This window comes from Fodinicurvata halophila, assembly GCF_042651425.1.
Classification (GTDB): domain Bacteria; phylum Pseudomonadota; class Alphaproteobacteria; order Kiloniellales; family DSM-21159; genus Fodinicurvata; species Fodinicurvata halophila.
In genome coordinates this window covers 339237-454579 of the sequence record NZ_JBHSCW010000003.1, presented here as the reverse complement: position 1 = coordinate 454579, position 115343 = coordinate 339237, and the positions used below count along the sequence as shown (strand labels likewise).

Annotated in this window: 95 protein-coding genes, 6 tRNA genes and 1 riboswitch (1 of these 102 only partly in view); of the genes, 40 read left to right on the top strand and 61 right to left on the bottom strand. The window is 60.4% G+C overall.

Annotated features, from left to right (window positions below; all coding sequences use genetic code 11):
* Window positions 1-29: 29 nt before the first annotated feature.
* The 4 genes from ACFOW6_RS06910 to ACFOW6_RS06895 form a co-directional block, all read right to left on the bottom strand.
* Window positions 30-704 (bottom strand): ABC transporter ATP-binding protein, encoded by a 675-nt coding sequence (locus ACFOW6_RS06910; protein ID WP_382421605.1) that lies wholly within the window; start codon window positions 702-704, stop codon window positions 30-32.
* Window positions 701-1480, bottom strand: a complete 780-nt coding sequence (locus ACFOW6_RS06905; protein WP_382421604.1) for an ABC transporter ATP-binding protein — start codon at window positions 1478-1480, stop codon at window positions 701-703. The genes ACFOW6_RS06910 and ACFOW6_RS06905 overlap by 4 nt, the downstream gene beginning before the upstream one ends.
* Window positions 1477-3357, bottom strand: a complete 1881-nt coding sequence (locus ACFOW6_RS06900; RefSeq protein WP_382421603.1) for an ABC transporter permease — start codon at window positions 3355-3357, stop codon at window positions 1477-1479. Before ACFOW6_RS06900 ends, ACFOW6_RS06905 begins: the two co-directional genes overlap by 4 nt.
* Window positions 3358-3426: 69 nt before the next feature.
* Complete coding sequence (locus ACFOW6_RS06895) at window positions 3427-4629, bottom strand: ABC transporter substrate-binding protein (protein WP_382421602.1); 1203 nt, start codon at window positions 4627-4629, stop codon at window positions 3427-3429.
* 134 nt (window positions 4630-4763) lie between these two features.
* Here ACFOW6_RS06895 and hrpB point away from each other — a divergent pair, with 134 nt between their 5' ends.
* The 3 genes from hrpB to ACFOW6_RS06880 all read left to right on the top strand — a co-directional run bounded on the left by hrpB (window position 4764) and on the right by ACFOW6_RS06880 (window position 8955).
* Window positions 4764-7301 carry an ATP-dependent helicase HrpB gene (gene hrpB, locus ACFOW6_RS06890; protein ID WP_382421601.1) on the top strand — a complete coding sequence of 846 codons (2538 nt, stop codon included), beginning with the start codon at window positions 4764-4766 and terminating at the stop codon, window positions 7299-7301.
* 15 nt (window positions 7302-7316) lie between these two features.
* Complete coding sequence (locus ACFOW6_RS06885) at window positions 7317-8768, top strand: mannose-1-phosphate guanylyltransferase/mannose-6-phosphate isomerase (RefSeq protein ID WP_382421600.1); 1452 nt, start codon at window positions 7317-7319, stop codon at window positions 8766-8768.
* 112 nt (window positions 8769-8880) lie between these two features.
* Window positions 8881-8955: transfer RNA gene (locus ACFOW6_RS06880), tRNA-Thr, on the top strand.
* Between the two features lie 168 nt (window positions 8956-9123).
* On the opposite strand, the gene hspQ is transcribed toward ACFOW6_RS06880, so the two are convergent.
* Together hspQ and ACFOW6_RS06870 are read right to left on the bottom strand one after the other, a co-directional pair.
* Window positions 9124-9453 carry a heat shock protein HspQ gene (gene hspQ, locus ACFOW6_RS06875; protein WP_382421599.1) on the bottom strand — a complete coding sequence of 110 codons (330 nt, stop codon included), beginning with the start codon at window positions 9451-9453 and terminating at the stop codon, window positions 9124-9126.
* Between the two features lie 77 nt (window positions 9454-9530).
* Window positions 9531-9971, bottom strand: coding sequence for a hypothetical protein (locus tag ACFOW6_RS06870; RefSeq protein WP_382421598.1), 441 nt, complete (start codon window positions 9969-9971; stop codon window positions 9531-9533).
* Window positions 9972-10158: 187 nt separating this feature from the next.
* Here ACFOW6_RS06870 and ACFOW6_RS06865 point away from each other — a divergent pair.
* A tRNA-Met gene (locus tag ACFOW6_RS06865) sits at window positions 10159-10235 on the top strand.
* 76 nt (window positions 10236-10311) lie between these two features.
* On the opposite strand, the gene ACFOW6_RS06860 is transcribed toward ACFOW6_RS06865, so the two are convergent.
* Entirely contained in the window at window positions 10312-11187 is an 876-nt protein-coding gene (locus ACFOW6_RS06860) for an AEC family transporter (RefSeq protein WP_382421597.1), read from the bottom strand.
* A 162-nt stretch (window positions 11188-11349) separates the two neighbouring features.
* Between ACFOW6_RS06860 and ACFOW6_RS06855 the strand changes: the two genes are divergently transcribed.
* The gene (locus ACFOW6_RS06855; RefSeq protein WP_382421596.1) at window positions 11350-11967 is read left to right on the top strand and encodes a flavin reductase family protein; all 618 of its coding nucleotides are present in this window, start codon (window positions 11350-11352) and stop codon (window positions 11965-11967) included.
* A gap of 22 nt (window positions 11968-11989) precedes the next feature.
* Here the strand turns inward: ACFOW6_RS06855 and ACFOW6_RS06850 are convergent.
* The 12 genes from ACFOW6_RS06850 to ACFOW6_RS06795 all read right to left on the bottom strand — a co-directional run bounded on the left by ACFOW6_RS06850 (window position 11990) and on the right by ACFOW6_RS06795 (window position 25715).
* Window positions 11990-12065: transfer RNA gene (locus tag ACFOW6_RS06850), tRNA-Val, on the bottom strand.
* A 144-nt stretch (window positions 12066-12209) separates the two neighbouring features.
* The gene (locus ACFOW6_RS06845; RefSeq protein WP_022727140.1) at window positions 12210-12482 is read right to left on the bottom strand and encodes an HU family DNA-binding protein; all 273 of its coding nucleotides are present in this window, start codon (window positions 12480-12482) and stop codon (window positions 12210-12212) included.
* Between the two features lie 218 nt (window positions 12483-12700).
* Entirely contained in the window at window positions 12701-15109 is a 2409-nt protein-coding gene (lon, locus tag ACFOW6_RS06840; protein WP_382421595.1) for an endopeptidase La, read from the bottom strand.
* Window positions 15110-15252: 143 nt separating this feature from the next.
* Entirely contained in the window at window positions 15253-16518 is a 1266-nt protein-coding gene (gene clpX / locus ACFOW6_RS06835) for an ATP-dependent Clp protease ATP-binding subunit ClpX (protein ID WP_382421594.1), read from the bottom strand.
* A gap of 175 nt (window positions 16519-16693) precedes the next feature.
* Entirely contained in the window at window positions 16694-17359 is a 666-nt protein-coding gene (clpP, locus tag ACFOW6_RS06830) for an ATP-dependent Clp endopeptidase proteolytic subunit ClpP (protein WP_382421593.1), read from the bottom strand.
* A 121-nt stretch (window positions 17360-17480) separates the two neighbouring features.
* Entirely contained in the window at window positions 17481-19166 is a 1686-nt protein-coding gene (tig, locus tag ACFOW6_RS06825) for a trigger factor (RefSeq protein ID WP_382421592.1), read from the bottom strand.
* 49 nt (window positions 19167-19215) lie between these two features.
* Window positions 19216-19300 (bottom strand) — tRNA-Leu (locus tag ACFOW6_RS06820).
* A gap of 92 nt (window positions 19301-19392) precedes the next feature.
* Window positions 19393-21846 carry a 1-deoxy-D-xylulose-5-phosphate synthase N-terminal domain-containing protein gene (locus ACFOW6_RS06815; RefSeq protein WP_382421591.1) on the bottom strand — a complete coding sequence of 818 codons (2454 nt, stop codon included), beginning with the start codon at window positions 21844-21846 and terminating at the stop codon, window positions 19393-19395.
* Window positions 21847-21955: 109 nt separating this feature from the next.
* Window positions 21956-22222 (bottom strand): hypothetical protein, encoded by a 267-nt coding sequence (locus ACFOW6_RS06810; RefSeq protein WP_382421590.1) that lies wholly within the window; start codon window positions 22220-22222, stop codon window positions 21956-21958.
* Between the two features lie 57 nt (window positions 22223-22279).
* A complete protein-coding gene (locus ACFOW6_RS06805; RefSeq protein WP_382421589.1) occupies window positions 22280-23803 on the bottom strand; it encodes an NAD(P)H-hydrate dehydratase in 1524 nt (507 codons plus the stop codon).
* A 40-nt stretch (window positions 23804-23843) separates the two neighbouring features.
* Complete coding sequence (locus ACFOW6_RS06800) at window positions 23844-25502, bottom strand: tetratricopeptide repeat protein (protein WP_382421588.1); 1659 nt, start codon at window positions 25500-25502, stop codon at window positions 23844-23846.
* Between the two features lie 136 nt (window positions 25503-25638).
* Window positions 25639-25715: transfer RNA gene (locus ACFOW6_RS06795), tRNA-His, on the bottom strand.
* A 135-nt stretch (window positions 25716-25850) separates the two neighbouring features.
* On the opposite strand from ACFOW6_RS06795, the gene ACFOW6_RS06790 reads away from it, so the two are divergent.
* The 3 genes from ACFOW6_RS06790 to glnA all read left to right on the top strand — a co-directional run bounded on the left by ACFOW6_RS06790 (window position 25851) and on the right by glnA (window position 29087).
* Window positions 25851-27044, top strand: a complete 1194-nt coding sequence (locus ACFOW6_RS06790) for a pyridoxal phosphate-dependent aminotransferase (RefSeq protein WP_382421587.1) — start codon at window positions 25851-25853, stop codon at window positions 27042-27044.
* Between the two features lie 214 nt (window positions 27045-27258).
* Window positions 27259-27597: a P-II family nitrogen regulator gene (locus ACFOW6_RS06785; protein ID WP_382421586.1), complete on the top strand. Its 339-nt coding sequence runs from the start codon at window positions 27259-27261 to the stop codon at window positions 27595-27597.
* Window positions 27598-27677: 80 nt separating this feature from the next.
* Entirely contained in the window at window positions 27678-29087 is a 1410-nt protein-coding gene (gene glnA, locus ACFOW6_RS06780; protein WP_382421585.1) for a type I glutamate--ammonia ligase, read from the top strand.
* A gap of 80 nt (window positions 29088-29167) precedes the next feature.
* On the opposite strand, the gene motA is transcribed toward glnA, so the two are convergent.
* Both motA and ACFOW6_RS06770 read right to left on the bottom strand, forming a co-directional pair.
* Window positions 29168-30043, bottom strand: coding sequence for a flagellar motor stator protein MotA (motA, locus tag ACFOW6_RS06775; RefSeq protein WP_382421584.1), 876 nt, complete (start codon window positions 30041-30043; stop codon window positions 29168-29170).
* A gap of 133 nt (window positions 30044-30176) precedes the next feature.
* Window positions 30177-30560, bottom strand: coding sequence for an acyl-CoA thioesterase (locus ACFOW6_RS06770; RefSeq protein ID WP_382421583.1), 384 nt, complete (start codon window positions 30558-30560; stop codon window positions 30177-30179).
* A gap of 84 nt (window positions 30561-30644) precedes the next feature.
* Between ACFOW6_RS06770 and parE the strand changes: the two genes are divergently transcribed.
* Complete coding sequence (parE, locus tag ACFOW6_RS06765) at window positions 30645-32648, top strand: DNA topoisomerase IV subunit B (RefSeq protein WP_382421582.1); 2004 nt, start codon at window positions 30645-30647, stop codon at window positions 32646-32648.
* 99 nt (window positions 32649-32747) lie between these two features.
* On the top strand, window positions 32748-33293 hold the full coding sequence (locus tag ACFOW6_RS06760; protein WP_382421581.1) for a glycine zipper 2TM domain-containing protein: 546 nt from the start codon (window positions 32748-32750) through the stop codon (window positions 33291-33293).
* Window positions 33294-33302: 9 nt separating this feature from the next.
* Here the strand turns inward: ACFOW6_RS06760 and tenA are convergent, their stop codons facing one another.
* The 4 genes from tenA to cysE all read right to left on the bottom strand — a co-directional run bounded on the left by tenA (window position 33303) and on the right by cysE (window position 36381).
* The gene (gene tenA / locus ACFOW6_RS06755; protein WP_382421580.1) at window positions 33303-33989 is read right to left on the bottom strand and encodes a thiaminase II; all 687 of its coding nucleotides are present in this window, start codon (window positions 33987-33989) and stop codon (window positions 33303-33305) included.
* Between the two features lie 4 nt (window positions 33990-33993).
* The gene (locus tag ACFOW6_RS06750) at window positions 33994-34326 is read right to left on the bottom strand and encodes a ferredoxin family 2Fe-2S iron-sulfur cluster binding protein (RefSeq protein WP_382421579.1); all 333 of its coding nucleotides are present in this window, start codon (window positions 34324-34326) and stop codon (window positions 33994-33996) included.
* Window positions 34327-34452: 126 nt separating this feature from the next.
* Window positions 34453-35583, bottom strand: coding sequence for a cysteine desulfurase family protein (locus ACFOW6_RS06745; RefSeq protein WP_382421578.1), 1131 nt, complete (start codon window positions 35581-35583; stop codon window positions 34453-34455).
* A 24-nt stretch (window positions 35584-35607) separates the two neighbouring features.
* A complete protein-coding gene (gene cysE / locus ACFOW6_RS06740) occupies window positions 35608-36381 on the bottom strand; it encodes a serine O-acetyltransferase (RefSeq protein ID WP_382421577.1) in 774 nt (257 codons plus the stop codon).
* Between the two features lie 198 nt (window positions 36382-36579).
* Between cysE and ACFOW6_RS06735 the strand changes: the two genes are divergently transcribed.
* Window positions 36580-37248, top strand: a complete 669-nt coding sequence (locus ACFOW6_RS06735; protein ID WP_382421576.1) for an alpha/beta hydrolase — start codon at window positions 36580-36582, stop codon at window positions 37246-37248.
* 18 nt (window positions 37249-37266) lie between these two features.
* Here ACFOW6_RS06735 and ACFOW6_RS06730 read toward each other — a convergent pair whose 3' ends face one another.
* Both ACFOW6_RS06730 and ACFOW6_RS06725 read right to left on the bottom strand, forming a co-directional pair.
* Window positions 37267-38352: an anhydro-N-acetylmuramic acid kinase gene (locus ACFOW6_RS06730; protein WP_382421575.1), complete on the bottom strand. Its 1086-nt coding sequence runs from the start codon at window positions 38350-38352 to the stop codon at window positions 37267-37269.
* A 22-nt stretch (window positions 38353-38374) separates the two neighbouring features.
* On the bottom strand, window positions 38375-39727 hold the full coding sequence (locus ACFOW6_RS06725) for an MFS transporter (protein ID WP_382421574.1): 1353 nt from the start codon (window positions 39725-39727) through the stop codon (window positions 38375-38377).
* A gap of 107 nt (window positions 39728-39834) precedes the next feature.
* On the opposite strand from ACFOW6_RS06725, the gene mtnA reads away from it, so the two are divergent.
* Window positions 39835-40932: an S-methyl-5-thioribose-1-phosphate isomerase gene (gene mtnA / locus ACFOW6_RS06720; protein WP_382421573.1), complete on the top strand. Its 1098-nt coding sequence runs from the start codon at window positions 39835-39837 to the stop codon at window positions 40930-40932.
* Window positions 40933-41038: 106 nt separating this feature from the next.
* Window positions 41039-42283: a tyrosine--tRNA ligase gene (gene tyrS, locus ACFOW6_RS06715; RefSeq protein ID WP_382421572.1), complete on the top strand. Its 1245-nt coding sequence runs from the start codon at window positions 41039-41041 to the stop codon at window positions 42281-42283.
* Window positions 42284-42287: 4 nt separating this feature from the next.
* Here tyrS and ACFOW6_RS06710 read toward each other — a convergent pair whose 3' ends face one another.
* Window positions 42288-45572, bottom strand: coding sequence for a YhdP family protein (locus ACFOW6_RS06710; protein WP_382421571.1), 3285 nt, complete (start codon window positions 45570-45572; stop codon window positions 42288-42290).
* Between the two features lie 136 nt (window positions 45573-45708).
* On the opposite strand from ACFOW6_RS06710, the gene ACFOW6_RS06705 reads away from it, so the two are divergent.
* From ACFOW6_RS06705 to ACFOW6_RS06680, 6 genes are all read left to right on the top strand, one after another.
* Entirely contained in the window at window positions 45709-48687 is a 2979-nt protein-coding gene (locus ACFOW6_RS06705; RefSeq protein ID WP_382421570.1) for a bifunctional [glutamine synthetase] adenylyltransferase/[glutamine synthetase]-adenylyl-L-tyrosine phosphorylase, read from the top strand.
* Window positions 48688-48707: 20 nt separating this feature from the next.
* On the top strand, window positions 48708-49172 hold the full coding sequence (bcp, locus tag ACFOW6_RS06700; protein ID WP_382421569.1) for a thioredoxin-dependent thiol peroxidase: 465 nt from the start codon (window positions 48708-48710) through the stop codon (window positions 49170-49172).
* A complete protein-coding gene (locus ACFOW6_RS06695; protein WP_382421568.1) occupies window positions 49169-49975 on the top strand; it encodes a ferritin-like domain-containing protein in 807 nt (268 codons plus the stop codon). Before bcp ends, ACFOW6_RS06695 begins: the two co-directional genes overlap by 4 nt.
* Complete coding sequence (locus ACFOW6_RS06690) at window positions 49972-50541, top strand: DNA-3-methyladenine glycosylase I (protein ID WP_382421567.1); 570 nt, start codon at window positions 49972-49974, stop codon at window positions 50539-50541. The genes ACFOW6_RS06695 and ACFOW6_RS06690 overlap by 4 nt, the downstream gene beginning before the upstream one ends.
* Window positions 50542-50671: 130 nt before the next feature.
* The gene (purC, locus tag ACFOW6_RS06685; protein WP_382421566.1) at window positions 50672-51433 is read left to right on the top strand and encodes a phosphoribosylaminoimidazolesuccinocarboxamide synthase; all 762 of its coding nucleotides are present in this window, start codon (window positions 50672-50674) and stop codon (window positions 51431-51433) included.
* A complete protein-coding gene (locus tag ACFOW6_RS06680; RefSeq protein ID WP_382421565.1) occupies window positions 51430-51660 on the top strand; it encodes a hypothetical protein in 231 nt (76 codons plus the stop codon). The genes purC and ACFOW6_RS06680 overlap by 4 nt, the downstream gene beginning before the upstream one ends.
* A 26-nt stretch (window positions 51661-51686) precedes the next feature.
* On the opposite strand, the gene bluB is transcribed toward ACFOW6_RS06680, so the two are convergent.
* Window positions 51687-52373: a 5,6-dimethylbenzimidazole synthase gene (bluB, locus tag ACFOW6_RS06675; RefSeq protein WP_382421564.1), complete on the bottom strand. Its 687-nt coding sequence runs from the start codon at window positions 52371-52373 to the stop codon at window positions 51687-51689.
* Between the two features lie 182 nt (window positions 52374-52555).
* Here bluB and purS point away from each other — a divergent pair, with 182 nt between their 5' ends.
* From purS to ACFOW6_RS06645, 6 genes are all read left to right on the top strand, one after another.
* Window positions 52556-52798, top strand: a complete 243-nt coding sequence (gene purS, locus ACFOW6_RS06670; RefSeq protein WP_382421563.1) for a phosphoribosylformylglycinamidine synthase subunit PurS — start codon at window positions 52556-52558, stop codon at window positions 52796-52798.
* 8 nt (window positions 52799-52806) lie between these two features.
* Entirely contained in the window at window positions 52807-53496 is a 690-nt protein-coding gene (gene purQ, locus ACFOW6_RS06665; RefSeq protein ID WP_382421562.1) for a phosphoribosylformylglycinamidine synthase subunit PurQ, read from the top strand.
* Window positions 53492-55741, top strand: coding sequence for a phosphoribosylformylglycinamidine synthase subunit PurL (gene purL / locus ACFOW6_RS06660; protein ID WP_382422098.1), 2250 nt, complete (start codon window positions 53492-53494; stop codon window positions 55739-55741). Before purQ ends, purL begins: the two co-directional genes overlap by 5 nt.
* 32 nt (window positions 55742-55773) lie before the next feature.
* Window positions 55774-56010 carry a BolA family protein gene (locus ACFOW6_RS06655; RefSeq protein WP_382421561.1) on the top strand — a complete coding sequence of 79 codons (237 nt, stop codon included), beginning with the start codon at window positions 55774-55776 and terminating at the stop codon, window positions 56008-56010.
* 29 nt (window positions 56011-56039) lie between these two features.
* On the top strand, window positions 56040-56378 hold the full coding sequence (gene grxD / locus ACFOW6_RS06650; RefSeq protein ID WP_382421560.1) for a Grx4 family monothiol glutaredoxin: 339 nt from the start codon (window positions 56040-56042) through the stop codon (window positions 56376-56378).
* Window positions 56379-56495: 117 nt separating this feature from the next.
* Window positions 56496-57401 (top strand): DMT family transporter, encoded by a 906-nt coding sequence (locus tag ACFOW6_RS06645; protein WP_382421559.1) that lies wholly within the window; start codon window positions 56496-56498, stop codon window positions 57399-57401.
* 78 nt (window positions 57402-57479) lie between these two features.
* On the opposite strand, the gene ACFOW6_RS06640 is transcribed toward ACFOW6_RS06645, so the two are convergent.
* The 15 genes from ACFOW6_RS06640 to ACFOW6_RS06570 form a co-directional block, all read right to left on the bottom strand.
* Entirely contained in the window at window positions 57480-59465 is a 1986-nt protein-coding gene (locus ACFOW6_RS06640) for a TRAP transporter permease (protein ID WP_382421558.1), read from the bottom strand.
* Between the two features lie 108 nt (window positions 59466-59573).
* On the bottom strand, window positions 59574-60623 hold the full coding sequence (locus ACFOW6_RS06635; RefSeq protein ID WP_382421557.1) for a TAXI family TRAP transporter solute-binding subunit: 1050 nt from the start codon (window positions 60621-60623) through the stop codon (window positions 59574-59576).
* Window positions 60624-60809: 186 nt separating this feature from the next.
* Window positions 60810-61592, bottom strand: coding sequence for a DODA-type extradiol aromatic ring-opening family dioxygenase (locus ACFOW6_RS06630; protein WP_382421556.1), 783 nt, complete (start codon window positions 61590-61592; stop codon window positions 60810-60812).
* Between the two features lie 123 nt (window positions 61593-61715).
* Window positions 61716-62330 carry a 30S ribosomal protein S4 gene (gene rpsD / locus ACFOW6_RS06625; protein ID WP_382421555.1) on the bottom strand — a complete coding sequence of 205 codons (615 nt, stop codon included), beginning with the start codon at window positions 62328-62330 and terminating at the stop codon, window positions 61716-61718.
* A gap of 141 nt (window positions 62331-62471) precedes the next feature.
* Complete coding sequence (locus ACFOW6_RS06620) at window positions 62472-63296, bottom strand: RNA methyltransferase (protein ID WP_382421554.1); 825 nt, start codon at window positions 63294-63296, stop codon at window positions 62472-62474.
* The gene (gene cimA / locus ACFOW6_RS06615; protein ID WP_382421553.1) at window positions 63257-64855 is read right to left on the bottom strand and encodes a citramalate synthase; all 1599 of its coding nucleotides are present in this window, start codon (window positions 64853-64855) and stop codon (window positions 63257-63259) included. Before cimA ends, ACFOW6_RS06620 begins: the two co-directional genes overlap by 40 nt.
* Window positions 64856-64940: 85 nt before the next feature.
* On the bottom strand, window positions 64941-66326 hold the full coding sequence (cysS, locus tag ACFOW6_RS06610) for a cysteine--tRNA ligase (RefSeq protein WP_382422097.1): 1386 nt from the start codon (window positions 66324-66326) through the stop codon (window positions 64941-64943).
* A gap of 77 nt (window positions 66327-66403) precedes the next feature.
* Complete coding sequence (gene gltX, locus ACFOW6_RS06605) at window positions 66404-67738, bottom strand: glutamate--tRNA ligase (protein ID WP_382421552.1); 1335 nt, start codon at window positions 67736-67738, stop codon at window positions 66404-66406.
* A 15-nt stretch (window positions 67739-67753) separates the two neighbouring features.
* Window positions 67754-69439 (bottom strand): NAD+ synthase, encoded by a 1686-nt coding sequence (locus ACFOW6_RS06600; protein WP_382421551.1) that lies wholly within the window; start codon window positions 69437-69439, stop codon window positions 67754-67756.
* A 99-nt stretch (window positions 69440-69538) separates the two neighbouring features.
* Entirely contained in the window at window positions 69539-70726 is a 1188-nt protein-coding gene (locus ACFOW6_RS06595; RefSeq protein WP_382421550.1) for a nicotinate phosphoribosyltransferase, read from the bottom strand.
* A gap of 42 nt (window positions 70727-70768) precedes the next feature.
* On the bottom strand, window positions 70769-72160 hold the full coding sequence (locus ACFOW6_RS06590; protein ID WP_382421549.1) for a class II 3-deoxy-7-phosphoheptulonate synthase: 1392 nt from the start codon (window positions 72158-72160) through the stop codon (window positions 70769-70771).
* A 151-nt stretch (window positions 72161-72311) separates the two neighbouring features.
* On the bottom strand, window positions 72312-74102 hold the full coding sequence (locus ACFOW6_RS06585) for an SLC13 family permease (protein ID WP_382421548.1): 1791 nt from the start codon (window positions 74100-74102) through the stop codon (window positions 72312-72314).
* A gap of 166 nt (window positions 74103-74268) precedes the next feature.
* A complete protein-coding gene (gene gor, locus ACFOW6_RS06580; protein WP_382421547.1) occupies window positions 74269-75648 on the bottom strand; it encodes a glutathione-disulfide reductase in 1380 nt (459 codons plus the stop codon).
* Between the two features lie 102 nt (window positions 75649-75750).
* Window positions 75751-77238, bottom strand: coding sequence for an NADP-dependent succinate-semialdehyde dehydrogenase (gene gabD, locus ACFOW6_RS06575; RefSeq protein ID WP_382421546.1), 1488 nt, complete (start codon window positions 77236-77238; stop codon window positions 75751-75753).
* A 144-nt stretch (window positions 77239-77382) separates the two neighbouring features.
* A complete protein-coding gene (locus ACFOW6_RS06570; RefSeq protein ID WP_382421545.1) occupies window positions 77383-78315 on the bottom strand; it encodes a bifunctional 5,10-methylenetetrahydrofolate dehydrogenase/5,10-methenyltetrahydrofolate cyclohydrolase in 933 nt (310 codons plus the stop codon).
* A gap of 222 nt (window positions 78316-78537) precedes the next feature.
* On the opposite strand from ACFOW6_RS06570, the gene ACFOW6_RS06565 reads away from it, so the two are divergent.
* On the top strand, window positions 78538-79029 hold the full coding sequence (locus tag ACFOW6_RS06565) for a copper chaperone PCu(A)C (RefSeq protein WP_382421544.1): 492 nt from the start codon (window positions 78538-78540) through the stop codon (window positions 79027-79029).
* Window positions 79030-79041: 12 nt separating this feature from the next.
* Here ACFOW6_RS06565 and ACFOW6_RS06560 read toward each other — a convergent pair whose 3' ends face one another.
* The 6 genes from ACFOW6_RS06560 to ssb form a co-directional block, all read right to left on the bottom strand.
* Window positions 79042-79557, bottom strand: a complete 516-nt coding sequence (locus ACFOW6_RS06560; protein ID WP_382421543.1) for a MarR family winged helix-turn-helix transcriptional regulator — start codon at window positions 79555-79557, stop codon at window positions 79042-79044.
* A 327-nt stretch (window positions 79558-79884) separates the two neighbouring features.
* A tRNA-Lys gene (locus tag ACFOW6_RS06555) sits at window positions 79885-79960 on the bottom strand.
* 65 nt (window positions 79961-80025) lie between these two features.
* The gene (coaD, locus tag ACFOW6_RS06550; RefSeq protein ID WP_382421542.1) at window positions 80026-80583 is read right to left on the bottom strand and encodes a pantetheine-phosphate adenylyltransferase; all 558 of its coding nucleotides are present in this window, start codon (window positions 80581-80583) and stop codon (window positions 80026-80028) included.
* A gap of 12 nt (window positions 80584-80595) precedes the next feature.
* Window positions 80596-83376, bottom strand: coding sequence for a DNA gyrase subunit A (gyrA, locus tag ACFOW6_RS06545; protein ID WP_382422096.1), 2781 nt, complete (start codon window positions 83374-83376; stop codon window positions 80596-80598).
* 285 nt (window positions 83377-83661) lie between these two features.
* Window positions 83662-84129: a GNAT family N-acetyltransferase gene (locus tag ACFOW6_RS06540; protein ID WP_382421541.1), complete on the bottom strand. Its 468-nt coding sequence runs from the start codon at window positions 84127-84129 to the stop codon at window positions 83662-83664.
* Window positions 84130-84143: 14 nt separating this feature from the next.
* A complete protein-coding gene (ssb, locus tag ACFOW6_RS06535) occupies window positions 84144-84653 on the bottom strand; it encodes a single-stranded DNA-binding protein (RefSeq protein WP_382421540.1) in 510 nt (169 codons plus the stop codon).
* A 194-nt stretch (window positions 84654-84847) separates the two neighbouring features.
* Between ssb and uvrA the strand changes: the two genes are divergently transcribed.
* The gene (uvrA, locus tag ACFOW6_RS06530) at window positions 84848-87712 is read left to right on the top strand and encodes an excinuclease ABC subunit UvrA (protein WP_382421539.1); all 2865 of its coding nucleotides are present in this window, start codon (window positions 84848-84850) and stop codon (window positions 87710-87712) included.
* A gap of 6 nt (window positions 87713-87718) precedes the next feature.
* On the opposite strand, the gene ACFOW6_RS06525 is transcribed toward uvrA, so the two are convergent.
* Both ACFOW6_RS06525 and dacB read right to left on the bottom strand, forming a co-directional pair.
* Window positions 87719-88759 carry a lipid A deacylase LpxR family protein gene (locus ACFOW6_RS06525; protein WP_382421538.1) on the bottom strand — a complete coding sequence of 347 codons (1041 nt, stop codon included), beginning with the start codon at window positions 88757-88759 and terminating at the stop codon, window positions 87719-87721.
* 245 nt (window positions 88760-89004) lie between these two features.
* Window positions 89005-90483 (bottom strand): D-alanyl-D-alanine carboxypeptidase/D-alanyl-D-alanine endopeptidase, encoded by a 1479-nt coding sequence (gene dacB / locus ACFOW6_RS06520; RefSeq protein WP_382421537.1) that lies wholly within the window; start codon window positions 90481-90483, stop codon window positions 89005-89007.
* Window positions 90484-90549: 66 nt separating this feature from the next.
* On the opposite strand from dacB, the gene trmFO reads away from it, so the two are divergent.
* Window positions 90550-91905, top strand: coding sequence for a methylenetetrahydrofolate--tRNA-(uracil(54)-C(5))-methyltransferase (FADH(2)-oxidizing) TrmFO (gene trmFO / locus ACFOW6_RS06515; protein ID WP_382421536.1), 1356 nt, complete (start codon window positions 90550-90552; stop codon window positions 91903-91905).
* A 3-nt stretch (window positions 91906-91908) separates the two neighbouring features.
* On the opposite strand, the gene ACFOW6_RS06510 is transcribed toward trmFO, so the two are convergent.
* A complete protein-coding gene (locus ACFOW6_RS06510; protein ID WP_382421535.1) occupies window positions 91909-92760 on the bottom strand; it encodes a phytoene/squalene synthase family protein in 852 nt (283 codons plus the stop codon).
* 214 nt (window positions 92761-92974) lie between these two features.
* Between ACFOW6_RS06510 and ACFOW6_RS06505 the strand changes: the two genes are divergently transcribed.
* Window positions 92975-93574, top strand: a complete 600-nt coding sequence (locus ACFOW6_RS06505) for a superoxide dismutase (RefSeq protein ID WP_382421534.1) — start codon at window positions 92975-92977, stop codon at window positions 93572-93574.
* A 180-nt stretch (window positions 93575-93754) separates the two neighbouring features.
* Complete coding sequence (locus ACFOW6_RS06500) at window positions 93755-93970, top strand: hypothetical protein (protein WP_382421533.1); 216 nt, start codon at window positions 93755-93757, stop codon at window positions 93968-93970.
* Between the two features lie 76 nt (window positions 93971-94046).
* On the opposite strand, the gene ACFOW6_RS06495 is transcribed toward ACFOW6_RS06500, so the two are convergent.
* The 6 genes from ACFOW6_RS06495 to ACFOW6_RS06470 form a co-directional block, all read right to left on the bottom strand.
* Window positions 94047-94421 (bottom strand): Mth938-like domain-containing protein, encoded by a 375-nt coding sequence (locus ACFOW6_RS06495; protein WP_382421532.1) that lies wholly within the window; start codon window positions 94419-94421, stop codon window positions 94047-94049.
* 33 nt (window positions 94422-94454) lie between these two features.
* Window positions 94455-95417 (bottom strand): protein translocase subunit SecF, encoded by a 963-nt coding sequence (gene secF / locus ACFOW6_RS06490; RefSeq protein ID WP_382421531.1) that lies wholly within the window; start codon window positions 95415-95417, stop codon window positions 94455-94457.
* A gap of 15 nt (window positions 95418-95432) precedes the next feature.
* Window positions 95433-96998: a protein translocase subunit SecD gene (secD, locus tag ACFOW6_RS06485; protein ID WP_382421530.1), complete on the bottom strand. Its 1566-nt coding sequence runs from the start codon at window positions 96996-96998 to the stop codon at window positions 95433-95435.
* A gap of 61 nt (window positions 96999-97059) precedes the next feature.
* Entirely contained in the window at window positions 97060-97503 is a 444-nt protein-coding gene (gene yajC / locus ACFOW6_RS06480) for a preprotein translocase subunit YajC (protein WP_382421529.1), read from the bottom strand.
* Window positions 97504-97682: 179 nt separating this feature from the next.
* The gene (locus ACFOW6_RS06475; RefSeq protein WP_382421528.1) at window positions 97683-98153 is read right to left on the bottom strand and encodes a MarR family winged helix-turn-helix transcriptional regulator; all 471 of its coding nucleotides are present in this window, start codon (window positions 98151-98153) and stop codon (window positions 97683-97685) included.
* A gap of 256 nt (window positions 98154-98409) precedes the next feature.
* Window positions 98410-99483 (bottom strand): enoyl-CoA hydratase/isomerase family protein, encoded by a 1074-nt coding sequence (locus ACFOW6_RS06470; RefSeq protein ID WP_382421527.1) that lies wholly within the window; start codon window positions 99481-99483, stop codon window positions 98410-98412.
* 396 nt (window positions 99484-99879) lie between these two features.
* Between ACFOW6_RS06470 and ACFOW6_RS06465 the strand changes: the two genes are divergently transcribed.
* From ACFOW6_RS06465 to hemB, 3 genes are all read left to right on the top strand, one after another.
* Complete coding sequence (locus ACFOW6_RS06465) at window positions 99880-100854, top strand: hypothetical protein (protein ID WP_382421526.1); 975 nt, start codon at window positions 99880-99882, stop codon at window positions 100852-100854.
* 21 nt (window positions 100855-100875) lie between these two features.
* A riboswitch (SAM riboswitch) is annotated at window positions 100876-100954 on the top strand.
* 160 nt (window positions 100955-101114) lie between these two features.
* Window positions 101115-102425 carry an O-acetylhomoserine aminocarboxypropyltransferase/cysteine synthase family protein gene (locus tag ACFOW6_RS06460; protein WP_382421525.1) on the top strand — a complete coding sequence of 437 codons (1311 nt, stop codon included), beginning with the start codon at window positions 101115-101117 and terminating at the stop codon, window positions 102423-102425.
* 147 nt (window positions 102426-102572) lie between these two features.
* A complete protein-coding gene (gene hemB, locus ACFOW6_RS06455; protein WP_382421524.1) occupies window positions 102573-103628 on the top strand; it encodes a porphobilinogen synthase in 1056 nt (351 codons plus the stop codon).
* Between the two features lie 3 nt (window positions 103629-103631).
* Here hemB and ACFOW6_RS06450 read toward each other — a convergent pair whose 3' ends face one another.
* A complete protein-coding gene (locus ACFOW6_RS06450) occupies window positions 103632-104618 on the bottom strand; it encodes a YheT family hydrolase (RefSeq protein ID WP_382421523.1) in 987 nt (328 codons plus the stop codon).
* 175 nt (window positions 104619-104793) lie between these two features.
* Between ACFOW6_RS06450 and ACFOW6_RS06445 the strand changes: the two genes are divergently transcribed.
* The 7 genes from ACFOW6_RS06445 (at window position 104794) to ACFOW6_RS06415 (ending at window position 114007) form a co-directional block, all read left to right on the top strand.
* The gene (locus tag ACFOW6_RS06445; RefSeq protein WP_382421522.1) at window positions 104794-106107 is read left to right on the top strand and encodes an MFS transporter; all 1314 of its coding nucleotides are present in this window, start codon (window positions 104794-104796) and stop codon (window positions 106105-106107) included.
* 70 nt (window positions 106108-106177) lie between these two features.
* Window positions 106178-107620, top strand: a complete 1443-nt coding sequence (locus ACFOW6_RS06440) for an NfeD family protein (protein WP_449267353.1) — start codon at window positions 106178-106180, stop codon at window positions 107618-107620.
* Between the two features lie 32 nt (window positions 107621-107652).
* Entirely contained in the window at window positions 107653-108429 is a 777-nt protein-coding gene (locus ACFOW6_RS06435; protein ID WP_382421520.1) for a slipin family protein, read from the top strand.
* An 81-nt stretch (window positions 108430-108510) separates the two neighbouring features.
* Window positions 108511-109050: a PadR family transcriptional regulator gene (locus ACFOW6_RS06430; protein ID WP_382421519.1), complete on the top strand. Its 540-nt coding sequence runs from the start codon at window positions 108511-108513 to the stop codon at window positions 109048-109050.
* Window positions 109051-109104: 54 nt separating this feature from the next.
* Window positions 109105-110214 (top strand): efflux RND transporter periplasmic adaptor subunit, encoded by a 1110-nt coding sequence (locus ACFOW6_RS06425; RefSeq protein ID WP_382421518.1) that lies wholly within the window; start codon window positions 109105-109107, stop codon window positions 110212-110214.
* On the top strand, window positions 110211-113396 hold the full coding sequence (locus tag ACFOW6_RS06420; protein ID WP_382421517.1) for an efflux RND transporter permease subunit: 3186 nt from the start codon (window positions 110211-110213) through the stop codon (window positions 113394-113396). The genes ACFOW6_RS06425 and ACFOW6_RS06420 overlap by 4 nt, the downstream gene beginning before the upstream one ends.
* Window positions 113327-114007 (top strand): hypothetical protein, encoded by a 681-nt coding sequence (locus tag ACFOW6_RS06415; RefSeq protein WP_382421516.1) that lies wholly within the window; start codon window positions 113327-113329, stop codon window positions 114005-114007. The genes ACFOW6_RS06420 and ACFOW6_RS06415 overlap by 70 nt, the downstream gene beginning before the upstream one ends.
* Window positions 114008-114048: 41 nt before the next feature.
* On the opposite strand, the gene ACFOW6_RS06410 is transcribed toward ACFOW6_RS06415, so the two are convergent.
* Window positions 114049-115343: the 3' portion of a LysM peptidoglycan-binding domain-containing protein gene (locus ACFOW6_RS06410; RefSeq protein ID WP_382421515.1), read on the bottom strand. It continues 538 nt past the right edge of the window; only the last 1295 of its 1833 coding nucleotides appear in the window; its start codon lies off the right edge, out of view — the gene reads right to left on this strand; its stop codon occupies window positions 114049-114051.

The window sequence follows — 115343 nt, the reverse complement described above, 5'->3', positions numbered from 1 at the left end:
TTCGAGGGTTAACATGCCTGAGTCTGCCGTCAAGCCAAAGCGGAGCCCTCTTCCTGTGGGCTGACTATCCCGCGATCGATGTAATAGCCACGATCGATCAGGCCTTTGGCAAAGGCCGGATTCTGCTCCGAGAGCAGGACGGACACACCCTCGCCCTTCAGTGTTGAGACCGCCTGGCGCATCTGCTGCACCACCACTGGCGCCAGCCCCTCGGAGGGCTCGTCCAGCAGCAGCAGACGCGGATTGCCCATCAGGGTCCGGGCGATGGTCAGCATCTGCTGCTCGCCGCCGGACATGGCGCCGGCGGAACGCTCGTACAGCGCCTCGAGCCGCGGAAACAGGGCAAAGATGCCCGCCGACGTCCAAACCGGGCCGTTTCCATCACCCTCGCGCTGGGCAACGGCCAGATTCTCGCGTACCGTCAGTCCCTGGAAGACACGGCGTTCCTCGGGCACGTAGCCGATCCCGCAGCGCGCCACCTCGTGAGGCGCCAGCCCGGAAATATCCTGTCCCTCGAACTGCAGCCGGTCGGCATGGCGATCCACGAGTCCCATAACAGCCTTCAGGGTGGTGCTCTTGCCGCTGCCATTGCGGCCAACCAGGGCCACAACCTCCCCTTCCCTGACCTCGAGAGCGACATCGAACAGAACCTGGGCCCGGCCGTACCAGGCGCTCAGCCTCTTCATCTCAAGCAAGGCCGTCATTCGCCCTTTACCTCCTGGCCACCTGTCTCATCCCCAAGATCCCCGAGGTAAATCCGCTGCACCTCGCTGTTGCGGCGCACCTCGCCGACGGTCCCGTCGGCCAGTACGGCGCCCTGGTCCAGGACCAGGACACGATGGGCATACCTGAAGACAACAGACATATCGTGCTCCGTGAAAAGTACGGACATGCCATGCTGTTCGACAAGATTCTTGACCTGATCCATCAGCTGCGCGCGTTCTTCCGGAGCCATTCCCGCCGTCGGCTCGTCCATCAACAGAAGGTCCGGTCCATGGGCCAATGCTACGGCCAATTCCAGTCGCTTGATGTCGCCATACGCCAGGGTGCCGCAGGTCTGCCGGGCCGCCTCTTCCAGGTCCAGCCGCTGCAACAGGGCCATGGCTTCAGCGTGGTACAGGTTGCGTGCATGCGACCAGAGGCGCCGCGAACGTCCGTGATGGGAGATCAGAGCCATCTGCACGTTCTCCAGCACTGTCATGGAGGCGAAGGGGGCCGCGATCTGGAACGTGCGGCCGATCCCGAGGCGCCAGATCCGGCGCGGCGGCAGTCCGGTGATCGCCCTGTCGCGATAGACGACCTCTCCACTGTCCGGGCTCAGCTGGCCGTTCAGAAGGTTGAAGCAGGTGGTCTTGCCAGCCCCGTTGGGTCCGATCAGGGCCCGCAATTCCCCGTGATTGACCGCAAAGGAGACATCCTTCACGGCCTGCACGCCGCCATAGGCCTTGTTGAGGCCCCGAACCTGCAAAATCGCCGTCACGAACGCCTCCGGGGCCACCAGCCCGATATGTCACGCTCCGCCCCTGCGATCCCTCGGGGAAAGAGAACGCACAGCAGGACGATCAGCGACCCGAGGATGAAGCGCCAGTAGTTGGTGAGACTCATCAGTTCGGCCTTGAGACCGGTGAAGATGGCCGCCCCGAACAGCGGGCCCGTCAGCGACTGCACACCGCCCAGCAGCACCATGGCCAGGGCATCCACGGACTGGGGAATGGCCATGGCATCCGGGGATACGCTGCCCTTGAGGAAAACGAACAGTCCACCGGCCACGCCGGCGAAGATCGCGGCCAGCGTAAAGGCCAGCCAGCGATGCTGCCGCACGTCGATGCCGATGGCCTCGGCCCGCAGGGGAGAATCGCGGCCGGCGCGCAGGGTGTAGCCGAAGGGTGCATAGGCGAATCTCCGCAACAGAAACAGGCAGACCAGGACGACGCCCAGCACCAGGTAGTAGAACACCACTGGATCAGAGGCCCACTCAGAGGGCCAGATTCCCAGCAGACCATTGTCTCCGCCGGTCAGGCTGTCCCACTGGAAGACGATGGACCAGGCGATCTGGGCGAAGGCCAGCGTCAGCATCGCCAGGTAGACACCCGACAGGCGCACGCAGAACCAGCCGAAGACCAGGCCGCCCAGACCGGCCAGAAGGGGAGCAGCCAGAAGGGCCGTTTCCATGGGCAGCCCCAGGTGCCGGAAAGCCAGGGCGGCCCCGTAAGCGCCCAGGCCGAAATAGGCCGCATGGCCGAAGGAAATGACGCCCCCCAGGCCCATCAGGAACTGCAGCGAGGCGGCAAAGAGCGCGAAGACCGCCATCTCGCTGACGATATACATCAGGTAGCTGTTCGCACTGACGGCCGGCAACAGGAAAAGCAGCAGGACCAAAACGCCCAGGGCCAGGCGATGCCATCGTCCGGGCGGGCGCAGGACCGTTGCCTCCACCGACATGCCGCCCCGGTGCAGCGCTTCCGGCCGCCCCAGCAGGCCCCAGGGGCGCAGGACGAGAACGACCGCCATCACGATGAAGATGGAAACCAGCTCAAGCTGCCAGACGGTAATCCCCAGAAGCGAGACCTGGGCATTGGAAATCGCGAAGGTGCGGATCAGCGAGACCAGGACAGCCGCCAGGTAGGCCCCGAGAATGGATCCCATTCCACCCACCACCACGACCACGAAGACCGAGGCGATGATCTGCATGTCCATGGACAGATTGGCGCTGCCCTTCGGCAGCTCCAGGGCCCCACCCAGTCCGGCCAACATGGACCCCAGTGCGAAAACGGCGGTCAGCAGCCAACGCTGGTTGATGCCCAGGGCCGAGAGCATTTCCGGGTCTTCCGTGGCGGCGCGCACGAGCGCTCCCCAACGCGTTCGGTTGAAAAGCAGCCAGAGGCCCAGCAGAACGAGGGGGGCCAGGACGATCAGGAAGATGTCGTATGTCGGCACCGGTCGACCGAGAACAGTATAGGCACCATCAAGACCGGGCGGCCGCACGCCGAATCGATCCTGAGGGCCCCAGATCGCCAGGGCCACGTCCTGCACGATCAGGACCACACCGAAGGTCGCAAGCAACTGAAAGAGCTCGGGCGAGCGATAGAGTCTTCGCAGGACCGTGATCTCCAGCAGCCCGCCGATAAGCGCCACGGCCAGGATTGCGACAAGGACGGCCAGCCAGAAACCACCCGCCTGCCCGCCCCAGAGCTGGATCAGGGTCACGGCGATATAGGCGCTAAGCATGTACAGGCTGCCATGGGCGAAATTCACGACACGCGTGACGCCGAAGATGATCGTAAGGCCGCTGGCCACGAGAAACAGCGAAGAAGCACTGGCCAATCCGGTCAGCAACTGGATGATCAGACTGTCCATCGCCTCAATACTTCCCGGTCAGTGACCGGCTCAGGTCATCAGGGATCCCCGGTACCAGCTTCAGAGAACTCAGTCTTCTCCGCGCAGTTCGCGTACCTTCTCATCCGAAGGCAAGTATTCCTCGCCCGAACCATAGCGCCAGTCCACCATGCGGGGCTTGCCGTCCTTGACAGTCAAACGACCGACGAAGGTTCCCATGGTGCTTTGCTGGTCGATGCTGCGATACCTGATCGGCCCCAGTGGGGACTCGACCTCCATGCCGCGCATGGCCTCGATGACGGTTTCCGTGTCCAGGGATTCGGCCTTCTCGATGGCCTTGGCAAGGGAATGCAGGGCCGTGTAGCCCACGACGGACCCAAGGCGGGGATAGTCGTCAAAACGCTCCTGATAGGCCTCCAGGAAGGCATTGTGCTCGGGCGTGTCGATGCCGTACCAGGGATACCCTGTGACGATCCAGCCTTCGGGCGCATCCTCGCCCAGCGGATCGATCCATTCCGGTTCTCCGGACAGCATGGACACGACTTCGCGATCCTCGAACAGGCCGCGCACTTCGCCCTCGCGAACGAAACGCGCCAGATCGCCGCCGAAGGTCACGTTGAAGATTGCCTCGGGATCGGCATCAGCCAGTGCCTGCACCACAGAACCAGCATCGATCTGTGCCTGGGGCGGCCACTGTTCGGCCACGAATTCGACCTCCGGCTTCAACTCCTTCAAGCGCGCCTTGAAGGCCTCCACGGCGGATTTCCCGTATTCGTAGTTGGGCGCGACGACAGCCCAACGGGTGGCCTCCAGTTTCGCTGCCTCCTCGGCCAGCATGGCGGCCTGGACATAGGTGCCGGGACGCAAGCGGAAGGTATAGTCATGCCCTGCATCCCAGACGAGATTGTCGGTCAGCGGCTCCGCGGCCAGGAAAAGCACTTCCTTCTGCCGCGCGAAGTCGGACACCGCCAAGCCGACATGACTGAGCAGCGTTCCGAAGAGGAATTCCGCCCCTTCCCTGCTGACCAGCTCATTGGCAACCGTAATGGCATCGGAAGGGCTCGCTCCATCATCCCGGCTGATCACCTCGATCGGTTGTCCGAGCACACCGCCGGCGTCATTGATTTCCTCCAGAGCAAGCTGCCAGCCGTCGCGATAGGGATGCGTAAAGGCCGCATATCCCGTATAGCTATTCAAATCCCCGAGACGGATCGGTTCCTGGCTCATAGCAGCGCTGGAAAGTCCGAGGAGAACCGCGAGAGAGGCTGCCGCCGAGATCAGAAGACGTTTCATGGCCTTGACCATCCCGTTGTTTGTATTCTCTGCATGTTAACGAGTGAACCATACAGAACAAGAGCAGCCGCAGGGTTTGGACCGGTGACCTCCCTTTTTGCGCTCTGCGACCTAAGGCCGGGCTGGATGCACGCATGAGCGCATCCCCTCTTTCTGCCCTCAACCTGCCGATCCTAAGCGTCCTGGGAGACGTTCAGGAGGCTGTAGAGGCCTTTCCCTCCACCCTTGTGAAGGCGGCACCGGGGGCGGGCAAGTCGACGGTGGTGCCGCTTCACCTCCTGCAGACGGCAGAGTGGCTGGAGGGACGCTCCATCCTGATGCTGGAGCCACGCCGCTTGGCGGCACGCGCCGTGGCCCTGCGCATGGCCGAACTGCTCGGCGAGCGCGTCGGACGCACCATCGGTTTCACCACGCGCCTGGAAAGAAAGGTCTCTTCCCAAACCCGCATCGAGGTGGTGACGGAAGGCATCCTGACACGCCGTCTGCAAAACGACCCCGAACTGCGCGGCACAGGCCTGGTCATATTCGACGAGTTTCATGAGCGCAGCCTGCAGGCCGACCTTGGCCTGGCGCTGTGCCGCGACCTGCGCACGGCCCTGCGGCCCGACCTCAAGCTTCTGCTCATGTCCGCCACCCTGGACGTGGCCCCCCTGCGGGATGCCCTCGGCGAAGCTGCGGTGGTGGAAAGCGAGGGCCGGGAATTCCCGGTCGAGACCCGGTACCTACCGACGGACACGCGCACACGAAGTACGCTCTGCAGCGGCGTTGCCCAGGCCGTGCAAACCGCGCTGCAGGAGACCAGCGGCAGCCTCCTGGTCTTCCTGCCCGGAGAGGCCGAGATCCGACAGACACTCGCCCGTCTGGAGGACTCGCTCTCGCATAAGCGGGTCCTTCTTCACCCGCTTTTCGGCAGCCTATCCCAGGACAAGCAGAAGGCGGCCCTGGCGCCGCCCCCTTCCGGCCAACGCAAGGTGGTCCTGGCCACCTCCATTGCCGAAAGCAGTCTGACCATCGAGGGTGTCTCGACGGTGATCGACAGTGGTCTCGGGCGACGCCCGGTCTTCGATCCGGCCCGCGGCATGAGCCGCCTGGAAACCCGCAGGATTTCTCGCGCCTCCGCCGACCAGCGGCGGGGACGCGCCGGACGCCTGGGACCCGGCACCTGCTATCGACTCTGGGCCGAGGAACAGGATCGGGCCCTGATTGCCTTCGACCCGCCCGAAATCCAGACAGCGGACCTGACCTCCCTGGTCCTCGAGCTCGCGGCCTGGGGCTGCAGAACCTGGCATGAACTGAACTGGATCGATCCGCCGCCATCGGCCGCCTTTGCCCAGGCCCAGGACCTGCTCGTCCAGCTTGGTGCCTTGCAGCCCGACGGCAGCATTACGCGCCATGGACGAAGCATGGTCGAGGTGGGAGTCGCGCCGCGCTACGCACATATGATCCTCAAGGCCCGGGAATTCGAGGCCTCGCGGACGGCCTGCGACCTGGCAGCCCTGCTCGACGAACGCGACATTCTGCGTCGCCGCGGACAGGGCGCGCCTGTCAGCGACTTGCGGCAGCGGCTCGAACTGCTGGCCGATCCGGAACAGGCAGGAGGCGCCGACGACCTCGACAAGGGCGCCTTGAAACGCTGTCGCCAGGCGTCCGGGAAACTGCGCCGTCAGCTGTCTCTGTCGAGCCAGCCGAGCCGTCCGGACCTGGCCGGCGAGCTGGTGGCCCTGGCCTATCCGGACAGGGTCGCCCGGCGCCGCGGCGGTTCCGGAGGTTATCTCATGCGCAATGGACGCGGCGTCGAACTTCCCGAGGACGACCCCCTGACCACGGAAGAATGGGTCGCCATTGCCCATCTCGACGACCGTCCCGGCAACGCGCGGGCCTTCCTTGCGGCGCCGCTTTCGCTCCCTCGACTCGAGGCGCTGTTCGAAGCGGACTTGGAGCTGCAGCGGCGTGTGGAATGGTCCAGTCGCGAGAACGAGGTCCTGGCGCGCGAGGAATGGCGCCTGGGGGCCCTGGTCCTGCGCAGCCGGCGCCTTGACCAGGTTGCCCCGGACGAGATGCGTGCCGCTCTACTGCAGGCCGTAAGGGACAAGGGCCTGCGCCTCCTGCCCTGGACGGACGAGGCCCGCCAGCTGCAGGCCCGACTGGCCTTCATGCGGAGCCGGGATCCCGAGGGCCGCTGGCCGGACGTCGACGATTCGGCCCTTCTGAGCAGCCTGGAGGATTGGCTCGCCCCCTACCTGGTCGGTGCGCAACGCCTGCAGGATCTCGAAACGCTTGATATTCGCCTGATCCTCTACAGTTTACTCGATCATGCACAGCAGAAACGTCTGGACAGCGAGGCTCCGGAGAATATTGCCGTACCCAGCGGAGCCTTGCGCCGGATCGACTACACGCCAGAGGAGGGCCCGGTCCTGCCGGTCAAGTTACAGGAAATGTTCGGCGCCACGGAAACGCCACGGATCATGAACGGCCGACTCTCCCTGATCCTGCATCTGCTCTCCCCGGCCGGACGCCCCCTGCAGGTGACACAGAACCTGGAAAGCTTCTGGCAGGAGGGCTATCGCCATGTGCGCGCGGAGATGAGAGGCCGCTATCCGAAGCACCCCTGGCCGGAAAATCCATTGGACGCCGCCCCGACGGCTTCTACGAAACGGCGCAAATCCCAATAGACGGCGGAGCCCCTCATGACAGCGTCCAACAATCCTTTTCCAATACAGCCGGTCATTCTCTCCGGCGGCGCTGGCACCCGGCTCTGGCCCCTATCGCGCGAAGCCTATCCCAAGCAGCTTCTACCGCTCCAGCATGAGACGCTCAGCCTGCTCCAGCAGACGGCCCTGCGGGTGGCCGATCCGGGCCTCTTCAGCCCTCCCCTGCTGATGGCCAGCCAGGAGCATCGCTTCCTGGTCGCCGAACAGATGCGCGCCTGCGAGGTTCTTCCCGAGGCAATCCTGCTTGAGCCGGTGGGCCGCAATACGGCCCCGGCAATCGCAAGCGCTGCCCTTCTGACCGCCGGAGTCTCTCCTGAGAAGATCCTGGCCATCCTGCCCGCCGATCACCGGATCGACGACACAACGGAACTTATACGCTGCATGAAGCTGGCCGCCGAAAGCGCCGCCAACGGAGCCATCGTCACCTTTGGCATTACCCCCGATGCACCCGAGACAGGCTATGGCTACATCGAATGCGGTCCAGCCGAGGCAGCGCCAAGGGGCCTCTTCGGAATCGCGAGCTTTACTGAGAAACCCGATGCGCATCGGGCTCGGGAGTATGTGGAGAGCGAGCGATATTTCTGGAACAGCGGCATTTTCGTTGCCCGGGCCGATAGCCTGTTGGAGGAGTTTGACCGCTTCTGTCCCGAACTGCTTGAGGCCTGCCGCTCCAGCCTGGATACGGCGGAGAGAGATCTCGACTTCCAGCGACTGGGAAACGAGGCCTTCACCCGCGCTCCCGCCATCTCCTTCGACCATGCCGTGATGGAACATACCGGAAAAGGACGTGTCATTCCCTGTGACCCCGGATGGAGCGATCTGGGCAGTTGGAAATCCCTCTGGCAGAACAGCCCGCGGGACGAGTTCGGCAACAGCATCTCCGGCCGGGTCCAGGCCCGAGAGGTACGAAACAGCTACCTGCACAGCGCGGATAAGCGCCTGCTGGCCGCCATCGGCCTCGAGAACATGCTGGTCGTCTCCACACGAGACAGCGTGCTGGTTGCACCGATGGAGGAAAGCGGAAGGGTTGGCCGCCTGGTCGAGGCCATGAAGCGAGAGGGCATTGCCGAAGCGGAGCACCATCCCGTCTGCCACCGTCCCTGGGGCAGCTATGAAACCCTGGCCGAAAGCGAGAACTTCAAGGTCAAGCGCATCCTCGTCAAACCGGGAGGCAGCCTGTCGCTGCAATACCACCACCACCGCTCCGAACACTGGGTGGTGGTCAGCGGGACCGCCAGCATCCTGTGCGATGAGAAGCGGCAACAGCTGCAGGCAAACGAATCCCTGTACATCCCCGCTGGCATGTCGCACCGCCTGGCAAATGACCAGCAGGTCCCACTGGTCCTGATCGAGGTTCAATGCGGGAGCTATCTCGGAGAGGATGACATCGTGCGGCTGGAGGATGTCTATGGTCGGCGTGCCCCGTAGAACTCCGGGGAATGATTCCCGAGCACAAAGCGCAATTACGGCCTTGTTTTCCTCGGGGGCGGGTGGCATTTTCCCGGCCGTATCGGAATGGTCCAACCGTTCGGGTGCAGATGCCGCCGTAGCTCAGGGGTAGAGCACACCCTTGGTAAGGGTGAGGTCGAGTGTTCAAATCACTCCGGCGGCACCATTTTCTTCCTTAAAATCAGTGACTTGTTCTGCAACGCTCTGCAAGGGAATGCAGGCCATTGCACGAACACGCTACATTGAGCGAGGGGAAAACCTGACGACATTGCCCGCAAACGAAAAGACAGCCCGTGTGGACTGTCCTTTCGATGACCCAGGCATGGTCGCGCAATCAGTGCGTCGGATGGCTCTTGGGGCGATAGCGCCCTTCTTCCAGATCGCTGAAGAAATCGCCGATCTCGGGGTGGGATATCGGGCGTCCGCTCTCGTCATGCTCCAGATTCTGTTCCGAGACGTAGGCCGTATAGGTCGTTTCATCGTTCTCGGCTAGGAGATGATAAAAGGGCTGGTCCTTGGAAGGACGCACATCTTCCGGAATCGACTGCCACCATTCCTCGGTATTCGAGAAAACAGGGTCGACATCGAAGATCACCCCCCTGAACGGATAGAGGCGATGCTTGACGATATCCCCGATCGAGAATTTTGCCGTGCGTATTGTCATGGAAAGTTCAATAACGCGCCTGGAGGCCTTCCTTCAACGCAAAACCTGCATTCAGCACCAGAAAGACAGGCCCGAACCTATTCCCCTCTGATCGCAAAAATCTCCCATTCTCCGATAGCGCGTACCGCCAGCATGTACTCTCCGGGATCGAGGGTCTCGGAACGTCCTTCCCCGGCGCCGATCTGGTTTCCAACGATACCGATCAATTCCCCAGCGAAGTCGCGAAGTTCGATGGTCATGATGCTGCCTTGGCTGGTCCAACGCAGATGCCACTCTTCTTCTGCGGTGAATACCTTGCTGTCGAAGTCGTCCTCGCCAGCAATGTTGATGATCGTCTCTTCGTCTGCAGCAATGATGTCTCCGGACTCGGCCTCTCCCGTGACGATCTTGTCGTAGCATTGCAGCCGTTCGGTGGCATCCTCGATCATGCGACAGGCTGTCAGCTCGCTCTCAAGTTCCTGCGCAGCCAGCGTCGTCGGAAGGAGAAGAAGGCCAAAAATCAGAATCAGGTATTTCATTCGGTGTTGCCTGTCTCTCATTGTTATCAGAAGGGATATAGAATCTTGCATCCAGAATATTAACCCCCAATTTCCGGATTCTGGGGAGCCTCGCATTGCTGGGGAAAAAAATCGACCCCAAGCTTGGCTTTGGGGCATTCCTTCGCTTGACGTCAGGCAGGGCTTTTCATATAGGGAGTTTCCCTTCGGCGGGGTAGCTCAGCTGGTTAGAGCAGTGGAATCATAATCCATGTGTCGGGGGTTCAAGTCCCTCCCCCGCTACCAACAGGAAAGGCTGTCGGAAACCCTCCGGCAGCCTTTTTGCGTTCTTGTGTCTCCTTTGTGACTCCCCTTTCTACCCTCAAGTTAAAGCCCAGAGAAGAACCGGCAGGAACACAAAGCTCATGATGGTGGAGAAGACCACCATGCCAGCCACATCGGTGGCGCTGCGCCCGAAGCGTTCGGCAAAGAGGTAGCTATAAACGGCCACAGGCATGGACGACTGCAGAATCAGGACATTTCGTTCCAGCCCTTGCAGGCCGAGAAGATAGCTGACCAGCAACGCCACTGCGAGGCCGCCTCCCAAACGCAGGGCGGAAAGCCCCAATCCCCTTTTCACGCCCTGCAGCGGCAGGCGTGAGAGCGAGACGCCAAGGGTCAGCAGCATCAGCGGAATGGTCATGCCACCCAGCAGGTCCACAGTGTTGGAGATCCAGACGGGCAGCTGCAGGTCCCAGATGATCAGAATCAAGCCCACGGCCACCGCATAGAGAACGGGCAGTCGCAAGAGTTCACGCCAGGCAATGGCACCTCTGGCTACAGTCATCCCCAGCGTGAAATGGCCGATCACATTGACCGTGAAATAGACGATGGCCAGCGCCAGGCCGGCTTCTCCAAAGGCGAAGAGAATGAAGGGTAGCCCCAGATTGCCCGTATTCGGAAAAATCAGAGCCGGCAGGAAGTCCCGCAGGTCAAGCCGGCACAGCTTGAGAAGCACCGCAGCCAGGAACGCAACCAGCAGCATGACCAGTATCGTTGCAAAGGCCATTTCGCCGAAGGCTTCGGGATCCGGGCGTGTCTGGTCGAAGGTTCGCACCAGCAGGCAGGGTGTACCGATATACATCACCAGGGCCGTGATCTGCGAATTGTCGAAAGGCCAGTCCTTGCGCCCCCAGACAAAGCCCAGGGACACACAGACCAGAATGGGCGCAATCACGGAAAACAGCTGTAGCAGCATGAAGCGCGGGTCTTTCCGGCAGTATGAACAGGCTGCATTGGGTAGCCTGCAGGCCGGAACAAGACAACGGCCCCGTTACTCTTTTACCCGATGGCTGCTATGCTTGAAGTCCCCAGAGGACGAGTCCCGGCTCCCAACCATCCATCGCATTCAGGAAAGTCCATGTTCTACAAGGTCGGTCATCACAAGGAAGCGGGTTTGCCCCACAATCCCTTCAAGGCGATCGTCGCGCCCCGGCCCATAGGCTGGATCTCCACCATCAACAGCACGGGGGGCATCAACCTGGCCCCCTACAGCTTCTTCAATGCCGTTTCCTCCGCACCGCCCATCGTTTTCTTTGCGCCGAACGGGCAGTCCCGCGAAAGCGGCATCAAGGATAGCCAGGACAATGCCGAACGCAGCGGAGAATTCGTGACCAACCTGGCCACATGGGACCTGAGAGAGGAGATGAACCGAACCTCCGCCGCGCTCGGGCCGACAGAAAGCGAGCCGGAATTCGCGGGTCTCGAGATGGAAGCAAGCGAACTCGTAGCTCCGCCGCGCGTCAAGCGCTCGCCGGTCAGCCTCGAATGCCGTTACCTCCAGACCCTGGAACTGCCCTCCGACTCGGAGGACGAAGGCAACTTCGTCGTCTTCGGTCAGGTTGTCGGCATACACATCGCCGACCACCTGGTGGACGCGAATGGGCTCGTGAAGATCACGGATGCCAAGCCGATCTCGCGACTCGGCTACATGGATTATGCGGTGATCGAGGAAACCTTCAGTATGCAGCGCCCCTGAGCCTGCGTAGAAGGTTTGATGATGGTGGGCGGTGACGGACTCGAACCGCCGGCATCCACGGTGTAAACGTGGCGCTCTACCAACTGAGCTAACCGCCCGCTCCAAAAGAAATGGGCAACTGTTCCCCGCAGCGGCCCGTATACTCTTTTGTGGCCTTTCAAGGCCGAAGTCTCAAGAAAAAACCGGTTATTCAGGTGAAGTTCCCGAATAACCGGTTTTTCCTGGATCATGATACGGTTGTATCAGTTGACAGCGTCTTTCAGGCCCTTGCCAGCCTTGAACTTCGGCTGTTTGGACGCGGCGATCTTGATCTTCTCGCCGGTGCGCGGGTTACGTCCCTCAGAAGCTGCGCGGTGTGCCACCATGAAAGTGCCGAAACCGACCAGGCGGATTTCGTCCCCTTTCTTGAGGGCAGCCGTAATGGAATCAAATACGGCGTCGATAGCCTTGGCGCTGTCGGCTTTCGACAGGCCGGTGTTGTCGGCTACGGAAGCCACGAGATCGTTCTTGTTCACTTAACCCCCCTTCGGTGATCTGTGAAATCCTAAGGTAATGTCGCTTAGGTAGTTTGGCACTCTAAACAGCGCCAATACGCCACGTCAATGTGGAAAGCCGCAGTTGCCGCCGGTTTTGACGCGAAAAAAACGGAGCGTGCCTCGATATGACACGCTCCGTCCAGATACTTTTAAAGCTTTCAGCAGATTTTATGCAACTTTATGCTGCAATGTGCAGTTTAGTGTGTCAGCTGGTCTCCTAACCCTTCCTCGGTGGCCTTGTGTGCCACGGGATCGACGTCGTCCGAGTCGACCCATTCGATCGGGGTCAGCTTGCCGGCCATGGCATGCTCGAGAATCTCGTCCACCGTCTTGCAGGAGATGATGGTCAGGTCCCGCTTCACGTTGTCCGGAACATCGGCAAGGTCCTTCTCGTTCTCCTGAGGGATCAGGACCGTCTTGATGTTGCCGCGCAGGGCCGCCAGAAGCTTCTCCTTCAAGCCGCCGATGGGCAGCACGTGCCCACGCAGTGTCACCTCACCCGTCATAGCAACGTCATGACGGACGGGCACGCCCGAGAGCATAGAGACAATCGCCGTGACCATGGCCACGCCGGCCGAAGGTCCATCCTTGGGCGTTGCACCTTCCGGCACGTGGACGTGGATATCCTTCTTTTCGAAGATCGTCGGCTTGATGCCAAACTCCGCGGCACGGCTCTTCACATAGGATTCGGACGCCTGGATGGATTCCTTCATGACGTCACCGAGCGTTCCGGTGGACACCACCTTGCCCTTGCCGCGCACGGTGACCGCCTCGATATTCAGCAATTCACCGCCGACTTCCGTCCAAGCCAGGCCAGTGGCGACACCCACCTGGTCTTCTTCGTCTGCCGCACCATAGCGATAGCGCCGCACGCCGGCATAGTCACCAAGGTTGTCGGTCGTCACCTCGATGACCTTCTTGTCGGTCATGGCGACTTCCTTGACCGCCTTGCGCAACAAGCCAGCCAGTTCGCGTTCCAGGTTCCGGACACCGGCCTCACGGGTGTAGTGGCGGATCAGACTGCGCAGGGCGTCGTCCGTAATACTCCACTCGCCTTCCTTGATTCCATGAACCTCGAACTGCTTCGGCAACAGATGCCGCCGGCTGATCTCGAGTTTCTCGTCTTCGGTATACCCGGGAATGCGGATAACCTCCATGCGGTCCAGCAGGGGCTGCGGCATGCGCAGCGTATTGGCCGTCGTCAGGAACATGACGTCCGACAGATCGTAATCGACCTCGAGATAGTGGTCGTTGAAGGAGTTGTTCTGCTCCGGATCCAGAACCTCCAGCAAGGCGGACGAAGGATCACCCCTCCAGTCGGCGCCCAGCTTGTCCACCTCGTCCAGGAGGAACAGCGGATTGGAGGACTTGGCCTTCTTCATGCCCTGGATGATCTTGCCGGGCATGGACCCGATATAGGTCCGACGGTGACCGCGAATTTCCGCTTCGTCACGCACGCCACCCAGGCTCATGCGCACGAAATTGCGCCGGGTCGAGGTGGCCACGGACTTGCCGAGCGAGGTCTTGCCGACACCCGGAGGACCGACCAGGCAGAGAATCGGTCCCTTGACCTTCTTCATGCGCTGCTGGACGGCCAGGTACTCCAGGATGCGCTCCTTGACCTTGTCCAGGGCATAGTGGTCGCGATCCAGGATCTCCTGAGCGCGATCCAGGTCGATCTTCGCCCGGGTCGGCTTCTTCCAGGGAATGGACACCATCCAGTCCAGATAGTTGCGCACCACCGTGGCTTCCGCGGACATGGGGCTCATGTTCTTGAGCTTCTTCAATTCCGCCTGGCACTTCTCGCGCGCTTCCTTGCTGAGCTTGGTCTTGCGGATCTTCTCCTCGAGCTCGGCCATCTCGTCACGGCCGTCCTCGCCTTCGCCAAGCTCCTTCTGAATGGCCTTCATCTGCTCATTCAGGTAGTACTCGCGCTGCGTCTTCTCCATCTGACGCTTGACCCGGTTGCGGATGCGCTTTTCCACCTGCAGGACGCCGATCTCGCTTTCCATGAAAGCATAGACCTTTTCCAGCCGGTCGCTGATGCCCGGAGTCTCGAGCAGTTCCTGCTTGTCCGGAATCTTCAAGGACAGATGCGAGGCGATCGTATCGGCCAGCTTGCTGGGTTCCTCGATCTGATTCACGGACACGAGGACTTCCGGCGGAATCTTCTTGTTGAGCTTGATATACTGCTCGAACTGGCTGACCACCGTGCGGGAGAGGGCCTCGCTCTCCTTGTCCTTCTCGCCGTCTTCCTCGATGGGATCGGCGGCGGCTTCGAAGAAATCCGCGTTCTCCGTGAAATGCGAGATCTTGGCGCGCTGGCCACCTTCGACGAGAACCTTCACAGTCCCATCGGGCAGTTTCAGCAATTGCAGAACGGTCCCGATCGTCCCCGTCGCATAGATATCGGATGGAGTGGGATCGTCCTGGGACGCATTCTTCTGGGTGACAAGCAGGATCTGTTTGTCGTCCTTCGTCACGTCTTCAAGTGCACGAACGGATTTGTCGCGCCCTACAAAGAGCGGCACGATCATGTGTGGGAAAACCACGATGTCTCTCAGGGGCAGGACCGGAAAGACATTGCCTTTGGATAAGTCGAGCATTTTACCTCTTCAGCTCCGTGCCACCAGCCGCAAGCGGCCTGATAGCACGGCCATAATGGTGGTTTCACTTTGAACCACAGATTGGCCGAGAGAAGACAAGTTCAAGGCCTTGAAAAAACCGCCGTAGAAACAGGTCACCCCTGTTATGCGCTCGAACCGACATCCTCGCGACGATCCGCATAGATGTACAACGGCTTGCCGCGTCCATCGACCACTTCACGATTGATGACGATCTCCTCGACATCCTCAAGTCCAGGCAGGTCGTACATGGGGTCCAGAAGGATGCCCTCCATGATCGAGCGCAGCCCACGTGCGCCGGTCTTTCGCTTGATGGCCTTGTCCGCGATGCCCCTCAGGGCATCTTCGGTGAACTGGAGACTGACATCCTCCATGTCGAACAGGCGCTGATACTGCTTGACCAGGGCATTCTTCGGCTTGGTCAGGATGTCGATCAGGGCGTCCTCGCCCAGGTCCTCGAGCGTTGCGACAACCGGCAGGCGGCCGACAAACTCGGGGATGAGGCCGAATTTCAAGAGGTCTTCCGGCTCAACGTCATGCAGAATAGCCCCGGTCGACCGCTCGTCCGGCGCCTTTACATCGGCCCCGAAGCCCATGGCCGAACCACGCCCCCGCTCGCTGATGATCTTCTCCAGGCCAGCGAACGCACCGCCGCAGATGAACAGGATGTTGGTCGTGTCCACCTGCAGGAACTCCTGCTGCGGATGCTTGCGTCCACCCTGAGGCGGCACGGAGGCGACCGTTCCCTCCATGATCTTCAGCAGGGCCTGCTGCACACCTTCGCCAGAGACATCCCGCGTGATCGAGGGATTGTCGGATTTGCGGCTGATCTTGTCGACCTCGTCGATGTAGACGATGCCGCGCTGGGCCCGTTCCACGTTGTAGTCGGACGCCTGCAGCAGCTTCAGGATGATGTTCTCGACATCCTCGCCGACATAACCGGCCTCCGTCAGCGTGGTGGCATCCGCCATGGTGAAGGGCACGTCCAGGATGCGCGCCAGCGTCTGGGCCAGCAGCGTCTTGCCGCAGCCCGTCGGCCCGATCAGCATGATGTTGGACTTGGTCAGCTCCACATCACCACTTTTCTGGCTGTGCGCCAGACGCTTGTAGTGATTGTGGACTGCGACGGAAAGAACGCGCTTCGCGTGGTCCTGCCCGATCACATAATCATCGAGCACCTCCGAGATATCTCCCGGCGTCGGCACGCCATCCCGCGACTTGACCAGCGTCGACTTGTGTTCCTCACGGATAATGTCCATGCACAACTCGACACACTCGTCGCAGATGAAGACCGTAGGTCCCGCGATGAGTTTTCGCACCTCATGCTGGCTCTTTCCGCAGAAGGAGCAGTAGAGGGTATTCTTGGAATCTGTGCCGCTGGATTTACTCATATCAACCGTTTTGCGTCTCTCTTCAACTCAATCATGTTAGACAGACGCGCGCCTGGCACACAACGTCAAAAAAAGCGAAGCCGGCGCACCCCTTTTGATCCAAGCATAGGCCTATCCGTCTATCCAAACAATTAACGTGGTTTCTGAATCCGGCTTGTGAAGAGCGAAACTGACATCAGGTTTCGTCGGATTTCTCTTCACCCGATTTCTCGCTGGCCGCTTCCTGCGGCACTTCGCGCTGCGTGACCACATCGTCAATGATGCCGAACGCCTTGGCTTCCTCCGGCGCCATGAAACGATCGCGCTCCATCGCCTGCTCCACCGTTTCCAGGGGCTGGCCCGTGTGATGCGCGTAGATCTCGTTGAGACGCGCGCGAACCGCCAGAATCTCCTTGGCGTGAATCTCGATGTCCGTCGCCTGCCCCTGGAAACCGCCGGAAGGCTGGTGAATCATGATCTTCGAGTTGGGCAGCGCATAACGCTTGCCCGGCGCCCCGGCGATCAGCAGCAGGGATCCCGCAGACGCTGCCTGGCCGACACAGACGGTCGAGATGTCGGGTCGGATGTACTGCATCGTGTCGTACATTGCGAATCCGGAGGACACGACACCGCCCGGCGAATTGATATAGATCGCGATGTCCTTGGTCGGATTCTCGGATTCAAGGAAAAGCAGCTGCGCGCAAACCAGCGTGGACACGGCATCATTGATCGGCCCGGTCACGAAGATGATCCGCTCTTTCAGCAGTCGGGAATAGATATCGAAGGCGCGTTCTCCGCGGTTCGTCTGCTCGACAACCATGGGAACAAGCGTATTCATGTAAATGTCCTGAGGATCGCTCATCGCTACAGCACCTTCCGGTCAACGTTCATCAATCAGGGTATCTGCTCTGCGAACAACAAAGGGAGGCCGCACCGCAGAGATGGGTGCAGCCTCCCCTTTTGCGTCCGCTATTTCAAGCGCTTCAAGCGTCTTTCGAAGCTGTCTTTTTCGTTGATGTCGACTTCGAACTCGAAGACTTGGCTGTCGTGGACTTGGAAGTCGATGACTTGGAAGCCGTGGACTTGGAACCAGCCGACTTGCCGCCCTCACCCGAAGCCTTGGAGCTCGACGCCTTCGAACCACTCGCCTTCTTGCTGGACGACGCGGTCTTGCCGGTATCCGCACCCGCCGTGGCGCCCTCCTCGGAGTCGCCCTTCTTCGCGGTGGACTTGGCCTTTGAAGAAGATGACTTCTTGCTGTCCTCCGAGGCCGCTTCCTTATTGTCCGAAGACGCGCCGCCCTTGGATTTTGTGGCCTTGGACTTCTCGGTCTTCTCGGGCGAATCCTGATTGTCGAATTCCTCGCGCAGCTGCTCCGGGGTCACCTCGCGCTCGGCAACCTCGGCCTGTTCGAGGATATGGTCGACGACCTTCTCTTCGAGCAGCGGGCCGCGCAGGTTGGCGATGGATTGCGGATTCTTCTGATAGTACTCAAAGACTTCCTGCTCACGCCCAGGATAGCGCTGCGCTTCCTGAATCAAGGCCTGTTGCAGTTCCTCCTGGGCCACGTCGATCTCGTTTATCCGGCCGACCTCGGACAGCAGCAGCCCCAGTCGGACACGGCGCTCCGCGATCGCGCGGTATTCGCCCTTGAGGGTTTCCTCGTCCTTCTCGGCATCCTCGGGATCCAGGTTCCCGGCTTCCTTGTCCTGCTGCAGCCGGTTCCAGATGGCCTCGAACTCCATTTCGACCAGGCCCTCGGGGACCTCGAAATCGTGCCGCTCGGCGAGTTCGTCGAGCAACTGGCGCTTTACCAGCGTGCGCGAGAGAGAATGGTATTCCCCGCCCAGGTGCTCGCGCAGCTTGGCCTTGAGATCATCCAGGTTCTCCGCGCCGTAGCTCTTGGCCAGTTCATCGTCGATCTTGGCCGGCGATGCCTGGAGTATGTCCTTGATCTTGACCTGGAACACGGCCTCCTGGCCAGCCAGCGCCTCGTTTCCGTATGCTTCCGGAAAGGTCACCTTGACCTCGGCGTCATCGCCCTTGTTCTTGCCGATCAACTGGTCTTCGAAGTCGCCGATGAAGGCGTTGCTTCCGAGTTCCAGATGGTGGTCTTCGGTCTCCATGCCCGGTAGGGTTTCTCCATTCACGGACCCCTTGAAGTCGATCACCAGGACGTCGCCTGACTGGGCTGGACGGTCCTCCTCGAGAGGTGCGGTCGCCTTCTGCTGTTCGGCAAGTCGGCCCAGCGCTTCCTCGATCTCGTCCTCGGGAACCTCGACCTTGAGCCGTTCCAGGGAGATCTTCGAGAAATCGGCCGGCTCGATCTCGGGCATGAGCTCCAGCTTGATGCTGTACTCCAGGTCCTGTCCCTCGTCGTAGGAGGTGATCTCGATCTGCGGCTGCGTGGCCGGACGCAGGTTGCGCTCTGTCAGCGCCTGCTGCGAGGAGTCATTGACTGCCTTCTCGAGCACTTCGCCCATCACGGACTGACCATAGCGCTTGCGCAGGAGACTTTCCGGCACCTTTCCCGGACGGAAACCCGGCAGCTTCACTTCGTCCTTCAGCTGCTCCAGGCGAGCCTGAACCTTTTCTTCTATATCGGCGGCGCTCAGGACAACCTTGTATTCCCGTTTCAGGCCGTCGGCGCTTGTCTCGGTTACCTGCATGAAAAAAGAGGCCTCTTGATGAATTGGATGGAAGTCTGACCCAACAGGTTGGTGCGGGCGGAGGGATTTGAACCCCCACGGGTTTCCCCACTGGTACCTAAAACCAGCGCGTCTACCAGTTCCGCCACGCCCGCCAGGCCAAACCCGGCGGGCTGTCCGCCCACCGCGGTCGGCGGTCTATAGCACATCTGTTTTCCCGCGAACAAGGACAGCCGAAGAAAGGCACTCAACTGCCACGCCGGCGGGACAGCAAGGCCGCAGCGCAGGCATCGATCAAGGCGTCCTCGTCCAGCCCATAGTATCGATAGAGGTCGGCAATGTCGCCCGACTGGCCGAAATGCTCAACACCCAGGGCCTGCACCCTGTGGCCGCGCACCGAACCCAGCCAGCCCAGGGTGGCCGGGTGACCGTCCAGTATGGTGACCAGAGCGGCATCGCTGGCCAGCGGCGCGAGGAGGTCCTCGACGTGGGCACGCGCATCAGAATGGCCTTGCTGGCGCGCCCGCTCCGCAGCCAACCAATCGGCGTTGAGTCGATCGGCAGAGGTCACGCAGAGCAATCCGAGACCGGGCACCTCTTCCTTCAGGCTCTCCCACGCCGCACGAGCCTCCGGTGCCACGGCACCGCTGAAGGCAATCACCAGTTCACTGTTCTTTTCGGGCAGCTCCAGCCAATAGCCGCCGCGGATGATGTTCTCGTGCAGCTCGGGCGTCATCTCGCGATCCGGCTGCTGAAGGCTGCGCGTGGACAGGCGCAGGTAGACCGAACCCCCGGTTTCATCGCGCAGCCAGCTCTTCCGACCCACCGTCTCCGCCGTGGTCTCCTCGCCATCGCGCTGCAGATAGTCCAGGGACCAGCGCAGGATGGCCGCCAGCTCATCGGCATAGGCGGGTTCGAAGGAGGCCAGGCCATCCTGGGCCATGCCGATCAGCGGCGTGGAAACGGATTGATGCGCACCACCCTCGGGCGCCAGCGTGATCCCGGAAGGCGTACCGGCAATGATGAAGCGCGAGTCCTGATAGCAGGCGTAATTGAGGGAATCGAGACCACGCTGAATGAAGGGGTCATAGAGTGTGCCTATGGGAAACAGCCGACTGCCGAACAGGCTGTGGCTCAGCCCCAGGGCCGACAACAGGATGAAGAGATTGTTCTCGGCGATTCCCAGTTCTATATGCTGGCCCTGCGGAGACATGGCCCAGCGCTGGGCGGAAACCACCTTTTCTTCCTTGAAGATGTCTTCGCGATCATGGCGATCAAAGATGCCGCGACGATTCACCCAGCCGCCCAGATTGGTCGAGACCGTGACGTCCGGTGACGTGGTCACGATACGATCCGCCAGTTCCGTTTCGCTGCGAGCCAAGTCGGCCAGGATCTTTCCGAAGCCCTCCTGGGTCGAGAGACGCTCCCCCGAAACGGCGATCGCATCCTTCGGAATCTCGATACGCGGGGCGGAATAACGGCGTGTCCCGCGCTTGTTGAACGGAACGGAGTCCAGGAAAGCCCTGAGTTCCTCCGCCGGCAGATCAAGTCCCGCGAAGAGATCCCATTCCCGACCTTCAGGAACCTTCTGGCGTTCCTGGAACAGGGCCATCTGATCCAGGTTCATGAGGCCGGCGTGATTGTCCTTGTGCCCCGCGAACGGAAGCCCAAACCCCTTGATGGTATATGCGATGAAGCAGGTGGGCCGGTCATCGTCGATGGCATGGAAGGCCTCCAGGACCGTTTCCAGATCGTGGCCGGCCAGGTTGGTCATCAGGTCGCAGAGCGCGTCGTCATCCAGGGACTCCAGCAGCTCGCGAATTCCCGGCTCATCGCCCAGGTCGGCCAACAGGTGTTGGCGCCAGCCGTCACCCCCCTTGAAGACCAGTGCCGAGTACAGGGAGTTGGGGCAATCGTCGATCCAGCGCCTGAGCGCCTCGCCTCCCGGCTTCCGGAAGACCGCCTCAAGCTTCTTGCCGTATTTCAGGGTGACCACACGCCAGCCCATGGTCTTGAACAGCTGGTCGATCTGCCCGAAGAGGCGATCCGTGACCACGGAATCGAGGCTCTGCCTGTTGTAGTCGATGATCCACCAGACATCCCGGATGTCATGCTTCCAGCCTTCGAGAAGCGCCTCGTAGACATTCCCCTCGTCCAACTCGGCATCCCCGACAAGGGCTACCATGCGCCCGCGCTTCACCTCCTTCGGCAGGAGCTGCTTCATGTCCAGATAGTCCTGGACCAGACTGGCGAAGGAACTCATGGCAACGCCCAGCCCAACCGAACCGGTCGAGAAGTCCACGTCATCCCTGTCCTTGGTCCGCGAAGGATAGGACTGTGTTCCGCCAAACCCCCTGAACGTCTTGAGGCTCTCCACGTCCTGATTGCCCAGGAGGTACTGTATGGCATGGAAGACGGGACTGGCGTGGGGCTTGACCGCAATGCGGTCATCAGGTTCCAGCACCTCGAAATAGAGCGCGGTCATCAGGTTGACCAGGGAGGCACAGGAAGCCTGGTGCCCTCCCACCTTCAGGCCATCTCGGCTGGGGCGAAGATGATTGGCGTTGTGAATCATCCAGCTGGAAAGCCAGAGGACCTTCTGGCTGAGGGCATCCAGGCTGGCAAGCCTGTCCGCCGGCTCCGGGCGCTGCCGGTTATGCTGTTGCGGGAGTCTGTTCGAGCTCGCTGTGTCTGCACTCATGGTTCGCCTGGTACCCTGGCCGATCGGTTCTCTTCAGAACCTACGGGACCACAGGCAGGCGTGGCGTGCAAAAGAAAACAGTGTCTATGACCGTTGCGCCAGACAGCTCTCAGGCGGTTTCCAGGTCATGGCGCACGGGAAAGCGCTCCATGAAGGACGTCATGTTCAGAGTCCGGTGGTCTTCGAACCAGTCATAGGATTTCTGCTGGACCTTGATCTGGAAACGTACGTGATCGATCCCCATGCGATCCTGCATGATCGAGAGGACGCGGGCGGTTTCGACCACACCGTTGGCAGGCTGGGAGCGGAAGGTCGAACCGGCTTCAATATCGCTTGCCTTCAGGCGGCGCGAGGAACGAAAACCCATCAAGCTCATCTTGTGCCCTCCTCCCTTTCTGGTCAGGGGTTTGGAATAAAGGGTATTTCCTTGCCTCTAACACTCTTCCTCAAAGCGTTGAGAATTCGTTAATTTCCTGTTCCTGTTCCGTAAAAGGTTCAATACCTGCGGAATCCTGAAGGGAATATCCTCCGAGATCAGGCCCGATCCCACCGATTGCGCCGCCTCGGCATGTACCCAGATAGCTGCCGCGGCGGCCTGGAATGCCGGCATTCCTTGCGCCAGCAGTCCGGCAATCATTCCGGTGAGCACATCTCCGCTGCCAGCCGTGGCCAATTCCGCAGGTGCGTTGCCGTTGACCACGGCCCGCCCATCTGGAGCTGCCACAACGGTGTCCGGCCCCTTAAGCAGGACGACCGCACCAGACGTCTCGGCGGCCTGACGGGCTCGTGCAACGCGGCTGCCGCCAGGATCCGCAAAAAGCCTGCGGAACTCCCCGTCATGCGGTGTGAGCACCACGCGGCTGCTGCAGAGGTCGAACAGACCCCTTGGTTCCTCGGAAAAGCTTGTCAGAGCGTCCGCATCCAGCACCAGCGGCCAACCGGTTTCCAGGAGAACCTCGATCTGCTGTCGGCTCTGCGGAGTCATACCCAGGCCCGGCCCTGCCGCCGCCGCGGTAAAGCGGCCGGCCTCGAGCAAACCGCGCAATTCCTGCGTGTCATCGCAGTCCCGCACAATCAGGCTTGGACTGTCGCTGCGATAGACGAGGCCGGCGCCTCGCGGCGCGGCTATGCTGACCAGCCCGCTGCCGATCCGCAACGTACCGCGCGCCGCCAGCCGCACCGCACCCGTCATCGCCTCGCCGCCCAACAGCAGCGTATGTCCTGCATGATACTTGTGATCCTCCGGCTGCCGCCAGGGCCAATTCTCAAGCCATAGCTCGGGACCGTTCTCCCAGAGACGTGGAGCAAAACGCTCAAGTACCTTTTCGGGTATTCCGATGTCCGCCAGGCGCACCTTTCCGCAGTGCCCGCGCCCCGGAAACAGCAGATGGGCCGGCTTCTTGCGAAAGAAGGTCACAGTCAAGCTTCCGCGAACGGCGACGGAACCGACAGCTTGGCCGCTGTCCCCGGCAATGCCGCTGGGCACATCGACGCAAACCACAGGCCGATCCAGTCGATTGACACGCAATACGAGGTTTGCCACCTCGCCCTCCAGCGGGCGCGAAAGACCGGCCCCGAAGAGCGCATCCACCACTATGTCCGCCTCCGCGGGGTCTGCCTCACCGAGCGGCTGCACGTCGCCCTCCCAGAGGCCGGCATGCCACGCAGCATCCGGTGGCAGCTTGCCCGCCTGCCCCAGCGCGGCGACCTGAACAGGCCAACCTGCTGCCGCCAGGTGACGGGCAATCACATAACCATCTCCGCCATTGTTTCCCGGTCCGCACAATACGAGCGTCCGCCGTGGTGACCAGTTCTCGAAGATGGCCCGACTGACGGCTGCGCCCGCGTTTTCCATGAGTTCACGAGACGATACGCCACATTGCACGGCAGCCTGATCGGCCCGATAGAGTTCCGCCACGGAAAGCAGGCAGTTGCACATCGCGCTACTGGGCAGCATTTGAGCATCCGCCGTCATTTCGGTCCTGCCACAGTATGGGTCATTGCCGAGTGACGACCCGACAGAAGGCCTCACTGTCGGTGGCCGTGATCGCCTCGCAGCTTTCCTGCCCTGCAGCACGGGTCTCGTAGCCTACGGCCAATACCCTCAGGAACACGCCATCATCCGTTTCGATTTCGCGCGTGTCGTAGGACAGTCCATCCAACTGTGCTTCGTGCCGTGCACGTGCCTCGTTCCACAGACGGCGTGCGCCGTCCTCCGTTCTCATGGAGCCCAGCCAGAGCGCAAAGTCCCCGTCCCGGCTTGCTGCCTGGTCCGTGTTCTGATCATTGTCCGGAGTGTCGGTCTCCGTTTCAGCCGAAGCCATTTCTTGCGAGCCTTCCTGAACTTCGCCGGCGTCCTGCTCCGGTTCCCTGGCGTCCGCCTCCTCGCTTTCGTCCTCAGCCGCCGCCTCGCCAGCGCCCTCATAGAGGGGGTCGGCTTTCATTTCGGAAAGAGCATCACCTGAAATCGAGCCTGCGGCCGCCTGTTCTTCAGAGGCCACGCCATTCTCTTCAGCGTCCCTGGCCTCTGCCTCGTCTGCCTCGTCTGCCTTCTCTGCCTCCTTGGCTGCGGCTGCAGACTCGGCTCTGCTTCGGGCAAGGCGATTCATTCGTTCAGGGTATAGTTCCACTGCACCAGTGGGGTCCTTTTCCCGCTTTACTCCGGAATCACCGTTTTTTTTTACGTCGCGGGTCTGTTCCGGATCCTCCTGAAGAGCGGAATCTAGCGGAAACAGGTCGCGTGCCGAGGTCTCGCCCTGTGGTGCGGAAGCCTGATCACCTCCGAGCGTATCACGGCTGTCCTCAGCCTCCGCTGTCTCGCTTTCGGCAGTGCTGTCATCAACCTCTCGCGCCTCATCCTCAACCGCCTCCGTTTCCTCCGGAGCAGCGGGACTTGCATCGGTTTCCTCGACAGGCGCTTCTGGCTCGGCGACCTCGGCCGGCTCAGTTAGAGACGGCTCAACGGATTGCGGAAGCTCGTCTGGTGCATCGCTGGCAATGCCTGCTGTCTGCAGCTTCTCAGCCTCTGCTTCCGCGCGCTCATGCCCCTGCTCGAGCGCCCGCTCATACCAGTAGAGTGCCCGGCCGGGATTCTCGTCGACACTGACCCCGAGGCGATACATCTCGGCCAGCGCGAACTGGGATTCGGCCAAGCCGCTTGCCGCCCCCTTGCGGAACCATTCCGCGGCCTCGGCCTGGTCCTGGTCGGTACCGGTACCCTGGTAGTAGGCGAGCGCGACATTGTACTGGGCCTGTCGGTGCCCGTTGCGCGCAGCGTCGAGCCACAGTTCGAATGCTCTTTCTTCACTGCGCGGCGCGCCATGTCCCTGGATATAGAGCAATGCCAGATTGTTCTGTGCATCCGCCAGCCCGGATTCAGCGGCCAGTCGATACCAGTCCGCCGCCTTCGTAAGGCTGCGCATGACACCATCGCCACCATTCTCGTAGAGCTTTGCCAGCGCGTACTGGGCCTGCGCATCTCCTGCCTCGGCAAGAGGCAACAGGATCTCCTTCGCCCGCTCGTAGTTCTCCGCCTCGAAAGCCGCGACCCCGGCCTCATATCCCTCCCCTGCATCCTGTGCGGATACGGCGGGGGCGCAGAGCAACGCGATGGCCGTCACAGCAGCACACGCAACGCCGTGAATCTGAATGGACACGTTAAGGGACTCCCGCATTCTTGAATCGTGCCTGTGACCTTATCGGCACCTGTAAACAGCGGCAAGACGAGAGGTGCGTCCGTGAGCGCATCGGAACCGGATTTCTGCTTTGGCGGGAATGATGTTCGAGAAGATATGGGGTGGCTGATGGGATTTGAACCCACGGCCTCCAGGACCACAACCTGGCGCTCTAACCAACTGAGCTACAGCCACCACCGGGAGCTCCGCCCCTAGCGGAACGTTGAGTGTGTTTACCCCTCAGCTCTCGGCGGCGTCAAGTACAACGGCTTTAATTCTCGGGCCTCCTCTGAATAGAATGGGTCAACGTCAAATCTGGGAGACTTCAAGGTGAAGACTGTTGATGCGCTGAATCGCCTCGGAACCGAAACCGCTTTCGAAGTCCTGGCCCGGGCTAATGCCCTCGCGGCCCAGGGCCACTCCATGATCAATCTCGGAATCGGACAACCGGACTTCCCCACCCCCCCTCATATCGTCGAGGCAGCGATCAAGGCCCTGCGCGATGGGCATCACGGCTACACGCCGGCCAATGGCATTCCTGAACTGCGGGAAGCCGTGGCAGCAGAACTGGAGCCTCGCGCCGGCAGGCCGCTGGATCCTGATCGCGTTTTGATCGTTCCGGGGGGCAAGGTCACCATGTTCTTCGCCATCACGGCTTTTGGAGAGCCAGGTGCTGAGATCGTGTACCCGAACCCCAGCTTTCCGATCTACGAGTCCCTCATCAACTACACGGGCGCAACTGCCGTTCCATTGATGCTGAAGGAAGAGGATGCCTTCGGCTTCAAGGCCGAGGACCTGCTGTCACTCATCACCGATCGCACCCGACTGGTCATCCTGAACAGTCCGGCCAATCCGACCGGCGGCGTAGTGGCGCCTGAAGAGCTGCATCGCCTGGCCGAGGGCCTCGAGGCCCATCCCCAGGTCACCCTGCTCTGTGACGAGATCTATAGCCGTATCCTCTATGGAGAGCATCGGCATGCCAGCTTGCTGGCTTACCCTTCGCTCTCGGAACGGATCATCCTGCTGGACGGCTGGAGCAAGACCTATGCGATGACAGGCTGGCGCCTAGGCTATTCATACTGGCCCGAGGCGCTGGTCGGGAAGATGGCGCGTCTGGCCGTCAATTCCTATTCCTGCGTCAACGCTGCCGCGCAGCACGCCGGCCTTGCAGCATTGACGGGCCCCCAGGAAGACGTCGAGCGGATGCGGCTGGCTTTCGACCAGAGACGCAAGGCGATTGTCGAGGGCCTGAACCGAATCGAGGGAGTGTCCTGTGTCGAGCCCGGAGGCGCCTTCTATGCCTTCCCGAACATCTCCGGAACCGGCTTCACGGCGAAACAGCTTGAGGAAGGACTGCTGGAAGAAGCCGGGGTGGCCGCCATTGCGGGCACATCCTTCGGGGCAAACGGAGAAGGCTTCCTGAGGCTGTCCTATGCCAACAGCCTGGAGAACATCGAGATCGCGCTGGAGCGTATCGCAAACTACCTAACCGAGCGACGGCCACAGGCCGCATCGGCTTCATAGCTTCACAAGCAGAACGGAAATCTGTTTTTGCGACATGATGAAAGTTTGGGCAATCTGCCTTGTTCGTAGGCATATTACTTTGCCGGCCAAACAGGCAGGTGTTCGAAAAGCACCGGTTTTGAGGTTCGCCGGAAACTGGCACGCCTCCTGCTTATGAGAGAAAGTGGGAACGGTGCGTTATCCCTAACCACACGAACGAACAGTGAAGAGAGCCATGAAGAAAGTCGAAGCCATTATTAAGCCCTTCAAACTCGATGAGGTGAAAGAAGCCCTTCACGAAGTCGGTATCAAGGGGATTACAGTCACCGAAGCCAAGGGGTTCGGCCGTCAGAAAGGCCATACCGAACTCTACCGTGGTGCCGAGTACGTCGTCGATTTCCTGCCAAAGGTCAAAATCGAGGTCGTGGTCGACGACAACCTGGTGGAACGCGCTGTTGACGCCATTACAGAGACGGCCCGCACCGGCCGGATCGGCGACGGCAAGATTTTCGTCAGCTCCGTTGACGAAGTCATTCGCATTCGTACCGGCGAGCGCGGCGCGGAGGCTGTCTAAGACGTCTTAACCCCGCCAGAAACGGGCACTCATCATAAACACATAAATCACAGAGCAGAGACAGAAAGGACGCAGACGCAATGTCCGATGCAAAGACCGTTCTCCAGATGATCAAGGATAACGACGTGGTCTACGTCGACTTCCGCTTCACCGACCCGCGCGGCAAGTGGCAGCACGTTGCCCAGCATGTGGATACGGTTGACGAGGAACTGCTTAGCGAAGGTGTCATGTTCGATGGCTCCTCGATCGCAGGCTGGAAGGAAATCAACGAGTCCGACATGAACCTGAAGCCGGACCTGACTTCGGCCGTCATGGATCCCTTCGCCGCCCAGCCCCAGCTTATTCTCTTCTGCGATATCCTCGATCCTGTCACCGGCCAGCCCTACAACCGTGATCCGCGCACGACGGCCAAGAAGGCGCTGGCCTACATGGCCTCCAGCGGCATCGGGGACACCGCCGTCTTCGGTCCGGAAGCAGAGTTCTTCGTCTTCGACGATGTCCGTTTTGCCGTCGACATGCATCACTCCTTCTTCCGCTTCAGCAGCGAGGAAGGCCCCTACATGTCCGGAACGGAGATGGAGGAAGGCAACCTGGGTCACCGCCCGCCCATCAAGGGCGGCTACTTCCCGGTTCCGCCTGTCGACTCAGGGACCGACCTGCGTGCCGAGATGGTCAGCGTGATGAAGGAAATGGGAGTGCAGGTAGAAAAGCACCACCATGAGGTGGCCCCCTCGCAGCACGAACTGGGTATCAAGTTCGACACGCTTGTGAAAACCGCGGACAACATGCAGGTCTACAAGTACGTCGTGCACAATGTCGCCCATTCTTTCGGCCGAACAGCGACCTTCATGCCGAAGCCGGTCTATGGTGACAACGGGTCGGGTATGCACTGCCACCAATCCATCTGGAAGGATGGCAAGCCGCTGTTCGCCGGCGACGGCTATTCCGGCCTGTCCGAAACGGCGCTGTACTACATCGGCGGCATTATCAAGCACGCGCGCGCCATCAACGCCTTCACCAACCCGACCACCAACAGCTACAAGCGTCTGGTTCCCGGCTTCGAGGCACCGGTGCTACTGGCCTATTCCTCGCGCAACCGCTCGGCATCGTGCCGCATTCCCTTCGGCGCCGGTCCCAAGGCGAAGCGCGTGGAGATTCGCTTCCCCGATCCGACGGCCAACCCCTACCTGGCCTTCACGGCAATGCTGATGGCCGGCCTCGACGGTATCCGGAACAAGATCCATCCGGGCGAAGCCATGGACAAGAACCTCTATGACCTGCCGCCGGAAGAGCTCAAGGACGTGCCCACGGTCTGCGGCTCTCTGCGCCAGGCCATCGAGGCCCTGGAAGCCGACCATGAATTCCTGCTGGCCGGCGATGTCTTCGACAAGGACCAGATCGAGGGGTACATGGAGCTGAAGTGGGAAGAGGTCTATGCCTTCGAGCAGGCCCCGCATCCGATCGAGTACAAGATGTACTACAGTTCCTGACGCCCTTCGCAGCGTCGGAACGAAACGGGCCGCTCAATGAGCGGCCCGTTTTTTCGTCCGTTATTCCTGCCCGGAAGGGATCAGGCCGCCGCCTCGTTGGGAATGGCATTGATGGCCTCTTCCAGATCGTAGAAGGATGGCTGGATGCGACTGGGCACGTTGCCGCGGCCGATTTCCACGGAAACCTGGGCGGCATGGCCATGCAAGTGAGCCGTGATCGTATCTCGGATTACGGCATAGAACTGTGCTTCCTCGTCGATGATCTGCTTCAGCCGCGAAGCCATCGGGCCGACGAAACCATAGGCCATGAAAACGCCGAGAAAGGTTCCCACCAGGGCCGAACCGATCATTCCACCCAGTACGTCCACGGGCTTGTCGATGGAGGCCATCGTCTTGATCACCCCCAGCACCGCCGCCACGATACCCAGCGCCGGCAGGCCATCCGCCATGGTCTGAAGCGCTTCGGCCGGTTTGAGCGCTTCCTGATGGTGCTTGTCCAACTGGCGCTCCATGTAATCCTCGACCTGGTGCGGGTCGTCCAGGTTCATGGTGACCATACGCAAGGTGTCGCAGATCAGGGCCACGACATGATGATCCCCGGCGATCTTGGGGAACTGCTGGAAGATCTTGCTCTCCGCCGGGTTCTCGATGTGCGGCTCCAGGCCCACCACGCCCTTGGTCTTCATGACCTTGGTCAGCGCGTAGAGCAGGCAGAGCAGATCGCGATAATCATCGCGATGCCAGCGCGGCCCCTTGAAGACCCGCATTACTCCGCCAAGCGTCTGCTTGACGATGCTGCCAGCATTGGCGATCAGCAGGGCACCCACCGCAGCCCCTCCGATGATCATCATTTCGAGGGGCAAGGCCTTGAGAACGATCTCCATGTTCCCTCCGGCCAGCAGATATCCACCGAACACCATGAAAACGACCATTACCAGGCCACCAGCCGACAGCATTCTTGATCTCCCGCTTTTCAGGCTGCTCTTGCAAACGGCGGAAACACCACGGATTCCGCACCTGGCAGGCACTATGGTCGCTCAAGTTTAATTTTCCGCTAAGATCGCTGACAGCGGGAAAGGAAGACCGTTTTCAGCTTCCTTCGGGGATCGGGCGTGGAGTCCCGGCTGCGTCGATCGCCACATAGACGAAGTTGCCTTCGGTCACCTTCACATCCTCGTCGGTGCGCTGCCGCTTGGCCCATGTATCGATGTGAACCGTCAGCGACGTGCGTCCGATCTTGATGATCTCGGCATAACATGTCACCAGATCACCCACATGAATCGGACGGTGGAAACGCATGGCATCGACGGCCACGGTGGCGATCCGGCCATCCGCCCGCACGGAGGCCGGGACGGATCCGGCAAGGTCCATTTGAGACAGGACCCAGCCGCCGAAGATGTCACCGTTTACATTCGCATCCGCCGGCATGGCCAGCGTTCGCAGTGCCGGGTCTCCTTTGGGAGGCTTTTCCATGAAACCCTCAATATTTCGTAGTGTGTCGGGAGTCAGCCTACCGCATCTTCTTGAACGCACGCCAGTCCCTCTTATAATGCGCCCATGGCAGATCTATTCCAGACAACCGACAGCGACAGCACTTCCTACTCCGCCAAGGACATCGAGGTTCTTGAAGGACTAGAGCCCGTCCGACGGCGCCCTGGCATGTATATCGGCGGCACCGACGAACGCGCCCTGCACCATCTGGTGGCGGAACTTCTCGACAACGCTATGGACGAAGCCGTCGCCGGCCATGCGTCACGAATCGAGATCGAGCTGAGTGGAGAGGACAAGATCACGGTCCGGGACAATGGCCGCGGCATTCCCGTGGATGCGCACCCGAAATACAAGGATCTCTCGGCTCTCGAGGTTATCCTGACGACCTTGCATTCCGGTGCCAAGTTCACCGACAAGGCCTATCAGACATCCGGCGGCCTGCACGGCGTGGGGCTTTCCGTGGTAAACGCATTGGCAGGGTCTCTGACCGTCGAGGTGGCACGTGATCGCCAGCTCTGGCGCCAGAGCTACTCGGCCGGCAAGCCCCAGGGGAAACTGGAATCCCTGGGCAGCGTGCAGAACCGGCGGGGCACCAGCATCACCTTCGTACCGGACAGCACGATCTTCGGGACCGAGCTTCACTTTTCGCCGGGCCGACTCTATCGCATGGCCCGCTCCAAGGCCTACCTGCACCGTGGTGTGGAAATCCGCTGGAGCTGTGAGGCTTCCCTGCTCGGCGAGCACGACAAGACCCCGCACCAGGAAAGCCTGCACTTTCCCGGAGGCCTCAACGATTTTCTCGCTTCCATCATCGATGACCGGCAGACCGTGGTCGCGACGCCTTTCAGCGGCGAAAGCAAGTTTCCCAACGATGCCGGCAAGGTGGAATGGGCAATCACCTGGCCGTCGATCCCGGATGAAGGCTTCATCTCCTCTTACTGCAACACCGTCCCCACCCCGGACGGCGGCAGCCACGAACAGGGCTTTCGCCTGGCGCTGAACAAGGCCATCAAGTCCTATGGCGAACTGATCAGCAACAAGAAAGCCACCAACATCACCGCCGAGGATATTCTTGGCGGTGCCTCCTTGCTGCTGTCCGTGTTCATCAAGAACCCACAGTTCCAGGGACAGACGAAGGAGCGCCTTGCGTCCCCCGACGCGGCTCGACTGGTCGAAGCCACGGTCAAGGACCATTTCGATCACTGGCTGTCGGGCGATCCGGAACGCGCCGGAAAACTGTTGGAACACCTGATCGAACGCGCCGAAGAACGCCAGAGGCGCCGTCAGGAGCGCGAGCAGAACCGCAAGACGGCCACGAACCGACGCAGCCGCCTGCCGGGAAAACTGTCCGACTGCGCACGCAACAAGGCCGAAGATACGGAGATCTTCCTTGTGGAAGGCGACTCGGCCGGAGGGTCCGCCAAGCAGGCCCGCAATCGCGACACCCAGGCAGTTCTGCCCCTGCGCGGAAAGATCCTCAACGTGGCCAGTGCCACGACGGAGAAGCTAAAGGGCAACCAGGAAATTTCCGACATCATCCAGGCCCTGGGATGCGGTACCCGGGGGCAGTTCGATCTTGAAAAGCTGCGCTACGAGCGAGTGATCATCATGACCGATGCCGATGTGGACGGCGCCCACATCGCCTCCCTGCTGATCACCTTCTTCTTCCGCGAGATGCGCGGCTTGATCGATGCCGGTTGCCTCTACATAGCCCAGCCTCCCCTCTATCGACTGACGCAGGGGGACAAGAGCATCTATGCGCACGACGAGGAAGATCGCGAACGCCTGACACGCGAGGTCTTCAACAACAAGGGCAAGGTCGAAGTCAGCCGTTTCAAGGGCCTGGGAGAAATGCCCCCGGCGCAGTTGCGCGAGACGACGATGGCCCCCGGAAAGCGCAGCCTGCTCCGTGTCGTCGTTCACCCCCGCGACGAGTACGAGGGACCGGAGAACGATGTCAGGGAAGCCGAGGAACGCGTCGAGCACCTGATGGGGAAGAAGCCGGAACTGCGCTTTGCCTTCATCCAGGAACATGCCCGTTTCATAGACTCCGAAGCGCTGGATGTCTGAAAAGGCCACACTCCTGCCCTGAAATTGCCGCCTGAAGGTGCACCCTGTTTGCGTTAGAACAGGCAGAAGAAGTCGAGTGATTTTGACGGGCGCATCGCCATGAGGACAAGACTGCTGCAATGGGGTTTCGGCGGACTTCTGCTGATGCTCGGACCGACGGTTGCACTCTCTGCTCCGCCACCTTGGGCGCCTGCCCACGGCTACCGCGCACAGCAGGCAATGGCTTACTCTCCCTACCTGTCCCTGAATCCCGGTCATTGCAATCGTGACCTGTTGGGCGGGGCCCTCGGAGGTGCAGCCGGTGCGGTGATCGGATCGCGAGTCGATCACCAGGATGAGCGCTTGGTTGCGATCCTCGGCGGAACCGCCATCGGCGTGCTCGTTGGCGGCGTGATCGGTCAGTGGATGGACAGCGTCGACCAGAATTGCGTTGCCCAGAGCCTGGAGCAAGCCCCGAACAACAGCCGTATTGCCTGGCAGGGCGCTGGCCCTGTGGAATACAGCGTCACGCCGCTTGAGACCCTTGAAAAAGGTCAACGCTATTGCCGCCGGTACAAGACCACGGCGGTCATCGCGGGCCAGGATCGAGAGATTTACGGTACAGCCTGTCGGACTGCCGATGGCGACTGGCGCCTCGCCGACTGAGCCCGGCCATCAGGAGGTCGGAGGCTCGAGCCCCATTTGCCAGAAGTCGGTCTCCAGGCACACGGCTGTCCTGAAATTCTGGCTCAGTGCCGTCCAGCGCGTCGACGTTTCCGGTCTTTCCTCCGGCAAGCCGCGCCGTAGGGCGACGCGGTCCAGTTGTTCGGCCGCCTTGCGAGCACCGTCCTGGAATTCCTCCCCGCCGTAGAGCTCGATCCACTCGCGATAGGGATTGCCCTCGAGGGCCGTCCGCGGATCCTTGAGGAGCCGCGCGCCGATCTCGGCGTAGCCGAGAGTACAAGGGGTCAAGGCAACCAGAAGATCCAGAAGATCCCCCTGCATCCCCTGATCCAGGACATAACGGGTATAGAGACGGTTGGCCGGCGCTTCTTCGGTCTCCTGTAATCTCTGCTCGGAAATTCCCCAGCGTGCACAGAAATCGACATGCAGGCCGATTTCGTGATTCAGCAGGAGGTTTACCATGAAGGCGGACTCTCGCAGATCATCCACCTGCTCGGATTTCACCACGGCCAGCGCGTGAGCCCGGCTGTAATGCAGCAGGAAGAGGTAGTCCTGTATCAGGTAATAGCGAAAGGAGGGCTCGGGCAAGGTTCCCTGGGCCAGCTTCTCGACAAAGGGGTGTCGTACATAGGCATCCCAGTCAGCGGGACAGCTTTCCTTCAAGCGCTCAAGGATCATGGTCTTATTCAAGCAGCATGTTGCGCGTTTCACCCGGCAGACGAACCGTCAGGCCGTCCAGTTCTTCCGTCATGACGATCTGGCAGCCGAGCCTGGACGTCCGTTGCAGATCGAAGGCCAGGTCCAGCATGTCTTCCTCGTCCTCGCTCGGCTCCGACAGACGCTTGAACCACTTCTCGTCGACAATGATGTGACAGGTGGAACAGGCGAGTGAGCCTTCACAGGCACCTTCGATATCAACATCGTTGCGATGCGCAATCTCCAACAGTGACAGCCCGACGGGCGCCTCGACCTCCTTGTGATTGCCATCCCGCTCGATGAAGACAACTTTCGGCATAAAGCTTGAACTCCTTCACTCACCAGCCTGCGTTCCAGGCCAACCTTGTACTTCCGCACTCATGCGGGGCTCCAGCGCTTGCCGCAGGCCATAGCAGATCACGCACCCGAGGGTCACGTGCATTGATCAGGCCACGCTGCTTTGATGCTGGCGCTGATATAGCCTGATCCATGCATCGGCAAAACGTTCCAGATCCTCCGGCTTGCTGGCCCAGCCACTGGAAACCCGTATTGCATTCGCCGACAGCGAGTCCCCTGCCCCCATGGCGCGCAGCACATGCGAGGGTTCGACCTTTCCCGATGAACAGGCCGAACCCGCTGAAACCGCTATGCCCTCCAGGTCAAGGGACATGAGCTGCAGTTCGGCCGACACACCGGGCATGGCAATGCAGCTGGTATTCGGCAGGCGCTCCGTCTCGGCGCCAAAAACCGTGGCCGTGGGGGCTGCTTTCAGGATTTCCTGCTCCATGCTGTGATGGGCCTTGTGCAGGGTCTCAAACTCCTCGAGCCGCGAGACGGCAGCCTCGACAGCCGCACCAAAGGCCGCGATGCCGGCCACATTCTCCGTACCCGCGCGCCGCCGACCCTCCTGTCCGCCGCCACGCAGATAGGCCTCCATATGCAGGCCATTCCTCAGGACGAGGGCACCCACACCCTGTGGCCCCCCCAGCTTGTGCGCCGAAAGGCTAAGGATATCCGCTCCCAGCTCGGAGAACGACAGCGGACGCTTGCCAAGCCCCTGCACGGCATCGCAATGCAGCAGCCCGCCGCGTGCATGCACCGCTTCGGCAATCTCCTGAATGGGCTGGATGACCCCGGTCTCGTTATTGGCAAGCATGACAGAGACGCGGGTGGCTGCATTTGTCTCGTCCAAAGCCTCTGCGACAACATCAGCGGTCACTCGACCCTGGGAGTCCACTGGCAATGTTTGTGTAAAGTCGGGAAAGGCCTGCAGGACGGAGGTGTGCTCGACATCCGAAACCAGCAGTCGCTCCGGCTTGCGCTCGTCGATAACACTCCCCAATGCTGTGGCGTTGGCCTCCGTCCCCCCACTGAGGAAGATGACCTGTGCGGGGTCCGCATCGATTGAGACTGCGATACGGCGACGTGCTTCCTCTACGATCTTGCGGCTTGCCCGCCCGAAGCTGTGCACCGACGAGGCATTCCCCGCCTGCCCTGCTGCGTCCGTATAGGCTCGCAAGGCTTCGGGTCGCAGGGGAGCCGTCGCGTTATAGTCGAGATACAGGGGATCTTTCATCAAAACCTGATACAGGAAGAGGCTTCAGCATTTACCACTGTAACTTCCGGTTTCCTCGCCCGTCTCGGCAGCACGTCCGGTCGTCTCACCTCCATCGGAGAGACCAGGCTGCGCAGTCTCGCCCTCACTGTTCTCCAGCTCTCCAACGCGCGCGCGCAGATTTTGCACTTCGTCCAAAAGGCCCTCGAGTGCCCGGGCTATGGGATCCGGTATTTCTCCAGTCGGCGTACCGTAGGCCATGAAGTCATCGCTGCTTCTGGCATCCGCCGACTGGATTGACTTGGCAGGAATCCCGACCACGGTGGTCTTGGCCGGTACGGCCTTCGTCACCACGGCATTTGCCCCGACACGGGCATCTCGCCCGACGATGATCGGCCCGAGAATCTGTGCGCCCGAGCCGACAATCACACCGTTCTCCAGTGTCGGGTGACGCTTTTGATTGCGCTGGCTTTCACTATCCACGCTGGGCGCCACACCACCCAGCGTAACGCCGTGATAAAGCGTCACGTCGTCACCGATCTCCGCAGTTTCACCAATTACGACCCCCATACCGTGGTCGATGAAGAAGCGGCAGCCAATTCTCGCACCGGGGTGGATCTCGATACCCGTCAGGAAGCGACCCCACTGGGACAACCAGCGCGCGACCAGCTTGAGTTTCCTGTTCCAGAGCCAATGGGCGAGCCTGTAGACCAGGACGGCCTGAAACCCGGGATAGCACAGCGCGACCTCGAAAACCGACCGTGCCGCCGGATCACGGGCCATCGTTGCATCTATCTCGGCGCGTAAAGTCTTGAACATTGCTCGCCCCGTCAGCTATTTTCCGGCCCGGCCGCAGTCACGGTCGACACGCTCGTTCCTGATACGGCATATAAGCTTCCGGAGTAAATTGGTCAACTTTTCGCATAGCCTGTGGAGGCAACCAAGGCACCGGTATCTTGAAATAACGCATTTTCGTCGCACTTTAATGTGGCATTTACAGCAAGGTGACCCAAACGCATGCCTGACGTTATCATCAATGGTCCGGCTGGACGGCTGGAAGGCCGCTATCAGCACGCCAGCGCGGACAATGCCCCGATTGCCCTGATCCTGCACCCCCATCCCCAGCATGGGGGGACAATGAACAACAAGATTGTCTATACCCTCTATCATGCCTTCGCGCGTCAGGGATTCTCGGTTTTGCGCTTCAACTTCCGTGGTGTAGGGCGCAGCCAGGGTGCCTATGATCGCGGCGAGGGAGAACTTTCCGACGCGGCCTCTGCATTGGATTGGCTGCAGATGTACAACACCAATGCCTCGACATGCTGGGTGGCCGGTTTCTCCTTCGGTGCCTGGATCGGTATGCAGCTCCTGATGCGCCGTCCGGAAATCTCGTCCTTCATTTCAGTGGCACCCCCGGCCAACCTTTACGATTTCAGTTTTCTGGCTCCCTGCCCGTCCTCCGGGCTTGTCGTCCAGGGTACGACCGATGAGATCGTTCCCGAAGCCTCGGTGAAGAAGCTTGTCGACAAGCTTGCGCACCAGCGGGATATATCCATCGAGCACAGCATCGTGGAAGGCGCCAACCACTTCTTCCAGGGACAACTGGAACAGCTGGACAGCATAACCGAAGATTACATAGCCCGAATTCAGCACGGCAGCGAAACCCCCGCAAAACTGGATTCCTAGCTCCTGGGAGTCGTCGTTTCAGGCTGCTGCTACACGATACAGCCGTCCTCCGCTTACAGGTCGCGAAGCCCCGGTGGTGGACGGCAGGGAAAGGGCTTTGCCGTCAAGGCTGCGCAGCGCAAGATAGGCAAAGCACTCCGCCTCCAGAGCATCGCCGTTCCAGCCTTCGCTCTCGACCGCCTGGACTGAAACGCCAAGCTCGCTGGAAAGCTGTTGCATCAGCACCGGATTGTGCCGTCCTCCTCCACAGACCAGCCAGCGTACGGGCGGTGACGGGAAGAAGTCCTGTGCCCGAACCACGGCACCTACCGTAAAGGCGGTCAGGGTAGCGGCTCCGTCTTGCGCGGAAAGCCCCTGCAGGTTTTCAACCACCACAAAACTGTTGCGGTCCAGGGATTTCGGAGGCGCCACCCGGAAATAGGGGTGGGACAGCAATGCCTGCAACACCTCGGTATCCACATGCCCATGGGCAGCCAGTTTGCCATCCAGGTCACAGACCAGCCCGCTGTTACGGTAGACCCAGTCATCGATCAGGGCATTGCCCGGCCCCGTATCGAAGGCAAGAATGTCCCCGTCCTCCGGACCGACCCAGGTGACATTTCCGACTCCGCCAAGGTTGAGCACGGCCAGGGGCTTGGGCAACCGGACCGCCTTCACGGCATGATAGAGTGGAGCCAACGGAGCACCCTGCCCGCCGGCGCGCATATCGGCCGTTCGGAAGTCGTGTACGACATCCATGCCTGTCTCACGGCTCAACAAGGCTGCATCGCCCATCTGCCAAGTCTGCTGTCTGTCTGGATCGTGCCGGATGGTCTGTCCATGGAAACCAATGGCCCGGATTTCCTCTCGCCCTCGTCCTGTGCTCGCAAGCAAGCGCTGCACGGCATCCGCATGCCGCAATGTCAGCTCGCGCTCGACGTCTTTTGCCAGAGCGGTATCGTCGGGACACTCGAGAACCCCGCGCAAACGCATCCTGAACGCATCCGGATACGGAAGAGTCTCGAAACCGAGAGAGCGCACGAATCTCTCTCCATCGGTTTCGATCAAGGCAGCGTCGACGCCATCCAGCGACGTGCCACTCATGAGTCCCATCATCACATCCATCGGCCTGTCTTTCCGTAAGGGTTCATCGATCGTCCACCATGCGGTCCGCTTCCGGCATGACATAGCTCAGCAGCAGTCCCAGGAAAGCCAGGACAATAAAAGCAACGAGCGCGCTTGCCGGGGTCAGCAGGTCGGCCAGAATGCCCAATCCCCCCAATACCAGGGCGACCAGACCAATCGCACTGTTTGCGAAGGCAACATAGAGGGGGCGTTCCTCGGTCGGGGCTGCATCCACCAGATAGGTCTTGCGTCCCAGGCGAGCCCCGGCTTCCGCGATTCCAAGAAGGAAGAACACGGGCGCATAGGAGTAGACGGACAGCTGCTCGGGCCCGAGCCAACCGAGTATCAGAGCCAGGAAACCGGCAATCACCCCCATTCCCCCCGCCTGGATCATCACGCGCCGCGCCGTCTGATCTGAGAGCTTGCCCCAGAACGGACTGCTCAGGATGCTGGCCAATCCGACCGATACAATGAAGACAGCGAGGGCGCTCATGCCCTCAGAAACTCTCTGATAGGCATGGAGAACGAACAGCGGCATGGCGACCTCGACGGAGGTCAGGGCGGCGCGCGCCGAAAGGTATTTTCGGTAGCCATTGACCTGGCGCACAAGTGTCATTCCCTTGCCGGCCTCCTCGATGGCGTTGCGTCCTCCCTGCTGCTCCCCAGGAACCTCCCTGATAGCCGCGAACAGGCAGGCAGCGACCATCCAAAGTAAAGCGGCTGTCCCCAGCAACAGGATATAATGACCGGCATTTCCCTCTTCGTTCAGGAAGAAGCGCAGGCCCAGACCGGCAGCAAGGGTCAGCACACCTCCGAAGGCAGCCCGGTTGGCCAGCAGCCTGCCGCGCCGCCCCTTGGGAATCGTCTTGCCCATGACATCCTGAAAGGACACTGAGCCCGCCCCGCTGGCAATGCTGAAAAGTGTCAACAGACCCAGGACTGTCAATCCGGCAGCCCAATCCGACAGCAGCAAGACCGCAGGGATCATCAACAGCAGGCAGAAAGACTGGAACACCCCAGCCCCGAGCCAGACCCACTTGCGACGGGCGAGCTGACGGATTCGGGCCGCCACGAACAGCTGGGGCAGCAAGGCGCCGACTTGCTTGATGGGAGAGAGGAAGCCTACCATCGAAGCCGGAACCCCGATGGCAGTCAACAGCCAGGGCAGCGTCAGACCGGGACTGACCAGTTGCTCGGCCAGCTTCGTGCAAACTCCATTCAGGAGGTTGAGGAAGAAATTGGCCGGAACGGAGGTACAGGCCCGCTCGGGTATGGCGTCACAGGCCCGATCCTGGGAATCGTCCCCGGCCAGCACGGCGTAAAGACGCTCGAGCGCTTCCTTATCGCTGGAGGAGCTTTCTTCGGCTGCGTGCAAACGATTTCTCCCTCTTCCGTCGACTCCGCGATCCCGTCTTGCGCGAATTTTTACGGAGTGTCAGAAATTCATCGACAACTGGCAATGACGAGCAACGGCCTGAACCCATGAAAGTCGGAAATCGCTATTATCGCAGTATATGGTTGAGCGAGGACGGCTGGTCCGTCGAGATCATCGATCAGACGTGCCTGCCTCACGAGTTCGTCATCTGCCGTCTGGACAGTCTCGAAAAGGCAGCCCACGCCATCTCTGCCATGCAGGTGCGTGGCGCCCCCCTGATCGGTGCCACGGCCGCTTATGGCCTCTGCCTGGCTCTGCGCGAGGACAGCAGCGACGAGGCCCTTGACAAGGCTGCAGCGGAGCTCTTGGCCACGCGCCCCACAGCGGTCAATCTCCACTGGGCGCTCGAACGCATGAAAACGGCCCTGTTGCCCCTGCCGGCAGCCGAACGTGTCACGAAGGCCTACGAAGTTGCTGCCGCCATCTGTGACGAGGATGCTGCATTGAACGAGGCCATAGGCTCTCATGGCCTCTCGCTCCTGCAAGCCGCAGCCGCTCGGAAACGTCCGGGCGAGAGACTGAACATCCTGACCCACTGCAATGCCGGCTGGTTGGCCACGGTCGACTGGGGAACGGCCCTCGCCCCGATCTACAAGGCCCATGATCTGGGCATCGATCTTCATGTCTGGGTGGACGAAACCCGGCCACGCAACCAGGGTGCCAGTCTCACGGCCTGGGAACTGGCCGGGCACAGCGTGCCGCACAGCGTTATCGTGGACAACGCCGGTGGGCACCTGATGCAAAACGGCATGGTTGACCTGTGTATTGTCGGTACAGACCGCACGGCGGCAAACGGCGATGTCTGCAACAAGATCGGAACCTATCTGAAGGCGCTGGCGGCACACGACAACGGCATTCCCTTCTATATCGCCCTGCCCAGCCCGACCATCGACTGGGGCATGGAGAAAGGTGTCGGGCATGTTCCCATCGAGGAACGCGCGCCCGAGGAAGTCAGTCATGTCCGAGGGCTGGATCGCAAAGGTGTGCTGCGCGAGGTCAGTCTGCTTCCGGACGGCAGCCAGGCCGCCAACTACGCCTTCGACGTCACACCGGCGAAATACGTCACCGGCCTGGTCACCGAACTCGGCGTTTGCGAAGCCTCGAGGAACGGCCTCGAGGGGCTTTTTCACAGCCGCGCGGTATAGGCCGCATCCTCTCATCCCGAAGCGATGCAGAGCACGTTGAGGCTTCGAGGTCCCTGTGCTAAGCAGCGCCGTTCTTAACGTTCCCGCAACAGGCAATTCAAAAGCTATGTCGAAGTCCGAGTTTCTCAAAGAGATCACCCAGCGTGGCTTCCTGCATCAATGCACGGATCTAGATGGCCTTGACCAACAGTTGATGTCAGGACCAGTCATCGCCTACATCGGCTTCGACTGCACGGCTGATTCCCTGCACGTGGGGCACTTGATGTCCATCATGACCCTGCGCTGGCTACAGAAGACGGGCCACAAGCCGATTGTCCTGATGGGGGGCGGCACGACCAAGATTGGCGACCCTTCGGGACGGGATGACACGCGCCAGTTGCTCGGCAACGAAGATATCGCCAGAAACATGGCCGGCATTCGGGAAGTCTTCAAACAATTCCTGACCTTTGGCGACGGTCCTACGGATGCCGTCATGGTCAACAATGCCGACTGGCTTGACGATCTGAACTACATCACGTTCCTGCGCGATTTTGGTTGCCATTTCTCGGTCAATCGCATGCTGTCCTTTGATTCGGTCAGGCTGCGTCTTGAACGGGAACAGCCGCTGACCTTCCTCGAATTCAATTACATGATCCTGCAGGCATATGATTTCCTGGAGCTTTCGCGCCGCCACAACTGCCTGCTTCAACTGGGCGGGTCGGATCAGTGGGGCAATATCGTCAACGGAATCGAACTGGCCCGCCGCCTGGATCACAAACAGCTCTTCGGCCTGACCACGCCGCTGATCACCACGGCATCGGGCCAGAAGATGGGCAAGACCGCCGGGGGCGCTGTCTGGCTGAACGAGGAACGCCTGAGCAGCTATGAGTACTGGCAGTTCTGGCGCAATACGGAAGACGCCGACGTTGGACGCTTCCTGCGACTGTTCACGGAACTGCCGATCGAGGAAATAGAACGTCTGGAAAAGCTTGAAGGGCAGGAGATCAACGAGGCCAAGAAAGTCCTGGCAGACGCCGCCACCACCCTCTGCCGCAGCGAGGAGGATGCACGGCACGCCGCCGAAACTGCCCGCCAGACCTTCGAGGAAGGGCAAAGTGGCGAAGGCCTGCCGCGGATCACGGTCGCTCGCGACCGCTTGAGTGGCGGAATCCCGCTTTACGAACTGCTGCGCGAAGCCGGCCTCAGCAAATCCAACGGAGATGCGCGGCGACTGATCAAGGGCGGTGGTGCCCGTGTGAACGACGCGCGTGTGGAAGACGAAGGTTACCTCGTGAACCTGAACGATCTGGACGGCGAAAGCGTGAAGATATCCGCCGGCCGCAAGCGCCACGCTCTGGTGGAGGCGGCCTGAGGGTTCACCGTCCCATCGAGGGCGGGCGTCCAGGGTTTGCGGAGGGATCTGGAGACTCCTCCGGCATCTGTTCTGCTTCCGGTTCCGGTTCCTCGTTTGTCTCTGGCGGACTGGTGTCCGGCGCAATATTGAAAAGCTGCCTGAGAAAACCCGGTGCCAGGAAGGAAAGCGGGTTGACCGCAATCTCAGGATCATCCATCGAGCCGGTGACCACATAGCTCACGCCCAGAATTCCCTCTCCCTCCCCGCCTGTCAGCAGGTCACCTAGAACAGGGATTGATCCCAGCATGCTGTTGACCGAATAGGCCGGCACCAGGCTTCCCCGGATATCGGTTTCGTCTCCTTCCATATCCAGTCGTCCGCGTGCCGTGATACCCAGGGCCGGACCGTTGGCCTGGATCAGGTCGCTGGTGATCTGACTTTCATAGATGATGGCCTCTCCATGCAGGCGTTGGAAACCGATCCCCTCACCGCTCATCAGGTCGGCAATGCCGGTCAGTGATGCGACGGTCAGCAGCTGGGCCATCGCAGGCGCATTCACCAAGCGGAAATCCTGGGACCAGAGCCGAACGTTCATGGGCTCCTCGGGATAGGGGCCTTCACTTTCACCGGAAATGCGCATGGCGCCGCCTCGGATACCTTCTGTCAGCCCCAGCGCTTGCAGAAGGGCCCCCATGTCACTTGCGGTCAATTCCAGCGCATACTTTCCTGACTCCTGAGGCCCATAGGTCAGGTGCAAGCCCTCCGGTATCGGAACGCCGGGCGAGTCCTCGCTGTCAGCCACGCCTTGCTGGCCGCCGGACAACTCTGCTTGCCCCCGGGCATACAGCCAGATGCCATCACGCCGTTCGGCTTCCAGTGACAGGTCTTCGAAGTAGCGGTCTTCCGAGAAATAGACCCGGGATAATCCCGGCGTGCGCACCACCAGATCTGGAGAGACCGCATCCTCACCGTTTTCAGGTGCCGCCGCATTGTCTTCCTGGGAGCTCTCCTCGAGCAGTGGCAGCAGGTCGAGCTGGCCCGATCCCAGCACCACCTCAAGCGTGCCGTCCTGTGGTGTCCGGACAACAACATCCTGGAGGTTACTGCGGCCGAGAACGAAATCGGACAAGGCCGCTTCCTGGATGTCCTCGCCGCTTTCGTCCATGGTGACGACACCGGCAGCCTGCAGGTCTGCAGTTGTAAGCTTGAAATCCTCCACACCCAGGAAGCGTTCCCCTTGAAGGACAAGGCTGGCGGTGATTTCTCCGCTCTCGCCGGCAGGTTTCCGCCAGTCCAGTTCGGGAACATGCAGCCCGGCATCCCCAAGGTCGCCACGCACCTCCACTTCCACCCGTTCATCCGCATGAAGACGCGCCGTCAAACCTGCTGAAACAGGTCCGGAAAGATAGGGGGACGGGTCAAAACCGACAATCTCCCAGTCCTCCTGATTGAAGCGGGGAATTTCTGCCTGTACACGCGTGCGCACGCCCTGGCCCGCAAAGACCTCGCGCCAGTCAGCCGTGCCCTGTACCGAACCCAACTGCATGGGTCCTTGTACGTTCATCTCGTCCTGGGTCACCCGAATATCCAAGGGCCCGCCGCGCATGTCCTCTTCCAGGAACGCGTCCTCTATGAAGACATCCTCCAACTGCCCCTCGGTCGACAATTCGACATCATCGAATTCCAGATCATCCAGCAGTGGGAAGGCAAAATTGAGTTCCGCATTGAAGCGTCCCTCGCTGCCGCTGGCGGTAAAACCCATCTCCTGCAGCAAAGCGAGCCGCGGGTGCTCCAGAATCTCGAAGGCGGCCGGCAGCGGGCCATTTGCCTGAAGAGTCATGTCCAGCCGGTGGTCTTCCCCCGAGAGGCCATAGATATCCAGAAGTCCCTCGGATACCTCGATGCCATTTACCCTCCCCCCGGCAATGACGAAATCCAGGCCATCGGGATTGAACGAGGCGGTGCCGACCGTGTCGACAGCTGGGGGCAGAGGCTCCAGGTAATGGACCTCCAGGCCTTCGTAATCGAAGCCGCCGGTCAGTTCGAGCAGCTCCGCTTCACCGGCCTTCCCGATCGCAATGGCAGCCTGTGCTTTCAGCAGGTTCACGCGACCATCCCGAATGTTTCCGGTCACCCATTTCCGTGCGTTCTCCGCTGTTGTGCGGGGCCAGTAGTGAAAGAGCTCAGTCGCCAGAACTCTCCTGACTTCCGCGTCCACCCCGACACGATAGCCTCCTTCGGCTGCTTCCACCTCACTGGAAATCCGGATGCGTGGTCCCGGCTCCTGGTCCGGGGTCAGGAGTGTGAACGACCCCTCCGAAAGACTGAGGCGACGTTCTCCGTTTGCCGAGAAACTGCCTTCCAGGGACGCGTCCTTGAATGCAACCGGCCGCCTGAAATGTTCCGGCAGCGCAATTCGGCCTTCGGGAGCATTGATGGTAAACCTGCCGTGCGGCAGTTCACCAGAGAGAGGGACATCAACCTGGACCTCGCCCGCCAGAACGAACTGCAAGCCCGGAAGGATGCCGCTGCCGGGAAAGGCGGAAGCAGCGGCTGTCGGATCCAAGCGATCCACCGTAATGTTCATGGCAATGGAGTCACTGCCCCTGCCGTGGTGGAAATCAGCAGTAAGAGGTGTCAGTTGATCGCCGATGCGCAGTTCGAGAGCGGCCTGCCCGCCCATCCCTGAAGGCTCTCTCCAGAGGTCTATATCCGAATTTTCCGCCGATAGAACGGTATCCAACTGGCGGTCCTCAAGGCGCACCTCGGAGTTGCTCACATGCAACTTCTGCAGATAGGACCAGGGTTGATCGCCACGCTGCTCCGCCAGCATGCGCCCCAGAAAGCGTTCCGCGACTTCCGAGAAATCCTCTTCACGGCCCGTGTCCTCACCCAGGGACCCAAGACGGAATCCCCCCTCCTCGCCCCTTATAAGGTTCACCGAGGCGTTCATGATATCGATCTCGACGGGTGCGATACGACCGTGCAACAGTTCTGTCAGGCTGAAAACGACATCGGCACTGGGAAAGGAAGCGAGAAGCCTGTCCTGATCATCATAGACCCGCCAGTCCCGTGCACGTATACCGAAACGACTGGCGGAACCTGACCACGCGAGATAGGTATCACCGACGTCAACCTCGATATCCTCGTTCGCATTGGAAAGAGCGTCTTCCAGATAGGGCTCGAGGAAGTCCATGGAGACAGGCTCCTGCGCCAGCCGCCATGCCGCGAAGGCCAGGAGAACGAGAACCAGGAAAAAAAGAGCCGAGATGAGGTTGAGAACAGTACTGGCACTACGAAACAGCATGAGGTGATCCTACCCGCAGTGCGCGCAGTCGCACAGCCGATTGTCATCATACGACCGACTGAACGTTCCAGGTCTTGACCCGGCGAAGCCGGCGGCGGAGGCTTTTGCGACCTTCTCATGCCCCAACAGAGCAAACATGATGTCTTCAGGCTTTCTGTCCCAGATAAACGAACTGCCTCCACCCGGTGATAAAGAAAAAAGACGCGTCGCGCGAGAACATCTGGCGGAACGACTCGAACGTCTTGAGGAGACGGATCAGCATACCGTCAAGAAAGCCCTGGAACACGCGCCTACCGAGCAATTGCTCGATGTCATTTTTGGCTACTCTCCATACCTGACGCAGAGCCTGCTTTCCGATCTGCCCTGGGTGGTTTCGGTGCTGGAACAGGAACCAAAGAAGACCTTCCGCGACATCCAACAGGACTGCCGGGATCACGTTCTGCATTCTCGTGAAACAAGCGAAGCCATGCGGCTGCTCAGGAGAAGCAAGAGACGCATGGCCCTCTTCCTGGCACTTTGCGATATCACAGGTCTTCTGGATGTCACCCAGGTCACCGAAACGCTTTCAGAGTTTGCTGACACTGCCCTTAATGCCGCCGTGGCACATCTGTTATTGCGCGCTGACGAGCGCGGCGAGCTTGTCCTCTCCGACAAGGAGAATCCGCTGGACTCCTGCGGCTATTTCGTCCTCGCAATGGGAAAGTATGGCGCTGAGGAACTCAATTATTCCTCGGACATAGACCTGATTGTTCTCTACTCACCTGAACGTATCGACTATCAGGGCAAGCGGGACCTACAGAGCCTGATGGTACGTATGACGCAGGATCTCGCACGCATGCTCGACGAACGCACGGCAGAGGGCTATGTCTTCCGTACCGACCTCCGCCTGCGCCCGGATCCCGGCGCAACTCCCCTCGCCCTCTCAGTGAATGCAGCGCTCTCCTACTATGAATCGACCGGCCAGAACTGGGAACGGGCGGCCATGATCAAGGCACGTGCCGTGGCCGGGGACCTGGAGTTGGGAACATGGTTTCTGGATGAATTGAAACCATTCATCTGGCGCAAGCATCTCGATTTCTGGACCATCCAGGACATCCACTCCATCAAACGACAGATCTATGCCCAAAAGGGTGGTGAGGCCATCGAGGTCGAGGGCCACAACATCAAGCTTGGCCGTGGTGGCATCCGGGAAATCGAGTTCTTCGTCCAGGTCCAGCAGTTGATATTCGGGGGCCGAGAACCGGAGTTGCGCAGTGCCCGGACCCTGGAGGCCCTTGAGCGATTGGAGGAGGCCCAGCGCATCAGTCAGGACGCCAGAGAGGATTTGCAAGCGGGCTATTGTTTCCTGCGCACTCTTGAGCATCGCCTTCAGATGATCGAGGACCAGCAGACCCACAGCCTGCCCGAAAGCTCCGCAAGGCTTGGCGATATCGCCGGTTTCATGGGCTATGAGAACACTGCCGAATTCCGGGAAGCCCTTCTGGCGCACCTGCGCAACGTGGAGCGGCATTATGCGGATCTGTTCGAGGAAGCCCCCAGTCTTGCGGGACCGGGAAACCTCGTCTTCACAGGCGGAGAGCCGGAACCGAATACCCTGCAGACCCTGGAGAAGCTAGGCTACAGGGATGGAGACAAGGTGTTCCAGATTGTCCGCGCCTGGCATCACGGACGATACCGTGCCACCCGCTCCACCCGTGCCCGCCAGATCCTGACGGAATTGATGCCGGCCCTTATCGGACAGTTCGCCGAGACCCTGGATCCCGACACGGCTCTCGCGCGCTTTGATTCCTTCCTGTCCGGCCTGCCGGCCGGGGTGCAGCTCTTCTCGCTGCTCTATCAGAACCCCAAGCTGCTGGAGGTTCTTGGAGACATTATGGGCCGCGCTCCCGCACTGGCCGATCACCTCAGCCGCAATTCCGGGCTGCTCGAGGCCGTGCTCGACCCGGATTTCTTCGAACCGCTTCCCGATGAAGAGACACTGGAGGCGCGCCTGAAAGAAGACTTGAAGCTCTCCCGGGACTTCGAGGACAGCCTGGACATTGTCCGGCGCTGGACGGCCGATCATCGCTTCCAGGTCGGTGTCCAGATTCTGCGCAACAGCATCAGCTCCATCGAGGCCTCGACCGCCCTGTCGAACCTGGCGGAAGCTGTCATCCGTGCCCTGACTCCCATCGTGGAACAGCAGATGGCGGAACTGCACGGCCGTATCTCGCAGGGTGGCCTGGTGGTGCTGGCACTGGGCAAGCTGGGCGGCCGGGAGATGACCTTCAGTTCCGATCTGGACTTGGTTTTCCTGTACCGGACCGGCGATGACCACGCCGAATCAGACGGGCAGAAGCCTCTCTCCGCCAGCGTGTACTACGGGCGCCTCGCTCAGCGCATCATCACGGCGCTGACGGCGCTGACCGCGGAAGGCCAACTCTATGAGGTCGACCCGCGACTGCGTCCCTCCGGAGCCGCGGGGCCAATCGCCCTCTCGATCAATGGCTTTGCCAAGTACCAGAAGAATGATGCCTGGACGTGGGAGCACATGGCTCTGACCAAGGCCCGAACCATCTACGGCGACGCTGCCCTTAGGAAAGAGCTGGAAGAGGAGATTCGTAACGTCCTGACAGTGCCGCGAAATCCACACAAGCTGTTGGCCGCCGTGCACGAGATGCGCCTGCGTATCGAGAAGCAGCACCCCGCACGCTCCATCTGGGACTGCAAGTATGTCCGCGGTGGCCTCTACGACCTGGACTTCCTGGCGCAATACCTGCAACTGAAGCATGCCGCAGAACAGCCTGATGTCATCCGACCGTCCTCGGAAGCGGCTTTCCAGGCCTTGGCCCAAGCAGGCCTCATACCGACAGAGGAAGAAAAGGGCCTGGTCGAGGCCGCACAGCTTTTCCGCAGGGTGCAGAACTTCCTGCGACTGACCGCCGGCGACAACTTCGATGAAGCCCAGGCAGGGCATTCTCTCAAGGCAGCCCTTGCCAAAGCCACCGAAATGGACAACTTCGAAGGGCTGAAGGACACTTTGACGAGCAACGCTCAGCTTGTTTCCCGATATTATCAGGAACGGATCGAAGAGCCGGCTCGCGAGCTGACAGATACGGACAAAGCCAACCTATAATAGAAAACAAGGAGACAGAAATGGCGGTCGAGGAAGGCCAGCAAGCCCCTGATTTCACCATGCCCACCGATGGCGGCGGCACGATTTCCCTCAGTGAGCTCAGGGGGCGCAAGGTGGTTCTCTATTTCTACCCACGCGATGACACTTCTGGCTGCACGAAGGAGGCCTGCGGTTTCCGCGATGCGTTGCCCGACTTCTTCGGCACAGACGCGGTGGTGATCGGTGTCTCCCGTGATTCCGTGAAGTCCCACGACAAGTTCAAGGACAAGCACAACCTGAACTTCACCCTGGCGTCCGACGAGGACGGCTCCGTCTGCGAGGCCTATGGTGTCTGGGTGGAGAAGTCCATGTACGGCAAGAAGTACATGGGAATCGAGCGTTCGAGCTTCCTGATCGATGAAGAAGGCGTGCTGCGCAAGATCTGGCGCAAGGTGAAGGTCAACGGCCACGTGGACGCGGTATTGCAGGAGGCGCAACAGCTTTGAGTGCCCAGGCTCTGGCGGCAGGCGCGGTGCGGATTCTCAACACTCCTTCCGCCGAGGAGAAAGCACGTGCAGGACGCCGGCTCGCCGCCGACTGGCGAGACTCGGAAGAGCGCAAGATCGGACTTGCCCAGCCACCGCGCCGTCCCGCACGGCCAGAGTACCCGGCCCTGCGCCCGCCGCGGGAGGTTCCCAGGCGCAAGATCGGACCTGCTGTGGAGGGGCGCATCGCCCTGCTGCACGCCCTGGCCCATATTGAACTGAACGCCATAGACCTGGCCTGGGATATCGTTGCGCGCTTCAGCGGTTCCGCGTTGCCGGAATCGTTCCATGACGACTGGGTGCACATAGCGGACGAGGAATCGAAGCACTATCTGCTGCTTTCCGAACGCCTGAAGCAACTCGGATCCTACTATGGTGCCCTGCCCGCTCACGACGGTCTCTGGCAGGCCTCGGAGGAAACAGCCGGCGATCTTCTGGCCCGACTGGCCGTGGTGCCCATGGTACTGGAAGCGCGCGGCCTGGATGTCACTCCGGATATGATCCGCAAGCTTGAACAGGCCGGAGACAAGGATTCAGCGGCCGTTCTTGAAGTTATCTATCAGGAGGAAATCGGGCATGTGGCCGTCGGCCGCAAATGGTTTGAATGGCTCTGCGCTCAACAGGGCAAGGAGCCCGTCGGGACCTGGCAAGAACTGGTCAGTTGTCACTTCCGGGGTCCGCTGAAGCCGCCCTTCAACGCAGAGGGGCGTGCCCAGGCTGGTTTTCCTGCCTGCTATTATGAACCGTTGGCAGGAACGACATGAACCAAACCCGCTGTGCCTGGGTCACGAATGATCCTTTGTACATTGCCTACCACGACGAGGAGTGGGGATATCCGCAGTACGACGCCAAGCAATTGTTCGAAACCCTCATGCTGGAGGGTTTCCAGGCCGGCCTCTCCTGGCTGACGATCCTGCGAAAGCGTGAAGGTTTCCGGGATGCCTTCGAGGGCTTCGACCCTGAAAGGATTGCCGAGTGGGGGCCCGAGCACGTTGACAGGTTGATGGCCGACCCGGGAATCGTTCGCCACCGTGCCAAGATAGAGGCCACGCTCCAGGGAGCGCGTGCGTGGGCGAAGCTTATGGAGCAGCACCCCGGTGGTTTTTCTGGATTCGTATGGGAGACTGTGGAGGACTCCCCTGTAATCAACAGGTTTCAGGATATATCTGAAGTTCCATCTCAGACGGAAGCATCCCGCCAGCTCTCTTCCAGACTCCGCAAGGCAGGGTTTCGGTTTACCGGGCCAACCACATGCTATTCCTTTATGCAGGCTGCCGGCTTGGTGGATGATCATGTCGTCACCTGTTTTCGCCGAATGCCCCCTGAATAACCACTTCCGACGGCCATGCAGGGCAATTGTTCCAGGGTCCGCACCCTGCTATACAGCGCAATTCACCGATATACGACAGGCAGCTGCGGACACTGCCTAAACCCCTTCGGCTCGGCGATCGGACAGCGAAATGCGACGCAAGAAAATTTATGAAGGCAAGGCCAAGGTTCTCTTCGAAGGCCCGGAGCCCGGGACACTCGTCCAGTATTTCAAGGACGATGCCACGGCCTTCAACAATCAGAAGCATGGCCTGATTGCCGGCAAGGGTGTCCTGAACAACCGCATCTCCGAGTACCTCATGCAGAAGCTCGAGGAGATCGGCATCCCGACCCACTTCGTCCGCCGCCTCAACATGCGCGAACAGCTGATCCGGGAGGTCGAGATCATTCCTCTGGAAGTGATCGTTCGGAATGTCGCGGCGGGATCTATCAGCAAGCGCCTGGGCATCGAGGAAGGCACCATCCTGCCGCGCGCCATCGTCGAATACTGCCTGAAGGACGATGCCCTCGGAGATCCCATGGTGACCGAAGAGCACATCGCCGCCTTCGGATGGGCCAGTCCGCAGGATCTCGATGAGATCCTGCAGCTCACGCTGCGCATCAACGACTTTCTGAACGGGCTGTTCCTGGGAATCGGGCTCAAGCTTGTGGACTTCAAGCTCGAGTTCGGACGACTCTGGGAGGACGACCAGATGCGGATCGTCCTGGCGGACGAGATCAGCCCGGACAGCTGCCGTCTTTGGGACGTCGCCACCAGTGAAAAGATGGACAAGGACCGCTTCCGTCGCGACCTGGGTAATGTGGAAGAGGCCTATCAGGAAGTTGCCCGACGCCTCGGCGTTCTGCCGGAAGCCGGTCCTGTAGACATCAAGCCGCCGAGAGTCATGCAATGAAACGCCACTCTCCTCGGCGCGGACTCTTGCTTGTCCTAACGGTGGCAAGCTTCTTCATCGCGGGGGTGGGCCTGTTGTCCATGCAGGCCTATCGGCGGATGAATTTTGCCGGTATCGAGGAATACTGGGGCCCCCTGCTCTTCGCCCTGAGCGGGGCTGCCGTCCTGATTGCGCTCTTCATCAGCCTGATCATCCGGCAAGCCCGTCAGGACCGCGACACGCACTGAGATATACTCAGAGGCCTGGCCTCTTCTCAGCGTCGGTGGAAAACTCCCGTTGTCGGGCGCCGTGACTGCCAACCGGCCTCTTCCAGGTCCGCCACACGAGTTTCGCGCTGCGGATAACCGATACAGAGATAGCCGACGAAACTCCAGGTGTCGGGAATATCCAGATCCTGTTTCAGCCGGTCCGGCTCCAGTATTGAAACCCAGCCCATTCCGATGCCCCGGGCGCGCAACAGCAACCAGAGCGCATGAATGGCCATCACCACCGAATAGCGCCGGGTCTCCGGCATGGTAGCCTGCCCCAGGCCATGGCCCTGGCTCGTCCCCTCGTCACAGAAGACGGCAATCTGTTCCGGAGCCTGGCGCAGGCCCTCCAGCTTCAGGCTGGCGTAGAGAGCCTTCTTGTCCTTGGATTGTGCGGCAAGAGCCTCTGCATTGGACTCCTCGAAATTGCGAATCACGGCTGTTCGCGCCGGAGCCGTCTCGGGTCTGACAAAGCGCCAGGGCTGGCTGTTACCGACAGAGGGCGCCGTATCGCAGACAAGCTGCAAGAGTTCGTCCACAATTCCCTCAGGTAGCGCCTCGCTGCGAAAATGACGCACATCGCGACGCCACCGCAGGAGCCCTTCCAGATTGTCCCGGAAGGCCGCATCAAAGCATGGCTTCTCCTCAGAAGACTTGCTGCCTTCCGCGCGGACTTCACGGAACCTGCTCAACTGAGTAAGAGACATCCTTCGAAACCATCTGAAAATCGGGCACTGTTCTGCGACAGGCTACTTCATTGCACCAGCATCGGCAAATAGCCGGCTGGCCTCCGAACAGGCTTGCATCGGACGTTGCGACCCCAGGGCCACGGGGGTAGTCTCCGCGGCGACTCAAGCTGGCAGGGATCTGTTTGATGAAAGCGCGCATTCACGTAACGCTCAAACCCGGTGTACTGGACCCACAGGGCAAGACCATTGCCCATGCACTGGGGGCCCTCGGGTTCGAGAGCGTCGAAGAGGTCCGTCAGGGCAAGTACCTGGAACTCGACCTGAAGGAAAACGACCCCGAGAAGGCTCGTGAAACCGTCGACGAGATGTGCCGCAAACTGCTGGCCAATACCGTTATCGAGAATTACCAGGTCGAGATCGAGGCCTGAATCGAACCATGCAGACAGCCGTCATTCGCTTTCCAGGCACCAACCGTGAAAACGATGTTGTCATGGCGCTGCAGCGCGCCACAGGCAGGCCGCCCCGCATCATCTGGCACAAAGATGCCTCGCTTCCCGAGGTCGACCTGATCGTTCTTCCAGGCGGGTTTTCCTATGGCGACCACCTGCGCGCGGGCGCCATGGCCGCCCATTCCCCTGTCATGAAGGAAGTGGTTCGGCAGGCCGAGCGTGGGGTCGCCATCCTGGGTATCTGCAACGGTTTCCAGATCCTGACGGAAGCAGGCCTCCTGCCCGGAGCCCTGTTGCGGAATGCCGGCCTCAAGTTTGTCTGTCGCGATGTTCACCTGCGCATCGAAACCTCGGGCAGTGTCTTCACCGAAGGCTACAATGCCGGCCAGTTAATCCGGGTTCCGGTCGCACACCATGACGGCTGCTACTACGCCGACGACGAACTCCTCGGGAGACTGCGGGACGAAGACCGAATCGCCTTCCGCTACTGCTCGAATGGAGGCGGTGTGGACGAGCGCAGCAATCCCAACGGCTCACGCGATGAAATCGCGGGTATCCTCAGTGCGTCACGGCGCATTCTTGGAATGATGCCGCATCCCGAGAATGCCACCGAACCCCTGCAGGGCAGCACTGACGGCTGCGGACTTTTCGACGGCCTGACCCGAGCGCTCCATTGAACCACGGACATCTTGCCCTTTTCGCGCCGGAGACACAGACGTGAGCGAGATCACACCGGACATCATCGCCGAACACGGACTTTCATCTGACGAATATGCCCAGGTCGAGGAGATTATGGGACGTGAGCCCAACCTCGTCGAATTGGGCATCTTCTCCGTCATGTGGTCGGAACACTGCTCCTACAAGTCCTCCAAGAAATGGCTCAAGACGCTGCCCACCGACTCGCCCCACGTCATCCAGGGCCCTGGGGAGAATGCGGGTGTCATCAATCTGGGGGAAGGCCAGGCCGCGGTCTTCAAGATCGAAAGCCATAACCATCCCAGTTACATCGAACCCTACCAGGGGGCCGCCACCGGTGTCGGCGGTATCCTGCGCGACGTCTTCACCATGGGCGCGCGTCCCATCATGAACCTGAATGCCCTGCGCTTTGGCGACCCCCGCCATCCCAAGACACGCCACTTGCTGGCTGGCGTGGTAGCGGGAATCGGCGGCTACGGCAACTGCGTCGGCATCCCGACGGTGGGCGGCGAAATCAACTTCCATCCCGCCTACAACGGCAACATCCTGGTCAACGCCATGACCGTCGGCCTGGCCCCCAGCGATCGCATCTTCTATTCGGCGGCGGCCGGACCCGGAAACCCGGTGGTCTACGTCGGCTCCAAGACCGGCCGGGACGGCATCCACGGCGCCACCATGGCCAGTGCGGAGTTCGGTGACGATTCGGAAGAAAAACGCCCCACCGTCCAGGTTGGCGACCCCTTTACCGAAAAGCTGCTGATCGAGGCCTGCCTCGAACTCATGGCCACGGAGGCCATCGTGGCAATCCAGGACATGGGGGCCGCCGGACTGACCTCCTCCTCCTTCGAGATGGCCTCCAAGGGTGGCGTGGGAGTCGAACTGGACCTGGAGCGCGTCCCCATGCGCGAAGCGGGCATGACTCCCTATGAGCTCATGCTCTCGGAGAGCCAGGAACGCATGCTGATGGTACTCAAGCCGGGGCATGAAGAGACGGCCCGGAAGATTTTCGAGAAATGGGATCTCGACTTCGCCGTCATCGGGCAACTGACGTCAAGCAGGCGCATGGTCCTGCGCTGGCACGGAGAAACGGTGGGGGACCTGCCGATCGACCCACTGGCGGAGGCCGCTCCCGAATATGATCGGCCGTACACGACCTCCCCGCCTCGTGCCCCCCTGGATACCGCCAGCGTTGCCGAGTCCGATGATCCCCTCGCGGATCTGGAGCGGCTCGTGGGCAGCCCGGACCTCTGCAGCCGGCGCTGGGTCTGGGAACAATACGACCACCTGATCAATGGGGATACCATACGCCGTCCCGGAGGAGACGCAGCCGTCGTCCGATTGCCGGATGGCCAGCGCGGGCTTGCTGCCACGACCGACTGTACGCCCCGCTATTGCTACGCAGCCCCAGTTGAGGGGGGAAAACAGGCCGTCGCAGAGAGTTGGCGCAACCTTTGCGCGGTGGGGGCGCATCCCATGGCAGTCACCAACAACCTGAACTTCGGGAATCCGGAAAAACCCGAGATCATGGGTCAGATTGTCGGCTGCATAGAAGGCATGGGTGAAGCCTGCCGGGCCCTGGACTACCCTGTCATCTCCGGCAATGTCTCGCTTTACAACGAGACCGGCGGACAAGCAATTCTCCCAACACCGGTGATCGGCGGAGTGGGCCTTGTCGATGACCTTTCAGGAATGCCCTCCGGCGCCTTGCCGGCCCCCGACCTGGATGTCCTCGTGATCGGAGAGACCAGGGGACATATGGGGCAATCGCTTTACCTGCGCGAGATTCATGCACGCGAGGAAGGCCCACCCCCGCCCGTCGACCTGGACGAGGAAAGACGCAACGGACGTTTCATCCTGCATCAGATCGAGGAAGGCCGTCTGTCCGCCTGTCATGATCTTTCGGACGGCGGTCTTCTGGTCGCCCTGGCAGAGATGTCCCTGGCCGGAAACCTTGGGGTATCCATCGAACTGCCGGAAACGAGTCCGACAGTTGCATGGTTGTTTGGCGAGGACCAGGCGCGCTATGTTGTGGTGACCAATGATAAACAGGCCGTCCTGGAAGCGGCCGAAAAGGCTCAGGTCAAGGCAGAGGTGATCGGCAGGACCGGCGGCGATTCGTTGAAACTTTCCTCCGGCCACCACATATCGCTCGATAGGTTGCGGCGTAGTCATGAAGAGTGGTTTGATCGCTACATGGCCGAGAATCCAGCTGATTCTGTAGCCTGAATTCCGAGAGAGTTGACAGGAGTAACAGCCATATGCCGATGAATCCGGCGGAAATCGAGAGCATGATCAAGGAAGGCATCCCCGATGCCAGCGTCACGATCGAGGATCTGCGCGGAGATGGCGACCACTACGCCGCCTATATCGTGTCGGAATCCTTTCGCGGCAAAACCCGCGTCCAGCAACACCAGATGGTGTATCAGGCTCTGCAGGGGCGCATGGGGAATGAGCTCCATGCTCTCGCGCTTCAGACATCGGCACCCGCAGATTAACGGCCAAGAGCCGTATGGAGAGGCAAGTTATGGATAATCCCGTTTTCGACCGCATCAAGCAGGATGTCAGCGACAACGATGTTGTCGTCTACATGAAGGGCACACCCGTTTTCCCGCAGTGCGGCTTTTCTGCTGTCGTCGTCCAGGTCCTCACGCATTTGGGCGTGAAGTACAAGGGGATCAACGTTCTCGAAGATCCCGGCCTGCGCCAGGGCATCAAGGACTATTCCAACTGGCCGACCATTCCTCAGCTTTACGTGAAGGGGGAATTCGTCGGCGGCTGCGATATTGTCCGGGAGATGTTCCAAAGCGGTGAACTGGCCGAACTCATGTCCTCCCGCGGCATTGAGGTGGAAACGGCCGCCTGATCCTGAAACCGCGGCAAGCGCTTTCCGGAAAAGAATGCGCCCTTCCACAAGGGCGCATTTTTTCTTGCCGGTACCTTTCTTTCCTGCCTCTCCGCCCTCAAACGCATCGGCAAAACGATGGGCCAGAAGCCTCCCCACCAGCATAAGGACCCGCTTCCCCCGGAATCCTCGGGTCTATTCCTGGGATTTCTCGGAGTCACGGCCTTCAGTATCACGCTACCGGCCACGATCGTGGCCCTCGAGTCATTCAATCCCTACTTCATATCGCTTGGACGGGCTGCTGTGGCCGGCCTCTGCGCTCTGGTCATCCTTCTGGTGACACGGACCGCTGTTCCCCGCGGTCGGATGTGGCGGGATATCGCCGTCGCCTCGGCCGGAGTGGTCTTCGGGTTTCCCCTCTTTTCCTCCTGGGCGATGCAGTATGTGCCGGCCAATCACGGCGGCGTGGTGCTCGGTATTCTGCCGCTGGCCACGGCCGTGGCCGGTGTCGTCATCAATGGGGAACGCCCGTCCCTGCTCTTCTGGTTCTTCGGGGTTTTGGGCAGCGCCACCGTCGTGATCTTCTCCCTGCTCCAGGGGAGTGGCGGACTGCACATAGCGGATCTTGCGTTGCTGGCCGCGGTCATTTCCGCGGCCGTGGGCTATGCCCAAGGGGCGCGGCTCTCCCACAGCCTGGGGGCCTGGCAGACCATATGCTGGGCACTGGTAATCGCTTTGCCCATCACCCTGCCCGCCGGGATTCTTTTGTATCCCTATGGCAGCGTCCAGATTACCGGCTCTGCCATTGCTGCCTTTTTCTACGTTGCCCTGATCAGCCAGTTCGCCAGTTTCTTCGCCTGGTACAAGGGGCTGGCCCTGGGAGGCGTCGCCCGTGTCGGGCAGATGCAGTTACTGCAGCCCTTCCTGACCTTCGCCGCAGCCTATATGCTACTCGGTGAGCGGATCGATCTGCTGACTGTCCTGTTCGCAGCCCTCGTGATCTTCTTCGTGGCCCTCGGACGCAAGGCACCCATACGGCGCTAGCAACAGACCGAAGTCGAGCATCCCAAGGTAACCAACACTGGCCTGGCGTCTTTCCGGAAGACGGAGGCCCCCGACCCATCAGGCCGCTTTGAGGGCAGATTTCCTGAAAAGCCGCTGCATCGCATAGAAACCAACCACAGTCGCGAGTGCCGAGAGCACAGCTGCAATCGTGGCAATGGTTCGATCAGGCGACAGGATCGTGACAAGGGCGATGACGATCAAAACCAGACGTACGGCCCAGTCGAGCATTCTTGACGTGGCAAAACTGCCCTGGAACGCAAGGCTCAGCGTAACCGTCGCGGCCACCACGATCAGGAAGGCCGGAATCTGTGCCAGCCCCGGCACGGCCACCAGATCCGGCTTGGTGAAGACGGCGGCCATCATCACCATCAGCGGCATGCAGAGGAGCAACGCATACATCATGGTCCTGATAAAGGGGGCCTCGGCAATGCGGGAGGTCACCGCGGCCACCACCGACGTCGGGGGTGAGAGCTCGCCGAATACGGCCACGAAGAAGGCGAAGAAGTGAACCACCCAAGGATCCATCCCCGCCTGGATCATGAAGGGCACGATGACCACCGCCGTGATGATATAGGTCGGCGCCACCGGCAGCCCCATGCCCACGACATAGCCAAAGGCAAAGGCCACAAGGCCCATGACCGCGATGTTGACCCCTGCACCCTCCATGAGGATCGTCCCCACCTTGGTGGGCACGCCGGTGATGGTGAAGCTGGCGGTCAGCACACCAAGTGTGGCCAGCAGGACGGTGAGTTCCGAGGTGATGTTCGAGAAGGACTCGATGAGCCTCACGAAAGGATTTGACAGTGTCCGGACGGAAAAGTCGCGCTGTCGCCAGACCCGGAATAGGAAGGCAACCGTCAGACCGACGAACAGGACTATGAAGACATTCTGGGCCGAACTCATGGCCGCTCTGCGTTCGACACCCATCAGGTAGATCAGGCCGGCCACGGCCAGGAAATAGGCGCCGATGTTCACCTTGTCCATGAAGCGGATCGGCTCGACCTCGGGCGCCACGGCCCGATGCTGGTAGCGCATGCCCAGCAGATAGACGGCGAAGGCCACGCCGATGAAATAGACGATGGCCGGGACAAAGCCGCGCGCCACCACTTCGAAATAGCTCTCGCGCAGGTACTCCGCCATCAGGAAGGCGGCAATGCCCATCAGCGGCGGCATCAGCTGGCCGCCCAGGGAAGAGGCCGTTTCCACCGCGGCGGCCGTGGTGCGCGGAAAGCCGGCCCTGATCAGTGCCGGAATCGTCGCCGAACCGGTGGTGGCCGCATTCGCCGCTCCCGAACCGGACACGGCGGCCACTCCGAACGAGCCGATGATGGCAGCCTGCGGCAGCAGCTTGGGGGAACGCGCGGCAATGCGCGAGGAGGCCTGCAGGATGGAATCGATGCACCCGAAAGCACGCAGGACCGCCAGCACGAGAATGAACGAGCCGATGAGCGTCAGGCCGAGCTGCGCCAGGCGTTCGAAAATGCCCGTGGACATCTCCACGCTGACGGAGCTCACCACGCGACGGAAGGACATGCCCGGATGATTGAAGGTGCCCGGCACCATATAGCCGAAGAGCGTATAGAGCAGCAGGATGATGTTGATGACGAACAGCGCGAAATAGTGCCTGCGCGCATACTCCAGCACCAGTACGGCCATGCCGCCGCCGACGATCAGGTCATGATTGTTCCAGATCCCGATGCGATAGATGCGGATATTGTCGAATTCGCTGACGAGATAATAGATCGAGTAGAGACTGAATAGGATATAGGCAAGCGCGAAGAACCAAGGGATGACCGGGCCCAGCCGGGGATAGAGATTGCCTTTTCTCAGATCGTTGAGATAGACGATGCAGACGGCCAGTGGCACCGCCGAGACGGCCAGGAGGGTCGGGCCGCCGATGCCGGTCATGTAGTAACGGAAGAGATAGATGAAAAAGCCCAGGCTGAAGGCATAGAACAGCAGGTTAGCTGCCTGCAGCAGGCCCGCCTCCAGGCGTGTCTGCGGCACGATCTCCGGTTCGTCCGTTTGAGTGATCTCAGCCATCGCGCTCTCGCATTCGGATCATCCTGCGATCATGTACCCCGCGCAGATCGACGCCGTCGCGGCTGAGCGCGACGGCGTCGACATCATGCGCCTGGGGCGCCGACCAGCTTAGTCCATGCTGGCGATGCGGCCGTCCCAGTCCTCGTTCCAGGCATCATGTTCGCGCAGGAACTTCGCAAGGCCGGGATGGATCGGCACGGTCTCGCCGGCCGCACGGATGCCGCGCAGCTGCATCTCGACCATGTCGGCCTCCACCTGCGAGAAGCTCGGATCGGACTCGGCCAGTTCGCCGACGTTCTCCTCGATCGTCACCAGCATGTCGTAGACACCCTGTTCGGAGACGTTCGTGCCGACATGGAAGCCGTAGAAGAAGGGCACGAGCACCGCCGCATCGGCACCGATATCGGTATCAAAGGTGTCGTTCGGCACCTCCACCGTCTCGATGCCCGCGTCCGAGAGCATCTCCATTTCTTCCTCGTTCGGATTCAGGGCGTTGATGTCGGCCGACAGCAGCGCCTCCTGGATCCAGGGCGAGGGGCTGGTCTCACCGGCGGTGTAGATGATCATGCCCTCTATCGTGCCGTCCTCCAGGGACTGGGCCGCCAGTCCGGTGTCGAGCTCGACGTATTCATGCTCGACGCCCGCTGCGCGCATGGCGCGTTCCAGCGCAGCCCGGGTATCCCACGGTGCAGGACTGGTGAACACGGGCTTACCATCGAGATCCTGCCAAGACTGGATCTCGTCGGTATCCTCGGCCAGGACGCCGAGCCCGACTTCCAGGGTATAGGCCCAGAAGGACTGCACCAGTTCCTGCTCGTGGTCCTGGTCGGCGAAGCCCTCATAGCGCCCGCCATTGTTGGCGATTTCATGGAAGGCCACGTCGGCACCGTAATAGCCGTCGAACTGCCCGCCGGCGAAACCGCGCACGGAAGCCGCGGCACCAGGTGTCGGCATGACGGTGATGTCGAACTGGTCCGTCTTGCTGTTGAGCAGCTGCGACAGGCTGGTCAGTGCACGATGGCCGGACGAGCCGGTGGACGAGGTTGCCCAGCGCAGCTCGGTAACGTCGTCCTGCGCCTTGGCTGATTCGAACGTAGCCGTGCCTGCCAGGCCGCACACAAGGGCGCCTGTCGCTACGGATACCATGAGATGTTTCATTTGATTTTCCTCCCTGTTTCTTCCTCAATCGGTAGAAGGCGCTGATCATACCGTCTCGTACGTCACTGTCAAAACTGGAGTTTGGCTCCTGACCATGCGCCTTGCTGACTCACAAATGATGTCACCTGCCTGTGATGCAAAGTCCTGAGTCAAAATTGGAAACGACGAGAAGCGCCCAGCAGGAGTTCAGTCCCAGCCGTAACTGGCCATGGAAAGACTGCCGTGACTGAAACTGCGATGCAGGACATCCCCCTTCTTGTCGCCCGCAGCTCCCAGTGCAACAAAGAACGGCAGGAAGTGCTCATCCGTCGGATGAGCCTTGGCGATTTCAGGATGCGAGACAGGGTCGAGCAAGCCCTGGACATCGCCGGCCGTGACGCACTCCGCCAGATAGTCGTCAAAACTGCGCGCCCAGTCCGCCACATTGACGGGATCACGGCGATACTGCATGAGGTTATGAACCGCGCCTCCTGAGGCCAATATCAGGATACCCTCCTCCTTCAATGGCTGCAGGGCCTCGCCAATGGCGTAGTGTGCACTTGCGGACTGCCCAGGCATGACGGAAAGCTGGGTCACGGGAATTCGCGCCTCAGGGAACATCTCGTTCAGGGGGACCCAGGCACCGTGATCCAGCCCGCGGGAGGGATCGCTTTCGACCTGCATCCCCTTGGACTTCAGCAATGCCTGAACCCTGCGCGCCAAGAGTGGCGCCCCGGGAACCGGGTAATCCATCCGGTAGAGCGCTTCCGGAAAGCCATGGAAATCATGAATCGTCTCGGGCTGCTCGGCCAATGATACTGTCGGTGCCTCGGTCTCCCAGTGCGCGGAAATCACCAGGATCCCGTTCGGAGGCGTCCCTTTTCTCAGATCGCGGCCCAGCGCACGCAGGAACTCGCGTGCCGGATTGTCGTCTTCCAGAGGCAGTGTCGGGGCACCATGGGAAACGAAAAGTGCAGCAGGCTGGGTCATGTCAGGCCTCTCCTCTCATTGCTGAATAGCAATATGGCGAGGAACACAGCTGAACAGAAGACAGAACGGGGGCGAAACTCCGTTTCGCCCCCGTCAACAGTTTGGCCTCTACTGCAGGTATTGTTAGCGCGAATAGAACTCGATAACCAGGTTCGGCTCCATCTGCACGGCATAGGGCACGTCGGCCAAACCGGGCCCGCGCACGAAGCGTGCCTTCATCTCGCGGTGATCGGCCTCGATGTAATCCGGAACATCGCGCTCGGGAAGCGCCACGGCTTCCAGAACGACGGTGAGTTCCTTGCTCTTCTGCTTGATTTCGACGACATCCTCGTCGCGCACCTGGTACGAAGGGATGTTGACGCGCTTGCCATTGACCATCACGTGACCATGATTAACGAACTGCCGCGCGGCAAAGACCGTCGGAACGAACTTGGAGCGATAGACGACGGCATCAAGCCTGCGCTCGAGCAGCTCGATCAGATTTTCACTGGTATCTCCGCGACGGCGCACGGCCTCTTCGTAGTAGCGGCGGAACTGGCGTTCGCCGATATTCCCGTAATAGCCTTTCAGCTTCTGCTTGGCGAACAGCTGCGTGCCATAGTCGGACGGCTTGCGGCGGCGCTGGCCGTGCTGGCCCGGGGCATACTGACGGCGGTTGACCGGGCTCTTGGGGCGACCCCAAAGGTTCTCGCCCATACGGCGATCAATCTTGTACTTTGCATTCAGGCGCTTGGACATCTGCGCGTTCCTCTTGAATCTAAGGTTGTCCCGGTAGTCCGTGCCCTTGCGGCCGGCGGGGAAACCTGCAGTCACCCACATTCCCGGGAATGAGGCCGGACTATACTTTTGCAGCCCTATAAGTCAAACGGCCTTTGCACTTCATTCGTCACGATCCCCGTCTTCGCTTTGGGCAGGCGAGCGCGCCCGTTTCATCTTTGCTCCGAGCAATGCGGAGACGACCCCGTGCAAGGTCCTGATCTCCTGATCGGTGGGCTCGGCACGCAGGAAGAAGCTGCGCAGGTTGCGCACCATCGCAGGCCTTTTCTCCGGGGGATGAAAATAGCCCTTCACCTCCAGAAGGTTCTCCAGGCGCTCGAAGAATTCGACCACCTTGCCCCGCTCGGCCGGCCGGCTGTTGCCCATGGGCAGCTGCCGGGGCTCGTCATCACTGCCATACTGGAACCATTCATAGGCGAAGATCAGGACCGCCTGCGCCAGGTTCAGGGATTTGTAGGCCGGGTTGAGCGGAACCCGGATGATGGCATCTCCAAGTGCCAGGTCGTCATTCTCCAGTCCGGTTCGTTCAGGCCCGAAGAGCACGCCGCTGCGATGCCCCACCGAGGCATGGTCATGGACCTCGGCCGCCGCGGCCCGCGCCGTGAGGACCGGCTTCACCAGTTCCCGATTGCGGCCAGTGGTCACGTAGAGCCGATGCAGGTCGGCAACGGCGTCCCGGGTCGAATCATAGACCCTGGTCCTGTCGAGAACCTCCGTGGCCCCGGAGGCCGCCGTGACCGCATCCCGATTGGGCCAGCCGTCCCTGGGCTGTACCAGCCGCAGGTCGGTCAGCCCGCAGTTCAGCATTGCCCTGGCCGTCATGCCGATGTTCTCGCCAAGCTGCGGGGCCACCAGAATGACCGCCGGCGCATCCGCCTGCCGCAAGGTCACTGCGGCGGGGTCTGACTCGTCCTGAAAAGTTTCCACGTGATTGCGTCCGACAGGGCGTTGAAAGAGGCATCGATGATGTTTGCCGAGACCCCGACCGTGATCCAGCGTCCGCTGCGCCCGCCACTCTCGATCATGACCCTGGTTACCGCCTCGGTGCCATCCTGGGGCGTGAGAATGCGCACCTTGTAATCCATCAGGCGCATGGTCTCCAGAACCGGATAGACCGGCAAGAGCGATTTTCGCAGCGCCTTGTCCAAGGCATCGACGGGACCATTGCCTTCCGCCACGGTCATCGTGGCCTCGCCATTGATGCTGAGATTCACCGTCGCCTCGGATTCCGTCACCAGTTCGCCGCGCGCATTCCAGCGCCGATCATCCATGACCCGGAAGCGCTGCAGCGTAAAGTATTCGGGAATATCTCCCAGCAATCGGCGAGCAAGCAGTTCGAACGAGGCCTCGGCTGTATCGTACGCATAGCCATAGAACTCCCGTTCCTTGATCTCCTCGACCAGCCTGTTGACCTTCTCGTCTTTTGGATCAATCTCGATCCCGAACTCGTTGAGGCGCGAGAGAATATTGGCACGCCCCGCCTGGTCCGAAACAACGATGCGGCGCACATTGCCGACCAGGTCGGGGTTCACGTGCTCATAGCTGCGGGGATCCTTCTCGACTGCCGAGACATGCAGCCCCCCCTTGTGGGCAAAGGCATTGTCTCCGACATAGGCGGCCGACTTCTGGGACATACGGTTGAGGCGTTCATCAAGCAGCCGCGAAACCGACTTTAGTTGCTTGAGCTGCTCGTCCGAAACCCCAGTGACATAGTCGGTCTTGAGCGCAAGAGAGGCGATCAGGGACACCAGGTTGGCGTTGCCGCAGCGCTCACCCAGCCCGTTGAGGGTACCCTGGATCTGGCGCGCCCCTGACCGCACGGCCGCCAGTGAATTCGCCACGGCATTCTCGGTGTCGTTGTGGGCATGGATCGCAATGCGCGAGTCCGGAAGCTGGCGACAGACCTCACCGACAATCTCCTCCACCTCATGGGGCAACGTCCCGCCGTTCGTGTCACAGAGCACCAGCCAGGATGCGCCTCCCTCCTGTGCTGCCCTCAGGCATGCCATCGCATAGTCGCGATTGCTCTTGAAGCCATCAAAGAAATGCTCCGCATCGAACATAGCCTCGGACTTGTTCGCCTGAAGATGCGCGATGCTGTCGCGGATCATCTCGAGGTTTTCCTCGTTGCTGACCCCCAGCGCCAGATCCACGTGGAAGTCCCAGGTCTTGCCCACGAGACAGGCCGCATCGCTTTTCGCGTTGACCAAGGCTGCCAACCCCGGATCATTGTCCGGGGAACGCCCGGAACGCCGGGTCATGCCGAATGCAACAAACCGCGCATGCTTCAGCTCAGGGGGCTCGGCAAAGAACGCATTGTCGGTCGGATTGGCCCCGGGCCAGCCCCCTTCCACGTAGTCCACGCCCAGACGGTCAAGGCCTTGCGCGATGGCCGTCTTGTCGGACACCGTGAAATCGACCCCATTCGTCTGCGCGCCGTCGCGCAGCGTCGAATCGAAGAGATAGATGCGCTTATCGTCCGTCATGTTCTTACTCTTTGTAATGTGACGGTTATTGCACACAGGGTGAGGACAAGGTCAACCGTCCGCGACAGACACTTGAGTGCCGCCTTCATGACTGGCGCCGCCAAGTGGTGCCCTGCGGTCCATCCTCGAGCAGGATGCCGCGCGCCGCCAGATCATCACGGATCCTGTCAGCCGTGGCGAAATCCTTTGCCTTGCGCGCCGCCAGGCGTTCCTCGATCAACCGCTCGACCTCCGCCACATCCAGGTCGCTTGCGACTCCCTTGAACCAGGTTTCAGGGGAACGTTCCAGCAGCCCGAGCAGATGTCCCGAGGCCTTCAGGGCAGCGGCAAGACGCGGCTTCTCTCCGGGTTCGGCCTTGTTCAGCTCATGCGACAGATCGTGCAGGGCGGACAGGGCCTGTGGCGTATTGAGATCATCGCAAAGGGCCTCCAGCACGCCATCCGTCACCGCCTCGGGATCCCCATCCGGCAAGGAACCCTCCAAGGGACGCAGGGCGCCGTAGAGACGGTTCAGCTGGGTCCTGGCCTCCGCCAGTTTCTCGTGATTGATGTCTAGCGGCTGGCGGTACTGTCCCGAAAGCAGGGCGAGGCGAATGACCTCTCCGTCATACCCCTCCTCCCGAAGTTGCCGAACGGTCAGGAAATTACCGAGCGACTTGGACATCTTCTCGCCGTGCACGACCACGTACCCGTTGTGCAGCCAGTAACGCGCCATGACCGGCGTTCCGTGGGAGCAGCGACTCTGTGCCAGTTCGTTCTCGTGATGCGGAAAGATCAGGTCCTGTCCTCCGCCATGAATGTCGAAGGTCTGCCCCAGGTGTTCCGCACTCATGGCCGAGCATTCGATATGCCAGCCCGGGCGTCCTCGCCCCCAGGGACTGTCCCAGCCTGGCTGGTCGTCTGAACTGGGCTTCCAGAGAACGAAATCTGCTGGATCCCTCTTGTAGGGCGCGACTTCGACGCGCGCCCCCGCCACGAGGTCCTCGCGCGTGCGCCGCGAAAGCTGGCCGTAATCCTGCATCGACGGGACAGAGAAGAGCACATGTCCTTCGGCGACATAGGCATGACCTTTGTCGATCAGGTCGGAGATCATGGCGATCATCTGCGCGATATGGGCTGTGGCGCGCGGCTCGATGGTGGGAATCAGGGCACCCAGGGCGCCCATGTCGTCGTGGAAGGCCGCCGTCGTGCTTTCCGTGATATCGCGGATGCTGCGCTCCTGTTCGTCGGCCGCCGTGATGATCTTGTCATCCACGTCGGTGATGTTGCGAACATAGGTCACATGCTTATTACCGTAGACATGGCGCAGCAAGCGGAACAGCACATCGAAGACGACCACGGGTCGTGCGTTGCCGATATGCGCGAAGTCATAGACCGTCGGACCACAGACATACATGCGCACCTTCTGCGGATCTTCCGGAACGAAGGCTTCCTTCCTGCGCGTCAGGGTGTTGTAGAATTGAAGGGACATGGAAAAGGTCCGTTCGCGCTTGTTGTTGTGCGATCTCGACTTCAGGCCGCCATCTATCCCCTGCCCCGCAAGAAGGGTCAAGCCGTGTTGCCCTCCAATCGCTTCACGGCCTTCTCGTAACCGATCAGCGGCAGCAGCTGACGCATTTCCGGTCCCGCCCCCTGTCCCGTCAGGGCCAAACGCAACGGCATGAAGAGTGCCTTGCCCTTGCGTCCGGTCTTGTCCTTCAGGGCCTCGGTCCAGACGGACCAGGTGGAAAGGTCCCAGGGAACCGGCGGCAGCAGCTCGCGCGCGGTGGCCACGTACTCCTTCTCCTCGATGACGGGCGTGATCTGCGCGCGACAGATGCGATACCAGAGCAGGGCATCCTCCCGCTTTTCCAGGTTTCCCCTTACGGCGAGCCAGAGATCTTCCGTGAAGTCGTGAAGCCCCTGAGCCTGCAGCCAGCCGGAAACGGCGGCATAGGGCATGTCGTGCAGGATGCGCCCGTTCAAGGATTTCAATTCCGAGGGGTCGAACCTGGGAGTTGCCCGTCCGAAGCGCGAGATATCAAAACCGGGAACGAGCCCTCCGAGCTCTTGGCGGGCGTCAACCGGGTCGGGAGTTCCCAACCGTGCCAGGTAGCTGTTGAGAGCCATGGGCTCCAGGCCATCTTCGCGCAGATCGGCCAGGGACATGGAACCGAGCCGCTTGGACAGCCCTTGTCCCTCGGCATCGGTCAGCAAGGGCAGATGAGCGAATATCGGGGGCGAGCCCCCCAGAGCTTCGAGCAACTGTATCTGCACGGCCGTATTGGCCACGTGATCCTCGCCGCGCAGGACATGCGTGACTGACAGCTCCAGGTCGTCGACCACCGATGACAATGTATAAAGCGGACGGCCGTCCTCACGCACCAGGACAGGGTCGGAGAGGTTGTAGCCCTCGAAATGCTGTGCCCCCCGCACCGCGTCGTTCCACTCGACCGGCTCGTGGTCCAGGCGGAAACGCCAATGAGGACGGCGTCCTTCCGCCTCATAGGCCTGTTTCTGGGCATCGGTCAGGGACAGCCCCTCCCGGTCATACAGCGGCGGACGACCGGACTTCAGGTGCAGCTTTCGCTTCAGCTCCAGCTCTTCTGGTGTCTCGTAACAGGCATACAGACGGCCGCTGTCCTTGAGCACCTGGACAGCCAGGTCATAGCGATCGAGCCGGTCGGACTGACGTGCATACTCATCCCACTCCAGGCCGAGCCATTCCAGGTCCGCCTCGATGTCGCGCGCGAAGCCCTCAGTCGAGCGATCGCTGTCTGTATCATCCAGGCGCAACAGGAACACACCCTCCTGCTGGCGAGACCAGAGCCAGTTCAGCAGCGCGACACGGGCATTGCCGACATGAAGGGCACCTGTGGGGCTGGGCGCAAACCTTGTTTTCATATTATGATCAGCCCCTTATGCGGGTCCCTTGAACTTGTTCACGATGGGGTAGCGACGGTCCCGTCCGAAGGATCTGCGCGTGATCTTGACGCCGGGCGGTGCCTGCCGGCGCTTGTACTCGGCACTCTCCAGCATGCGCCAGACACGATTCACGACCTTCTGGTCATGCCCGCGCGCGGCAATATCCTCGACGCTCATCTCCTCTTCTATGAGGCAGCCAAGGATGTCGTCCAGGTCGCTATAGGCCGGAAGGCTGTCCTGGTCCGTTTGATCGGGCTTCAGCTCCGCGGTCGGTGCCTTGGTGATGATGCGCTCCGGGATGACACGGCCGGCAGGCCCCTTGGCGCCCTCCGGTTTCTCCTGGTTGCGCCAGCTTGCCAGGTCATAGACCGTCGTCTTGTAGACGTCCTTGAGCGCATTGTAGCCGCCGCACATGTCGCCATAGAGGGTGGAGTAGCCCACGCTCATCTCGGACTTGTTTCCAGTGGACAGCACCATGTGACCGAACTTGTTCGAGGCCGCCATCAACAGGATTCCGCGAATGCGCGCCTGGATGTTCTCCTCCGTGGTATCCGGTTCGTATCCCGAGAACAGAGGCTGCAGCATTTCATCGAAGGCAGTGACCGCCGGATTGATCGCGACCTCATCCAACTGCACGCCCAGGAGTTCCGCGCATTCCTGGGCATCGTCCAGGCTGTCCTGGCTGGTATAGCGCGAGGGCATCATGATGCAGCGAACACGCTCCGCGCCCAGCGCATCCACGGCCACGGCCGCGGAGAGTGCGGAATCAATTCCTCCCGACAGGCCGACAACAACGCCGGGAAAGCCGCTCTTGTCCACGTAATCGCGCAAGCCGGTTTGCAGCGCCCGATAGACATCCTCTTCCCCCTCGCTCTGGTCCTCGCGCAGACCCACCGCGCAATCCCAGACATCGTCATCATTCGTCCAATCGCTACAGACCAGCGTTTCCTTGAAACAGGGCAGCTGCAGGCGCAGGTCCCCTCGCGGGCTAAGAACGAAGCCGGCTCCATCGAACACCAGTTCATCCTGGCCGCCCACCTGGTTGACATAGATCAGCGGCAGCTCCGTCTCCACGACACGGGACAAGGCGAGCTGCAGCCTCTCTTCCCGCTTGGCCGTTTCATAGGGGGAGCCATTGATGACAATCAGCATCTCGGCACCGGACTCGACCAGGCACTCCGCCACATCCGCCTGCCACATATCCTCGCAGACCATCAGGCCCAGGCGGTGGCCTCGAAAACCCACCGGTCCGCTCAGCGGACCGGCCCGGAAAACCCGCACCTCGTCGAAAACACCGTAGTTGGGCAGGAAGTGCTTGTAGCGCACCGCTGAAATCGCCCCATCGTCCAGCAACAGAGCCGCGTTGTAGACCGTGCCACGCAAGGGGGCGGAAATCGTCTCTCCTTCGTGCCACGGGGCGCCCACAACGATGCCCGTGGACATCCCCGATGTCCGTGCCGCCAGTTGCAGCACGGCATCCCGCACGGCCTCCAGGAACGCGGGCTTGAGAACAAGGTCCTCTGGCGGATAGCCGGTAATGCAGAGTTCCGGACAGATCACCAGATCCGCCCCCTGGGCCTCGGCCAGGCTGTGCAGCTTTTCCAGCTTGTCCAGATTGCCGGGAATATCGCCCACCACTGGATTGAACTGGGCAAGCGCGATTTTGAGCCTTTCGGTCATGACGCCTGTCTACTTTCTGGGAAATATACCGAGCTACTTTCTGGGAAATATACCGAGAAGAATGGCAGTGGTGAGGGGTATGCCCGGAGCGGCGATGTGTCAGCGACGCAGCAGAAACTCACGTCCAACCTTCACCCGCGGATTTTCGTCATATTCGACAATGTCGGCTGTTGCATAGGTTTCCGACCAGCGTATGGGGAGGAAGCTGCCCGTCCCGATCACATTGATCGGGGCATGGGCATCCGCCATGAGCCGGCATTTCTTCGGCCCGAAACCACTGGAGACGACAATACGGACCTTCTGGAACCCGGCTTCGTCCAATGCCTCGCGCAAACGCCAGATCGCAGCGGCGGAAACCCCCGGACCAACCAGATAGCGCAACTCTTCTTCGGTGCGAAAGCCGCGTATGGCTTCAGGCACATGGCGCTCCAGGACTGCATAGGACGCCGGCGGATCCAGGGTTTCCATGTAGCGGCTGCCGGCAATATCCAGGCGTATGGACAGGCTCCCTGCCCGTGCGCGCTCCGGAAATTCCTGGCAGACTTCCAGGCTCTCGCTGACTTCCTTGCCAAAATAGTCGACGAGAACCGTCATCGGCTCGTCCGGGAAGCACTCATTGTACATCTGGGCCGCACGCAAGGTAGACCCTGCGTAACCGATAAAGGCATGCGGCATGGTGCCCAGTCCATGCGACTGGCCGAAGTGATGGGCCGTGGCATCGGTCGAACCGCCAATGAAGCCGACTGCACCGACCTTGCGCTTGGCCCGTTCCGAGCCCACGGACGCGGCATAGGCCATCATATCGGCCATTTCGGTTCCGGCGCAGTGCCGGGCATCCATCGCCAGAAACGCCACGTGCGGCAGGTCGGTACACATGGAAAAGGCATCATGAGCGGCCACGCAGGCCGGCCCGAGTTTCTGCAGGATCAGGGTTTCCAGATCACAGAGATGATAGAGCGAACCGGTAATATACATGATGGGCTCACCGGCGCCGACCCATTTCCCTTCGCGATAGCGCAGATCAATATCGAACTCGACCCCGCGATCACTGGCAACCTGGTTCAGCCAGTCAATGACCAGCCGAGGCGCCGAGATGACGGGACGGCGCATGAAAAGCGCATAGGTGGCTCGCACATCCCCGAAATGACCGACCGCCTGCTTGGTGCGCTTGAAATAGACGTCGGTCCAGCCGGAGATCGTGTTTTCGCGTTCTTCCGCACCCCTCGAAGTTCGAGACTCTTCTTCAGCGGATGGTTGCTCCGGCTGTGCGGCTGTCCGTTCCGTCATTCTGCGTGGTCCCTGTAAACCCTCAGCAGGCAGGTATGCCTTCTACTTGGCGGCTGCAACAGGCGCCGGCACCTGCCCTGCCATCTGGCGTTCGGCTTTCAGCTCGCCGGCGATCAGAAAGGCCAGTTCCAGCGCCTGGCTGGCATTCAGCCTCGGATCGCAGTGCGTGTGATAGCGATCGCCCAGCATACCCTCGTCGATGGCCTGAGCCCCACCGATGCACTCGGTGACATCCTGTCCGGTCATCTCGAAATGCACACCGCCGGCATAGGTGCCCTCGGCACGATGTACCCCGAAGAACTGCCGCACCTCAGAGAGCACGCGGTCGAAAGGACGGGTCTTGTAGCCGGATCCGGACTTGATGGTATTGCCGTGCATGGGGTCACAGGACCAGACGACATTGCGTCCCTCCTCACGCACCCGCCGCACCAGCGGCGGCAGATGATCCTCGACCTTCTCGTGGCCCATGCGCGAGATCAGGGTCAGTCGCCCCTTCTCGTTCTCGGGATTGAGCCGATCGATCAGGCGAATAAGGTCATCCGGCTCCAGGCTTGGCCCGCACTTCAGTCCGAGCGGGTTCTTCACGCCGCTGAGGAACTCCACATGAGCTTCATCCAGGTTGCGCGTGCGATCCCCCACCCACAGCATGTGTGCGGAACAGGCGTACCAATCCCCGGTCAGGCTGTCGGTGCGCACCAACGGCTCCTCATAGGGCAGCAGAAGGGCTTCGTGGCTGGTGTAGAAGTCCGTTTCGCGCAGCTGCTGGACCGTCTGCGGCGTGACACCGCAGGCCTCCATGAAGGCCAGGGCCTCGTCGATGCGACTGGACAGCTCCTCATAGCGCTGGCCCTGGGCGCTGTCCTCGACGAAGCGCAGGTTCCACTGGTGCACCTTGTAGAGGTCGGCGAAGCCACCCTGGGCAAAGGCCCGCAGCAGGTTCAGCGTAGCGGCCGCCTGATTGTAGGCGCGCAGCATACGCTGCGGATCCGGCTGCCGTGCCTCCTCGGTGAACTCGATGCCATTGACGATGTCGCCGCGATAGCTGGGCAGCTCGACCCCGTCTTGCGTTTCCGTATCCGCCGAACGCGGCTTGGCGAACTGGCCAGCCATGCGGCCGACCTTGATCACCGGGCAGGAAGCGCCGAAGGTCAACACCACCGCCATCTGCAGCAGGACCCGGAAGGTATCGCGGATGTTGTTCGGATGGAACTCAGCGAAACTCTCTGCACAATCCCCGCCCTGCAACAGGAAAGCCTTGCCATCGGCAACCTGTCCAAGGCCTTCCTTCAGGCTCCTCGCCTCGCCAGCAAACACCAGCGGCGGATAGTTCCGCAGCGTGTCCTCGGCGGCCCTGAGGGCCTCCTGGTCGGGATAGTTCGGCACCTGCCGGACGGGTTTTTCCCTCCAGCTGCTCGGGTTCCATGCTTTCATCATATCAACAACCTGACTGTACTCATGTTTGCCCGCCGGCAATCCGGCCAGGCACAATGCAAAAGAATGCCTCCCCGATTCTTAGTCGTCACGCCGCGACGAATCCAGAAGTAAATAGGATTTTTCCTATTGCTCCAGTCTCTTTTTGAAGGCTTCAAAACGGCCAGATCAAGGGTATCAGCAAACTGGCCAGAATCCAGTTCATTGTATTGAGCGGCAGGCCGACCTTCAGGAAATCCGTATAGCGGTATCCGCCGGCATGATAGACGAAGGTGTTCGTCTGATAACCGATCGGGGTCGCAAAGCTGGCACTGGCGGCGAACATCACCGCCACGACGAAGGGGCGCGCATCAACCCCCAGGCTGTCCGCGACACCGATGGCAATCGGAGTCATGATCACGGCCACAGCGTTGTTGCTGACCATTTCCGTCATGATCGAGCCCAGCAGGAATATGACCGAGAGCATGACGTAGGGACCATAGTCGCCAGCCAGATAGACAGCGCCCTGGACAATGGCTTCCACGGCCCCGGTCTTTTCCAGCGCCATGCCCAGCCCCAGCATTCCGAAAATGAGAATCAGGATACGCCACTCGATGGCTTCGTAGATCTCGTCGGGCCTGACGCATCCCAGCAGGACTACGGCGGCCACCGCGATGATGGCCAATCCGGCAATCGGCATGACATTGAAGGCAGCCAACCCCATCACGGCCATTATCGTCAACAGGGCTATGGGGGCTTTCTGGCGCCGCACCGGACGCTCGGTCATCTGGTTGAGATTGATCAGCATCCGATCCTCGACCAGCCGCTTGATGCCGTCGGGAGGCCCTTCCAGCAGCAACGTATCGCCGAAGTTCAGGGTCAACTGGTCGAAGGCGCTGGTCAGGTTTTCGTTCTGGCGATGCACCGCGACCACATAGACTCCGTAACGCCGGCGCAGGTTCAGGTCCGCCACCTGACGGCCGACGAGGCGGGACTCGGGCCCGACGATGCCCTCGATCACCATCAACTGCTGCGTACTGATCGGCTCCAGCTCCAGGCTGCCCCCTCCCGCGAATTCCATCTGCCCGGTCTCGCGCAACCCGATCACCTCGCGCGCATGAGTCTGGATCACCACGCGATCGCCCGGTTCCAGCGTCACGGTATCAAGCACGTTCCTCAGCGAACGTTCCCCGCGAATGATATCGATCACATCGGCATTGGGATTCCGCCTCAACCCCGCTTCCGACAGCGTCTTTCCGATCAGCTTGGAGTTGTGAGTGATCAGTCCTTCCGTCAGGAAGCGTCGTTCCGAGGGATTGGTGAACATCCCGCTGAGAGTCTGCCGGTCAGGCAGCAGCCAACGACCGATCAGAAAGAGGTAGAGACCGCCGCATATGGCCAGGATCAGGCCCATGCCGGTGATCTCGAACATGCCGAAGGGCTCCATGCCACTGCTGCGGACCACCCCGTCCACGAGCAGGTTGGTCGATGTCCCGATCAGGGTACAGGTTCCCCCCAGGATCGCTGCGTAAGACAACGGGATCAGCAGCTTGGAGGGCAGAAAGTTCAGGTGATGGGCCAGGCCGATGACCACCGGTGTCAGGACCACGACCACGGGCGTGTTGTTGATGAATCCCGACAGGACGACCACGCCCGCCAGCAGGCCGGCTATGGCAAGCGCGCGCGAACGATCGGCGAGTTGCGTAACGCTGCGCCCGACCGCGGCGATAACGCCCGTTCGATCCAGGGCCGCACTGAGCACGAACATGCAGGCCACGGTAATCGGGCCGCTGTTGCTGAAGACCGAGAGCAGTTCCTCCGTGGAGAGTATCCCCAACAGCAGTAGGGCCGCGACCGCGCCAATCGCAACGATGTCCGGAGGCACCCAGGCCCGCACAAACGCAACGAAGACCGCAAGCGTCAGCAGAAGGACCAGCAGCGCTTCGTAACTCAGCGCATCTATCACGAAACCCCTCCCCCTTCTGACGGACGCCCCGAGATCGGTTCTCTTTGGCCCTGAAGAGCGGCCCTTATTTCAAAGCCCCGATGGGCGGACAACCAAAAATCTACACTGTTCACGCAGGTGCGGGCAAAATCTGCTTCACCCTGAAATAGCTGCCTGGACAGCGAGATTACTGCGCCGCCGCACGGGCCTGCGGTTCAGGAGCCTTCTCGCGCATCGTGACGAATTCCTCGGCCGTGGTCGGATGTATGCCGATGGTTTCATCGAACACATCCTTCGTGGCACCAGCTTTCACGGCGATGGCGATGCCTTGGATGATCTCCGGAGCATCCATTCCTGCCATGTGTACTCCCAGCACACGCTGCGTATCGCGTGCAACGACCAGCTTCATGAGGGCTCGTTCCTCGTTGCCGGACAGGGTATGGCGCATGGGACGGAAGTCGGCGCGGTAGATGTCGACCGGCTCGTGCCGCGCGCGCGCTTCTTCTTCCGTCAATCCGACGGTCGCGATTGGCGGCTGGCTGAAGACCGCCGTAGGTACATCGGCGTAGTCGACGCAGCTTGGCGTATCCCGGAACAGAGTGCGGGCGACGGCCATGCCTTCGGCCAGTGCCACCGGCGTCAACTGCAGGCGATCCGTGACATCGCCGATGGCATAGATCGAGGAAACACTGCTACGAAGGTAATCATCCACGCGAACGGCACCGCGGTCGTCCAGGGCTACACCTGCCCTGTCCAGTCCCAGCCCCTCGGTATTCGGGTGACGGCCCACGGCGTAGAGAATTTCGTCGAACTCCTGCGTCGAACCATCCGAAAACTGCGCCGTCAGCCCGCCCGGTCCGCGTTCGACGGAAGTGACGGTCTGGTTGAAGCGCAGGGAGACCCCTTTCTTGTCCATTTCCTGGACCAGGAAGTGGCGCAGGTCCTCGTCGAAGCCCCTGAGGAATGCGGGACCACGGTGAACAAGGGTGGTTTGCGTGCCCAATCCGCTGAAGATGCCCGCAAACTCCACACCGATGTAGCCACCGCCCACCACGAGAATGCGTTCGGGTTGTTTCTCCAGGTAAAAGACGTCGTCGGAGACCAGCGTCAGGTCACCGCCGGGAATCTCTGCACGTGCCGGCTTTCCGCCCGTAGCGACCAGGATGTTCTGCGCCGTAATCCGCTTGCCACCCACATCGAGCGTGTGCTCGTCCAGCATGACCGCGCGGCTCGTGAAAATCTCGACTCCGGCATTGCTTAGCAGCTTTTCGTAGATGCCGTTCAGGCGTCCTATCTCGCGATCCTTGTTCGCGATCAAGGTCGTCCAGTCGAAGGAGGTTTGCCCGACAGTCCAGCCGTAACCGGCCGCGTCCTTGAAATCCTCGCCGAAATGGCTGGCATAGACCATCAGCTTCTTGGGAACGCAGCCGATATTGACGCAGGTCCCGCCGAAATGCCGCTCCTCGGCAATTGCCACGCGCGCGCCATGCGAGGCGGACATGCGGGCTGCCCTCACGCCGCCCGAACCGGCGCCGATTACGAAAAGATCATAGTCGAATGTCGTCATATGCCCCGTATCCAAATCGGTCCAACCGGCGTCCTGCCATCATGCAGGTTCGGACAGAAATCGGGCGGATCCTTGGATCCGCCCGAGTCCACGCGGCAGCGTTCAAACGCCGCCGACGCAGAGATACTTCATCTCCAGGAAGTCCTCGATGCCGTACTTGGAGCCCTCGCGCCCCAGGCCGGATTCCTTGACGCCGCCGAAGGGCGCCACTTCCGTGGAAATGATGCCGGTATTGACACCGACAATGCCGGTTTCCAGGCCCTCGCCGACACGCCAGATGCGTCCGACATCCCGGGCATAGAAATAACTCGCCAGACCGAACGGTGTATCATTGGCCTGCTCGAGCACTTCCTCTTCGCTCTTGAAGCGGAAGAGCGGCGCGACCGGACCGAAGGTCTCTTCCTCGGCCACCTTCATCTGGCGTGTGACGCCGGTCATCAGGGTTGGCTCGAAATAGGTTCCGCCAAGTTCGTGGCGCTTGCCGCCAACCTTGACTTCGGCACCCTTGGAAACGGCGTCGGAGACATGCTCCTCGACCTTCTCCAGAGCGGGCTGGTCGATCAGCGGTCCCTGGGAGACACCCTCTTCGATGCCATAGCCGACCTTCAGGCCCTTGATCTTCTCGGCGAACTTGGCGGCAAAAGCGTCATAGACGCCGTCCTGCACATAGATACGGTTGGCACAGACACAGGTCTGACCGGTGTTGCGGAACTTGCTCATCATCGCACCCTCGACGGCCGCATCCAGGTCGGCGTCATCGAAGACGATGAACGGGGCATTGCCCCCCAGCTCCAGCGAGAGCTTCTTGATGCTGTCGGCCGACTGGCGCATCAGCAGCTTGCCGACCTCGGTGGAACCGGTGAAGGACAGCTTGCGCACCGTCTTGTTCGACGTCATCTCGCCGCCGATGTCCGAGGCCTTGCCGGTGACGACGTTGAAGACACCGGCCGGAATGCCGGCCCGTTCCGCCAGCTCGGCGAGTGCCAGGGCCGAATAGGGCGTCTGTTCGGCGGGCTTGAGCACCATCGGACAACCCGCCGCCAACGCCGGTGCTGCCTTGCGGGTGATCATGGCATTCGGGAAGTTCCACGGCGTAATGGCGGCCACGACACCGATGGGCTGCTTGATGACCATGATCCGCTTGTCGGACTGGTGCGCCGGGATCACGTCCCCATAGATGCGGCGTGCCTCTTCGGAGAACCACTCTATGAAGGAGGCGCCATAGGCGATCTCGCCCCGCGCCTCGGTCAATGGCTTGCCTTGCTCCATGGTCATCAGGAGGCCCAGGTCATCCTGGTTCTCCATCACCAGGTCATACCACTTGCGCAGGATCGCGGCGCGTTCCTTGGCGGTCTTGGCGCGCCAGGCCGGCCACGCCTTGTTCGCGGCCTCGATCGCCTTGCGCGTTTCCTCAGATCCCATTCTGGGAATCGTACCAAGCACCTCCGAAGTGCCGGGGTTCGTCACCTCGGTCGTACCGCCGTTGTCCGCGTCGATCCACTTGCCATCGACATAGGCCTGCTGGCGGAAAAGCTTGGCGTCTTTCAACTGCGGCGCAGAGGTTTTCTCTGCGGCACTTACTGCGGACATGATAGGTCTCCCTTATGGTCTTGTCGGATGTCGAATACTGGAATTCCTAGCACAGATGGGAACCATGATGCGCCGGGAAAAGCCCTATCCGCTGTCGGGAATCGGGCTGACACGGGGAAATGAGTTCCACGCATACATTCTGCCTCAGATCATTTCACGCCCGAACTGCGCCTCGTAGTGTTGCCGCTGCAACTTGAGCGCCGTCAGGGTATTGCGCATGAGAATCGAAACGGTCACAGGCCCGACACCGCCGGGCACCGGCGTGATCCATCCGGCAACCTCCTGACAGCTTTCATAGTCGGCGTCACCCACGACTCGCGTCGAGCCCTCCGGCTCGCTCACCTGGTTGATACCGATATCGATAACAGCCGCCCCCGGCTTGATCATGGAGCCGGTAATCAGTTGCGGCTTGCCGACGGCCACGAAGACGGCATCGGCCTGGCGCGAGTGAACCGAGAGATTCCGCGTCATGTGATGACAGACGGTCACCGTCGCGCCTTCGCTCATCAGCAGGAAAGCGATCGGCTTGCCGACGATCTCGGAATGCCCGATCACCACGACTTCCAGGCCTTCGAGATTGAGGCCCGTCGCTTTCAGCAGTTCCACCGAGGCCACCGAGGTGCAGGGCCCAAGCGCCAGTTCGTTGTACACGATATTGCCGATCGAGGCCGGATGCATGCCTTCCACATCCTTCAGGGGATGAATACTGGACTGTAACTGCTTGATCGAAAGATGTTTCGGCACTGGACGCTGCAGGATAATCCCGCTGACCCTGGGATCGGCATTGAGCGAGCGGATGGCCGCCAGCATTTCCTCCTGCGTCACCTTCTCGGAATAGAAACGCTCCTCGAAGGCAATACCCGTCTGCTCCGCCACGCGCCGCTGGTTGCGGATATAGAGCATGGCCGCATCGGTATCGCCCACGGCGATGGAAACCAGCCTCGGGGACCAGCCGTCTCCCTCCAGCTTGCGCGCTTCATCCGCCACGCTTTCGCGGATTTCCCGGGCCAGCTTCTTCCCGTCGAGTATCTTATGCCGGCTCTGGCTGTTCATGTCTTCCTGCAATGCGACTGTCATAATCCTTGTCCCGAGCAAACCTGAACTGAAGCGGCAGGGGTATCAGTCTCGAAGCCACCTTCTACCATGATTTCCACCGTGGCTTCATGGACGAACTACAGCTATATACCTGACATGGCTCTGACGCTGCCCAGGACAGCACGTCAAGAGGTCACGACGGCTTGCCCCTACCCTGGTACCAGGTAATGACTGAACCCTCATTTCAGCAGGAATATCAAGACGATGAACAGGAACTTCTTCAAGTCGGCACTGACAGGCAGTATTCTCCTCGCCGCGGTGACGGTCCAGGCACAGGATTTCACACTGGGCAACCTGCAGGTCGACCAGCCCTGGGCCCGCGACAGTGCGGGACGCACGCAAACCGGGGCGATTTTCCTGACCATTCATAATCGTGCCGATACGTCCGACAAGCTGCTTTCGGCCCGCTCCGAGATTGCGGAAAAGGTCGAGCTTCACACGCACAGGCATGAAGACGGCGTCATGCGCATGCGCCAGGTGGAGGCCATTGACGTGCCGGCCAAAGGAACAACCGAACTGGCGCCCGGCGGTCACCACCTGATGCTGTTCGACCTCGAGGCTCCTCTGCAACAAGACGACTCCTTCCCCCTGACCCTGACCTTCGAGCAGGCAGGAAACCTGAAAGTCGAAGTTGTGGTGGAAGGCGTTGGCACCTCCGCGCCCGATCCCGAGCCGCAGCAGCACACGCACGACTGAGGATATTGTACCCTAGGGAGCCAGGTTGATCCGGGTGTTCACGGAATGACGCAGAAGGCGCAGAAGCCTGTCCAGTTCGCCTGCCTGATCCGGACCGATACCTTCAAGAAATTCCTCAAGCCATTCATTGTAGGACTTTGAAATCGCCTGCAAAATCTCCTGCCCTTTCGGCGTAAGCTTCACATAATGCGTGCGTCTGTCGCTGGGCAGTGAGTATCGAACGACGAGATCCTCGGAAACCAGTCGGTCGGTAATCCCCGTAATATTCCCGTTCGACACCATCAGGCGGCGGCTGAGTTCCCCCATGGACAGCCCCTCTTCCTGAGCATTCAACTGCGCCATCAGTTCATAGCGCGGCAATGTGAGCGAATACTTGCGGCGCAGACGCAGGCGGATTTCGCCGCTGATCAGGTTATGACACGCCATGAGGCTGGGCCAAAGGGCCACGGAACTTCCGGCAGTTCTCCCAGGCTCCTTGTTCGCTATGTTCTTGTCCGCCGCCTTGGTACCGGAAAGATCACTTTCCATTCGCGCCCTCCCCTCAAATGCAGCAGGATTTTAAGCTTAAATGGCATGTATGTGATATATTTTTCTTGCACCAATTGCGTGTTCCACTCGTTTGACCGCCTTTTGGAAAGCATCCGGAGCAGGGAGTTCGGGCTTGTCATGCCATCCGCGAACGGCATTCACCTGTTCTCGTTCAAAAGAACACGGCTTGGTTTATGGCGGGAAGTGTCGCCCCAGAGGTCTTGGAGCAGGCCCCGACATCAGTAACGCACCAGGGATTCTGTTCTATTCCTGGAAGCTCTCCGGAATAAAGCGTGAACCATGTGATCGGAATGGACCGGAGGGAAATGGTGAGCCCGACAGGGTTCGAACCTGTGACCTACTGATTAAAAGTCAGTTGCTCTACCAGCTGAGCTACGGGCCCTCTCGGGGACTGGAACATAGGGGGCTTGCCCCCGGTGGTCAATTGTCCAGACGCCCAAAAAACACTCAGACTGGCTGGGAACCTTCGCCGCGCTCCTCGGCAAAACGACGCTGCAAGGCCAGCGCCACCGAAGGGGTCACGAAAGAGGTGATATCTCCCCCTAAACGACCGATTTCCTTGACGAAACGCGAGGAAATGAACTGCTGGCGCTCGGAAGCCATCAGGAAGACCGTTTCGATCTGCGGATTGAGCCGGGCGTTCATGGCGGCCATCTGGAATTCGTACTCGAAGTCCGAAACCGCACGCAGGCCGCGCAGTATAACCCGGGCGTCAAGCCTCTCGCAGAAATGCATCAGTAGATCGTCGAAGGCCAGGACCTCGATATCGATTCCGTTGCTGCCCCCATTGGAAGCCAGTGCCGCGACCTCTTCGCGAACCAGCGCCACCCGCTCGTCCGTCTTGAACAGCGGACCCTTACCATCATTTCGGGCGATTGCGATGACCAGACGGTCCACGACCTTGGTCGCGCGTCGAATGATATCGACATGGCCCAGTGTAATGGGGTCGAATGTTCCGGGATAGACCCCGATCAGGGGGCCCGCCCCCTCTCCTGCTTCCGCCATTCGCGCCTCTCGTCAGACCTCGGAACTGTCCGTGTCGCCGTCGTCACTTCCCGTCGGAGCCTCGTCGTCGACCTCCGCTTCCGGCTCAGCCATCGCCTCGGCCGCCTCTTCGACTTCGGCTTCGGCCTCCTCCTCGGTTTCGCTGTCCAGATCCTGGAGATGCGCGACCGACACCACATGTTCGCCCTCGCCCATGCGGAAGAGCGTTACCCCTCGCGTCGTCCGGCCCGCCATGCGGATGCCGTCGACCGAGGTACGGATCAACTGGCCTGCGTTGGTGACCAGCATGATCTGATCCTCCAAGGAGACCGGGAAGGCAGCAGCCACCCGGGCCTCACTCCCCCCCGAGCGGGAGAGGTCCAGGTTGCCAATGCCCTGTCCGCCACGGCCGGCCACGCGGTATTCATAGGACGAAGTCCGCTTGCCGTACCCGTCATCGGACACGGAGAGAATGAATTCCTCGTTGGCTCCCAGTTCCGCCAGTCTGGCCTCGCTCAATTGCAGCGATGAATTCTCTGCCGGAACATCCTCGCTCCTGTCGCCATTGCTCTCGTCCTGCTGGATCTCCGCCCGACGCTTGGCCGAGGCATGACGCAGGTAGGCGTCCCGTTCCTCGCTGTTGGCTTGCACATGGCGCAGGATCGACATGGAGATCACTTCGTCGTCCCGCCCAAGACGCACCCCGCGGACTCCCGTGGAATTGCGTCCGGAAAAGACGCGCACGTCCGTAACCGGGAAGCGAATCGCCTTTCCGGCCGCGGTGGCCAGTAACACGTCGGAGTCTTCGTTGCAGGTCGCAACCCCGACCAGATAGCCATCCTCAGGTGCCAGCTTCATGGCAATCTTTCCGTTTGCCATAACGTTGGTGAAATCTGAAAGCCGATTGCGGCGCACGGTGCCGGAGGAGGTTGCGAACATCACGAACATATCGTTCCACGTGCTCTCATCCTCAGGCAGCGGCATGAAGGCAGTGATCGTTTCCCCCTCCTCGAGGGGCAGAAGGTTGACCAGCGCCTTGCCGCGGGACTGCGGCGTTCCCTGAGGCAGGCGATAGACCTTCATCTTGTAGACCATGCCGCGGGACGAGAAGAACAGCACCGGCGTGTGCGTGTCCGTCACGAAGAGCCGCGAAACGAAATCCTCGTCGCGTGTGGACATGCCGCTACGTCCTCGTCCGCCCCGGCGCTGTGCGCGATAGGCCGAGAGAGGAACCCGCTTTATGTAACCGCCATGTGTGACGGTCACCACCATGTCCTCGCGAGGAATCAGGTCCTCGATGTCATGTTCGAACTCGCTGTCCTCGATGGTGGTGCGGCGTTCATCCGCGAACCGATCGCGCGTATCCACCAGCTCGCCGCGCAAGACCTCCATCAGGCGTTCGCGCGATGTCAGGATGTTCAGGTAGTCCTTGATCCGATCCGCCAGGCTATGCAGCTCCTCGGCGATCTTGTCGCGCTCAAGGCCGGTCAGCCGTTGCAGGCGCAAATCCAGGATCGCGCGCGCCTGGGCATCGGAGAGGCGATAGGTCCCGTCTTCCGAGACCACATATCCGGGCTCATCGATCAGGTCGATCAGGGCCGAAACCTCGCTCGCGGGCCAATCACGCGCCAGCAAGGCTTCTCGTGCCGCCTGGGGATCCGGCGCGGATCGGATCAGGTCGATCACGGCATCGATGTTGGCCACGGCAATCGCCAGGCCAACCAGGACATGAGCTCGTTCGCGCGCCTTGCCCAGCTCATAGGCCGTGCGCCGGGTGATCACCTGCTCGCGGAAGGTTATGAACGAGGTCAGCACCTCGCGCAGGGTCATCATCTGCGGGCGGCTGCCGCTGATCGCCAGCATGTTCACGCCGAAGGACGTCTGCAGGGGCGTATATCGGAAAAGCTGGTTGAGCACGACATCGGACATGGCGTCCTTGCGCAGCTCGATCACCACCCGCAATCCGTGCCGGTCGGATTCATCACGAATCTCCGAAACGCCCTCGATGATCTTCTCGCGCACCACCTCGGCGATGCGTTCCAGCATGCGGGCCTTGTTCACCTGGTAGGGCACTTCGGTGATCACGATGGCCTCGCGATCCTTGCCGTATGCCTCCATATGGGTGCGCCCGCGCATCACCACCGAGCCACGGCCGGTCCGATAGGCCGAGGCAATGCCGGCGCGTCCGAGAATGATTCCACCGGTCGGGAAATCCGGCCCCGGCACCATCGGCAGCAGATCCTCGTCGGAGATCTGCGGATTGTCCACCAGCGCGCAGCAGGCGTCGATCACCTCGCCCATGTTGTGGGGCGGAATGTTGGTGGCCATGCCGACGGCAATGCCCCCGGCCCCGTTGACCAGCAGGTTGGGAAAGCGGGCCGGCAGAACCGTCGGCTCGTAGGTGGTTTCATCGTAGTTCTGCTGGAAATCAACCGTCTCGCGATCGATGTCCTCGAGCAGGGCCTCGCTGGCCGCCCGGGTAAGACGGGCTTCGGTGTAACGCATGGCCGCCGGAGGATCTCCGTCCATGGAACCGAAGTTCCCCTGCCCGTCCACCAGCTGCCGGCGCATGGAGAAGTCCTGCGCCATGCGCACCATGGCATCATAGATCGCGCTGTCGCCGTGCGGGTGATACTTACCCATGACATCACCGACGATACGCGCCGATTTGCGGTAGGGCCGGTTCCAGTCGTAGCCCTCTTCCTTCATGGCATAGAGGATACGGCGATGAACAGGCTTCAGGCCGTCACGCACATCCGGCAGAGCGCGCGAGACGATGACGCTCATGGCGTAGTCCAGGTAGGACCGCCGCATCTCCTCCTCGATGGTGACGGGACTTATGCCTTCACCACCCCCGCCGATGCCACCTGGAATCGGGGGCGCGCCATCTCCGGCGCCGCCGCCCTCACTTTCAGGCTGCAGTTTTCCGGACTCTTCCGCAGCCGCGCTCACGCTATCATCTATATCGCTCAAAATCGCAATCTCTGGATAGGAAAAACAAAGGAAAATCAAGGGCTGATCGCCAGCCGCGATTCTGTAGGCGAGATTAGCAGATAGCCCGCCCCCCTACAAACACACAGACGCGGAAAACGCCGCTTTTCAGCCGGCCGGCCGGATCATGTCCACATGGGGAACGCCATGATCGTCATAGGGGGGGCTGTTGGACTGAAACCCGAAGGCCTCGTAAAAGGTGCAGAGGTGGGTCTGGGCCGATAGCTTGATGGCCTGTCGCCTGAAGCGGCGTTCGACCTCCGACAGGCCTTCCTGCACCATTGCTCGCCCGTATCCCTGCTCGCGAAAAGCCGGGCGCACGGCAATCCGGCCCAGTACGGGGGCCGGGCCGGCCATGATCGGCGGCAGGAGCCGCAGATAACCGGCAAGCGGTCGTGCTCCGCCGAACTCGCTGCCGCGATCATAGGCCAGCAGATGGAGCGCCTCCCGGTCCAGCCCATCCACGTCGCAGTAAGGCGACTGCTGTTCGACCACAAAGATATCGGAGCGGATCCGGAGAAGCTCGTAGAGCTGATCGCGGCTCAGCAGGTCGAAACTCCTCCAAATCATCTCCATGGCCTGCTCCGGATCTAGAAGGGAATCTCGTCGTCCAGGTCGCCGGGCCCCGAGGGTGCGTTGCCCTCGCTCCCGGATCCATAGCCACTGCCGGAACCGTAATCGGAAGAGCCACCGCCAGCGCCGGCACCACCGTAGCCACCTCCTCCGAAGTCGGTGTCGCCTCCGCCGGTGCGGCTGTCGAGCATGGTGAGTTCCCCGCGATAGGGCCGCAGCACGACTTCGGTCGTATAGCGCTCGGATCCCGACTGATCCGTATACTTGCGGGTTTCCAGCTGGCCTTCGATATAGAGCTTGGAGCCCTTGCGCAGGAACCGCTCACAGACACCAACGAGGCTCTCGTTGAAGATCACGATGCGGTGCCATTCCGTCTTCTCGCGCCGCTCCCCGCTCTGCCGGTCCTTCCAGGATTCGGACGTGGCCAGTGCCAGGTTGCAGACACGCCCCCCATTTTGCATGGAACGGATTTCCGGGTCCCGACCCAGGTTCCCGATCAGCATAACCTTGTTCACGCTTCCTGCCATCTGCCTGTTTTCCTCTCAATACTTCGCCATGGAGCGGCACAGCTTATCCGTACAATTTCCCCGATACCACCCCCGCGCGTGGCAATCCAGCAAACAGCTTGATAAATCTCCGCCCCTCACGTTAGCTAGCGCTCGTCATTTCATGATCATTACCTATATTGGGCAGGTCGACAATCCTCAGCACGCCGTCACTTATGTCCGCAGAACTCCCAGATCCTAAAATCGAGGTACGCGGTGCCCGCGAGCACAACCTCCGCAGCATCAATGTCGAGCTGCCGCGCAACAGCCTGGTGGTGATCACCGGCCTGTCCGGTTCGGGCAAGTCCTCCCTGGCCTTTGACACCATCTATGCGGAAGGACAGCGGCGCTATGTGGAGTCGCTTTCTGCCTACGCGCGACAGTTCCTGGAGCTGATGCAGAAACCCGACGTGGATTCCATCGAGGGGCTTTCGCCGGCCATTTCCATAGAGCAGAAGACGACCTCGAAGAACCCGCGGTCCACGGTCGGTACCGTCACCGAGATCTACGACTACCTGCGCCTGCTGTATGCACGGACCGGCATCCCCTACTCCCCGACCACCGGCCTGCCCATCGAGAGCCAAACCGTCAGCCAGATGGTCGACCGTGTGATGGCGATGTCCGAGGGCACTCGCCTCTACCTGCTGGCACCCATCGTGCGCGGCCGCAAAGGCGAGTACCGCAAGGAACTCCAGGAACTGCAGAAAAAGGGTTTCCAGCGCGTCAAGATCAACGGCGAGATCTACGAGATCGAGGATGCGCCCGCTCTCAACAAGAAGCTCAAGCACGACATCGAAGTGGTGGTCGATCGCCTGGTGGTGCGTGAAGGACTGGAAAGCCGCCTCGCCGATTCCTTCGAAACGGCCCTCAACCTGGCCGACGGGTTGGCCTTCACCGAAGACGCGGACAGCGGCGAGCGGCAAACCTTCTCGGCACGTTTTGCCTGCCCGGTTTCGGGCTTCACCATCGATGAGATCGAGCCGCGACTGTTTTCCTTCAACAACCCCTTCGGTGCCTGTCCGAGCTGTGACGGGTTGGGCAAGATGTCCTTCGTCGATGCGGACCTGGTCATTGCAGAGCCCTCGAAGAGCCTGTTGCGAGGCGCGGTCACACCCTGGGCCAACTCCTCCTCCCCCTATTATCAGCAGACACTGGAAAGCCTGGCGCGCCACCTTGGCGTCTCGATCACGGCTCCCTGGCACGAGTTGCCCGAAGAAGCCCGTACGGCCATCCTCTTCGGCACGGGTGCGGAGCCTGTGCGCATGAAATACGACGACGGGCTGCGCAGCTATGAAACCAACAAGCCCTTCGAGGGGGTCGTCCCGAACCTGGAACGACGCTGGCGGGAAACCGACAGCGATTGGGTGCGCGAGGAGATCGAACGCTATCGTGCCAGCCATCCCTGCGATGCCTGTAACGGCTATCGCCTGAAACCGGAAGCCCTGGCCGTCAAGATCGACGGTCGGCATATCGGCGAAGTGGCGGATTTCTCCATCGGCGAGGCGTACGAGTGGTTCCGGGATCTGGAAAGCCGGATGACCAACAAGCAGAGCGAGATTGCCCAGCGCATCCTCAAGGAGATCCGCGAACGCTTGAATTTCCTGTATGACGTGGGCCTCAACTACCTGACCTTGTCGCGTGCCTCCGGCACGCTTTCCGGAGGCGAGAGCCAGCGTATTCGCCTGGCCTCGCAGATCGGTTCCGGCCTGACGGGCGTCCTCTATGTCCTCGACGAACCCTCCATCGGCCTGCACCAGCGGGACAACGCACGCCTTCTGGAGACCCTGAAACGCCTTCGCGACCTGGGGAATACGGTGATCGTGGTCGAGCACGACGAGGAAGCCATCCGGAGTGCGGATTACCTGATCGATATGGGTCCCGGCGCCGGCAACCATGGCGGACAGGTGGTGGCGGCCGGACTGCCCGAAAAGATCATGCAATCCAGCGAAAGCCTGACCGGTCAGTATCTCACGGGCCTGCGTCAGGTCGCGGTGCCCGCAACGCGGCGCAAGGGTCACAGGAACCAGAAGGTCGTGGTGCGGGGTGCTAGCGGTCACAATCTTCGGCAGGTGGATGCGGAAATCCCGCTCGGCACCCTGACCTGCGTTACAGGCGTATCCGGCAGCGGGAAATCGACCCTGACCGTCGACACGCTCTACAAGGCGCTTGCCCGTCGCCTGAACGGTAGCCGCGAGCAGCCAGCCCCTCATGAAGGAATCGAGGGGCTGGAATTTCTCGACAAGGTTATCGATATCGACCAGTCGCCCATCGGCCGCACGCCGCGCTCCAACCCTGCCACTTACACCGGGGCCTTCACGCCGATCCGCGAGTGGTTTGCCGGCCTGCCGGAGGCCCAGGCCCGTGGCTACAAGCCCGGACGCTTCTCCTTCAACGTCAAGGGCGGTCGCTGTGAAGCCTGTCAGGGCGACGGCGTCATCAAGATCGAGATGCACTTCCTGCCGGACGTCTTCGTCGAATGCGACGTCTGCAAGGGCAGACGCTACAACCGCGAGACCCTGGAGATCACTTTCCGGGGCAAGTCGATCGCCGATGTACTGGAAATGACCGTCGAGGAAGCACGGGATTTCTTCCAGGCCGTCCCTTCCATCCGCGGCAAGATGGAAACGCTGGAACGAGTGGGTCTGGGCTACGTCCAAGTGGGACAGGCCGCCACCACCCTCTCCGGCGGAGAGGCACAGCGCGTCAAGCTCTCCCGCGAACTGGCAAAGCGCTCCACGGGAAAGACCCTCTATATCCTGGACGAGCCCACGACGGGATTGCATTTCGAGGACGTGCGCCATCTGCTCCAGGTGCTACACACGCTGGTGGACCAGGGCAACACGGTGGTCATCATCGAACACAATCTGGAAGTGATAAAGACCGCCGACTGGCTCTTGGACCTGGGCCCCGAGGGCGGCGACGGCGGGGGACGCATCATTGCCCAGGGCACACCGGAGGATGTCGCCCAAACCCCTGGCAGCTTTACAGGCGAATACCTGCGCGCCTATCTGCCAACCCTCAAGGACTTGCAGCGCGCCTGAGCTTCCTCAGAAGGGCACACGCACCGACAGGGCCACGGAGCCGAAGGAATCCCAGACATCGCGGTCGCGGATCTGTGCGGAGCGCCAGACCTGCGTATAGGTCAACCGTACCGGCCCATAGCTCAGCGCAAGGCCGCCCTGAGCCTCGGCATGGAACCAGCGACGATCGACGCTGTGACTGTCGGTGAAGGTGTTGCCGTCCAGGAAGATGTCCCGTGCCACCCCGCGTCCTTCGATACCGGCAAAAAGATAGCCGCTCAAACGGTCATTCAGCTTGAAGTAGCTTGAGCCCGGCAGACTGGGACGTATGCGCGGCGGGCCGAAGTCATCGGCAAGATCAAAGCCGACACGCATGGAAGCTCCTGCAGCCCCATAGGTCATGACATTGCCCAGGGAGATTCCGACGTGTGGCATCATGTCGATGCCAAATCGTCCCTCCGGATCCGGTTTATAGTGGAACTCCCGCCATTTGCGCTCATAGCTGAGAATGAACCCCGGTTCGTTGTTCAACTGGTGGTCCCAGCCCTTGGCCGTGGGAATATCGAGGATACGGTGCGTCGTGTTCTGAACCTGGCGTCCCAGGGCTGCGGGGCCGATCATGCCCACATCCAGCGCCACCGTCTGGAACAGGCCATAGTCCTCATCATAGGCGATGGCCCCCAGGCTACCATAGAGCCAGCCGGCATAAGGCCTGTCACCCTTGATAACGTCGGATTCCTGCGTGTCGCGCGGCGTGAAGATGCTTTGTCCGAACGCGACGCTGTAGCGCAGACGATCTCCGTAGTTCAGCAGGGGGATGGCCTCGATCAGGCTGCGGGCCCAATGGCTGCCCTGCTTTTCCGCAGACAGGTACTCGAACCTGAAACCATTGGTGTAATCACGATCCGTGCCGGCAGCACGATCGTTTTCCAGCTGAAGGGTAAAGGTTCCCGTTTCCCTGTTCTCTTGCTCCTCCTCCGCGGTCCGGTCGTCCTGCCCCAGAACAGGGGGGAAGAAAGTGAAGACCGTGAACCCCGCAATCAGGGCCGTTACCATTCTCTTCCGCACCTTGAACATCCCCCTGGATTTTGGTCCGTAAAACAGCCCGTTCACGCATAGAACGAACGGAACGGTACAGCAAGGGAACAGCCTATGACAAAAGTTGCATGATTCCTGGTCGTCGGATCATGCGTTGTAGGCCATCTGCTCCGCGTTCTACACATCAAAGCCAGTAACCCTGGGCTGGCCGATCGAGCGATGGTTGCCCGCCTTCTTGCAAATGCCGAACCTGCAATAGCGCTCCCCCTCCGGGGCTAGGGTTGCGCGCCCTGCCAGTAGCGGGAGAGATCCCGCCGCATGGCCTCGAACACCGCTTGTCTTGGAAGCGGCTGGCCTGGGGCACCATTCACGAGGAAGGCAAAGGCCCCCCACCCCCCATCCTTGAATCGGAGGTATCCGGCCAGTGTCGTGACCGATACAGGTTCGCTGAGACCTCCGGTCTTTCCGGAAATGCGATAAAGCCAATCGGAATCCTGGTTCCTGAGACTGGATCCACTGGAATAGGCCGGAACACTCAGACTGTTCAGGAAGGCTGGAAACACGTCCGGACGCTCTTCATAGAGATAGTGCAACAGACTTGTCAGGGCAGAGGCGGACAGCCGGTTGTCAGGGTCCAGGCCACTGCCGTCACGCAGCAGCAGGCTGTCCGGGGCCTGGGGAAGAGGGTCGTTGTCCGCCGCGGCGATCCTGCGCGCATAGTCCTGCAGATCGAGTGCCGCCCGGTCCACGCTGAAAGGCACCTGCCCACCTGCTTCCGCATGCAGGTTCAGCAGCAGGATATCCGCCATGTAGTTGTTGCTGTAGCGCATCATTGCGGCCAGCTGTCTGCCCAGGGAATCGCCGCGATGGTTCACCAGCTGTACCGCATTTTCCGGAGGGGTCCGTGAGGTACGAATGCTGCCCTCGACGGAGATTCCCTCGTGGCGCAGGAAGGCCCGGAGCATATGACCGGTCTGCATTTCCGCATCCCCGGCCGAGCGATAGAGCATTCGCCCGTCCCGTCCATGTGGCAGGCTTCCCGACAGCTCTATGACATCCCGGCCTTGCGCCACCGTCGAACGCCTGGCGCTCAGGGTGCTCCCCGGACCGCTCTCGATCCGTCCCTGCACCGCAACCTCCGGCAGTTCATAGGGATAAAGCCGCGTCAGAACCCGCCCGCTTTGCTGAGCATCTCTCTCCACGGCGACACTCCAGCTGGCATAGTTGCTTCCGGCCGAGGACAGAGGAGCGTCATAGGCATTGCGCGAACTCCGCTCGGCTTCACAGCGATCTCGCACATTGCAGGCCACATCGCCGAAACGCGAATTGTTGATGACCAGATCCCTCTGCACTCTCTTCAAGCCCGTACGCGACAAGGCTCTGGCCATCTTCCAGAGGTCCTCGTCCGTCAGCGCGGGGTCCCCGCCACCAAGGAAGATCAGATCCTGAACGCTGCCCTTCGTCAGCGGCGTGGAACTCATGATCCTGGTCTCGAAGCGATGATCCGGTCCCCAGGTTTCCAGTGCCAGGGCTGCCGTATAGAGCTTTGTTATCGAAGCGGGAATCAACGGACGGCCCGGTGAAAGTTCAGCCAGAAGACGCTCCTCCTCCAGATCCACTACAGCGCCTGAAACGCTAGCGCCTTGCTCCTGCAGGGAAGAAAGCGCAGGCAGGTTCTCCGCACGAGCCGGGTCAAACAGCAGCAGAACGCAGATCGCGCCGAAGACAGTCCGGAAAATTTCTCTGGAAAACATGCCGACTTCACCACTTTGCCGTCTGCCCTCATTGTCACGAAGACGCAGCTTCGCTATTTGTCGGGTATGAGTAAAGAACCCGTACATATCGTCGGCGGCGGCCTGGCCGGCAGTGAAGCCGCATGGCAGATTTCGCGCGCCGGGGTTCCGGTGGTGCTTCATGAAATGCGCCCCAGCCGGAAAACCGATGCCCACCACACGGACTCGCTGGCTGAACTGGTCTGTTCCAATTCCTTCCGCTCGGACGATGTCATGAACAATGCCGTCGGCCTGCTGCATGAGGAGATGCGTCGCTGCAACTCCCTGGTTCTTGCCATGGGGGATCGTCATAAACTGCCGGCAGGCGGCGCTTTGGCCGTGGATCGCCATGGCTTTTCGGAAGACGTCACGACTGCACTCGAAGCGGAGCCGCTGGTCGAGATCGACCGCAGCGAAGTCCCGGGGCTTCCGCCCGAGGAATGGGGCTCCGTGATCGTTGCGACCGGCCCCCTTACGTCGGATGCCCTGGCCGAGGGCATACGTGGCCTCAGCGACGAGGAAGCCCTGGCCTTCTTCGACGCCATCGCACCGATCGTCTACAAGGAATCCATTGATTTCTCCAAGGCCTGGTTCCAGTCCCGCTACGACAAGGGTGACGGTCAGGATTACATCAACTGCCCCCTGAACAAGGACGAGTACGAGCGTTTCATCAACGCGTTGCTCGAGGGCGAGAAAACAGCCTTCAAGGAATGGGAGAAGGATACGCCCTATTTCGAGGCCTGCCTTCCCATCGAGGTCATGGCCGAACGCGGGCCCGAAACGCTGCGCTATGGTCCCATGAAGCCGGTGGGCCTGCACGACCCGAACAGGAATGAGACCCCCTATGCCGTGGTGCAACTGCGGCAGGACAACGCGCTGGGCACGCTCTACAATATCGTCGGCTTCCAGACCAAGCTGAAGTACGGCGTGCAAACCGAGATCTTTCGCATGATTCCCGGGCTGGAACAGGCGGAGTTCGCACGCCTTGGCGGCCTGCACCGCAATACCTTCATCAATTCTCCGCGCCTCTTGGACGCCACGCTGCGTCATCGCAAGGCACCCTATCTGCGTTTTGCCGGCCAGATCACGGGGGTGGAGGGCTATGTGGAATCGGCTGCCATCGGCTTGCTCGCAGGGCGCTTCGCAGCGGCGGAGAAGCTTGGGACGGACATTGTTCCACCGCCTCGCAGCACGGCACTGGGCGGGCTTCTGGCCCATATCACCGGGGACGCGGAAGCGGAGACCTTCCAGCCCATGAACATTAACTTCGGCCTGCTGCCGCCTGCCCCGGCTGCGGAGAACGGCAAGAAACTCAAGAAAAGGGACCGGAAGCCGGCAATGGCTGCCCGCGCCCTGAAGGACCTGGACACCTGGCTTGAAAATACCCGTGCGGCCGCTGAGTAGGACTCAGAACCGGCCGCGCCAGGCATTCCAGGTGATCTTCCAGACCCCCTTTCCCTCCTGCCTGGCGAGGCTCGGAGCGAAAGGGTCGTAATCCGCGCGCTCCAGGGCCTTGAGATAGAGGTCGCTCAGGCCGGCGAGCAACAGGGGGCCGCGCCGACTGCGAACAATTGCTCCGCGATGGCGACGTGCCTCCTCCACATGTTCGCGCGCGCGTTCGGCAAGACGCATGACCACGCCGGATATCTGGTCAGATCCACGCAATTCGAATAGATCGCTGCGCTTCACGCCTGCGACGGTCAGGTGGTCTTCGGGCAGATAGAGCCGCTTCTGTCGCGCATGGAAAGGCACCGCCCGCAACAATCCCGTCAGTGCCCAGGCAATGCCGACGTGACGCGCGACCTGTCGCTCCTGCTCGCTTGGCGGCTCTCCCAATGCAGCCAGTGCGATATAGAGTAGCTCCGAGGCCGTGGCTTCGGCATATGTCTCCAATTCAGCCAGATCGGCCGGGGGCTGCGGATCCAGGTCGAAGGACCGCGCTTCCAGGATGCGCTCGAAGGACTCCGCCGTCCGAGCCAGCCGGTCTCGTCCCCCTTCCAGCACCTCCAGCACGGGATGGGAGCGTGTATTGCCCTGCCACAAACCTTCCAGGCCCTCGCGCCACCACTGCAGCCGGATCTCGCCGAGGGTCGCCTCGCTGACCGTTTCCGCAGTCTTCGCAACCTCAAGGTTCCAGGCGTACAGCGCCCAGAGAAGTTCGCGCTGCTCAGGAGGAGAAAAGAGGGTGGTCAGATACCGCGCATAATCATGACGGCGCACCCTCTCGAGACAATAACTGGAAGCACTCTCGGGTTTCATGACGTGGGTCTATCACGCTCATCCCGCAGCTTCCAGTTCCGGCATAAGTCTATAGGCCACTTGAAGAATTCCGCTCGATTTCCGACTTGCCCCAGGCGATCCTTCTGTTCACATTCGCACGAGAATACCTATCTTTGTCTGATAAGGGACATCGCACGCCGGGGCCGACAGTGATCGGATCGGCTTTTCAAATTCAATAAGAAGGAGAGACTCAATGGCTTTCGAGCTTCCCAATTTGCCTTATGCCCAGGATGCCCTTGAACCCTATTACTCCGAGCGCACGCTCAGCTTCCACCACGGCAAGCATCATCAGGCTTACGTAACGAAGACCAATGAGCTGGTGTCCGGGACTGAACTGGAAGGCAAGTCCATCGAAGACGTCGTCAAGGCTGCCAAATCGTCCAACAACAAGATGCTGTTCAACCAGTCGGCCCAGGTATGGAACCATACCTTCTTCTGGCATTGCATGAAGCCCGGCGGCGGCGGGAAACCCAACGGGGATGTGGCCGCCAAGATCGAGGAGGCTTTCGGATCGCCCGAGAAGTTCGTTGAGGACTACAAGGCCTCGGCTGCGGGGAACTTCGGCAGCGGCTGGACTTGGCTCGTCCTTGAGGGCGGCAAGGTGAGAATCGTCAACACCGACGATGCGGACACCCCGCTGGTCTATGACGGCCAGACGCCGCTATTGACCATCGACGTATGGGAGCATGCCTATTACCTGGATTATCAGAACAGGCGTCCCGATTTCGTTCAGGCCTTCTTTGACCACCTGGTGAACTGGGACTTCGTGAACGAGAACCTTTCGAAAGCCTGAGGTCACCGAGAGTTGCGAAAAGAGGAAGGGCTGCCCTGATGCAGCCCTTCTTTTTTGCCTGTTTCGTCAGGCTCAATTTGTTTATGAGGGACAAGAACCGCTTTCGCCTGCAGGGAATGGAGTTTCCCTCAGGGAAAATTGCGAGCTGCACAAGACAGACAAGGGAGATACCTCGTGCATATGATTCGGGTTGTGGCGATTGTTCTCATCATTGCGGGGCTGGTGACCTTGGTTCTCCCCTACATCCCCCTCACCGAGGAGAAGGAAGTCCTCGATGTCGGCCCGATCACGGCAACCGCCGAAGAGGAAGAGAGAATCAACATTTCTCCCTTCATCGGATTCGGCCTGTTGGTGATCGGATCCGTCATGCTGATCTTCGACCGCAGGAACCACTGAGCGCCCGTTACGACGATCACATGCCCATGAGACAGAACGGCAAGCTCGGTTATCGCCTGTCTGTACGCCCAAGCATTTACTCGACCGCGATCAGCGCGGCGGCCACACGGCGCCCTTCGGCCAGCAACACATTGTAGGTGCGTGAGGCGGCCCCCGTATCCATGGGTTCGAGGGAGACCCCTTTGCTGCGCAGCGTGTCCCTGAACGCTTGGGACAGCATGACCGGACGCTTTCCGAAACCGAGCAGGAGAAGCTCGGTTTCCTCGTGGTCTGTCACGGGAACAAGGCTTTCGGCGGTAATATCCTCGCTGGTCGCAACCGCCCAGTTCAGTGTCCGGTCGGGCAGCACCAGCACCGAACCGTCATAACGCACGCCCGAGATCCGAAACCCGTTGTCTCCATAGGCCTCGATGACCTGCCGCCCCTGGGGAACGAGTGGCGTGACATCCATAACCCGTCTCCTCGTCGGTTCCGACTGAGAACGCTAGACCTGCGGCACGCCTTCCTGGGCCTTCGTTCGCCCTGTATCATCCTGCGTATTGCTGCCGCTCGGTTCGTTCTTGAGCCCCATATAGTACAACAGGGGGACAGCAACACCCACACTGGAGAAGGTGCCGATCACAATGCCCCAGATCAGGCCCGCCGTGAAACCGCGGATAACCTCTCCACCGAAGAAATAGAGGCATAACAGGGCCAGCAAGGTTGTCAGCGACGTCATCAGGGTTCGCGCCATCGTTTCGTTCAGGGCCTTGTTGAGAACCTGAGTGACGTGAAGAGACTTGTACTTGCGCGCGGATTCCCGAACCCGGTCGAAAATCACCACGGTATCGTTGATCGAGTAACCCGCAATCGTAAGGACCGCCGCCAAGGTTGCCAGATTGAACTCGATCTGGGTCACGGTGAAGAAACCGATGGTTCCGATGACGTCGTGTACCAGGGCCAGCAACGCCGCACCCGCAAACTGCCATTCGAAGCGGAACCACACATAAACGGCGATGCCCAGCAACGCCAGGAGGGTGGCGAGGGTGCCGGCCTCTCTCAGCTCCTCTCCCACCTTCGGGCCAACGAACTCCGTTCGGCGATATGACACGACCATATCGTCGATTTCGGCCTTGGCCTCTTCGATGGCCTCCTGCTGTGCCTCTGCATCGCCTTCCTGGCGCTGTATGTTGATCAGGATATTATTGGGCTCGCCAAATTCCTGGATCGTTACCTCGCCAAGGTCCAGTGCGGTGAGACGCGAGCGGAACTCCGGCAAATTGGCCGGCCCATCGGTTTCGACCTCGATGAGGGTGCCGCCGCGGAAGTCGATACCGAAATTGAGACCGATCGCCGCGAAACAGACCATCGAACCGGTCAGGATCAGCGCGGCAATTGCCAGCGTGATACGCCTCGTCTTGAGGAAATCAAGGTTCGGCTTTTCGGGAAAGAAGCGGATGAGAGCCATGAGGTGTTCGCTCTTTCAGATTGGCAGCTGGTTCGGGCGGCGGTGACGCAGCCACCCAATGATCATGGCGCGCGTCACCATGATCGCCGTGAACATCGAGGTCACCAGACCGATCGCCAGGGTAATGGCAAATCCCTTGATGGGCCCCGTTCCAAAGACAAAGAGCAGAACTGCCGCAATCAGGGTGGTGACGTTTCCGTCGATGATGGCCGACAGGGCCTGACGGTATCCCGTGTCGATGGCCGAGACAGGTCCGCGTCCATTCCTGACCTCTTCGCGTATACGTTCGAAGATCAGCACATTCGCGTCCACCGCCATGCCGATCGTCAGGACGATACCGGCAATGCCCGGCAGGGTCAGTGTTGCCTGTAATCCTGAAAGTACGGCGATAATCAGGATGATATTGCTCGCCAGCGCAAGGCTGGCCATGGTTCCGAACAGTCCATAGGCCAGCATGATGAATATGACGACACCAACCAGTCCCAGAATCGAGGCAATCTCTCCGGCCCGCACGGAATCCGCACCCAAGCCCGGCCCAATGGAGCGTTCTTCGATAACGGTCAACTCGGCCGGCAAGGCGCCAGCGCGCAGCAGCAGGGCAAGGTCCTGCACTTCCTGAGTGGTAAAATCGCCGCTGATGACACCGCGCCCCCCCGTAATCGGCTCGCGGATCACGGGCGCGCTTATGACTTTTCCATCGAGCACGATGGCGAAGGGCTGGCCGACGTTTTCGCTCGTCACATCGGCGAACCGCTGGGCGCCCACCGAGTCGAAGGAAAAGGACACCACCGGCTGTCCTTCCTGGAAGGTGGCCTGGGCATCGGTCAGGTTGTCCCCACTGACCATCACGCGGCGACGGACGACATACTCGACCGGCTCGCCATCAGGTCCGGCCTCTTGAGAGGGCAGGGCCTCCGATCCGGCGGGGATGCTGTCGGAATTCGGGGATGCATCCGTATCCACCAGATGGAATGTCAGTTTCGCCGTCCGTCCCAGGAGATCCTTGATGCGTTCCGGATTGTCCACACCCGGCAACTGGACCTGGATACGCTCTTCACCCTGTTGCTGGATCGCGGGTTCGCGTGTGCCCGTCTCGTCGATGCGTCGGCGGACGATCTCAATGGATTGCTGGACAACGTTGCTCGACCGCTCCGCCTTGGCCTGATCCGTCAGCCCGATACTGGCTTCGCCCTCCTCGTTGATATCGAATTCGGCGTTGCCGAGGAAATTGGACAGGGCTTCGCGCGCCGCATCGGCCTGCGAAGGATCTCGCAGGTTAAACGTCACCTCGTCTCCACGAACCGCCAGATCGGTGTAGCCTATGCGCTCGCTCCGCAATTCCGAGCGAACCGTATCCAGAAGCCCCTCGAGCTGTTCCTCGAAGACGGAGTCAACATCGACTTCAAGCAAAAGATGAGAGCCGCCCTGGAGATCGAGGCCGAGATTGATCTGTTCGTTGGGAACCCAATCCGGCAAGCTGTCCAGCATCTGGCGCGAGAGGACATTCGGCAGCGCAAACACGATACCGAGCAATAGCACGGCAACAACAAACAGCAGCTGCCAGCGCGAAAAATGGACCATGGCTCAAGTGCTCTCGAGGACGGGAAACAAGGCGACAGGCCCCTGGCGGGAACCCGGGGGCTTACTGCTTTTCTTCGGCTTTCGGCTCTTCGGCGTCGGCTTCGCTCTCCGCCTCGGCTTCATCGGGTTCAGCCTTCTTGGCCTGGCTCTGCTTGCCACGGCTGCCCTTTTCCTTGGAGGAGCTGCGAATGGGCGCTCCCTTTTCGAGAACCTCGGTAATCGTCTGGCGCATGACCTGAACGCGCGTGCCCTGCGCGATCTCGACCTCGACTTCGGAGTCGCTGGTCACCTTGATGATCTGCCCGACGATACCGCCGGATGTGACGATGCGATCACCACGCTCCAGCGACTGGATCATCTCGCGGTGCTGCTTCATCTTCTTCTGCTGCGGACGTATCAGCAGGAAGTAGAAGATGACAAATATCAGGATGAACGGCAGGACGGACATCAGGAGATTTCCGCCTTCGGCAGCGGCACCCTGTGCATAGGCCGGGGAAACGAACATGCTTTCTCCTCAGAATTGGCTTCCAGGACCGGAACCGAAACAGACGGTGGCCCACGCGAATGGGCGGACTATAGTCGTGAACGCACGAAATGCAATGATAGCCGGCAGAACCAGCAGCGTATCTCGCAAAGCACGCACTTCAGAGCAGAACCATCGCTCCCGGAACGCCAACGTGCCGCTCAGGCTCCCGGGTAGCCCCGACCGGAGAAATGCTCCGGACCGGACCAGTAGCGCAACAATCGGGAGAGGATGTCACTTGCGCCGTTCAGGTCTTCCTCGCTCAGGCCTGCCTCGCTCATTGCTTCCGCATGATGTTCGAAGAGGCGGTCCATGTGTTTGTAGATAGCCAGTCCCTTATCACTGACCCGCACGTGGGTAGAGCGGCGATCATGCGGAGAACGCTCCTGGACCAGGTAACCGTTTTCCACCAGTTTCTTGACGTTATAGGACACATTTGAGCCAAGGTAGTATCCGCGTTGGGTCAACTCGCCGACAGTGACCTCTCCTTCCCCGATGTTGAAAAGGATAAGGGCCTGCACGTTATTGAGATCACGGATTCCTTCACGCTCGATCTCAGCCTTGACCAGCTCGAGGCATTGCCGATGCAGCCTCTCTATCATGCGGATCATGTCCAGATACGCAGCTTTCACAGGGACATCTCCTAGTTCTACAGTCAAGCGATCCTACTTGGGAACTTTGACGGGGTTTTTAAACCATCTGGCTTTATAAAAAATCCTGAGAGTAAATCCCACGTTTCATGCAGAAGTTAAAGCACAAATACTCTACCGGAACGTTTGTTTGTCGGCTGCCCACTCACATCTCCGGTGAGTGAGGAAATAGTCTGATTATCTCTCTACCGTCTTAACAAAAAGTGTGTGCCAAGCCTCTGTCCTTACACAAATATGCTCAATCGAACACGAGTTCCAATGAACCGAGAGATTCGAAATGCGCCTGCACGATTTCCGGGGAAACCTCCCTGACGGTGGAAGGCCTCCAGTCAGGAGCATGATCCTTGTCGATGAGGACAGCGCGAATGCCTTCGTAGAAGTCATGTCCGGCCATACAGCCCTGGCTCATGCGATATTCCATCCGCATGCAGGCATCGAAATCGAGATCCGCTGCACGCCGGATTTGTTCCATGGTGATTTTCAGGGATGTGGGCGAACGCTGTTCCAGGCTCTCGCGGACCTCTCGTGCCCAATCCGAGTCCTCCGCTGCAAGAGAGTCCAAGATCCCCTCGATACTCTCATGTGCAAAATGCCGCTTGATCCGCGCATGCTCGGCTTCCAGAGACGCAGCTCCCGGCGTTTCTGAATGGGTGTCCAGTATCTCAGCAATCTTGGCGTCCCAATGCCAGGGTTCCTCCTCAGAGACATCCAGCCGCGCAAATTCCTCGAGCACGCTTTCGAGACGCTCTGACGGCATGTAATGCGTTGCCAGCCCCAGATAAAGCGCATCGGCAGCTTTCAGGCGGGCCCCCGTGAGCGCGACGTATGCCCCGAAGGGTGCCGGCAATCGGGAAAGAAAATAGGAGCCGCCAACGTCGGGAAAGAAGCCGATGGCCGTTTCCGGCATCGCCATGACGGTTTTTTCCGTGGCCACACGATATCGCCCGTGAACGGAAAGCCCCATGCCGCCACCCATCGTGATTCCGTCAGGCAGTGCTATGAAGGGCTTGGGAAACCGCTTGATCGTGCGATTGAGAATATACTCCTCACGGAAGAAAATCCGTGTCAGTTCGCCTCCTTCCAGGCCCGCTTCGCAAACCGCGCGCACGTCACCCCCGGCACAGAAGGCCTTCGGGCCACTGCCCCGGATCACAACGGCCTGAACGTCTGGATCCTTGCCCCAGTCTTCCAGAACGGGCTGGAAGGCACGGATCATTCCAAGCGTCAGGGCATTGAGGGCCTTGGGCCGGTCAAGAGTAACGCAGGCAACCTTGCCCAGGCGCTCAAATCGGATATCCGGGTCCCCTGTCATCTTCTTTCCTTTGTTCCTTTGATGTTCATTCCGGATGGCAGCGATCGGAAAGGCAGATAACGCCCTCCACAAGGCAGGTCAAATCCTCTCTCCCCATGTCCTGCCATGGAACAAACATCCCTTTCAATCGAACGCGCGGGAGACATGAAATAATGCAGAGCAGAACTTGCATGAAAGAACGGCAGGCCGATCCCAAGAACTCGGAGGATGATGCATGCCCTATATGCGGGAATGTGAATTATATTATACACCTATAATGTGAATGAGAGATCAGCCTTACATATACTTAAGATATACGTTGTGTAACTGAAACTCTTCCTGTGAAGTTGCCCAGCATACCTCTAAAGTTATTCAATGCGCACAAGAAGAGAGTTTCCACTATAGAGAGAATATTCCGTGAGTGATCCTTGTATTGTAACTTCATCAGACATTCCGGATATGTCCGGGCAATCGCCAAGCGCATGGTGGATCGATGACGAGGGTAACTGGCGTCCTGTTGATGATGAGAGCGAACTTCCTCATCAGCGCGACCCAGCCACTTCCCATTCTGAGGCGCTTTCATTCCTGTACGATTGGCTAGGCATGATTCGTATCGACGTCCGCGCGACAGAGACCATTGTCGAATGGGACGTTCAGAACGTACAACCTACCTGTCTTGAGGAAGCCAAGACCTTTCTCGACCGTCCACAGCAGGGGCGAGAGATCGTTCTGCACTACTGTTATGGTGGCTGGTGCAGGGAACGCTTTCCAAATGCTGCATCCGCTCTCGAAAGACTTCTGGAAACCGAAGCCTATCGCCACGTAGCACCTTTCGAAGGCCCCACGATTCATCCGATCGATCTGCAGAAATTGGATAGAGAACAGCTTCAGTACCCGATTCGCCAAGCTCTACAGCTCTGGGAGTCCTGGAAGGCGGCTCCCGAACAGAGCCTGTTGGCCTTTTTCGAATCTCCCGAACTTCTGGAGGACATGATACTCTATCGTCGTGACGAGACGGGCCAGCTTGTCTACGCCAGAATCGGCGGATCGTCCCTGTTTGCCCAAGCCTATGGTCACCAGCAGACCTCGGAACTCATCGGCCGCAACTGCGGCCTGGATCCCGACCATGCAACACCGCAGAACCCGATCTGTGAAGCTTACGAGACCGTGCTGGCCTCTGGCAATCCACGGTACGACAGATTGCGCGCCACGTACTCCCGTAATGACATGCGACACTGGATCAGCTGTGAGCGCCTGCTACTGCCTTTCACAACCCCTGTCGGCGAAGAGTTCCTGATTTCAGTCTGCTGTGCTCTCGATACAGTTGCGATTCCCACGTCTGGGGCTGGCGACACAATTTCCACCGACCTCTCCCGGACACAGATGGCTTGACAAGGCGCCTTCTTTGGGAATCACTTAGCAGGCGCCGATTTGACTAATCAGCTTGCGGGCGCTTCAAAAATGCAGCTAAAGCGAACGGAACCGCTCCCGCTTTGGCCGGCGCGGTTTTTGTTTTAAGGTCTGGCTGACCAATCAGCTCCCGGTGATTTGAGGGGCAGCTTGCTCCGGGTGATCAAATAGCTAAAGCGTCACAGACTGTGGCCCCTCTCCGGGATATCCGGGACAACACCAACCATAGAGGGCCTTATTCCATGAGCAGCTCATCCCACAATCCAGAAACCATTGTCTTGCATGCCGGCTACCGTGCAGACCCGGCAACGGGCGCTGTCGCCGTTCCGATCTATCAGACGACGTCCTATCAGTTTGAGAGTACAACGCACGCGGAGAGCCTCTTCGCGCTCAAGGAACTGGGCAATATCTACAGCCGGATCATGAATCCGACCTGCGACGTTCTGGAGCAGCGCGTGGCGGCCCTTGATGGAGGTGCCGCTTCTCTAGCCCTAGCATCGGGCCAATCGGCCTCGGCCATCGCCATTCAGAATATTGCCCAGGCCGGTGACAATATTGTCAGTTCTACCGACCTTTACGGCGGCACCTGGAATCTTTTTGCCAACACGCTTCCCCAGCAGGGCATCGAGGTGCGCTTCGTCGATCCATCTGATCCCGAGAACTTCCGGCGTGCAACCGATTCCAAGACGCGCGCCTATTACGCGGAAACACTCCCCAATCCCAAGCTGGAGATTTTCCCGATCGCCGAGGTGGCAGCTATCGGACAGGATCTGGGCGTTCCGCTTATCATGGACAATACAGCCGCCCCCATCCTCTGCCGTCCGATCGAGCATGGCGCCAGCATCGTGGTCTACTCGACCACGAAGTATATCGGTGGCCATGGCACCTCCATCGGCGGCCTGATTGTCGATGGCGGAAACTTCGACTGGGAAAAGCACACCGAGCGTTTCCCGCTGCTGAACCAGCCCGACCCCAGCTATCACGACGCTGTCTGGACAGAGGCAGCCAAGCCGCTTGGCCCGATCGCATACATCCTGAAGGCGCGCGTGACACTGCTGCGGGACCTTGGCGCCGCCATGAGTCCCTTCAATGCCTTTCAGTTCATCCAGGGACTGGAGACACTGCCGCTGCGCATGCGCGAGCATTGCCGCAACGCCGCGGAGGTCGTGCAGTTCCTGCAGGACCGCAGCGAGGTTTCTCGCGTCATCTACCCCACGATCAACGAAGATCCGGAAAAGCGCGCGCGCGCCGACAAGTACTTGCAAGGTGGCAAGGGCGGCCTGCTGGGCTTTGAGCTGAAAGGGGGCACGGAAGCCGGGCGGCGGTTCATCGATTCCCTCGAGCTTTTCTACCATGTGGCCAATATCGGTGACGCACGCAGCCTCGCCATTCATCCGGCCACGACCACACATTCCCAGCTGAGCGAAGAGGACCAGATACGCTCCGGTGTAACGCCGGGGTATGTGCGCCTCTCCGTCGGGATCGAGCATATCGACGATATCCTGGCCGATCTCGACCGGGGTCTGACAGCTGCCAGCAAAGCGATGACCTGACCCTCGAGACCGGGAAGACCGTCACTTGGGCGGGCGGGAACCTTTCCTGCCCGCCCTCGTCGTTTCGGCATGCCTGTTGGCAATTGGGAAAGCTTGTTGCCTTCTGCTCTGGGATTTAGACTGCCGGAAACAAATTCGGAAAGATCGATGTCAGAGCGTCACACGCGTGATCCTGCCGCTCATGGCCAGAGCGGCGAGAAACTGGGCCTTTCAACCGGGACCTACCCTCTGCTGCGCCCCAGGCGGAATCGTACGGATTCTTGGGTGCGCAGCATGGTGGCCGAGACTCGTCTGAGCGTAGCCGACCTGGTCTGGCCAATCTTCCTGCGCGAGGATGAGAATAGCGACAGGGAAATAGCTTCCATGTCTGGGGTCCATCGTCTGACGGTTTCCGAGGCGGTCGAAGCCGCTGGATACGCGCAGCAACTGGGCATTCCGGCCTTGGCCGTCTTCCCTTGCATCGACGAAGACCGGAAGAATCCCGATTGCACCGAAGCGGTCAATCCCGACAACCTGGTCTGTCGTGCCGTTGCTGCCATCAAGGAAGTGGTGCCCCAGATTGGCATCATCTGCGACGTGGCTCTCGATCCGTTCAATGCAAACGGACATGACGGGCTGGTTCACAACGGCCGCGTCTTGAACGACGAAACCATCGCCATCCTCTGTCAGCAGGCAATCGTCCAGGCCCGTGCGGGCTGTGACATCATCGCGCCTTCCGATATGATGGACGGGCGTGTGGGCGCAATCCGCTGTGCGATGGACCAGGCCGACCTGCAGGACGTCAAGATCTGCTCCTATGCGGCCAAGTATTCCAGCGCCTTCTACGGCCCGTTCCGCGACGCCGTCGGCTCGGGCGGGAAACTGGTGGGAGACAAGCAGACCTACCAGATGAACCCGGCAAACAGCGACGAGGCCCTGCGAGAAGTCGCAATGGACCTTTCCGAGGGGGCCGACATGGTCATGGTCAAGCCCGGAATGCCGTATCTGGATGTTCTCCAGCGCGTCAAGGAGAGGTTTGCCGTTCCGACCTTCGCTTATCAGGTCAGCGGTGAGTACGCGATGATCCAGGCTGCCGGAAGAAACGGCTGGCTGGACGGAGATGCGGCCATGATGGAGTCCCTGATGTGCTTCAAGCGAGCCGGGGCTGATGCCATCTTCACCTATTTCGCTCCCCAGGCTGCGGAAAAGCTGCACGCCGGTTGAGGCCTACGCGATCTCATTCTGCATCGCCTGGGCAAATGCCAATGCGCTGCGGTCGTGCCATGGCACCATGCTGTCCCGGCCATGGAAACCGACATGCCCACCGGAGGCAGGCATGTATACGGTCAGTGCAGGATTCTCTCTCCAATTCCCCTCCTCGTAAAGTCCTCCGGGAATCCAGGGATCATCGGCCGCATGCATCATGAGCGTCGGCACGTCGATCCGGGGGAGATAACCCAGTGCCGAATTCTGCCTGTAATAATCTTCAGCCCCCCGGAAACCGTTGCGCGGTGCGGTCAGTGTATCGTCGAATTCCCAGACGCTTTTCAACTGCTTCAGTCGACGACGATCCTTCACCTCCTCCGGCTGCGCACTGGCCAGGACTTCCCGCCGCATGCAGTCGAGCAGGTAACGGTGATAGATGCGGTTGCGCGGTTTCATGATCGCTTGCTGCGTCTGCATGAGATCAATGGGGGCAGACACGGAGATCGCGAAACGAACCGGCAGCGGAAAGTCCCCTTCCCCCAGAAACTTCAAGGCCATGTTGGCGCCCAGGGAATATCCCATCAGGAACACACCCCGTTCTTTCAGGTTAGGGAGCTTCTCGCGGAGCTGCCCCAGTACAGCCCGCAGGTCTTCGCTGCGCCCTGCATGGTACGACTGTCGGCAGAATACGCCTGAGGGTCCGGCGCCTCGATGGTTCAGTCGCAATATGTCCCAGCCGTGTTTCAGGAAGTAGTGCGTCGTGTTGCGAACATAGAGCGAATCCTCGCTGCCGGTCAGACCGTGCAGCAGGACACCGAGCGGGCGCGTCGACTCAGGACTCCCACGGCCAAGCGTACCCAGCAGGCAGTCTCCATCCTGCTGCTCGAACGCGAGCTGCTCCTGGGGCCAGTCCGTCAGCCTGGCCACTGGCCTGACAATCATGTTCCTGACGGTCTGCAGGTCCCCTCCCAGCCAGGGTGGACGCGGCTCGAAGAATGGGAGTTTCATGGTTGTCGAAGATACCTCGGTCGTGAGACAGGATATGGGTTTCTCAAACTCCATAATATAGCCGGCTTTACTTCGACGGACAGATCACAGAATAGTCTCTTTTCCCTGCAACTCCTTTTCCGGCACAAGGTGAAGTCCCTCCCTATTTTCCCAGTCATTCTCAGCGGGATATCTGATGACCGCCGGAAACGAAATCCAGAGCAGCCCGAAATCCTCGCGCATGGCGCAGGGCGCCTGGTGTCTTTTCGACTGGGCCAATCAAGGCTATCCGACTGTCATAGAAACCTTCATATTCGCGACCTTCTTTACAGAAGCTGTTGCAGCCTCACCCACCGAAGGCACCACGCTATGGGGCTATGCGCTCAGTGTGGCCGGCGTCCTGATTGTCCTTTGCAGTCCGATACTGGGCGCCATCAGTGACGAAGGCGGACGCCGGAAGCCCTGGCTCCTGTTCTTTTCCCTTTGCTGCGTGAGTGCCTGTGCGTTGCTGTGGTTCACGCGCCCGGACCCGGCCTGGGTCGTCTGGGCCCTGATCTTCTTCTGCATCAGCGCAACAACCTTTGAATTCACCCAGATCTTCTATAACTCCATGCTCTCGGATCTGGTTCCCATGAACAGAATCGGCCGCCTCTCGGGGCTTGGCTGGGCCGCTGGATATGCCGGCGGACTGACGGTTCTCAGCCTCATCCTGGTGCTCTTCGTACAGCCTGAAACGCCGTGGCTGGGACTGGACAAGGACAGCGGTGAGCATGTGCGGATTTCGACGCTGATCGTGGCAGGCTGGTGGGTACTCTTCAGCCTTCCTCTCTTTTTTCTGGTGCCAGATCGGCCCTCGCACAACCTGCCGCTCGGTCAGGCTACGCGCCGCGGCATCCGGACCCTTCTGGAAACGCTGAGGAACATTCGCAGCTATTCCAATGTGGCCCGCTTTCTGATTGCGCGCATGATCTACAATGACGGGCTTACGACCCTCTTTGCCTTCGGCGCCATCTATGCCGCGGGAACCTTTGGCATGGAATTCGAAGAAATTCTGCTGTTCGGCATCGTCCTGAACATATCCGCCGGCATCGGGGCATTCACCCTTGGCATGCTCGACGAACAGCTGGGCAGCAAGAGGATCATCATGCTTTCCCTCGTAGCGCTCATTATCATCGGCGTGCTACTGATCGTAACTCAGTCCATCACCGTTTTCTGGGTCCTTGGCGCTGCAATAGGGTGCTTCTTCGGGCCCGTGCAATCGGCGAGTCGCGCGCTTATGGCCCAGATCGCACCGGAAGGCATGGAGGCCAGAATGTTTGGCCTCTATTCCCTGTCAGGCAAGGCAATCGCTTTCGTTGGGCCTGCGGTACTTGGCTTGGTCACGGATATCTTCGACAGCCAGCGTGCCGGTATGGCCACGATCGCCGTTTTCTTCCTAGTCGGCCTGCTGGTGCTCATGGGCGTCAAGGATCCGAGACAACCATCACTTCATTTCCGTGCGCGGAAGTGAATGCGAAATACGGGCCATCTGTGACACACTGACGTCACTCACCACAGCGGCGGAACGGACAAACGGCAGGATGTTATCGGCAAGTTTCTTCTCCAAACCCCTGAGAGTGCTTTTCTTTCTTTCCATGCTGCTGTCGGGTCTGTTTCTCCTGTGGCATCCCCCTGCCCCCGGCCAGGAGGCATCGAGCGCCCGTTCCACGATCCTTGTCCTGAACTATGAGGGCCCGATCGGCCCTCCCAGTGCCGAATACCTCTCGCAGGGACTAACCATGGCCAGAGAGCGCGATGCGGAGCTGATGGTCCTGCGGCTCGATACTCCTGGTGGGTTGGATGGCAGCATGCGGGACATGATTCAGGAGATTCTGAATTCTCCGGTCCCCGTCGCGGTCTATGTCGCCCCGAGTGGTGCGCGAGCGGCAAGCGCGGGAACCTATATTCTCTACGCTGCCCATGTCGCCGCAATGGCACCGGGAACCAACCTCGGTGCGGCAACTCCGATCAAGATGGGCGGCCTTCCTATACCCGGAACGGGTAGCGGCGGCAGCGAGGAACAGCAGGCTTCCGAAGGCGAGGAAGCCGAGACAGACGAAGAGAACGGACAGCCGGCCTCGGAGGAGTTGGACACGGCTTCGGTGAAGGCCATGGAGGATGCCGTCGCCTATATACGTGCACTTGCCAAACTTCGCGGACGCAATGCCGACTGGGCCGAAAGGGCCGTGCGCCAGGCGGCAAGCCTGTCCAACAGCGAAGCGCTGGAGGAGAACGTTATCGATATAGAGGCACGCTCCCTCGAAAGCCTTCTGGAACAGATCGACGGGAAATTCGTCGCCCTTCCGGATGACCGGCGCACCCGACTCTCCACATCCGATGTTGAGATCGAGGAAATTCAGCCCGACTGGCGCACTGAGCTGCTTGCCATCATCACGAATCCCAACCTGACGCTGATCCTGCTTATGCTGGGGGTTTACGGACTGATCTTCGAGTTCATGAATCCCGGCATGTTCTTCCCCGGCATTGTCGGGGCGATCTGTCTGCTTCTCGGGCTTTATTCCGTGGCCGTTCTGCCGGTCAACCTCACTGGCTTCGCCCTTCTTCTCCTGGGGCTCGCCCTGATGGTCGGAGAAGCCTTCGCGCCCTCCTTCGGCGCACTCGGGATCGGCGGAGTCGTTGCATTCGTCCTGGGAGGAACACTACTCTTCGATTCAGACATGCCTGGTTATGAAATATCGCCCTGGACTCTGGGCATCATGACGACGATCAGCGTCCTGTTGCTCATCATCATACTGCGCATGGCAGTCGCCTCTCATCGCAAACCAGTCAAAGCCGGCGCAGAGGAGATGATCGGTCAACACGGAGAAGTCCTGAAGTGGACAGGTAACAAGGGTTATGTCTTTGTTCACGGGGAACGCTGGAAAGCCGTTGCAGAAGAATCCCTCAAGAAGGGACAGGCTGTCGAGGTTGTCTCCCTTGACGGTCTCACCATTAAAGTCAGGCCAGTAGACGCTGATACGTGATATCGGTTCTGTCCTGATCAGGAGTTGAAACCATGACTCTCGATCTCATCATCTATCCCATCCTGGTTGTCCTGCTGCTGGTTCTGGTGGCAGCCTCCATCCGTATTCTGCGGGAATATGATCGCGCAGTTGTCTTCACCCTGGGCCGTTATACCGGTGTGAAAGGTCCCGGCCTGATCATCCTGGTCCCTTTCATCCAGCAGATGGTTCGTGTGGATACACGTACGCTCGTACTGGATGTGCCCAGTCAGGACGTCATCTCTCGGGATAACGTTTCGGTGCAGGTGAATGCCGTCATCTACTTCCGGGTGGTCGAGGCGTCCAAGTCAGTGATCCAGGTGGAAAACTTCATGCAGGCTACCAGCCAGATCGCCCAGACCACGCTTCGCTCTGTGCTGGGCAAGCATGAACTGGACGAAATGCTGGCCGAACGCGACAAGTTGAACAACGACATCCAGGAGATTCTCGACAGCCAGACCGATGCCTGGGGGATCAAGATCGCCAACGTCGAGATCAAGCACGTCGATATCGACGAAAGCATGGTACGGGCGATCGCCAAGCAGGCAGAGGCCGAACGTGTCCGGCGCGCCAAGATCATCAACGCGGAAGGCGAACAGCAAGCCGCACAAAAGCTGGTCGATGCCGCCCATATCCTCGGAGGTGCACCCGAAGCCATGCAGCTGCGCTATCTGTCCACCCTGCACGACATCGCCGGAGACAAGAGCTCAACCATTGTATTTCCCTTCCCGATCGACATGGCCTCCACATTGCAGTCCTTTCTGAAGGGCGGTCAGATCAAGACGGACTGATCGGTCAGAGTTGCGGATTTCATCTGGCAACGCATATATCAATTTGATATATGCGTATCACCGGATGATTGATCTGCAGCCATGGATACACGTACGCTCTGCCTGACCATTCTGCAAAAGGGTGCTGCCAGCGGATACGAGATCAAGAAGACGCTGGAGGAAATGCCCTATCGCATCTTCCAGGAAACGGGATTCGGCTCCATCTACCCTGCCCTGAACAGGTTGCTGGCCGCCGGCCATGTGAGCGTCCGCGCCCACGAACAGAAGAAGAGGCCGGACAAGAAGGTCTATGCCATCACCGACGCCGGCCGGGCTGTCCTGCAGGAAAACCTACTGCAATCGCCGGCACAGGATCGCTTCAGATCGGATTTCCTGTTCCTTGTCTTCCATGCCGAACTGTTGCCGCTGGACAGACTAAGTGCGCTTCTCGACGAGCGCATCGCCGAACTGGAAGCACGCGTAGAGAGCATGAAAGCCTGCGATCTTTCGGCTGAAACGGCGGGCCGACACTTTGTCCACGGCTATGGCCTTCTCTACTATGAAAATGCACTCAAATACCTTATGGACAACCGCAGCTGGCTGGAAGCCGAAGCAGCGGTACGGCAGGGGAAAGAAATCTAGGATGCTGTTACAGGCCTGTTCCGGGGCGGCGAGCAGTTCAAGTGGAGCCGAAAGATGACGCGTTCGTACCTGCTGGCCGGACTCATTGCCGTTGCCGCCACCCTATGGGTGATTACCGGCACACTGCTCCAGGACAGTGATTCCCGGGAACTGGAAAAGGATCCTGCCCAGATCAGCGAGACGGCCGAGATCCAGCGTGTCCAGGTCCGTACGCTGAATGCGCGCCCCTACGTGGAGGAGGTTCGGGTTACCGGTCACAGCGAAGCGAACCGCATCGTCAACCTGAGAGCCGAACAGGCCGGTCCTGTAGAGGAGTTGCCTGGTTCCAAGGGCAGTCGCGTCTCGGCTGGCGAGACCCTCCTGCGCATCGCGGAACAGGACCGCGGGGTAGCCCTGGAGGAAGCCCGTTCCAGAACAGCACAACGCCGCCTGGAGTATCAGGCGGCTAAACGCCTCAAGGACCAGGGGTTCCGGGCAGAAACGCAATTTGCCGAATCTCGCGCGGCCTATGACCAGGCCCTTGCTGCCGAACGGCGTGCGGAAATCCAGGTAGAGCAGCTGACCATAGAGGCCCCGTTCGACGGTATCCTGGAAACCCGCGATGCAGAACTGGGTGACTATGTCGATGTCGGTCAGGAGGTGGCGCAAGTCATCGACCTCGATCCCATCATCTTCGTGGCCATGCTCAACGAGCAGCAGCGCCCCGGCCTCCTGACCGGAGGCCCGGGATACGTCCATCTGCCGGATGGTCGGGAACTGGAAGGACGGATACGCTACATTGCCTCGTCCGCGAATTCCGATACCCGGAGCTTCCGTCTGGAACTGGAAGTCACGAACCACGAGTACGACATTCCCGCCGGTATCACGGGAGAACTCTTCCTGCCGCGGGAAACAGTCAACGCACACAGGATCTCTCCCGCAATCCTGACCCTGACGGATGAGGGGCTGCTGGGCGTCCGCGCCGTCGAGGACGGAAAGGTCAAGTTCCACGAAGTGGATATCATTCACCAGGGCAGCGACGGTGCCTGGATCGCCGGATTGCCGGAGGAAGTCACCCTGATCACCGTGGGACAGGAATTCGTGCGTGACGGTCAGGAGGTTATTCCCGTTTCCGAGGGCGAAGAAGGCGTCAGCAGCACCTCTCCAGACGAGCAGCACCCGTGAAAGCTCTGATCAATGCCGCCCTGACACACAGCAGGACCATTGTCGCAACTCTGGTCCTGCTGCTGCTCGCCGGCTTCTATACCTATGTAACCATCCCCAAGGAAGCCGAGCCGGACGTCAATATTCCGATCATCTACGTGTCGCTGATCCAGACCGGCATCTCACCCGAGGACGCGGAACGTCTTCTGGTCAAGCCCATGGAACAGGAACTCTCCTCCGTGGAGGGGGTCAAGGAGATGCGCTCAACCGCGTTCCTGGGCGGCGGTTTCGTGCTGCTGGAATTCGAAGCCGGCTTCAATGTCGATGAAGCCATGGCCGATGTCCGCGAACAGAGCGACATAGCGCGGGCGGAACTGCCCGAGGATGCAGAGGAACCACGCGTCTCCGAGGTCAATCTCAGTCTGTTTCCGATTCTGGTCGTAACCCTTTCGGGCGATGTTCAGGAGCGCACCCTCCTGCAGATCGCACGTCGGCTGCAGGACAATCTCGAAGGCCTGCCCAATGTGCTGGAGGCAGAGATTGGAGGAGATCGCGACGAACTTATCGAATTGCTGGTCGATCCTATGATGATCGACAGTTATGCATTGGATGCCCAGCAGGTCCTGCAGTCTGTGGATCGCTCCAATCGTGTGGTTGCGGCCGGGGAAATGGACACCGGTGCCGGTCGCTTTCCGATCAAGGTCCCGGGGCTTTTCGAGTCCAACGAGGACATCCTCAACATGCCGGTCAAGACCAGCGGTGATTCCGTGGTCACGTTCGACGACATAGGCTCGCTACGACCGACCTTTGTCGACCCCAGCGACATCGTGCGGGTTAATGGCAAGCCTGCCCTGGCGATCGAGATATCCAAACGCACCGGCACCAACATCATCGAGACCATCGAGCAGGTCAAAGCGGTTGTCGATCAGAGCCGACAGGCCTGGCCCGAAGGAATCCAGGTCAATTACAATCAGGACAAGTCCACGGACATCCGCACGATGCTCTCGGACCTTCAGAACAACGTGCTGACGGCCGTCCTGCTGGTCATGATCGTGATCGTAGCCGCAATGGGGCTGCGTTCAGCCGGTCTGGTCGGCGTCGCCATTCCCGGCTCCTTCCTCACGGGCATGCTTGTGCTGGGCCTTTTGGGCTTCACCGTGAATATCGTCGTTCTCTTCAGCCTGATCCTGGCTGTCGGCATGCTGGTCGACGGCGCCATCGTGGTGACCGAGTACGCCGATCGCAAGATGGTGGAGGGGCTGCCCAGGGAAGAGGCATATGCCCTGGCCAGCAAGCGCATGGCCTGGCCGATCATCGCCTCGACCGCCACAACGCTGAGCGCCTTCCTGCCACTGGTTTTCTGGCCGGGAACGGTGGGCGAATTCATGAAGTACCTGCCCATCACGCTTCTGGCTACGCTCACGGCCTCCCTGCTGATGGCCCTGATCTTCATTCCGGTTCTTGGGTCGCGCTTCGGCAAGCCGGGAGAGACTGCCTCCACCAAGAAGATGCGGGCCCTTTCCTCCGGCGACAGGAAAGATCTGGAGACTCTCGGAGGGCCAACGGGCCGGTACATCAACTTCCTGCGCCGTGCCCTTCGCCATCCCGGCAAGGTCCTGCTGGCTGCCGTTGTCGTACTGTTCGCCGCGCAAGCCAGCTACGCTGCTTTCGGCAAGGGCGTGGAATTCTTCCCGGAGGTTGAACCGGACAATCTGTCCGTCTGGGTTCACGGACGCGGCAACATGTCGATCCATGAACGCGACGAACTGGTTGCCGGGGTGGAAGAGGAGATTCTGCAACTCGCGGAGGAAAAGGGTGAATTCCATTCCATCTATACGCAGACCCTGACCACAGCCGGCCGGCAGGACGACTCCGAACCCCAGGACCTGATCGGTCGCATCCAACTGGAGTTCGTGGACTGGTTTGCCCGGCGCAGCGCTAACGAAATCATTTCCGACTTGCGCCAAAGAACGGCAGATATTCCAGGCATTTCGGTCGAATTTCGCAAGCAGGAAGCCGGCCCCCCCGTGGGCAAGCCTGTCCAGATCCGCGTCTCTTCCCAGGATCCTTCGCGGATCGAGCCCGTCATCGACCGGATTGTCGGCGCCATGCGGGACATCGGCGGCTTCGTGGACCTCGAGGACGGAAAGCCGCTGCCCGGCATTGAATGGGAAATGACCGTGGACCGTGCGCAGGCGGCAAAATTCGGTGCCGACGTGACGCTGGTCGGTTCCTACGTTCAGATGGCCACCAAGGGACTGGAAATCGGGACATACAGGACGGATGAAAGCGACGAGGAGATCGACATTGTCGTGCGCTACCCGCGCGAGCGCCGAAATATCTCGCAACTCGACAATATCCGGGTGGAAACCGATGCCGGCCTGGTTCCGGTCAGCAACTTCGTGAATCTCGAGCCTGCTCCGAAAGTCTCTCTGCTCCGGCGTGTGGAAGGCAATCGGACCATGACCATTCGCAGCGATGTAGAACCTGGGATCCTGCCAGACACCAAGGTTCAGGAGATCCGACAGTGGATGGAGGACGCCGATCTCGATCCGGCAGTGAACATCACCTTCACCGGCGAAGACGAGGAACAGCGCGAAGCGCAGGATTTCCTGGTCAAGGCTTTTGCTGTGGCCCTTTTTCTCATGGCCATCATCCTGGTCACGCAGTTCAATTCCTTTTACAGCGCCTTTCTGATCCTTACGGCTGTGATCCTTTCCACGATTGGGGTCATGCTTGGCCTGCTGGTTACCGGCCAACCCTTTGGAATCGTGATGAGCGGTATCGGGGTCATTGCCCTGGCGGGCATCGTCGTGAACAACAACATCATCCTGATCGACACCTTTGACCGCATCAAGCTCGAGGCCGGAACACCTCTGGATGCAATCCTCAGGACCTGTGCCCAGCGTTTCAGACCGGTCATGCTGACCACGATCACGACCATCCTCGGACTGCTGCCCATGGTCTTTGCCGCCAGCATCGACCTTCTGAATGGCACCTTCAGCGTCGGCGCACCCTCGTCGCAGTGGTGGACACAGCTTGCGACGGCCATCGTATTCGGGTTGACCTTCTCGACGTTGCTGACACTGGTTGTAACACCCAGTGCCCTCCTCTTCCGGGAGAACATTGCTGCATGGTGGAGCCGCCGTCGCCAAAAGAAGCATTCCAGCCGCTCAATCGCACGATTCAGCAAACAGAACTGAGCGAGACCGCTCCATTTAACGCGGTGTTAAACCGTTTGCTGCCAGACTGCCGTGATCCGACGGATTCTTGTGAAAGTCATGCGATGGCAAGCGAAAGCAGTGTTAGACAGACCGTAGATTCAGACTACGACCAGCAGAGCGAAGACGCCAAGGTCAGCCTGGCCCTGGAAATCAGCCGGGACGAGGAGCTTCCTCTTCAGCTACATCATGTGGAACTCTCCGAAAGCGGAGAAATTCGCAGGCGTCGCAAAGGTGCGGACCTCACTTTCAGCTTCGTTCATCGCGGCATGCCCTTCGCCTGCGAGTGCAAGACCACTGACGATCCCGTATTGAAGATTGTCGGGGAGCTCGGCAAATTGCCGTTCACGGCCGAATCCGCGAAGGCACGGCGCTTCCTGAAGCATCTGGCAATTGCTACAGGCGGACTGTCCAAGGGACACTTTGCCATTATAGACGATCAGGATGTGCGTCTGCTGGCAGAAGTGGTGCCGCCCCAAGGACTCACACCCGTCAGCATCATTGCCGCGCTCAGTGCAGTGCTTCTGGAATTCAAACCCTTCTTCGACCTGGCAGAGGAAGCTCTTGCTCCCGGGAAAACGGCCAGCCGGTAACCCTTCCAGGTGGCTGCGAGCGAGCGCCCCTTCACCAGCAACTAATTCGACTCATTCTCCTGCTCGTCCTCAAGCCCGGGAACAACGAAGACCTGTCCCGGATAGATCAGATCAGGGTCCTCAATCTGGTCATCGTTCGCTTCATAGATGACCGTGTAGTGAATGCCACGTCCGTAGGATCCTCTTGCAAGCCGCCAGAGGCTGTTGCCAGGCTGCACCACGACCACTTCGCTCCCTTCGATCTGGTCAGCCGAGATTTCCTCACGCACGAAGGGGGTTTCCAGACGCGCAACCACGTCGCCCTGCTCGTCCACCTGGTCTATGCGGATTGTATATTTTCCGCCTTCGATGGATCGATCAGGGCGAATCTGCCAGCGTCCTGCGTCATTGGCGCGTGCCTGTCCGACGAAGCGATCATCGACATACATGAAAACCCGCTCGCCGGGATTGAGCTGACCACTGGCCAGGAGTTCCCCTTCTTCGTCATAGGTAATGGAATCCAGGGAAAGCTCCCCGGCAATCAACCCGCCCTCGGGGCCCTGCAGGACACGTGTTTCCCCTTCTCCTTCACGCGGCATCAGAACGGCCAGGGGACGGGTGCCGGCAGCCTCAACCGTTTCGCCATCACCCCGCGATTCGGTTTCCGGAGCACGCTCACCACTGTCAGTTTCCTGCGTAACCTGCGTGCTACCCTCTTCCCGGGTTTGGGGTTCGGTCCGTGGGCGGCCTTCAGGAACGGACACCACGACTACATCCCGAGACGCCAGCTGCTCGCCGTTTTCGGAAACACTGGACAGGCTGAGCTCATGGTCTCCCGAGAGCAGCGTCTGGCTTGGCACGAAGACCCACTCCCCCCTCTGATCGGCTTCCACGGAAGCAACTTCCTGACCATCGGACAGGATATTCACCTGGCTACCGGGGGTGGCACGGCCAGCGGCTACAACGCTTCCGTCCCGCTCTACCCGCACAACGTCAAAGCTGGGCAGCACCGTGTCGGCCCCGGTTCCGGAAACGGCCTCGCTGGCCCCAACGGCGGAGGCCAGTTGTTCGCTTCCAACGGGCGCATCCTCCGCCGTATCCTCCGGCTCCTGAGCACGATTGCCCTGCTCGGGCGCTGTGGCATCAGATTCGATGACGTCAGACTGCTCAGCCTCAAGATCCTGTGTATCAGGGTCTATCGTGCCAGCTTTCCTGCTACCGGGTTCAGCAGTCTCGGTTGTTGTCTCGGCAGTCGCGGGCTCGGCGGCAGCGCTCTCGGGCGCCAAGGTGTCGGGATCCCTCGCATCACTATCTTTTGTCCCAGCCACTTCGGAATCGATCGCCGGGGCCTCCTGGC

What these genes read in the sequence shown, in the direction of transcription:
- ACFOW6_RS06910 (WP_382421605.1), bottom strand. Translation starts at nt 704, where the DNA reads ATGACGGCCTTGCTTGAGATGAAGAGGCTGAGCGCCTGGTACGGCCGG.
- ACFOW6_RS06900 (WP_382421603.1), bottom strand. Translation starts at nt 3,357, where the DNA reads ATGGACAGTCTGATCATCCAGTTGCTGACCGGATTGGCCAGTGCTTCT.
- ACFOW6_RS06895 (WP_382421602.1), bottom strand. Translation starts at nt 4,629, where the DNA reads ATGAAACGTCTTCTGATCTCGGCGGCAGCCTCTCTCGCGGTTCTCCTC.
- hrpB (WP_382421601.1), top strand. Translation starts at nt 4,764, where the DNA reads ATGAGCGCATCCCCTCTTTCTGCCCTCAACCTGCCGATCCTAAGCGTC.
- ACFOW6_RS06885 (WP_382421600.1), top strand. Translation starts at nt 7,317, where the DNA reads ATGACAGCGTCCAACAATCCTTTTCCAATACAGCCGGTCATTCTCTCC.
- hspQ (WP_382421599.1), bottom strand. Translation starts at nt 9,453, where the DNA reads ATGACAATACGCACGGCAAAATTCTCGATCGGGGATATCGTCAAGCAT.
- ACFOW6_RS06870 (WP_382421598.1), bottom strand. Translation starts at nt 9,971, where the DNA reads ATGAAATACCTGATTCTGATTTTTGGCCTTCTTCTCCTTCCGACGACG.
- ACFOW6_RS06860 (WP_382421597.1), bottom strand. Translation starts at nt 11,187, where the DNA reads ATGCTGCTACAGCTGTTTTCCGTGATTGCGCCCATTCTGGTCTGTGTG.
- ACFOW6_RS06855 (WP_382421596.1), top strand. Translation starts at nt 11,350, where the DNA reads ATGTTCTACAAGGTCGGTCATCACAAGGAAGCGGGTTTGCCCCACAAT.
- lon (WP_382421595.1), bottom strand. Translation starts at nt 15,109, where the DNA reads ATGCTCGACTTATCCAAAGGCAATGTCTTTCCGGTCCTGCCCCTGAGA.
- clpX (WP_382421594.1), bottom strand. Translation starts at nt 16,518, where the DNA reads ATGAGTAAATCCAGCGGCACAGATTCCAAGAATACCCTCTACTGCTCC.
- clpP (WP_382421593.1), bottom strand. Translation starts at nt 17,359, where the DNA reads ATGAGCGATCCTCAGGACATTTACATGAATACGCTTGTTCCCATGGTT.
- tig (WP_382421592.1), bottom strand. Translation starts at nt 19,166, where the DNA reads ATGCAGGTAACCGAGACAAGCGCCGACGGCCTGAAACGGGAATACAAG.
- ACFOW6_RS06815 (WP_382421591.1), bottom strand. Translation starts at nt 21,846, where the DNA reads ATGAGTGCAGACACAGCGAGCTCGAACAGACTCCCGCAACAGCATAAC.
- ACFOW6_RS06810 (WP_382421590.1), bottom strand. Translation starts at nt 22,222, where the DNA reads ATGAGCTTGATGGGTTTTCGTTCCTCGCGCCGCCTGAAGGCAAGCGAT.
- ACFOW6_RS06805 (WP_382421589.1), bottom strand. Translation starts at nt 23,803, where the DNA reads ATGCTGCCCAGTAGCGCGATGTGCAACTGCCTGCTTTCCGTGGCGGAA.
- ACFOW6_RS06785 (WP_382421586.1), top strand. Translation starts at nt 27,259, where the DNA reads ATGAAGAAAGTCGAAGCCATTATTAAGCCCTTCAAACTCGATGAGGTG.
- glnA (WP_382421585.1), top strand. Translation starts at nt 27,678, where the DNA reads ATGTCCGATGCAAAGACCGTTCTCCAGATGATCAAGGATAACGACGTG.
- motA (WP_382421584.1), bottom strand. Translation starts at nt 30,043, where the DNA reads ATGCTGTCGGCTGGTGGCCTGGTAATGGTCGTTTTCATGGTGTTCGGT.
- ACFOW6_RS06770 (WP_382421583.1), bottom strand. Translation starts at nt 30,560, where the DNA reads ATGGAAAAGCCTCCCAAAGGAGACCCGGCACTGCGAACGCTGGCCATG.
- parE (WP_382421582.1), top strand. Translation starts at nt 30,645, where the DNA reads ATGGCAGATCTATTCCAGACAACCGACAGCGACAGCACTTCCTACTCC.
- ACFOW6_RS06760 (WP_382421581.1), top strand. Translation starts at nt 32,748, where the DNA reads ATGAGGACAAGACTGCTGCAATGGGGTTTCGGCGGACTTCTGCTGATG.
- tenA (WP_382421580.1), bottom strand. Translation starts at nt 33,989, where the DNA reads ATGATCCTTGAGCGCTTGAAGGAAAGCTGTCCCGCTGACTGGGATGCC.
- ACFOW6_RS06750 (WP_382421579.1), bottom strand. Translation starts at nt 34,326, where the DNA reads ATGCCGAAAGTTGTCTTCATCGAGCGGGATGGCAATCACAAGGAGGTC.
- ACFOW6_RS06745 (WP_382421578.1), bottom strand. Translation starts at nt 35,583, where the DNA reads ATGAAAGATCCCCTGTATCTCGACTATAACGCGACGGCTCCCCTGCGA.
- cysE (WP_382421577.1), bottom strand. Translation starts at nt 36,381, where the DNA reads ATGTTCAAGACTTTACGCGCCGAGATAGATGCAACGATGGCCCGTGAT.
- ACFOW6_RS06735 (WP_382421576.1), top strand. Translation starts at nt 36,580, where the DNA reads ATGCCTGACGTTATCATCAATGGTCCGGCTGGACGGCTGGAAGGCCGC.
- ACFOW6_RS06730 (WP_382421575.1), bottom strand. Translation starts at nt 38,352, where the DNA reads ATGGATGTGATGATGGGACTCATGAGTGGCACGTCGCTGGATGGCGTC.
- mtnA (WP_382421573.1), top strand. Translation starts at nt 39,835, where the DNA reads ATGAAAGTCGGAAATCGCTATTATCGCAGTATATGGTTGAGCGAGGAC.
- tyrS (WP_382421572.1), top strand. Translation starts at nt 41,039, where the DNA reads ATGTCGAAGTCCGAGTTTCTCAAAGAGATCACCCAGCGTGGCTTCCTG.
- ACFOW6_RS06710 (WP_382421571.1), bottom strand. Translation starts at nt 45,572, where the DNA reads ATGCTGTTTCGTAGTGCCAGTACTGTTCTCAACCTCATCTCGGCTCTT.
- ACFOW6_RS06705 (WP_382421570.1), top strand. Translation starts at nt 45,709, where the DNA reads ATGATGTCTTCAGGCTTTCTGTCCCAGATAAACGAACTGCCTCCACCC.
- bcp (WP_382421569.1), top strand. Translation starts at nt 48,708, where the DNA reads ATGGCGGTCGAGGAAGGCCAGCAAGCCCCTGATTTCACCATGCCCACC.
- ACFOW6_RS06690 (WP_382421567.1), top strand. Translation starts at nt 49,972, where the DNA reads ATGAACCAAACCCGCTGTGCCTGGGTCACGAATGATCCTTTGTACATT.
- purC (WP_382421566.1), top strand. Translation starts at nt 50,672, where the DNA reads ATGCGACGCAAGAAAATTTATGAAGGCAAGGCCAAGGTTCTCTTCGAA.
- ACFOW6_RS06680 (WP_382421565.1), top strand. Translation starts at nt 51,430, where the DNA reads ATGAAACGCCACTCTCCTCGGCGCGGACTCTTGCTTGTCCTAACGGTG.
- purS (WP_382421563.1), top strand. Translation starts at nt 52,556, where the DNA reads ATGAAAGCGCGCATTCACGTAACGCTCAAACCCGGTGTACTGGACCCA.
- purQ (WP_382421562.1), top strand. Translation starts at nt 52,807, where the DNA reads ATGCAGACAGCCGTCATTCGCTTTCCAGGCACCAACCGTGAAAACGAT.
- ACFOW6_RS06655 (WP_382421561.1), top strand. Translation starts at nt 55,774, where the DNA reads ATGCCGATGAATCCGGCGGAAATCGAGAGCATGATCAAGGAAGGCATC.
- grxD (WP_382421560.1), top strand. Translation starts at nt 56,040, where the DNA reads ATGGATAATCCCGTTTTCGACCGCATCAAGCAGGATGTCAGCGACAAC.
- ACFOW6_RS06645 (WP_382421559.1), top strand. Translation starts at nt 56,496, where the DNA reads ATGGGCCAGAAGCCTCCCCACCAGCATAAGGACCCGCTTCCCCCGGAA.
- ACFOW6_RS06640 (WP_382421558.1), bottom strand. Translation starts at nt 59,465, where the DNA reads ATGGCTGAGATCACTCAAACGGACGAACCGGAGATCGTGCCGCAGACA.
- ACFOW6_RS06635 (WP_382421557.1), bottom strand. Translation starts at nt 60,623, where the DNA reads ATGAAACATCTCATGGTATCCGTAGCGACAGGCGCCCTTGTGTGCGGC.
- ACFOW6_RS06630 (WP_382421556.1), bottom strand. Translation starts at nt 61,592, where the DNA reads ATGACCCAGCCTGCTGCACTTTTCGTTTCCCATGGTGCCCCGACACTG.
- rpsD (WP_382421555.1), bottom strand. Translation starts at nt 62,330, where the DNA reads ATGTCCAAGCGCCTGAATGCAAAGTACAAGATTGATCGCCGTATGGGC.
- cimA (WP_382421553.1), bottom strand. Translation starts at nt 64,855, where the DNA reads ATGACGGACGATAAGCGCATCTATCTCTTCGATTCGACGCTGCGCGAC.
- cysS (WP_382422097.1), bottom strand. Translation starts at nt 66,326, where the DNA reads ATGTCCCTTCAATTCTACAACACCCTGACGCGCAGGAAGGAAGCCTTC.
- gltX (WP_382421552.1), bottom strand. Translation starts at nt 67,738, where the DNA reads ATGAAAACAAGGTTTGCGCCCAGCCCCACAGGTGCCCTTCATGTCGGC.
- ACFOW6_RS06600 (WP_382421551.1), bottom strand. Translation starts at nt 69,439, where the DNA reads ATGACCGAAAGGCTCAAAATCGCGCTTGCCCAGTTCAATCCAGTGGTG.
- ACFOW6_RS06595 (WP_382421550.1), bottom strand. Translation starts at nt 70,726, where the DNA reads ATGACGGAACGGACAGCCGCACAGCCGGAGCAACCATCCGCTGAAGAA.
- ACFOW6_RS06590 (WP_382421549.1), bottom strand. Translation starts at nt 72,160, where the DNA reads ATGATGAAAGCATGGAACCCGAGCAGCTGGAGGGAAAAACCCGTCCGG.
- gor (WP_382421547.1), bottom strand. Translation starts at nt 75,648, where the DNA reads ATGACGACATTCGACTATGATCTTTTCGTAATCGGCGCCGGTTCGGGC.
- gabD (WP_382421546.1), bottom strand. Translation starts at nt 77,238, where the DNA reads ATGTCCGCAGTAAGTGCCGCAGAGAAAACCTCTGCGCCGCAGTTGAAA.
- ACFOW6_RS06570 (WP_382421545.1), bottom strand. Translation starts at nt 78,315, where the DNA reads ATGACAGTCGCATTGCAGGAAGACATGAACAGCCAGAGCCGGCATAAG.
- ACFOW6_RS06565 (WP_382421544.1), top strand. Translation starts at nt 78,538, where the DNA reads ATGAACAGGAACTTCTTCAAGTCGGCACTGACAGGCAGTATTCTCCTC.
- ACFOW6_RS06560 (WP_382421543.1), bottom strand. Translation starts at nt 79,557, where the DNA reads ATGGAAAGTGATCTTTCCGGTACCAAGGCGGCGGACAAGAACATAGCG.
- coaD (WP_382421542.1), bottom strand. Translation starts at nt 80,583, where the DNA reads ATGGCGGAAGCAGGAGAGGGGGCGGGCCCCCTGATCGGGGTCTATCCC.
- gyrA (WP_382422096.1), bottom strand. Translation starts at nt 83,376, where the DNA reads ATGCGGCGGTCCTACCTGGACTACGCCATGAGCGTCATCGTCTCGCGC.
- ACFOW6_RS06540 (WP_382421541.1), bottom strand. Translation starts at nt 84,129, where the DNA reads ATGGAGATGATTTGGAGGAGTTTCGACCTGCTGAGCCGCGATCAGCTC.
- ssb (WP_382421540.1), bottom strand. Translation starts at nt 84,653, where the DNA reads ATGGCAGGAAGCGTGAACAAGGTTATGCTGATCGGGAACCTGGGTCGG.
- uvrA (WP_382421539.1), top strand. Translation starts at nt 84,848, where the DNA reads ATGTCCGCAGAACTCCCAGATCCTAAAATCGAGGTACGCGGTGCCCGC.
- dacB (WP_382421537.1), bottom strand. Translation starts at nt 90,483, where the DNA reads ATGTTTTCCAGAGAAATTTTCCGGACTGTCTTCGGCGCGATCTGCGTT.
- trmFO (WP_382421536.1), top strand. Translation starts at nt 90,550, where the DNA reads ATGAGTAAAGAACCCGTACATATCGTCGGCGGCGGCCTGGCCGGCAGT.
- ACFOW6_RS06510 (WP_382421535.1), bottom strand. Translation starts at nt 92,760, where the DNA reads ATGAAACCCGAGAGTGCTTCCAGTTATTGTCTCGAGAGGGTGCGCCGT.
- ACFOW6_RS06505 (WP_382421534.1), top strand. Translation starts at nt 92,975, where the DNA reads ATGGCTTTCGAGCTTCCCAATTTGCCTTATGCCCAGGATGCCCTTGAA.
- ACFOW6_RS06500 (WP_382421533.1), top strand. Translation starts at nt 93,755, where the DNA reads ATGATTCGGGTTGTGGCGATTGTTCTCATCATTGCGGGGCTGGTGACC.
- ACFOW6_RS06495 (WP_382421532.1), bottom strand. Translation starts at nt 94,421, where the DNA reads ATGGATGTCACGCCACTCGTTCCCCAGGGGCGGCAGGTCATCGAGGCC.
- secF (WP_382421531.1), bottom strand. Translation starts at nt 95,417, where the DNA reads ATGGCTCTCATCCGCTTCTTTCCCGAAAAGCCGAACCTTGATTTCCTC.
- secD (WP_382421530.1), bottom strand. Translation starts at nt 96,998, where the DNA reads ATGGTCCATTTTTCGCGCTGGCAGCTGCTGTTTGTTGTTGCCGTGCTA.
- yajC (WP_382421529.1), bottom strand. Translation starts at nt 97,503, where the DNA reads ATGTTCGTTTCCCCGGCCTATGCACAGGGTGCCGCTGCCGAAGGCGGA.
- ACFOW6_RS06470 (WP_382421527.1), bottom strand. Translation starts at nt 99,483, where the DNA reads ATGACAGGGGACCCGGATATCCGATTTGAGCGCCTGGGCAAGGTTGCC.
- ACFOW6_RS06460 (WP_382421525.1), top strand. Translation starts at nt 101,115, where the DNA reads ATGAGCAGCTCATCCCACAATCCAGAAACCATTGTCTTGCATGCCGGC.
- hemB (WP_382421524.1), top strand. Translation starts at nt 102,573, where the DNA reads ATGTCAGAGCGTCACACGCGTGATCCTGCCGCTCATGGCCAGAGCGGC.
- ACFOW6_RS06450 (WP_382421523.1), bottom strand. Translation starts at nt 104,618, where the DNA reads ATGAAACTCCCATTCTTCGAGCCGCGTCCACCCTGGCTGGGAGGGGAC.
- ACFOW6_RS06445 (WP_382421522.1), top strand. Translation starts at nt 104,794, where the DNA reads ATGACCGCCGGAAACGAAATCCAGAGCAGCCCGAAATCCTCGCGCATG.
- ACFOW6_RS06440 (WP_449267353.1), top strand. Translation starts at nt 106,178, where the DNA reads ATGTTATCGGCAAGTTTCTTCTCCAAACCCCTGAGAGTGCTTTTCTTT.
- ACFOW6_RS06435 (WP_382421520.1), top strand. Translation starts at nt 107,653, where the DNA reads ATGACTCTCGATCTCATCATCTATCCCATCCTGGTTGTCCTGCTGCTG.
- ACFOW6_RS06430 (WP_382421519.1), top strand. Translation starts at nt 108,511, where the DNA reads ATGGATACACGTACGCTCTGCCTGACCATTCTGCAAAAGGGTGCTGCC.
- ACFOW6_RS06425 (WP_382421518.1), top strand. Translation starts at nt 109,105, where the DNA reads ATGACGCGTTCGTACCTGCTGGCCGGACTCATTGCCGTTGCCGCCACC.
- ACFOW6_RS06415 (WP_382421516.1), top strand. Translation starts at nt 113,327, where the DNA reads ATGGTGGAGCCGCCGTCGCCAAAAGAAGCATTCCAGCCGCTCAATCGC.